General features: G+C 35.4%; 105 protein-coding genes, 8 tRNA genes, 1 rRNA gene and 3 pseudogenes (2 of these 117 running past the window's edge). 58 read left to right on the top strand and 59 right to left on the bottom strand.

Going from position 1 to position 115,343, the window contains the following annotated elements; translation table 11 throughout:
* The 8 genes from NHG98_RS04150 to pstB form a co-directional block, all read left to right on the top strand.
* Positions 1-842 carry the 3' portion of a 4-(cytidine 5'-diphospho)-2-C-methyl-D-erythritol kinase gene (locus tag NHG98_RS04150; protein WP_096618001.1) on the top strand. It extends 25 nt beyond the left edge of the window, so the window shows 842 of its 867 coding nt (coding positions 26-867); the start codon falls outside the window, past its left edge; it ends in the stop codon at positions 840-842.
* Between the two features lie 4 nt (positions 843-846).
* Positions 847-1,203, top strand: a complete 357-nt coding sequence (locus tag NHG98_RS04145; RefSeq protein ID WP_096618003.1) for an Mth938-like domain-containing protein — start codon at positions 847-849, stop codon at positions 1,201-1,203.
* Position 1,204: 1 nt separating this feature from the next.
* Positions 1,205-2,005, top strand: coding sequence for a metal ABC transporter permease (locus NHG98_RS04140; protein WP_096618005.1), 801 nt, complete (start codon positions 1,205-1,207; stop codon positions 2,003-2,005).
* A 131-nt stretch (positions 2,006-2,136) separates the two neighbouring features.
* Positions 2,137-2,325, top strand: coding sequence for a hypothetical protein (locus NHG98_RS04135; protein ID WP_096618007.1), 189 nt, complete (start codon positions 2,137-2,139; stop codon positions 2,323-2,325).
* Between the two features lie 5 nt (positions 2,326-2,330).
* Positions 2,331-3,347, top strand: coding sequence for a DNA polymerase III subunit delta (holA, locus tag NHG98_RS04130; protein WP_096618009.1), 1,017 nt, complete (start codon positions 2,331-2,333; stop codon positions 3,345-3,347).
* A gap of 246 nt (positions 3,348-3,593) precedes the next feature.
* A complete protein-coding gene (locus NHG98_RS04125) occupies positions 3,594-4,535 on the top strand; it encodes an Rpn family recombination-promoting nuclease/putative transposase (RefSeq protein WP_259245307.1) in 942 nt (313 codons plus the stop codon).
* 418 nt (positions 4,536-4,953) lie between these two features.
* Positions 4,954-5,739, top strand: coding sequence for a 4-hydroxy-tetrahydrodipicolinate reductase (gene dapB, locus NHG98_RS04120; RefSeq protein ID WP_096617712.1), 786 nt, complete (start codon positions 4,954-4,956; stop codon positions 5,737-5,739).
* The gene (gene pstB / locus NHG98_RS04115) at positions 5,736-6,494 is read left to right on the top strand and encodes a phosphate ABC transporter ATP-binding protein PstB (protein WP_096617710.1); all 759 of its coding nucleotides are present in this window, start codon (positions 5,736-5,738) and stop codon (positions 6,492-6,494) included. The genes dapB and pstB overlap by 4 nt, the downstream gene beginning before the upstream one ends.
* 43 nt (positions 6,495-6,537) lie before the next feature.
* Here the strand turns inward: pstB and NHG98_RS04110 are convergent, their stop codons facing one another.
* The 4 genes from NHG98_RS04110 to NHG98_RS04095 form a co-directional block, all read right to left on the bottom strand.
* On the bottom strand, positions 6,538-7,968 hold the full coding sequence (locus NHG98_RS04110; protein ID WP_259245306.1) for a hypothetical protein: 1,431 nt from the start codon (positions 7,966-7,968) through the stop codon (positions 6,538-6,540).
* Between the two features lie 211 nt (positions 7,969-8,179).
* Entirely contained in the window at positions 8,180-9,511 is a 1,332-nt protein-coding gene (locus NHG98_RS04105; RefSeq protein ID WP_096617708.1) for a DNA recombination protein RmuC, read from the bottom strand.
* A gap of 99 nt (positions 9,512-9,610) precedes the next feature.
* Positions 9,611-10,117, bottom strand: a complete 507-nt coding sequence (locus NHG98_RS04100; protein WP_096617706.1) for a hypothetical protein — start codon at positions 10,115-10,117, stop codon at positions 9,611-9,613.
* Positions 10,118-10,346: 229 nt separating this feature from the next.
* The gene (locus NHG98_RS04095; RefSeq protein ID WP_096617704.1) at positions 10,347-11,546 is read right to left on the bottom strand and encodes a phage major capsid protein; all 1,200 of its coding nucleotides are present in this window, start codon (positions 11,544-11,546) and stop codon (positions 10,347-10,349) included.
* A 48-nt stretch (positions 11,547-11,594) separates the two neighbouring features.
* Here NHG98_RS04095 and NHG98_RS04090 point away from each other — a divergent pair, with 48 nt between their 5' ends.
* Positions 11,595-11,831 (top strand): hypothetical protein, encoded by a 237-nt coding sequence (locus NHG98_RS04090; protein ID WP_096617702.1) that lies wholly within the window; start codon positions 11,595-11,597, stop codon positions 11,829-11,831.
* Positions 11,832-12,447: 616 nt separating this feature from the next.
* Here the strand turns inward: NHG98_RS04090 and pyrF are convergent.
* From pyrF to NHG98_RS04065, 5 genes are all read right to left on the bottom strand, one after another.
* On the bottom strand, positions 12,448-13,116 hold the full coding sequence (gene pyrF, locus NHG98_RS04085; RefSeq protein ID WP_096617700.1) for an orotidine-5'-phosphate decarboxylase: 669 nt from the start codon (positions 13,114-13,116) through the stop codon (positions 12,448-12,450).
* 44 nt (positions 13,117-13,160) lie between these two features.
* A complete protein-coding gene (locus NHG98_RS04080) occupies positions 13,161-13,694 on the bottom strand; it encodes a hypothetical protein (protein ID WP_259245305.1) in 534 nt (177 codons plus the stop codon).
* Positions 13,695-13,747: 53 nt separating this feature from the next.
* The gene (locus NHG98_RS04075) at positions 13,748-14,518 is read right to left on the bottom strand and encodes a hypothetical protein (RefSeq protein ID WP_259245304.1); all 771 of its coding nucleotides are present in this window, start codon (positions 14,516-14,518) and stop codon (positions 13,748-13,750) included.
* A 169-nt stretch (positions 14,519-14,687) separates the two neighbouring features.
* A complete protein-coding gene (locus tag NHG98_RS04070) occupies positions 14,688-16,097 on the bottom strand; it encodes a coiled-coil domain-containing protein (protein WP_259245303.1) in 1,410 nt (469 codons plus the stop codon).
* A gap of 77 nt (positions 16,098-16,174) precedes the next feature.
* The gene (locus NHG98_RS04065; protein WP_096617698.1) at positions 16,175-18,727 is read right to left on the bottom strand and encodes a valine--tRNA ligase; all 2,553 of its coding nucleotides are present in this window, start codon (positions 18,725-18,727) and stop codon (positions 16,175-16,177) included.
* Positions 18,728-18,976: 249 nt separating this feature from the next.
* Here NHG98_RS04065 and NHG98_RS04060 point away from each other — a divergent pair, with 249 nt between their 5' ends.
* Together NHG98_RS04060 and NHG98_RS04055 are read left to right on the top strand one after the other, a co-directional pair.
* The gene (locus NHG98_RS04060) at positions 18,977-19,228 is read left to right on the top strand and encodes a hypothetical protein (protein WP_096617696.1); all 252 of its coding nucleotides are present in this window, start codon (positions 18,977-18,979) and stop codon (positions 19,226-19,228) included.
* Positions 19,212-19,889 (top strand): hypothetical protein, encoded by a 678-nt coding sequence (locus tag NHG98_RS04055; protein ID WP_096617694.1) that lies wholly within the window; start codon positions 19,212-19,214, stop codon positions 19,887-19,889. The genes NHG98_RS04060 and NHG98_RS04055 overlap by 17 nt, the downstream gene beginning before the upstream one ends.
* 327 nt (positions 19,890-20,216) lie before the next feature.
* Here NHG98_RS04055 and NHG98_RS04050 read toward each other — a convergent pair.
* The 3 genes and pseudogenes from NHG98_RS04050 to NHG98_RS04040 form a co-directional block, all read right to left on the bottom strand.
* A pseudogene (locus NHG98_RS04050) lies at positions 20,217-21,013 on the bottom strand (IS5 family transposase).
* A 132-nt stretch (positions 21,014-21,145) separates the two neighbouring features.
* Positions 21,146-21,604 (bottom strand): hypothetical protein, encoded by a 459-nt coding sequence (locus NHG98_RS04045; protein WP_096560738.1) that lies wholly within the window; start codon positions 21,602-21,604, stop codon positions 21,146-21,148.
* Between the two features lie 65 nt (positions 21,605-21,669).
* Positions 21,670-21,745: transfer RNA gene (locus NHG98_RS04040), tRNA-His, on the bottom strand.
* Positions 21,746-21,895: 150 nt separating this feature from the next.
* Between NHG98_RS04040 and murJ the strand changes: the two genes are divergently transcribed.
* Genes murJ through NHG98_RS04025 form a run of 3 tightly spaced genes read left to right on the top strand, consistent with a single transcriptional unit; the run spans position 21,896 to position 26,209 of the window.
* Entirely contained in the window at positions 21,896-23,392 is a 1,497-nt protein-coding gene (murJ, locus tag NHG98_RS04035) for a murein biosynthesis integral membrane protein MurJ (RefSeq protein ID WP_096560739.1), read from the top strand.
* Positions 23,385-23,669 (top strand): hypothetical protein, encoded by a 285-nt coding sequence (locus NHG98_RS04030; RefSeq protein WP_096560740.1) that lies wholly within the window; start codon positions 23,385-23,387, stop codon positions 23,667-23,669. Before murJ ends, NHG98_RS04030 begins: the two co-directional genes overlap by 8 nt.
* The gene (locus tag NHG98_RS04025; protein WP_096560741.1) at positions 23,666-26,209 is read left to right on the top strand and encodes an AsmA family protein; all 2,544 of its coding nucleotides are present in this window, start codon (positions 23,666-23,668) and stop codon (positions 26,207-26,209) included. Before NHG98_RS04030 ends, NHG98_RS04025 begins: the two co-directional genes overlap by 4 nt.
* Before the next feature lie 54 nt (positions 26,210-26,263).
* Here NHG98_RS04025 and NHG98_RS04020 read toward each other — a convergent pair whose 3' ends face one another.
* A complete protein-coding gene (locus tag NHG98_RS04020) occupies positions 26,264-27,457 on the bottom strand; it encodes a phage portal protein (RefSeq protein ID WP_096560742.1) in 1,194 nt (397 codons plus the stop codon).
* Positions 27,458-27,631: 174 nt separating this feature from the next.
* Between NHG98_RS04020 and lipB the strand changes: the two genes are divergently transcribed.
* Both lipB and NHG98_RS04010 read left to right on the top strand, forming a co-directional pair.
* The gene (lipB, locus tag NHG98_RS04015; RefSeq protein WP_096560743.1) at positions 27,632-28,249 is read left to right on the top strand and encodes a lipoyl(octanoyl) transferase LipB; all 618 of its coding nucleotides are present in this window, start codon (positions 27,632-27,634) and stop codon (positions 28,247-28,249) included.
* Positions 28,249-29,208, top strand: coding sequence for an LD-carboxypeptidase (locus NHG98_RS04010; RefSeq protein ID WP_096560744.1), 960 nt, complete (start codon positions 28,249-28,251; stop codon positions 29,206-29,208). Before lipB ends, NHG98_RS04010 begins: the two co-directional genes overlap by 1 nt.
* A gap of 20 nt (positions 29,209-29,228) precedes the next feature.
* Here NHG98_RS04010 and NHG98_RS04005 read toward each other — a convergent pair whose 3' ends face one another.
* From NHG98_RS04005 to NHG98_RS03995, 3 genes are all read right to left on the bottom strand, one after another.
* Complete coding sequence (locus NHG98_RS04005; protein WP_259245302.1) at positions 29,229-29,396, bottom strand: hypothetical protein; 168 nt, start codon at positions 29,394-29,396, stop codon at positions 29,229-29,231.
* Positions 29,397-29,650: 254 nt separating this feature from the next.
* Positions 29,651-30,898, bottom strand: coding sequence for an IscS subfamily cysteine desulfurase (locus NHG98_RS04000; RefSeq protein ID WP_096560745.1), 1,248 nt, complete (start codon positions 30,896-30,898; stop codon positions 29,651-29,653).
* 443 nt (positions 30,899-31,341) lie between these two features.
* Positions 31,342-31,488, bottom strand: coding sequence for a hypothetical protein (locus tag NHG98_RS03995; protein WP_259245301.1), 147 nt, complete (start codon positions 31,486-31,488; stop codon positions 31,342-31,344).
* A 547-nt stretch (positions 31,489-32,035) separates the two neighbouring features.
* Between NHG98_RS03995 and dnaE the strand changes: the two genes are divergently transcribed.
* The 6 genes from dnaE to NHG98_RS03965 all read left to right on the top strand — a co-directional run bounded on the left by dnaE (position 32,036) and on the right by NHG98_RS03965 (position 38,501).
* Positions 32,036-35,365: a DNA polymerase III subunit alpha gene (dnaE, locus tag NHG98_RS03990; protein WP_096616554.1), complete on the top strand. Its 3,330-nt coding sequence runs from the start codon at positions 32,036-32,038 to the stop codon at positions 35,363-35,365.
* Between the two features lie 48 nt (positions 35,366-35,413).
* A complete protein-coding gene (gene rpsF / locus NHG98_RS03985) occupies positions 35,414-36,196 on the top strand; it encodes a 30S ribosomal protein S6 (RefSeq protein WP_096616552.1) in 783 nt (260 codons plus the stop codon).
* A complete protein-coding gene (gene rpsR, locus NHG98_RS03980) occupies positions 36,196-36,471 on the top strand; it encodes a 30S ribosomal protein S18 (RefSeq protein WP_096616550.1) in 276 nt (91 codons plus the stop codon). The genes rpsF and rpsR overlap by 1 nt, the downstream gene beginning before the upstream one ends.
* A gap of 7 nt (positions 36,472-36,478) precedes the next feature.
* Positions 36,479-37,024, top strand: a complete 546-nt coding sequence (gene rplI, locus NHG98_RS03975; protein ID WP_096616547.1) for a 50S ribosomal protein L9 — start codon at positions 36,479-36,481, stop codon at positions 37,022-37,024.
* 112 nt (positions 37,025-37,136) lie between these two features.
* On the top strand, positions 37,137-38,429 hold the full coding sequence (gene purB / locus NHG98_RS03970; RefSeq protein WP_096616545.1) for an adenylosuccinate lyase: 1,293 nt from the start codon (positions 37,137-37,139) through the stop codon (positions 38,427-38,429).
* Positions 38,429-38,501, top strand: a tRNA-Met gene (locus NHG98_RS03965). The genes purB and NHG98_RS03965 overlap by 1 nt, the downstream gene beginning before the upstream one ends.
* Positions 38,502-38,692: 191 nt before the next feature.
* On the opposite strand, the gene NHG98_RS03960 is transcribed toward NHG98_RS03965, so the two are convergent.
* Entirely contained in the window at positions 38,693-40,030 is a 1,338-nt protein-coding gene (locus tag NHG98_RS03960; protein ID WP_096616543.1) for an iron-containing alcohol dehydrogenase, read from the bottom strand.
* Positions 40,031-40,072: 42 nt separating this feature from the next.
* On the opposite strand from NHG98_RS03960, the gene dapE reads away from it, so the two are divergent.
* The 3 genes from dapE (at position 40,073) to NHG98_RS03945 (ending at position 43,046) form a co-directional block, all read left to right on the top strand.
* Entirely contained in the window at positions 40,073-41,278 is a 1,206-nt protein-coding gene (dapE, locus tag NHG98_RS03955) for a succinyl-diaminopimelate desuccinylase (RefSeq protein WP_096616541.1), read from the top strand.
* Between the two features lie 483 nt (positions 41,279-41,761).
* Complete coding sequence (locus tag NHG98_RS03950) at positions 41,762-42,289, top strand: c-type cytochrome (protein WP_096616536.1); 528 nt, start codon at positions 41,762-41,764, stop codon at positions 42,287-42,289.
* A gap of 1 nt (position 42,290) precedes the next feature.
* Entirely contained in the window at positions 42,291-43,046 is a 756-nt protein-coding gene (locus NHG98_RS03945; protein ID WP_096616534.1) for an alpha/beta hydrolase, read from the top strand.
* Positions 43,047-43,050: 4 nt separating this feature from the next.
* Here the strand turns inward: NHG98_RS03945 and NHG98_RS03940 are convergent, their stop codons facing one another.
* The 3 genes from NHG98_RS03940 to NHG98_RS03930 form a co-directional block, all read right to left on the bottom strand.
* Entirely contained in the window at positions 43,051-43,932 is an 882-nt protein-coding gene (locus NHG98_RS03940; RefSeq protein ID WP_259245300.1) for an Rpn family recombination-promoting nuclease/putative transposase, read from the bottom strand.
* A gap of 289 nt (positions 43,933-44,221) precedes the next feature.
* Positions 44,222-46,135, bottom strand: coding sequence for an ATP-dependent helicase (locus NHG98_RS03935; RefSeq protein WP_096676802.1), 1,914 nt, complete (start codon positions 46,133-46,135; stop codon positions 44,222-44,224).
* Between the two features lie 121 nt (positions 46,136-46,256).
* A complete protein-coding gene (locus NHG98_RS03930; RefSeq protein ID WP_096616977.1) occupies positions 46,257-46,679 on the bottom strand; it encodes a WD_0964 family protein in 423 nt (140 codons plus the stop codon).
* A 214-nt stretch (positions 46,680-46,893) separates the two neighbouring features.
* Between NHG98_RS03930 and NHG98_RS03925 the strand changes: the two genes are divergently transcribed.
* The 8 genes from NHG98_RS03925 to ccmE are packed head-to-tail and all read left to right on the top strand — an operon-like array spanning position 46,894 to position 53,844.
* The gene (locus NHG98_RS03925) at positions 46,894-47,481 is read left to right on the top strand and encodes an NADH-quinone oxidoreductase subunit J (protein ID WP_096616979.1); all 588 of its coding nucleotides are present in this window, start codon (positions 46,894-46,896) and stop codon (positions 47,479-47,481) included.
* Positions 47,472-47,780: an NADH-quinone oxidoreductase subunit NuoK gene (nuoK, locus tag NHG98_RS03920; protein WP_019236815.1), complete on the top strand. Its 309-nt coding sequence runs from the start codon at positions 47,472-47,474 to the stop codon at positions 47,778-47,780. The genes NHG98_RS03925 and nuoK overlap by 10 nt, the downstream gene beginning before the upstream one ends.
* A 4-nt stretch (positions 47,781-47,784) precedes the next feature.
* Positions 47,785-49,632: an NADH-quinone oxidoreductase subunit L gene (gene nuoL / locus NHG98_RS03915; RefSeq protein WP_259245298.1), complete on the top strand. Its 1,848-nt coding sequence runs from the start codon at positions 47,785-47,787 to the stop codon at positions 49,630-49,632.
* A 3-nt stretch (positions 49,633-49,635) separates the two neighbouring features.
* Positions 49,636-51,078 carry a complex I subunit 4 family protein gene (locus NHG98_RS03910; protein ID WP_096676750.1) on the top strand — a complete coding sequence of 481 codons (1,443 nt, stop codon included), beginning with the start codon at positions 49,636-49,638 and terminating at the stop codon, positions 51,076-51,078.
* Positions 51,075-52,460 (top strand): NADH-quinone oxidoreductase subunit N, encoded by a 1,386-nt coding sequence (locus NHG98_RS03905; RefSeq protein WP_096617019.1) that lies wholly within the window; start codon positions 51,075-51,077, stop codon positions 52,458-52,460. Before NHG98_RS03910 ends, NHG98_RS03905 begins: the two co-directional genes overlap by 4 nt.
* Before the next feature lie 4 nt (positions 52,461-52,464).
* A complete protein-coding gene (locus NHG98_RS03900; protein WP_096617017.1) occupies positions 52,465-53,334 on the top strand; it encodes a biotin--[acetyl-CoA-carboxylase] ligase in 870 nt (289 codons plus the stop codon).
* Positions 53,331-53,468 carry a CcmD-like small membrane protein gene (locus tag NHG98_RS03895; RefSeq protein ID WP_259245297.1) on the top strand — a complete coding sequence of 46 codons (138 nt, stop codon included), beginning with the start codon at positions 53,331-53,333 and terminating at the stop codon, positions 53,466-53,468. Before NHG98_RS03900 ends, NHG98_RS03895 begins: the two co-directional genes overlap by 4 nt.
* Complete coding sequence (gene ccmE, locus NHG98_RS03890) at positions 53,452-53,844, top strand: cytochrome c maturation protein CcmE (protein ID WP_096617015.1); 393 nt, start codon at positions 53,452-53,454, stop codon at positions 53,842-53,844. Before NHG98_RS03895 ends, ccmE begins: the two co-directional genes overlap by 17 nt.
* Positions 53,845-53,918: 74 nt before the next feature.
* On the opposite strand, the gene NHG98_RS03885 is transcribed toward ccmE, so the two are convergent.
* The 3 genes from NHG98_RS03885 to NHG98_RS03875 form a co-directional block, all read right to left on the bottom strand.
* Positions 53,919-54,311, bottom strand: a complete 393-nt coding sequence (locus NHG98_RS03885; RefSeq protein WP_096617013.1) for a hypothetical protein — start codon at positions 54,309-54,311, stop codon at positions 53,919-53,921.
* Positions 54,312-54,397: 86 nt separating this feature from the next.
* A complete protein-coding gene (locus NHG98_RS03880; protein ID WP_096617011.1) occupies positions 54,398-55,957 on the bottom strand; it encodes a magnesium transporter MgtE N-terminal domain-containing protein in 1,560 nt (519 codons plus the stop codon).
* A gap of 211 nt (positions 55,958-56,168) precedes the next feature.
* A tRNA-Ala gene (locus NHG98_RS03875) sits at positions 56,169-56,244 on the bottom strand.
* A 562-nt stretch (positions 56,245-56,806) separates the two neighbouring features.
* On the opposite strand from NHG98_RS03875, the gene NHG98_RS03870 reads away from it, so the two are divergent.
* Together NHG98_RS03870 and nuoF are read left to right on the top strand one after the other, a co-directional pair.
* Positions 56,807-56,879, top strand: a tRNA-Lys gene (locus NHG98_RS03870).
* Positions 56,880-56,898: 19 nt separating this feature from the next.
* Positions 56,899-58,152, top strand: coding sequence for an NADH-quinone oxidoreductase subunit NuoF (gene nuoF / locus NHG98_RS03865; protein ID WP_096617009.1), 1,254 nt, complete (start codon positions 56,899-56,901; stop codon positions 58,150-58,152).
* 28 nt (positions 58,153-58,180) lie between these two features.
* Here the strand turns inward: nuoF and infC are convergent, their stop codons facing one another.
* From infC to nuoI, 4 genes are all read right to left on the bottom strand, one after another.
* A complete protein-coding gene (gene infC, locus NHG98_RS03860; protein ID WP_096617007.1) occupies positions 58,181-58,699 on the bottom strand; it encodes a translation initiation factor IF-3 in 519 nt (172 codons plus the stop codon).
* Positions 58,700-58,711: 12 nt separating this feature from the next.
* Positions 58,712-60,613, bottom strand: a complete 1,902-nt coding sequence (gene thrS, locus NHG98_RS03855) for a threonine--tRNA ligase (RefSeq protein WP_096617005.1) — start codon at positions 60,611-60,613, stop codon at positions 58,712-58,714.
* On the bottom strand, positions 60,610-60,798 hold the full coding sequence (locus tag NHG98_RS03850) for a hypothetical protein (protein ID WP_259245296.1): 189 nt from the start codon (positions 60,796-60,798) through the stop codon (positions 60,610-60,612). The genes thrS and NHG98_RS03850 overlap by 4 nt, the downstream gene beginning before the upstream one ends.
* A gap of 65 nt (positions 60,799-60,863) precedes the next feature.
* Complete coding sequence (gene nuoI, locus NHG98_RS03845) at positions 60,864-61,346, bottom strand: NADH-quinone oxidoreductase subunit NuoI (RefSeq protein WP_096617001.1); 483 nt, start codon at positions 61,344-61,346, stop codon at positions 60,864-60,866.
* Between the two features lie 222 nt (positions 61,347-61,568).
* Here nuoI and mnmE point away from each other — a divergent pair, with 222 nt between their 5' ends.
* From mnmE to NHG98_RS03820, 5 genes are all read left to right on the top strand, one after another.
* Complete coding sequence (gene mnmE, locus NHG98_RS03840; protein WP_096616999.1) at positions 61,569-62,897, top strand: tRNA uridine-5-carboxymethylaminomethyl(34) synthesis GTPase MnmE; 1,329 nt, start codon at positions 61,569-61,571, stop codon at positions 62,895-62,897.
* Between the two features lie 47 nt (positions 62,898-62,944).
* Positions 62,945-63,032, top strand: a tRNA-Ser gene (locus NHG98_RS03835).
* A 160-nt stretch (positions 63,033-63,192) separates the two neighbouring features.
* Entirely contained in the window at positions 63,193-64,209 is a 1,017-nt protein-coding gene (locus tag NHG98_RS03830; RefSeq protein WP_096616997.1) for an NAD(P)/FAD-dependent oxidoreductase, read from the top strand.
* Positions 64,210-64,533: 324 nt separating this feature from the next.
* Positions 64,534-64,668 carry a hypothetical protein gene (locus NHG98_RS03825; protein WP_259245295.1) on the top strand — a complete coding sequence of 45 codons (135 nt, stop codon included), beginning with the start codon at positions 64,534-64,536 and terminating at the stop codon, positions 64,666-64,668.
* 290 nt (positions 64,669-64,958) lie between these two features.
* Complete coding sequence (locus NHG98_RS03820; protein WP_259245294.1) at positions 64,959-65,087, top strand: hypothetical protein; 129 nt, start codon at positions 64,959-64,961, stop codon at positions 65,085-65,087.
* Between the two features lie 64 nt (positions 65,088-65,151).
* Here NHG98_RS03820 and NHG98_RS03815 read toward each other — a convergent pair whose 3' ends face one another.
* From NHG98_RS03815 to rpmE, 3 genes are all read right to left on the bottom strand, one after another.
* Positions 65,152-67,026, bottom strand: a complete 1,875-nt coding sequence (locus tag NHG98_RS03815) for a hypothetical protein (RefSeq protein WP_259245293.1) — start codon at positions 67,024-67,026, stop codon at positions 65,152-65,154.
* A gap of 84 nt (positions 67,027-67,110) precedes the next feature.
* Entirely contained in the window at positions 67,111-67,905 is a 795-nt protein-coding gene (locus NHG98_RS03810; protein ID WP_096617654.1) for an NAD kinase, read from the bottom strand.
* Between the two features lie 38 nt (positions 67,906-67,943).
* A complete protein-coding gene (rpmE, locus tag NHG98_RS03805; protein ID WP_096617652.1) occupies positions 67,944-68,156 on the bottom strand; it encodes a 50S ribosomal protein L31 in 213 nt (70 codons plus the stop codon).
* Between the two features lie 128 nt (positions 68,157-68,284).
* Between rpmE and fabD the strand changes: the two genes are divergently transcribed.
* Together fabD and NHG98_RS03795 are read left to right on the top strand one after the other, a co-directional pair.
* Positions 68,285-69,268: an ACP S-malonyltransferase gene (gene fabD, locus NHG98_RS03800; RefSeq protein ID WP_096617650.1), complete on the top strand. Its 984-nt coding sequence runs from the start codon at positions 68,285-68,287 to the stop codon at positions 69,266-69,268.
* 53 nt (positions 69,269-69,321) lie between these two features.
* Entirely contained in the window at positions 69,322-70,077 is a 756-nt protein-coding gene (locus tag NHG98_RS03795; protein WP_096617648.1) for a hypothetical protein, read from the top strand.
* A gap of 14 nt (positions 70,078-70,091) precedes the next feature.
* On the opposite strand, the gene gpmI is transcribed toward NHG98_RS03795, so the two are convergent.
* The 3 genes from gpmI to NHG98_RS03780 all read right to left on the bottom strand — a co-directional run bounded on the left by gpmI (position 70,092) and on the right by NHG98_RS03780 (position 72,012).
* Positions 70,092-71,588 (bottom strand): 2,3-bisphosphoglycerate-independent phosphoglycerate mutase, encoded by a 1,497-nt coding sequence (gene gpmI, locus NHG98_RS03790; protein ID WP_096617646.1) that lies wholly within the window; start codon positions 71,586-71,588, stop codon positions 70,092-70,094.
* A gap of 33 nt (positions 71,589-71,621) precedes the next feature.
* Positions 71,622-71,693: transfer RNA gene (locus NHG98_RS03785), tRNA-Asn, on the bottom strand.
* A 19-nt stretch (positions 71,694-71,712) separates the two neighbouring features.
* Complete coding sequence (locus tag NHG98_RS03780) at positions 71,713-72,012, bottom strand: hypothetical protein (RefSeq protein ID WP_096617644.1); 300 nt, start codon at positions 72,010-72,012, stop codon at positions 71,713-71,715.
* 152 nt (positions 72,013-72,164) lie between these two features.
* On the opposite strand from NHG98_RS03780, the gene gatA reads away from it, so the two are divergent.
* Positions 72,165-73,634, top strand: coding sequence for an Asp-tRNA(Asn)/Glu-tRNA(Gln) amidotransferase subunit GatA (gene gatA / locus NHG98_RS03775; protein WP_096617642.1), 1,470 nt, complete (start codon positions 72,165-72,167; stop codon positions 73,632-73,634).
* Between the two features lie 528 nt (positions 73,635-74,162).
* A complete protein-coding gene (locus NHG98_RS03770) occupies positions 74,163-74,348 on the top strand; it encodes a hypothetical protein (protein WP_259245292.1) in 186 nt (61 codons plus the stop codon).
* Positions 74,349-74,389: 41 nt separating this feature from the next.
* On the opposite strand, the gene alaS is transcribed toward NHG98_RS03770, so the two are convergent.
* On the bottom strand, positions 74,390-76,990 hold the full coding sequence (alaS, locus tag NHG98_RS03765) for an alanine--tRNA ligase (RefSeq protein WP_096617640.1): 2,601 nt from the start codon (positions 76,988-76,990) through the stop codon (positions 74,390-74,392).
* Positions 76,991-77,287: 297 nt separating this feature from the next.
* Here alaS and NHG98_RS03760 point away from each other — a divergent pair, with 297 nt between their 5' ends.
* The 6 genes from NHG98_RS03760 (at position 77,288) to NHG98_RS03735 (ending at position 81,208) form a co-directional block, all read left to right on the top strand.
* A complete protein-coding gene (locus tag NHG98_RS03760) occupies positions 77,288-77,731 on the top strand; it encodes a PAS domain-containing protein (RefSeq protein WP_096617638.1) in 444 nt (147 codons plus the stop codon).
* 98 nt (positions 77,732-77,829) lie between these two features.
* Complete coding sequence (rpmI, locus tag NHG98_RS03755; RefSeq protein ID WP_064125368.1) at positions 77,830-78,036, top strand: 50S ribosomal protein L35; 207 nt, start codon at positions 77,830-77,832, stop codon at positions 78,034-78,036.
* A gap of 20 nt (positions 78,037-78,056) precedes the next feature.
* Positions 78,057-78,422 carry a 50S ribosomal protein L20 gene (gene rplT, locus NHG98_RS03750; RefSeq protein ID WP_064125369.1) on the top strand — a complete coding sequence of 122 codons (366 nt, stop codon included), beginning with the start codon at positions 78,057-78,059 and terminating at the stop codon, positions 78,420-78,422.
* 12 nt (positions 78,423-78,434) lie between these two features.
* Positions 78,435-79,334 carry a methionyl-tRNA formyltransferase gene (gene fmt, locus NHG98_RS03745; protein WP_096617636.1) on the top strand — a complete coding sequence of 300 codons (900 nt, stop codon included), beginning with the start codon at positions 78,435-78,437 and terminating at the stop codon, positions 79,332-79,334.
* Positions 79,335-79,414: 80 nt separating this feature from the next.
* Entirely contained in the window at positions 79,415-80,926 is a 1,512-nt protein-coding gene (gene purH, locus NHG98_RS03740) for a bifunctional phosphoribosylaminoimidazolecarboxamide formyltransferase/IMP cyclohydrolase (RefSeq protein ID WP_096676666.1), read from the top strand.
* Positions 80,927-81,025: 99 nt separating this feature from the next.
* Positions 81,026-81,208: a hypothetical protein gene (locus NHG98_RS03735; RefSeq protein ID WP_259245291.1), complete on the top strand. Its 183-nt coding sequence runs from the start codon at positions 81,026-81,028 to the stop codon at positions 81,206-81,208.
* 393 nt (positions 81,209-81,601) lie between these two features.
* On the opposite strand, the gene NHG98_RS03730 is transcribed toward NHG98_RS03735, so the two are convergent.
* A tRNA-Met gene (locus NHG98_RS03730) sits at positions 81,602-81,678 on the bottom strand.
* 190 nt (positions 81,679-81,868) lie between these two features.
* The gene (locus NHG98_RS06470) at positions 81,869-82,048 is read right to left on the bottom strand and encodes a hypothetical protein (RefSeq protein WP_259245290.1); all 180 of its coding nucleotides are present in this window, start codon (positions 82,046-82,048) and stop codon (positions 81,869-81,871) included.
* Between the two features lie 4 nt (positions 82,049-82,052).
* Here NHG98_RS06470 and NHG98_RS03720 point away from each other — a divergent pair, with 4 nt between their 5' ends.
* The 3 genes from NHG98_RS03720 (at position 82,053) to NHG98_RS03710 (ending at position 86,663) form a co-directional block, all read left to right on the top strand.
* Entirely contained in the window at positions 82,053-83,885 is a 1,833-nt protein-coding gene (locus tag NHG98_RS03720) for a ComEC/Rec2 family competence protein (RefSeq protein WP_410543658.1), read from the top strand.
* A 61-nt stretch (positions 83,886-83,946) separates the two neighbouring features.
* Entirely contained in the window at positions 83,947-85,707 is a 1,761-nt protein-coding gene (locus NHG98_RS03715; RefSeq protein WP_259245288.1) for a hypothetical protein, read from the top strand.
* Entirely contained in the window at positions 85,701-86,663 is a 963-nt protein-coding gene (locus NHG98_RS03710; RefSeq protein WP_096617545.1) for an RluA family pseudouridine synthase, read from the top strand. Before NHG98_RS03715 ends, NHG98_RS03710 begins: the two co-directional genes overlap by 7 nt.
* A gap of 51 nt (positions 86,664-86,714) precedes the next feature.
* On the opposite strand, the gene NHG98_RS03705 is transcribed toward NHG98_RS03710, so the two are convergent.
* Together NHG98_RS03705 and NHG98_RS03700 are read right to left on the bottom strand one after the other, a co-directional pair.
* Positions 86,715-87,542, bottom strand: a complete 828-nt coding sequence (locus NHG98_RS03705; RefSeq protein ID WP_096617543.1) for an EndoU domain-containing protein — start codon at positions 87,540-87,542, stop codon at positions 86,715-86,717.
* 49 nt (positions 87,543-87,591) lie between these two features.
* Positions 87,592-88,791, bottom strand: a complete 1,200-nt coding sequence (locus NHG98_RS03700) for a phosphoglycerate kinase (RefSeq protein ID WP_096617541.1) — start codon at positions 88,789-88,791, stop codon at positions 87,592-87,594.
* Positions 88,792-89,096: 305 nt separating this feature from the next.
* On the opposite strand from NHG98_RS03700, the gene lepB reads away from it, so the two are divergent.
* Positions 89,097-89,843: a signal peptidase I gene (lepB, locus tag NHG98_RS03695; protein WP_096617549.1), complete on the top strand. Its 747-nt coding sequence runs from the start codon at positions 89,097-89,099 to the stop codon at positions 89,841-89,843.
* A 7-nt stretch (positions 89,844-89,850) separates the two neighbouring features.
* Here the strand turns inward: lepB and hscA are convergent, their stop codons facing one another.
* Genes hscA through iscU form a run of 4 tightly spaced genes read right to left on the bottom strand, consistent with a single transcriptional unit; the run spans position 89,851 to position 92,844 of the window.
* Entirely contained in the window at positions 89,851-91,599 is a 1,749-nt protein-coding gene (gene hscA, locus NHG98_RS03690) for a Fe-S protein assembly chaperone HscA (RefSeq protein WP_096617539.1), read from the bottom strand.
* Positions 91,577-92,035 carry an iron-sulfur cluster co-chaperone HscB C-terminal domain-containing protein gene (locus tag NHG98_RS03685; RefSeq protein ID WP_096617537.1) on the bottom strand — a complete coding sequence of 153 codons (459 nt, stop codon included), beginning with the start codon at positions 92,033-92,035 and terminating at the stop codon, positions 91,577-91,579. The genes hscA and NHG98_RS03685 overlap by 23 nt, the downstream gene beginning before the upstream one ends.
* Positions 92,028-92,441 carry a HesB/IscA family protein gene (locus NHG98_RS03680; protein ID WP_096617535.1) on the bottom strand — a complete coding sequence of 138 codons (414 nt, stop codon included), beginning with the start codon at positions 92,439-92,441 and terminating at the stop codon, positions 92,028-92,030. Before NHG98_RS03680 ends, NHG98_RS03685 begins: the two co-directional genes overlap by 8 nt.
* A 10-nt stretch (positions 92,442-92,451) precedes the next feature.
* Entirely contained in the window at positions 92,452-92,844 is a 393-nt protein-coding gene (gene iscU, locus NHG98_RS03675) for a Fe-S cluster assembly scaffold IscU (protein ID WP_096617533.1), read from the bottom strand.
* A gap of 192 nt (positions 92,845-93,036) precedes the next feature.
* Between iscU and ftsY the strand changes: the two genes are divergently transcribed.
* The 3 genes from ftsY to NHG98_RS03660 all read left to right on the top strand — a co-directional run bounded on the left by ftsY (position 93,037) and on the right by NHG98_RS03660 (position 95,201).
* Entirely contained in the window at positions 93,037-93,948 is a 912-nt protein-coding gene (gene ftsY, locus NHG98_RS03670) for a signal recognition particle-docking protein FtsY (RefSeq protein WP_096617531.1), read from the top strand.
* A gap of 571 nt (positions 93,949-94,519) precedes the next feature.
* Entirely contained in the window at positions 94,520-94,828 is a 309-nt protein-coding gene (locus NHG98_RS03665) for a hypothetical protein (protein ID WP_096617529.1), read from the top strand.
* Positions 94,829-95,072: 244 nt separating this feature from the next.
* Complete coding sequence (locus NHG98_RS03660) at positions 95,073-95,201, top strand: hypothetical protein (RefSeq protein ID WP_259245287.1); 129 nt, start codon at positions 95,073-95,075, stop codon at positions 95,199-95,201.
* Between the two features lie 108 nt (positions 95,202-95,309).
* Here the strand turns inward: NHG98_RS03660 and radA are convergent, their stop codons facing one another.
* Complete coding sequence (gene radA, locus NHG98_RS03655) at positions 95,310-96,653, bottom strand: DNA repair protein RadA (protein ID WP_096617527.1); 1,344 nt, start codon at positions 96,651-96,653, stop codon at positions 95,310-95,312.
* A 459-nt stretch (positions 96,654-97,112) separates the two neighbouring features.
* Here radA and NHG98_RS06540 point away from each other — a divergent pair.
* Positions 97,113-98,010 (top strand): annotated as a pseudogene (locus tag NHG98_RS06540) (IS110 family transposase).
* Positions 98,011-98,358: 348 nt separating this feature from the next.
* On the opposite strand, the gene NHG98_RS03645 reads toward NHG98_RS06540, so the two are convergent.
* From NHG98_RS03645 to NHG98_RS03565, 16 genes and pseudogenes are all read right to left on the bottom strand, one after another.
* Positions 98,359-98,430, bottom strand: a tRNA-Cys gene (locus NHG98_RS03645).
* A 5-nt stretch (positions 98,431-98,435) separates the two neighbouring features.
* Positions 98,436-99,332: a class I fructose-bisphosphate aldolase gene (locus NHG98_RS03640; RefSeq protein WP_096617153.1), complete on the bottom strand. Its 897-nt coding sequence runs from the start codon at positions 99,330-99,332 to the stop codon at positions 98,436-98,438.
* Positions 99,333-99,396: 64 nt separating this feature from the next.
* A complete protein-coding gene (locus tag NHG98_RS03635; protein ID WP_096617131.1) occupies positions 99,397-101,703 on the bottom strand; it encodes an AAA family ATPase in 2,307 nt (768 codons plus the stop codon).
* Between the two features lie 204 nt (positions 101,704-101,907).
* Entirely contained in the window at positions 101,908-103,134 is a 1,227-nt protein-coding gene (locus NHG98_RS03630) for a DEAD/DEAH box helicase (protein ID WP_096617133.1), read from the bottom strand.
* A 35-nt stretch (positions 103,135-103,169) separates the two neighbouring features.
* The gene (locus tag NHG98_RS03625) at positions 103,170-103,421 is read right to left on the bottom strand and encodes a cold-shock protein (protein ID WP_096617135.1); all 252 of its coding nucleotides are present in this window, start codon (positions 103,419-103,421) and stop codon (positions 103,170-103,172) included.
* Between the two features lie 174 nt (positions 103,422-103,595).
* Complete coding sequence (locus NHG98_RS03620; RefSeq protein WP_096617137.1) at positions 103,596-104,930, bottom strand: TldD/PmbA family protein; 1,335 nt, start codon at positions 104,928-104,930, stop codon at positions 103,596-103,598.
* An 18-nt stretch (positions 104,931-104,948) separates the two neighbouring features.
* Positions 104,949-105,821, bottom strand: a complete 873-nt coding sequence (gene atpG, locus NHG98_RS03615; protein WP_096617139.1) for an ATP synthase F1 subunit gamma — start codon at positions 105,819-105,821, stop codon at positions 104,949-104,951.
* Between the two features lie 209 nt (positions 105,822-106,030).
* The gene (locus NHG98_RS03610; protein WP_096617141.1) at positions 106,031-107,251 is read right to left on the bottom strand and encodes a heme biosynthesis protein HemY; all 1,221 of its coding nucleotides are present in this window, start codon (positions 107,249-107,251) and stop codon (positions 106,031-106,033) included.
* Positions 107,248-107,979 carry a hypothetical protein gene (locus NHG98_RS03605; RefSeq protein ID WP_096617143.1) on the bottom strand — a complete coding sequence of 244 codons (732 nt, stop codon included), beginning with the start codon at positions 107,977-107,979 and terminating at the stop codon, positions 107,248-107,250. The genes NHG98_RS03610 and NHG98_RS03605 overlap by 4 nt, the downstream gene beginning before the upstream one ends.
* Complete coding sequence (locus tag NHG98_RS03600; RefSeq protein ID WP_096617145.1) at positions 107,972-109,201, bottom strand: lipoprotein-releasing ABC transporter permease subunit; 1,230 nt, start codon at positions 109,199-109,201, stop codon at positions 107,972-107,974. The genes NHG98_RS03605 and NHG98_RS03600 overlap by 8 nt, the downstream gene beginning before the upstream one ends.
* A 280-nt stretch (positions 109,202-109,481) precedes the next feature.
* Positions 109,482-110,690 carry a hypothetical protein gene (locus tag NHG98_RS03595; RefSeq protein WP_096617147.1) on the bottom strand — a complete coding sequence of 403 codons (1,209 nt, stop codon included), beginning with the start codon at positions 110,688-110,690 and terminating at the stop codon, positions 109,482-109,484.
* Between the two features lie 128 nt (positions 110,691-110,818).
* Positions 110,819-112,111, bottom strand: a pseudogene (locus tag NHG98_RS06535) (sugar phosphate nucleotidyltransferase).
* A 117-nt stretch (positions 112,112-112,228) separates the two neighbouring features.
* Entirely contained in the window at positions 112,229-113,506 is a 1,278-nt protein-coding gene (locus NHG98_RS03580) for a hypothetical protein (RefSeq protein WP_259245283.1), read from the bottom strand.
* A 76-nt stretch (positions 113,507-113,582) separates the two neighbouring features.
* The gene (gene sdhD / locus NHG98_RS03575) at positions 113,583-113,948 is read right to left on the bottom strand and encodes a succinate dehydrogenase, hydrophobic membrane anchor protein (RefSeq protein WP_096617149.1); all 366 of its coding nucleotides are present in this window, start codon (positions 113,946-113,948) and stop codon (positions 113,583-113,585) included.
* Positions 113,945-114,322, bottom strand: a complete 378-nt coding sequence (gene sdhC, locus NHG98_RS03570; RefSeq protein WP_096617151.1) for a succinate dehydrogenase, cytochrome b556 subunit — start codon at positions 114,320-114,322, stop codon at positions 113,945-113,947. Before sdhC ends, sdhD begins: the two co-directional genes overlap by 4 nt.
* Positions 114,323-114,422: 100 nt before the next feature.
* Positions 114,423-115,343, bottom strand: a 16S ribosomal RNA gene (locus NHG98_RS03565) (it continues 583 nt past the right edge of the window).

Genomic DNA, 115,343 nt, shown 5'->3' with positions numbered 1-115,343 from the left:
CTGCAAAAATCAATCTTTTTTTGCATGTTGTAAATAAGAAGGAAACAGAATATCACTTGATTGAAGGTTTATTTGTCTTTGCTAATCTTTCTAATTTTTTGGAAATAAAAGTAGGTGAGAAGTATTCTAGATACGATAACTCTACAGTTGAATTTATAAACTCCGAGTCTAGAATAAATAACCAGTATAACACTGTAACGAAAGCGGTTAATCTGCTGCTTAGACATGCTCCAGTGCGTACTAAAGTTTCTATTAGAGTTGTAAAGAACATACCAATTGCTGCAGGACTCGGTAGCGGATCCTCAGATGCTGGAGCTGTGGTACGTACGCTAGGGAAGCTGTGGAAGATTGATAGGACGATTTTAAATGAAATAGCCTTAAACGTTGGTGCTGATGTTCCCGCAAGTGTAGATAGCAAGCCTGTTTTTGTTAGAGGTATTGGCGAAGAATTGTGCTATGTCCAAAAATTTTCCTTACCTACGAATGTGGTGCTTGTGAAACCGAAAAAAAGATTTTTGAGTACATCAGAGGTATTTTCCAAGCATGAAGGAGAATTTTCTGAGCCAATTAAATGGAGCAATGACGCTGAAAAGGATTTGTTGAAGCTTCTTAAAGAGACAAGAAACGATCTTCAAGAAATAGCAATAAGCCTTGTACCTGAAATTAAGGATGTGATGTCAACACTTGAGTCACAAGAAGGCTCTATACTTTCCCGCATGTCAGGCAGTGGTGTAGCATGCTTTGGAATATTCGATAGTGAGGAAAATGCGAAAGCTGCGACAGTGAATATCAAAGAGAAACAACCAGGATGGTGGGTATGCAACACTCAATTAATAGTTTAACTTTATGCCCTTAATTTCCGAGAATAAAAATCTTATAAATGGTTACAGGAAAGGAAAATTTTTGGTGAATAATAGAGAATATTGCGGCTCAATTATAGTTTTTCCTGAAGAGGTGATTAAATTGAAAGAAAGTGATATAAATAGCAAGGAACATTTTAAATCTTTTTTGACAGAGGAAATAGAAATTTTGATAATAGGTACTGGTAAAACACGCAATATACTAAGTTCTTCAGTGAAGTCCTATCTTATGAAACAAAAAAGTTTAAATTTTGAATTTATGACAACCGGTGCAGCATGCAGAACCCATAACGTTTTAATATCCGAAGATAGATTTGTTGTCAGTTGTCTAATAGCCATATAGCATGCTTACCCAGGACTTTTTCATCAACAGTCTAGTTGCAGTAGTCGTAATTAGCCTAGTAACAGGCGCTTTAGGATCGTTTATGATATGGCAAAGGTTATCTTATCTTGGTGATAGTTTGTCCCATTCTTCGTTGCTTGGTGTTGCACTTGCTTTAATCTTTAAGATTAGCCCATCGCTTAGCATAATGCTCATTGCAATTACATTTGCTATACTACTTTCTCTTAATTTTAACAGATTATATTCTGCTGATACGATATTGAACATTGTTACCAATGTAGTTTTATCATCGAGTTTAATACTTATGTCTTTTCTTCCATCAGGCAATAACAGTATTATTAGCTCACTGTTTGGTGATATATTAATGCTCGATCAAAGTGATATAATATTGATTTTTTTAATCTCTGTAATAGTTACTTTGACATTAATATTTAGATGGCGTTATTGGTTAATGATTTCAATTAATCAAGATTTAGCAGTAGTTGAGAAGATTAATGTCAATTTTGTTAGACTAGAATTTTTAATCACTCTTGCTATATTTATAGCAATTGCTGCCCAATTAATAGGGATATTACTCATTGCTGCATTTTTGCTAATACCAGCAGCATCTGCAAGGCTCATTTCGAAAACTCCGATGCAGATGATTATTGTTGCAACAGTTTTTTCTGTGATTTCTGGGATATCAGGTCTGATGTTATCTGCAAGTTTTGATTTGTTAACTGGTCCTGCAATTATACTTGTTGCAGCTGTATATTTAATTATCGCTTATTTTATAAGGCTAATATTAAGTAGGTTGGCTTAATTTTAGTCTCGAATGTTAATAATTTTGTAATATACTCATTATAAAATATCACTATCTTAGCACAAAATAGTTTTTGCTATACTATTATTTATATGCTAATGATAAGTTGTTAATTTTATGGAGTAAGCAATATGAGCGAAGAAGGATTTTTTTCCAAATATATATCTCAACCTGTGAAAAAATTTTATAATTATATCACAGGAAAAACAGAAGAGTCGGATAATGTGCAGAGTACGGCAGATGATGTGCACAATATTGCGCAAGAAAACTCAGAGTCTTTGGATACTCATGTACAATCAAATGAGAATGACATCATATAGGTGGCATGAGGGTTACACCATTCAAAGTTAAAAAATTCCTAGAGAAACCTGACGCTTTAAGTGGTGTGTTAATTCATGGAAGTGATAACAGTAGGGTTGGTTTTTATGTACAAGAAATAATTGCCAGTTTGGGTGAGTATTCAGTTCAGGTGATGGATTTTGCAATAGTAAATAAGTCACCCGGTTTACTGTTTTCTGAATTAGCAAACGTTTCGATGTTTACCAGCAAAAAATTAATTAAGCTGATAAATGTGAGTGGAGGTATATCCAAAGAGTTAAAAAACGTATTGGATTATAACGCAAGTGGTCACTATGTAATGATGGTAGCAAGTGATCTTCCATATAATTCTGTGACTAAAAGTTATATGGAGAGTTCAAAAATTTTTGGTGTGATTGCTTGCTATAAGGACAGCAACAGCAATCTTTATGACATTATATCAAGTTACTTAAAACAAAATGATATAAAATGCACAAATGAGATAATCTACCATTTGCAATCTTACTTTAATCATAGCAAGCTGCCTATATGCTCAGAACTTGAGAAGTTAGTTTTGTACTTAGGGGAGAGAAAAGACCTAAAACTTACTGATATAGAATTATGCTTTTCAACTTCCGGCAACGACTATGCTACACTTGATGATCTATGCTCTGCCATAGCAAGTAAAGATATGTCGCGCTTAATTAGAATTTCTGATGCATTGATATCGCAAGAAAATTTTTCACCGATAGCGCTAATTCGCATTATATCAAATTATTTCCTACGCCTTGAAAACGTTTTGCTGTCAGTGCAAGGTGGAATGAGTGAACAGGCTGCGATTGATCAGCTAAGCCCTCCATTGTTTTTTAAACAATTGCAGAGCTTTAAATCTCATTTGAAAAGTTTGCAACTTTCAGAACTTAAAAAGATTTTGGAAGAATTGATAAGTTTAGAAGTTACCTGTAAAAAAACTGATTTAGATCATAAAATGATTTTTCAGCAGGTGATTTGTCATATTACAAATAAAATTACTTGCTATAGCTAACAAAGATAAGGTGTAACCAGACTGCATTCTGTGATTTTTAGCAAAGCACGATCTTTCATTTGAGCTTTCTTCAATTTAAAGTAAATACAGAAAATTGCTACCTATAGCTAAACTGACTTACGACAATTTGAAAAACCGTCATTCCGCTACGTGTTAGCGCCACGGCTGCATAGCTATCTTCAAAAATATGGTTGAATAATTGTTAATAATAGTGTATAATTATTAATATTTTTAAGCATTTTTGCCATGGCTCTTTCAAAATTTCTCGATCCTCGCAATGATTTGTGTTTCAAAAAAATCTTTGGAACGGAAAAAAATAAGAATATCCTTATTCACTTTTTGAACGATATTTTAGGGTTTACTGAGATAAATGCAATACAAGAAGTTGAGTTTCTTAGCACTATTATGGATCCCGAAGTTGCCTCTGATAAACAAAGTATTGTTGATGTTCTCTGCAAGGATTCTCACGGAAATAGATATATAGCAGAAATGCAGCTCGCTAGAGACAAGGGCTTCGAAAAACGCGCTCAATTATATGCCGCTAAAGCCTATTCAAGACAATTAGATAAATCTGGCAACTACATTGATTTAAAGAAAGTCTTCTTTATTGCTATATCAAATTGTAACTTACTTCCTGAAGAAGTTGATTATATTTCTACTCACAATATACGTGATATAAAAACTAACGGCCATTACTTAAAAGATTTTCAGTTTGTCTTTATTGAGTTGCCTAAATTCGCAAAAAATAAAGTAGAGCAGTTAGAAAGTATAGTAGAAAGGTGGTGTTTCTTTTTTAAATACGCAGAAGAAACAACAGAAGAGGACTTAAAAGAGATAGCAGAAAAAGCGCCAATAATAAAGCTAGCATATGATGAATTAGACAAGTTTCGTTGGAACGAAAAAGATTTAGTAGCCTATGAAGAAAGGATAATGGATCTACGCAAAGAAGAAGCTATTCTTGAATACAGACTTGATCTTGCTGAAGAGAAAGGTATACAAAAAGGTATAGAGAAAGGAAAAATTGAAGGGAAAATTGAAGGGAAGATTGAAGGGAAAATTGAAGGGAAGATTGAAGGGAAAATTGAAGTCGCAAAAGCAATGCTTGCTAATAATGTTGATGTCAACACTATTGTCAAGTTTACAGGCCTTTCTATTAGTGAGATCGAAGAATTAAGCGGAAATCTGTGAAAGGTTACACTTGGAAAACCTTTGTGGCATAATTTAAGTTGGCAGCGTAGTCTACGATTACCGCATAATTTACTATATAGATATTCCAGAACATACAGACTTCAATTGAACACAGAAAAGATTCTTATCAAAGTTAATTACCCTTATTGTCAATAACTATTAGCTACAGACCAGTTCTTGTTAAGTTACAGTAAAGAAATGAGTCATATATAGCTAAACTGACTTACGACAATTTGAAAAATAGTCATTCCGCTACGTGTTAGCGGCTAAGAGATACCGCGGCGGTATGACGGTTCGCGGCGGCATCCTCGTCATTCCACTACTAGTTAGCATCGCAGCGGTATGACGTGTTAGCTATAGAATATAGATCAGAAGTGACAAAGCCTAAAAAAAGGCCTAATATAACACAAAAAGCTTTATGAAAATCAGAGTTGGAGTAATAGGCTGTTTAGGCAGAATGGGCAAAAAAATACTCAATGAATTAATTACAAATGCAGAAGTGGAAATAGCAGGTGCTGTTGCCCGTCCAGGCGGTAAGTACATAGGCTTAGATATTGGACCAATTATAGCCAATCTAGGAATTAAGGTTACAAGTTCTATCAGCGATGTATTTGAGTCATCTGACGTTGTAATAGATTTTACAACTAAAGAATGTATGTTAGACTGCCTTAAAGCAGCTGTAAAATTTAAAACACCGCTGGTTAGTGGCACAACTGGAATAGAAGGTGTCGATTTAAAAGAGTATGCTGCTGAAGTTCCAATATTATGGTCAGCAAATATGAGTGTTGGGGTTAATGTGTTGCTGAAATTGGTAAAAAAAGCTGCTGAGCTTTTAGGTAATGAATATGACGTTGAGATTTGGGAAATGCATCATAACTTAAAAAAGGATTCACCATCTGGGACAGCTATAGAACTTGGCAAAACAATTGCTAACGCTTCAAAAGTGGATTTTCAGTCTAATCAATATTTACATAGTGGTTTAAACATAAGAAAAAAGGGGGGAATAGGTTTTGCAGTATCTCGTGGAGGTGGAGTAATAGGAGATCACAGCGTGATGTTTGTTAATTCTGATGAACGGATAGAACTAAACCACAAAGCAATTGATCGCACAACATTTGCTAGAGGAGCTGTTCAAGCAGCAGTATGGCTATATGAAAATAAAAGAGAAATTCCGGGGCTCTATTCAATGCAGAATGTGATATGAGCAATACACGTGCTTCTGTTAAATATTTAAATCTCTGGTATGGCTCTAAGCAAGTTTTATTCGATATAAATTTGAATATTTATAAAAGAAAAGTTACTACTTTTATCGGACCATCCGGGTGCGGTAAATCAACATTTTTGCGTTGTTTTAATCGTATGAATGACTATGTACCTGGATGCAAAACTGTTGGTGAATTAGATATCGATGGGCTGGGTGATATATATTCACGCGATATGGATGTTGTGCTACTCAGAGCAAAAGTTGGCGTGGTATTTCAAAAGCCAAATCCTTTTCCAAAATCAATATATGACAATGTTGCTTATGGGCCAAAACTGCATGGTATGGTGAAGGATAAGCAAAAATTGAATGAGATGGTGGAAAATAGTTTAACTAAAGTTGGCTTATGGGAAGAATTAAAAGACAGATTGCAAGATAGTGCACTCGATTTATCCGGTGGCCAACAACAGAGGCTATGCATCGCTCGCGCAATTGCAGTGAAGCCAACTATTTTATTAATGGATGAACCGTGCTCCGCTCTTGATCCAATGGCAACCAATGCAATCGAAAATCTTATACAAGAGCTGAAATTAAGGTTTACTATAATTATGGTAACTCATTCAATGAAGCAAGCTAAAAAGTTATCTGATAGTGTAATTTTCTTTCATAATGGCAGAATTGTTGAGTCTGGAAGCACTCAGGAAATATTCGAAGATGCTCAATCTCCCTTAACAAAGGAGTATATCCTGGATCATTAAATTTTTGTCATCAAAGTAGCTTGACTAGCTTTGTTTATCTGTTTTAACGCTCCACTAAACGGATACCCAATTGTTCAACACTGTCTATTTCAATTTGTAAAGTGTCCTTTATAAACTTATCAGCCTGGTCTGTACTCATAAAAACTGTATGTTTATTGGGCATTAATTTTTCTATAGTGGCTCTATCTTTTTCGTCATATGTATATTTAAGAAGCTCATCAATTTCTTTGTCCTTCAGATGAGATGTGCAATTATAGCTATGCTTTTTGAGATCCAGAAATTTAGCAAAGCTATTACAATCGTTCTCATGGTGAAAGGTTACATTTATACCTACTATTTCGTCCGTTTCTTGCAACTTTCCATCTTTAGCTATCTGTGCCTTAGCAAGCGCAACTGTAGGTTTATGGCCATAATTTGCTCCAATAGTCCTTCTTATTGAGTGTTCTATTGCCATTTTTTGCACTTTGGGATTTTCATCGAACTCTTTCAAAAAATTAAGGTGTAAGTTAATATATCTAGAGTATTTCAACCTGTGTTTTTTATGTATAGTTGGTTTGCAGGGCAGTTCATTTGTAGGTGATTTATAGCTTGCAAGAAGCAACTTTTGTTCATACTGTTCATTGCATTCTTTTACCCCTTTAAAATGTCTTTCATATTTAGTCAATCCATCTTTTCCTTTTTTCTCCATCCTTTGCAAAAATTTCTCTACTGGCTCTTGTTTGGCTAGATTAATTTTGCGTATAAACGGAATTTGTTTTTGCAAGCTAACCCAATATGGTAAGCAGACAACTTTTGCATCTTTCGAAAATAGACCTTCTAACTTTTTCACTGCATTGTATAAATTTGCTGATTCTGGTTTATAATGCCCACTATTATTGTCTATATAAGTTATTTTACCATTTACCACTTTTATTAAACCAGAACATAAAACTGGCCTACCACCTGCAAGAGTTGAATGACGATAAGCCCATTCGCTTTTATTAACATTAATATGTTCATGAGTGACTAGCTTTCCATCAAGCGTGATCACATAAGCTACACAACCTTTTTCTCCCTTACTAATTTTATCAGTTGTATCATATAATTTGCCTTTAAAGCCTTTTAACTTATTACCTTCTATTTCTGGCATTAAGTCTATGTATAATTTTCCTTTATAAGTAATTTTAGTATGTTCTATTTGATCATCTGGAGTAAAATACTTAACCTTTGTATTAATTCCAGGGATCTTTCTTTCTTTAACTCCAACTTCTGGAAATAAATTATAGCGTAGAAAAAAATATTTAAATTTACTTTCTATCCAGTGTAAAATTCTGTTTATAATATCGAAAACTTTTTTGTTACCTAAATCAATAGAGAGTTGCTGTTCTTTTGGTACTGTTTTATGATTGGACTTCGTACCAGATTTGCCAAATTCTTTGGCAGCATATTTAAACTTTTCTAGTAAATATTCCTTACGCTCTTTTGATACTAACATTTTTACCTCACCAACTATTATTTTATTTTATATTATTTTAGATAAAAAGTCAAATTTTTCCTTAATATGTTAATAAAAGAAAAAGCGGCAGCAAGCAGATAAGCTATATATAAATATTAAAAAAACGTGAATCTTGCTTGTGTTAATCACAAATGCTAAAGCTAGATCTAAAACGCCTATGGTCTGGCTCTTGAATGGTTATGTAAGAAGTCTAATCTACTTTCAATTCCCCAGTATGTAAATTGCGTGGTAAAGATTCTAATTCCTTTGCAGTACTTAAACTTTTATTTTTTGCATGTATACCAAGCTTATTGAATTCTCGGGCAGCAGGAAACACCCTTGCTTCAAGCGAACCAGCAGTTTTATTATAATGATCAACAGCGCTTTTTAAGCTCCTGCGCAAATTATCAAAGTTTTCACCCATTGTGCAAATGCGCTCATATAAAATATGACCTAGTTCACTGATTTTCTTTGCATTTTCAGCTATCATCTCTTGCTTCCACCCATACGCTATTGCTCTCAGCAACGCAATTAGAGTGATCGGTGTTGCAATGATCACTTTTTTTTCCACTCCAATCTCTATCAAAGCAGGCTCATATTCCAGTGCTGCACTAAAAACCCCCTCCCCTGTTAAGAAAAGCACCACAAGTTCTGGCGTATTTTCAAATTGATTCCAATACTCTTTTTTACCCAAGTCATTTATGTGTTTTTTTATTGCCAGGGAATGATTCTTTAATTTCTCCTTTTGTATTTGCAAATCATTTTGTGATATAGCATCCATATAGGAATCCAGTGGCACTTTAGCATCTATTATTATTTGCTTTCCAGATGGCATTTTAATTATTAAATCAGGACGCAATAAATTATCCTCATTTTTATCAATCACTGAGGCTTGAGTAAAAAAATCGCAATATTCAATCATTCCCGCCATTTCTACCACTCTCTTTAACTGCATTTCACCCCATTTTCCTCTAATGTGGGGCTTTCTCAAGGCATTAGCAAGGCTGGAAGTTTGGTTCATCAACGCTCCAATTTGCTCCTTTAAACCTTCATAGGCCCCTACCCTCTCTTTTTCTAGCTCACGTATTTCATTATCGAATTTTTCTAATTTTTCTTTTATTGGAGTTACAACTTCGTTAATCGTTGCTTGTCTTTTTTTAAAATCGCTTTCCGTTTCTTTTAATTTACTATCGATTACTTCCTTCGCTAAGTTCAGAAAATTATTGTTATTTGTCTGCAAAGCATCAAGAGAGAGCGCTTTAAAAGTGTTTGTTAATCTCTCCTCTGCTTTTGTTAGTAACTCTATTTCCTTTTTCTTTTCCTCACGTTCTTTTTGCAGAGTTACTTCAAGTTCTGCTCTTTTGACCCTTAAATCAACTATTTCTTCATTCTTCGTAAGCAAACTTTGTTTTGTCTCTTGAAGTTCTTGCTCTAATTTACATAAATTACCCTCAAGGTTTGCTTTCTTTTCGCTCAGTTTTTTTACGATAATGTAGAAAAATAGTAATAGAGAGACAACCAGAGCTATAGAATTGAAAAGCATCAGAATAAAAGAACTGTGTTTACAATTCTATATGATTTTTGTATGTATAAGAAAGAAAAAAAGAGCACCTAAAAAAGTGCTCTTTTTTTGGAAGTTTGTTTATCTTGTTTTATCATTACCAGCAGCTTGCACGTCAGACGCACTTAATGATGTTGCAGGCTTTTTTCCTTCTACACCGTCAATTTTTGATTGCTCATCTGATTTTTTACCAAAATTAGATAATAATCCATCAATATCGTCTCCACGTCCACTTGTTTTTGGTGATCCTGAATTATCTTCCTTATTTTCTTCTGGAAATTCACCGAATCCAATCTCTACGAAACTCGAGCTACCAGAGTTTGATGTGCTATTATTTACAGACGCTCCAGGTTGAGAATTAACTTCATCATCTAGAGTTTTTGGTGTTGTAGTACCTTTTGATTGTGTTTGAGCAGGTTCCTGTCTCTCATTGCCTGAAGACTTCTCTTGCTGTGATCTATTTTGTTGAGTAGCATTTGCTTTACCACCAAACAACCACTTCCAACCTGATGAAATTTTTCTTGCAATCCATGAAATTCCTGTGTGATCAGCAATCCACTTAAAAAACTTTTTTATTTTTTCCCACATATTTTACCCCTATAATTAATAATAAATTAACTCGATTATTACATATAAAGTCTAACCTGTCAACTGTGGAGAGAAAACATATGGTATAAAAAGAAGTAAAATGGTTCTATAGCTAAACTGCCTTACGGCAATTTGAAAAACCGTCATTCCGCTACTAGTTAGCGGAATCTATCCGCGGCGGTATGACGTGTTGCTTTGGTCAGCTATAAAGATGATGCTGTGGAAGTTTTTAGTACTTGCTCGCAACTTTCAACAATTTAATAGCACTGGTGTTTACAACCTCTCCGCCGACACGCTTAGTGACAAAGAACCTCACATAAGGTTTATTCGTATAAGGGTCTCGTAATATTCTCATTCCTCTGTTATCTACAATCTTATAAGCTTGTTTGAAATCTGCCATCGCAATTACCGGTAGCTGATTGTTTGGCACCGGTGGCATATCGGCAGATTGATATACTGGTATTCCCATTAAGGTATCTGGAGCTTCAAGCGACAAACTTGGTTGCCAGAGATATTGACCTGTTTGAGCTTTTAGCAGCCTAATGTCCTTCAATGTACTCCTGTTCATCAAAAATGACGCATTTCTAGAGTAATACTCATTTAGAGAATAGTACAATATCATTATTGAATCGCTATCTAATTTTTCAGTTTTAACTTGCTCTATTTTATTATAACTGTTTCCATTTTCATAAGTTAAAATCCCTTTAGGTTGAAAAGTGCCCTCACCTTTAATGAAGGCTTCGCTTTCTTCCTTACTAAAAGTCTCGGCAATCTTTTCTACCAGCCAACTCTCAACATCAACAAACGCATCATCGAGTAACTTTTGTGATATCTGTGGTTGAGCATATAACTCGTAAGTCGTGATAGAAATCTTTTGGATTTTAGGCGTGTCCGTATCTTTTGCAAAATCATACTTAGATTTATTGCCACCGTTCTCATCATCTACTGTTTCACTGCTCCAACCTGCACCGGCACGATCAAAATCTTCTATAATGTAATCCAATGTTTCAGTAGAGATTCTTTGATTGGAGCATATTTGTCGCATTGGGGACGAATCAGTTACGCGCTTATTTATGCGTTTTACAATATGCGGAGTAACTAGATACCCTCCAATATCATTATCATCTCCACTGAGGGTTTTGTGTGATAAACCGCTTTCCATTCCCTTGCGGATATAATCAGAAAAATATTTATCACTTGTGCTAAAATCTGTATTTACTTCTGGACGTTGAGCTGCAGTTTCGATCAAGTCTAAACGCTCTTTGCAACTATCAATGGCATTATTTACCTTGCATAGCTGCTCAATCGTTGCAGAATCAGCACGCCCTTTGCTCTCAATTTCTTTTAATTTGCGATCATTTATTAATTTAAATTGCTCCCATGATGAAGCGAGTTCATTAATACGGTGAGCGATATCGGTAAGTGACATAATAGCCTCCTTTGAAAATGAAATAAAAATGGAAATAAGGTAATAGGAATGGCATCCATAGATGTTTCCCACAGTTGTACGAATATTGCAATATGTTACATAGTAAACGATGTCATTCCAGTGCTCCCTTTCTTGTCATCCCAGTGCTTGACACTGGGATCTAGGAAAATTGATTGTAAACGAGCAAACATTTTCGGTAAAATTACCAAAAAGCTGGATCCCAGTGTCAAGCACTGGGATGACAAGAAGAGGGTACTTGGACAAGAAGCATTGCCCTCCTGGTAGGCCCAAATTACAATGTTCGTACAGCTATGGATGTTTCCCACAGTATTGCAATTTGAGAGCAACCTCTACCAGTAGGCAGCGCGTGACGCTGGAACCTAGGAATTTTGCTTATAACTGAGCTGATGAGCTAAGGCGGTTGTCTTACGCTAAAACAAATGTTTTTAATTAAGTTGCATAGAAGCTGGATCCAAGTAGTCAGGGCACTGGGATGACAGCTACCCTGACAACCTTCATCCCGCAGCGGGATCTCTTGTTAGCGGATGAGATACCGCGAATGAATCGCGGTATGACGGTTAAGTAGGGTGTCATTCCAGTCTGGAATCTAGTCTTTATTATGCAGCCACTTATTTAAAGTTAAGTTTTCTGAATCCAAGTAGTCTGGGCACTGCCCACTGGTGGCTCAAACTACAATGTTCGTACAGTTATGTACTTGACACTGAAATGGCATCATTTTTTATCTGTTGAAAATGTAAACCGGAAAATAGCGTGGCACTTTGTACCACGCTTAGTACTGTAAGCTTAATTCAGTAATTAAATTAAGCGAGGCAAAATAAAAGATAATAACACTATATAACGTTCGTTTTTTTGTGTCAAGCATTTTTTTTATCTGCTTCGATTAGATAAGAGATTTTAATATTAATTCTGCACTACTTGCAGTTTTTGTAATGGGTCTGCCAATGACGATATAATCGGCTCCTGAATTTATTGCTTCTCTTGGTGTTGCTGTTCTTTTTTGGTCGTCATGACCTGGATCTATACGAATTCCTGGAGTAATAATTTTAAAGTCTTCACCGCATTCTTGGCGCACTTCTTGAGCTTCCAATGCAGAACAGACTATTCCATGGAGTCCAATCTTTTTTGCAAACTTTGCAAGCAAAATTACCTGTGATTTTACCTCTCTTGCTACTCCAAGCTCGTTTAAATCCTCATTGCTCATACTAGTTAGCACTGTCACTCCAATCAGCTTTATTTTTGTGCCTTGCACCACACTTAGCGCTTCTTCAAGCATTTTTGTTCCACCGCTGATGTGCAGAGTTAACATTTCAATGCTCAGAACTTTTATTACTTCAACTGTTTTAGCTACAGTGTTTGGAATGTCATGTAATTTCAGATCTAAAAAAATTGGTACATTGCATTTTGCAACTTCTTGCACTCCAGAGAAACCATGAGCAGCAAAAAATTCTAACCCCAGCTTTACCATGCCAACTTTATCACGCAGAATATTAGCTAGAGAAATAGCCTTATTTAAGTCTTGTGTATCCAGTGCGCATATTATTGGGTTCATTATCTTGCATGATTTATTTTATAATAAGACTAATTGTTGTATTGTCAAGTTCTTGCACTCTGATTGGATTGACTGTATTCATTACATACTTCCTTTAATAGAGATGAAGGTTTGATCGGAGTGGATGAGCGACTGTTATATCCAGAATCTTCCTCGGATCCATATTCACGATCTCCTGCATATAAAGAAACAGATGTTTCGTCTGGTAATGATGCATATTCAGAATCTTTTACAAGTTCTGGCAAGTGTTGTACGGCTGTTTCTTTTAGCTCTTCTAACAAAGATTTTATTACTTGAATCTCACCAGACACTTTTTTTAATACTACTTCTATATTATTATCTCTACTTCTTTTTATTGGTCTTTCTATCTCGCATGCTATATGTTGTATAGCCCGTTGTATAAGACTCACTACTTCCTTCAAACCTTTTTGAAGTTGTTCTATTTGAGAGGATTTTTCTGAAAGTAGATTTTTTAACCCTTTTATCTTATTATTGTAATCCTTTGTTATCTCATCTAACTCAGAAGATTGATTTTCAATTAAACCATTTGTTTTATCTAACTCTTTAAATCTCTTCATTAATTCTTGAGATAAGTTTTTATTTTTCTGATTAACTTCTTCGATTTTACGCTCTAGGTTATCTTTTTCCTCATGTAGTATATCCCTTTCTTCACAAAGTTCGTCTTCTTTTTTACGTAATATATTTTTTCTTTATAAAGTTTATTTTCTTTCTTATATAACTTCCTCATTTCTTTACGTAATTCTTCTACTTCCCCATTCAATTTTTTATTTTCTAATTCTTTGCATTGATTATTGTCTATTTTCCCTTTCAATTCTGTTATACGTTCTTCTTTTTCTTGTAACTGTTCACGTAAACGCAAGATTTTAAGATGTAATTCTTCTTCTCGTGCAACAAGCTTATCTATTTCCTCTTTTGTTTTGCCCAATTCATTGTCTATTTCAAACGTACGATTCTTTGCTGTTTCTAATCTTTTCTCTAAAGATTCTTTTTCTTTAAGAAGAGATTCTCTCTCAACTTCTGACTCATTTACTTTCTGATCCAATTTTTTTGCTCTCTTGTCTAAATTTTGCTTTTCTTGAGTTAATTCATGTTTTAATTTTTCCACTTCTTTGTTTGCAGCTTCTTTTTCCAGAGTTATTTTATTTTCTAACTCTTGCTCTTTCTGAGCGAATTTAATTCTCTCAACCTTTATTTTTTTATTATTACTAATTATTTTATACGAAAGTGCAAGCACCAAAACAGATAATGCAGCTAAAGCAAGAATTAGAGGAAGAGGCACATTAGAAGTTACAGTAAGCGCTAAAGATGTAAGTAACGTAAGAGTAGCTAAGGAATTAGCTACAAAATAAAATGTGTTAGCTTTGTTAAACAAATTGCTCATTACTCCCCTCCCCCCCACGTTCAGCAGTCTTGTATATATTTATTAAAATTCTCTTATCTGTGGAGGGATTATAGTGCTGCACCTACAACAAACTTCCCATTTTCAGTCTGCTAGCTAAAAATGGCTAAGGTCTTATGTATCGAGTGTACAACTGTACTCAAAATGTGCGTTAGCTACTGGTCGAGGTAAAGCATCCACTGGAATATCCAGAATCACATGAAGCGTCACTCAGCTTTGTATATGGCGATCTTGTTGGAGTGGATATATAAGGTGGTTCTGGTTTCGAGAATTGTTCATTAGCAAACGTATTTTCACCTGTTCCTTTAAATTCTGATGAATGTTCACTGCTTATATCTAGTTGATTACTTATACCTAACTTTTCATATATAGGTTGCATAAATTTATCAACTGCTTCTTGTATATGGTCTGTATCTTGCACGTATTGTTGTTCTTCTAAACCAGAAAGTCCTTGCTCTACTCTTTCTTTCACTACACTGAGTACAGAGATTTCTTTGTCCTTTAAACGTTCTTCCGCTTGTTTTTTGAATTTATCCATATCTGTCTTGTGATCACCCTCATCTCTTATTGATTCATTAACAAGTTCTTCATTGTTTACTTTTAAAGATGATAATTCATTTTCCAGCTCCTTAATTTTAGATAAGTACTCTTTCCCCTTTGTACACAATTTATCAACTTCACTTTCAAGATGAATGCACCTTTGACGTTCATCACTAATTTCACCTTCTAATTTTTCCTTTTCCCTGTTTAATTGGGATAACTTCCTCTTTAATTCCTTTATGTCGTCTTCTGAATTCTCATGTTGTTTTTCCGATTTTAAAGTTTTTAATCGTTTTACTTCTTCTACTTTTTTTCTTGATATAGCTAATTGAGTCTTCAGAGAAGAAGCTTCCCTACTTTTACATTCTAATTCCAAGTTTAATTTATCTTCATATTCCGATCTTAAGCGTAACTCATCTTCATATTCTGATTTTAAGCGTAACTTATTCTCTTCACTTTCTGATTTGCATTGACACAATTCCTCCATTAAAGAATCTACTCTTTCATTCAATTTTGTATTTTCATCGCGTAACTCTTGGTATTCACGGGAAAGAATTTCCTCCCTATGCTTTAACTGACCTTTTACTTTCGCTTTTAATTCTACAACTTCTTTTTCTAAACCCTGCTTTTCTTGAGTTAATTCATTTAGTTGATTATTCAATTCTTCCACTTCTTTGCTTGCAGCTTCTTTTCCTAGAGTGATTTCGTTTTCTAACTCTTGTACCTTACTCTCTAATTGTTGTTTTACGCTTTCTAACTCTTGCTCTTTTTCAGCAAATTTATTTCTCTCAACCTCTATTTTCTTATTATTACCAATCATCTTGCATGAAAGTGCGAGTATCAAAGTAGATAGTATAGATAAACTCAAGGCAACAGGAAGAGCTACATTAAAGGCTGCAATTGGAGATAAGAATGCAACATAAGGAGCAACAGCAAGTGTCCCAGACGCAAGTAACATAAGAGCAGCAAGAACAACAACTATAAGATACGGCGCATTATTTTTATCATATAGATTTCCCACTATCGTTCCCTCATAAGTAAAGCTATCGTTATGGTAACACTTATGTTAAAGGAAATCAAACAATTTAACATATAAAATCAATATAAATCTATATTCACTATGTATTTCCCATCTTCAGTTTCAAACTCAGACTGCATCCACTCTATCGTTTCCGCATTGCATACTGCCTGCAAATCATCCTGTGCAGATTGATCCAACTTATCCTCTTGTACGCTCGCTTTTATCATCAACTTTTTTATCAGATACTTAACTGATACATTATTATCTGCTTTTATCTTTCTGATAATGTTTAATATCTGCACACAATTGTCTCCCATTTCCTCTGAATATTTATCGTAGATAAGCTCTTCTTTGCTCGGCCAATTACTTTGATTGTGTACAGAATTATAACTATACAACTGGTGGTATATCTCTTCTGTAATGTATGGCAAAAAAGGTGCAAATAACCGCAAAATAACATTTAACACATACGCCAAGCTTTGTTTTGCACTTAAACTGCTTCCGTACGCGCGTTTTTTTACTAATTCCAAGTAGTTATCACAAAAATCTTTCCAAAAAAATTCCTCTATTACGCCCAAAGCTTCGCAGTATTCAAACTGTAATAGGTTATTTGTTGCTCTTTCTATAACTTTGTATAACTTAGACAATATCCACTTATCTATTGTCTCGTGAGCAGAATTTATGCTCATTACTTGATGCTTTTCCATGAACATGGAAACAAACTTGCTAGCGTTCCAAAGTTTTGTAACTAGGCGCTTGCCAATTTTGAATATATTTTCAGAGTAGACTGTATCAACTCCCAGCCTTGAGTTTGCTGCCCAATAGCGTACTACATCAGCTCCATAAGTTTTAAGTATTATATGAGGAGTGATGATGTTACCTTTTGATTTACTCATCTTTTTTTTATCATCGGCTAAACACCAACCGCTGATCATAATGTTTTTCCAAGGTAAAGAATCTGCATGATAATGTGCTTTCAAAATCGTATAAAAAGCCCAAGTTCTTATTATCTCATGGCTCTGGCTGCGCAGATCTGCAGGAAATACTGTATTATAGCGATGATTTGGTAAGCTAAACTCACTGTTTACTGCCAGTGCACTTAGTTGAGGAGTAATTGAACTTGTAGCCCAGGTATCCATTACATCTTGATCTGGGATAACCTCTTCTTTGCTATACCCTTTTGGCAAATCTTTGAGTGGATCAATAGGTAGGTTCTTTATCTCAGCTAGAATAATTTTACCTTCTTCTCCCTTACGTTTGGAATACCATGCTGGAAATGGCACACCAAAATAGCGCTGTCTTGAGATGCACCAGTCCCAATTTAGCCCTTCTATCCACACTTCCATGCGTTTACGCATATTGCTTGGATGCCAATTGCATTCTTTTACTTTATCTAATACTTGAGCTTTTTGCTCTAAAGTCTTGATAAACCATTGATAAGTAGGCAATATCTCAAGTAGTGCACCAGATCTTTCTGCACACTTGACAGAATGAGAAATGTTAGTGCTTTCTATTAGTAACTCCTTCTCAGTTAGGATTTCGATCATCCTCTTTCTTGCTGCTGTAACCATTAGTCCATTTATTTCATTTAGTATATCGTCTGTCATCCGAGTAGCTGACACTGGGATCCATTCTTCTTTTTTCTGACCATACGCTGACATGATATCTTCCTCTGTCATCGCTGGCATTGGCTCTTTTTCCTGGATTCCAGTGTCACGCACTGGAATGACATCATAAAGGCTTATTCTCCCATCCTGATCGATGATAATTTTCATCGGTAGATTATGCTTTTGCTGCCAATATATGTCGAGTTCATCACCGAATGTACAACACATAACAAGCCCAGTGCCTTTATCTATTTTAACCTTATCATCAGCTATTATTGGAACTTTTGTCTCTGTGATCGGCACCACGGCTGTTTCGCCAATCAGATGGGTGTAGCGCGCATCCTCTGGATGACAAAAAACTGCAACGCATGCGGGAAGTAACTCGGGTCGCGTAGTTGCAATATTGATCTGCTCATTTTCTTCAGTAGAGAAAACTATCGTGTTTAAGGATGACTCAAAAACTTTATCTTCTATTTCTGCTTGCGCAATTGCGGTTTTATCAACCGGATCCCAAAGGATGGGCTGCATTTTTCTGTACGCATATCCCTTATTATATAGATCAATGAATGACATTTGTGAAAGCGTCACAGTTTCTTTGCTGATCGTGTGATATTCCAAACCCCAATCGTAACTAATGCCGACTGATTTAAATAGTTCCTTGAATTCTTGCTTTGATTTCTCAATAACTTCATGGCACATCTCTATAAATTTTTCTCTGCCAACTTCTTTTGCACGGGTTTTATAGGTCTGCTCAACCAATCTTTCAGTGGGAAGCCCGTTATCATCAAACCCAATCGGATAGAAAACATCTTTTCCCAGCATGCGCTGAAACCTTGCAATAAAGTCTGTATGGCAATAGCTGAATATATGGCCGATATGCAATTTACCCGATATTGTTGGTGGAGGTGTGTCTATAGTGAAAGTGTTATCCTTTTCACCATGCCACTTATAAACTTTACTGCCTTCCCATAATATGTTGTATTTGTCTTCAATTTCTTTAAAGCCGTATTTTTCTTTTAACATAAATATTTCTTAAGTTTTAAACTTTAAGCTAGCAACGTCATACTGCGATTCATTCGCGGTATCTCTTAGCCGCTAACAAGCAGCGGGATGACGATTGTCGGTAAACCTAAATTACTTTAGCTATAGCACAATTAAGCAAATACGGCTACGCCAAAATTTTATAAAAATAACACACTATGGAAAATATTACTCGACATTAAGTTTTAAAGGCATCACACTATCTAAACATTACTTATATTGAGGTTTGTTATGTTAGCAGAAGCAAGGGTTGTCGAAAAAGATAAAATAGAACTTTTTGTAAAGGAAAATAAAAAGATTACTTTCAAAGCCTACAAAATTTTTTGTGTGGGCTTCAATATTCAGAGTAGTAACAACAACACCAAAGAACTATTTGTTTCTGGTTCTTATAAAGAAGGTAGATACATTATAGAGCAAGTTGTAGCCAAAAAAATACCTTTTACTTCTTTTGAAGAAATGAGAAGAAATGAAAAGACAGCTTGATATTAACGAGCAACCTAGTATAGGAAACATATGTGAGTGTCCCGAAGAAGAATTTACTGATCTGCCTGAGGTGTCCAAGAAAGAAGCTGAGAAGAAAAATGGAAAGTTACAAGCTAAATTGAATACAGCAAAGAAGAAAAGACGAAACTCAGAAACTAAAATAAAAACACTAAATGCTCAAATTGAAGAACAGAAGCAGCAAGTTGAAGAGAAAGCTGAAATAAATAAACTAAATGCTCAAATTCAGCGGCTTCAAGCAACACTAAATGTTGCTGCTGCTTGGTTAAAAGCTAAAGACGAGGAAATAAATGAGCTAAATGCTCAAATTCAGTGGTTTCAAGCAACACCAAATGATGATGATGCTCAGTTACAAGCTAAAGACGAGAAAATAATAGAATTAGAAGCTAAAAACAAAACAACTGAGCAACCAAAACAAGGCAATGGAGCGAAGTATACCGCTACTGTTGGTATGGGTCTTGCTGCTGGACTGATAGCATTTACTGCACTTGAACGTACAGTTAGGTTAGAGATGTTAGTAATGATTGGTATAGCAGTAGCATCTGCACTCGTAGCTGGTGGTATTACATATGCAGCATTACCTAGTACTCAAGTAGATGGAGTGAAAGCACAAGAAGTAAATGAGAATGGGAAAAGCAAGTAACAAAGGGAAATAACAAAGAGAAGTAACAAAGACACTGGGATGACACCGTCATAAAGGAACCAGTGTCACACTATTAGGATGACACCCTAACAATCGTCATCCCGCTACTTGTTAGCGCCGCGGCGGGATGACGGTTAATTATTCTGCGCGGGATGATGCCTCACCATGTCGTTTGAGTAGCGGACACTGGAATGGCTTTGTTGCATCGCTAGCTATGATGGATTAAAGATAAAAAAGATGGAGAATATCAGTAGCTTATTATTCTGGTGTTTATAATAAGAACGGTCAGTGAATACCTAAATTTTAACAATAGACTTCTTTCAAAATTCATGTAAGGAGCTCAAAATTGTGGATAGCAGCAATCAAATTAAATCTTAAACCAAAACGTTTTCGTCGCTTTCTATATCTATCGGAAATGATTTTAAACCTTTTCAATAAGCCAATTACGTTTTCAAGTATTGCCCTGTGGCTCATAAGTGTCCTGTTCTCTTTTTTTTGTTCTTTGCTTAACGGATTCTTTTTCTTTTTCCTGTGCGATAATACAACATTTTTGTGTATCTTCTGCATTCCCCTGTAGCCAGCATCAGCTAAGATTTTAGTTTGCTGCTACTTTTGATTCTCTAAACATCCGAAAATCGTGTTTTCTGCCATTCGAGAAAGATGTGCATATGACTTTTCTTCTCTGTTACTATTTGTGTTTTTATAGTATGCCTTTTTTTCTTTCCAGAGTAGAAGGGCTTTTGCTTTTTTTTGGCCTCTCTACTGGCGTCTCAGTTCCGTCTATTACTAAAACTTCATATTCTACATCACTCTTTAATAGTTCTTTTTTTCCTGGTAATGCAAAATCTGGATATTTTATTAATGTGTCTTCTACCCATCTTATTATTTTAAAACAATTACTTTCACTCATGCCATAACTTTGTCCAATATGAAAATATGTGCGGTTATATATTCTAGTGCCATCAGTAGCCTGTCTTCTACGCAAAGTTTGCTTTTTCTTCCACTTCTAGCTTTTTTTCTTTCTCATCCATAATTTCTACCATTCGCTCAAATGTTGCTTTTTTTACCCCTGTTAAACGTCGAAACTTTTCTCCTTCTAACTTTTCTATTTCCTTATATTTCATGCTTTCAAATACTTGATCTTACACTCCTTCTTCTAATTTTGAAAGAAGTCTATTCTACCAGGAAAGAAAATATCAAGTTGAGATATAGTTAAAGCCCAATTAGGTATAGCCATAGTGGGAGTGTTAAATAAACTATTCATACCCCTCCCCTTTTGAAGGAAAAATTCTTTCAACTATAGGTGATATAATATATTCATTCACTTTTTCAGCAGCAAGTAGTGTAGCCAAGGTTGCAAACATCCCTGCAATTGGCGCTATGACTCCTATTGTTGCACCTGCTAAAGCTGCAGAGCCCAGTCCAAGCATTGCACCAGGAAAAATAGTAGTTGCGGCTGCAGCAAGGCCAACTCCAATTGCAGCGCTTGTAACGCATAAACAAGCAGATCCGAAAAGATCTTCTTTGGAGAATTCTCCTTTTTTTACACTATTGCATATAAGAAATGCAGCTAATAATATTACAGGAATGGCGGCAATAATTCCACCTATAACCAAAGGTGATAAAGCTGTAAAACTCAACCCCAAACCTGTCAATGCTCCTATTACTGATGCTATACCACACAATACTAAAACTCCTTTAGTGCCGTCATCCATACAACCTCTCTAATTAATTGATATATTACCATTTGTTCATATCTCCATCAAGCAGAAAATTTTAGTGGGGCGAGCGACCAGGATTGAACTGGCGACATTCAGTACCACAAACTGACGCTCTACCAACTGAGCTACGCCCGCCAAGATATAAAATTTCTAACATAAGAGCGCAAATAGTCAATTGATTATTTAACTCTCCTTTTGCAGAGGGTTTTAAGTTTAGCCAATAAATATTTTCATTGATACTTTTACTATTATAGTTAATTGTATTGATACTAATGAAGTAGTGGTATGTTTAAAAGTATTTTCACATTTAGTTTTTTTACAGCTATTTCAAGGATTTCAGGGTTAATAAGAGATGTATTGATTGCTACGGTTATTGGTGCAAACTCTCTTGCAGACATATTTTTTTCTTCGTTTCGCTTTGCCAATCTATTTCGCGCATTTTTTGCAGAGGGAGCATTTACTACGTCCTTTATACCGTTATATTCAACAGAATCACATGATAATAAGAAGGCATTTAATTTTGCAAGTGGTGTAATATCAATTACGTTTATTATCTTAGTAATTTTTTGCCTTATCATGCAAACTTTCTCTCCTTATATGATTCAAATTTTTGCTCCTGGATTTGACCAAAGTAAGTTTACCCTTACTGTTACTTTATCAAGAATTATGATGCCCTACATAATTTTTGTGTCAATTGCATCACTAATTGGTGGAATGCTGCAAGTAAAGCAGCATTTTGCTTCAACAGCTATTGCACCAATCGTTTTGAATCTCTGTTTAATCATCAGTTTATTTGTGCCTTATATAAAAACCTCAGCGCACAACCTTTCTATAGCTGTGCTAATCGGAGGGATTTTACAGTTACTTCTGATACTGTTTAGTGCATACAAGTTAAAGGCAGCTTTTTCTTTTAGCCTTGAATTAAGCAATGAAGTAAGGTTGTTTTTTAAGCGTGTAATACCTGCAACTATCAACAATTGTGTAATACAAATAAGTGTATGGATTGACACAATCATGGCGAGTTTTATACCAAACGCGGTGTCCTATATATATTATGCCGATAGACTAAATCAACTACCGCAGGGAATAATCGGTACTGCAATCGGTACAGTGCTTCTTCCTTTAATTTCAAAACAGGTGAATAATACTGAAAATATAGTCAAAATACAGAACAAGGCTCTCAACATAGGATTAATGTTAATTATGCCAACAACTGCTGCCTTTATCATTATTCCCGACATAATTTTACTTACGCTTTTTTCTTACGGCCGGTTTGATTATTATGCAGTGCAGCAAACTGCTCCCACGTTAATAGCATTTTCTCTTTCTTTACCTGCATTTATTATAAATAAAGTATTGCTACCCACATTTTTTGCTAAAGGCAATCTGAAAATACCAACTATGTTTTCACTAATGTGCCTTGGAATTAATGTAGTGCTAAACCTTTTGTTAATGAACAAATATCAGCATACGGGAATTGCTATTGCTACTTCTGTTTCCACTTGGATAAATTCTATTCTATTAATTAGTTATTTAACAATAAATAAAATGTATAAGGTTAGCCAAGCGTTATTGTTAAATATCATGAAAATTTTTGTAGCAACGGTAGTCATGTCAATAGCCCTTTATATTTTTAATTCTTTGTTGGCAGGATTATTTTTTGATAAAATGTTGGCTCGTATTGTTTATTTAACGACTTTAATAGCTTTGAGTGTTATTGTTTATTTTGGTACTCTTTACCTAACTTTTAGAGGAAGTTTGAATAATTTGAAATATGTATAAACTAGATCTTTTGCTAAAGGAACAGCAAATAATGTCATCCCAGTGCTTGACACTGGGATCCAGATATAAAAATATTTGCAAATTATGCAATAGACAACAGATTCTAGGAGCATACGCTGAAATAATGCCCATGATGAAAATAAGATGGATCCCAGTGTCAAGCACTGGGATGACAGGAATAGGCACTGGGATGACACCTATCTTATTGGAAATCACTCTTATACTACAACTTCTGTGCAGTAAGCACTGGAATGACATCATGATAGGTCTACTGTGAAACTTTCTATATATTCCATATTATTAATCTCTTTGGCATTAGTCCTTCTTCATGTTGCTGCAACTTTTAAGGATTGGAGTGGCTACAGGAAATATATCATAAAAGAGCTGGAGAGGACGTATGATGCTAAAGTGCATATTGGAGGGAAAGTTGAAGTTTCACTCATTACTCCAAAACTCACTATTTATAATATATATGTACAATACAACGAAAATAAAGAGCAAAAGTTATCAGATTTAATTAGTGTAAGAAAAATTGAAATAAGGCCATCGTTCCTATCATTGTTTTTATTTTCGTTGCAACCAAAATCAATCACATTGTTTGGCATGAAAAGCAATAAAGAAAATTTAATTAATATTATAAATACAAAAGCCAGTGGTAACACAGTCGATATAGTAATAAAAGACAGCCAAGTAAATTTTAAGAGTGATTTCGCTGATATTGTTAACATAAAGGAAATTGCTGTAAAAAAAAATAAGCAGTTTTTTGGTGAAGTAAAGGTAGGTGATAATAATTACGATTTTTCAGGAAAGGTTAATATCACAAAAAAAAATGTATACATTAGTGTTGAATCAAACTTTGTAAATTTGCTATTTACAGGTAATAGAAATCAAGAAGAACTCCAGGGTAATTTAACACTAACGATTAATAATAGTTCCGGTTCTGTGAGTGATTTAGCAAAAATCATTAATCTTAGCTTTCTTTCTTGTGTTATTCCTAGTGAAAATATTGAGATATCATCTAATATCAACCTCGATGAAAATGAGTTTACGGTAACTGACTTGAAAATTGATTCCAAAAGCATGCAAGCCAGTGGTACAATACAAAATGATAGAAAAGGCGATCACACTAATCTCAATATTAGCTTCAGCAAAGTTGACTTAGATTCCATACAAAATGATTCACAAAGAACAACGAATATGAAAGACATTCTGGAATGCTTTAGAGCAGTTGTGCCAAAGAACTTGAGCTTAAATTTTAATATGGAAGCTTCTAACATTCAATATCAAAACAAAATATTGGACAATTTTCGTGCTGTACTAAAATCCACTGATGGCAAAGTAAAAGTTAATACGCTTCTTAAATTTCCTGGAATCAATAATATATCTTACTTATCAGGAGAGATTTCAAATAATAATGCCCTACCTGAATTCGACGGTGATTTATTAGTCGAAGGAGGTGATTTTGAGTCATTCATTTCATGTTTTTTCCCTTCTATAAAGATGAAAGAAAACCAGAAAAATCAATTTACACTAAGTTCTAAATTGCACCTTGCACCAAGAATATTATCTATCTCAGACATTAGATTGCTAAATAATAAGGAATCCTTGCAAGGATCAATTAAGATGAGTTACGCAAAAAAACGCAGTGTGATTGATGGTAAATTTAGCATGCATAATCTTGATGCAGATAAATATGATCATTCATTATTTAGCAGTTTATCTAAAATGCAACGGCTGAAAAATTTTCAGTATGATGCAAATATAAAGGCCAGTGTTAATAACCTTATATTAAATGATACGAAAATTAAAAATTTGGATTTTTTGCTGAAAATGGAAAAAGGTAAGCTAGTTGCAGATAAAATAAAACTATCTGGAGAAGATTTCGATATTACCGGTAATGCAAAAATATTAGTAGATCAAAAATACACCAAACCTTTATTAGATGTGAACCTTACGGGCAATAAATTTAATGGAAATATTTTTAAATTACCAAATTTAGTAGAGGTAAAAAGAAATTCAAGAAATGAGATAGATCAAATTCAATGGTCAACAAAGCAGCTTGATTTTTTGAATGACAAAGAAGGCTTTGATGCAAATGTGCAAATCAATACTGCAGAATTTAAAACCGAGCAGAATATTTTGAAAGATTTTAATTTGGATGCGGTAATGAGAAACAACGTTATCACTATCAGGCAGACAAGTTACATATTAGAACACGGGCAAGTGTTTTTTCAGGGTTATTTAAGATCAGACTCAATGAATACAAGATTTTCTATTGTAAATTTGGACACTAAAAAGATTGGTAAGGTTATAGGAATTGACAATGTAAATGGTCAGGTAAGCTTAAATGGCGAAATCAAAACTCAAGGAAAGAGTTTTCATGATTGGGCTAGTAACTTATCAGGAGATGTAAACCTACAAGCGCAGGGAATAGAAGTTACTAATGTAGATTTCAATTCATTTATCACTAATTTGTTAAGCAGTAAGAATAAGTCTGAAATTTCCACATTCGCTTATGTTGATATATATAATGGCAGCACATTTTTTGAAAATATTAGCGGAAAAGCAAGTATTAAGAGTGGTATATGTTCAACTAGTTTACAATTCGGGATTGATCAAGCATCAGGGTCGATCTCTTCTAATTTAACCTTATCTAACTTCGCTTTAAATTCTATATTCAGGTTCTTTTTCATACCACCAAACTATAGTAATCCAATCTATATCGATATGCACTTGGATGGCCCTATTTGGCGTCCTAAGATGAGTTTTGATGTAGACCAAATCTTCATCGCTCTGGTTGGCAAGAGGAATAGTTAATTTACTTAGGTGTATGGTTTAGGGAACAATGAACTAATCTGAACGGATACAAACTTAACCTAACTCATCACCACCTGGCAATGGTGGCAAGCCAAAAGCTTCTCTTTTTTCATTGAGCGTCATGAAGCTTGCATTTTCTACGTATTTCCACAACTTTTGTCTCTTTTCCATGAGAATTTCTATTGCATCTTTCTCATACGACAAGCACAGATCTTCACCAAATTTTGGTGTCAGCCAAGAATTCAGATGACAGATAATATTTTCTAGCGTTGGTAAAACCGTCTGCTCCCAGAGGGATAAGCGTGCTTCGACTAAATTGCTATAAGTGTTATCACCCGGTATGCCAAGCAATTGCGGTGGAACGCCAAAAGCTAGCGCAATATCACGAGCTGAGCTGTGTTTGGATTCAATAAAATCCATATCCCTTGGTGATAAGCTCATTTCTTTCCACTCCAAGCCTCCTTCAAGCAATATCGGTCTTCCAGCATTGACAGAACCTGAATAATGATCATTTATTTGCTCTTTTAAGCGTTGGTACTGTTCTTGACTTAAACTTCCACCACTCCCGTCCTTCGCTGATTTCACAACTATTGCACCACTTGGTCTTGCCCCATTTTGCAACATCGCTTGATTCCAAGCACCCGCCTGATTATGCTGATCTATGCTATATGCAGCTGCCTCAATTGGTGATAATCCATACCAATCATTCAAAGGGTTAAAGGTCTTTAGGTGCAACACTGCTGAACGTCCGGTTAGTTTATCAACTTTAAAGTCATAACTGTTGTTATTTATGGTATAACGATAGATATAAGGAACGTTATTTCTCCCCGGAACAATTTCAACCCTATCAGGGCGCAGAAGATAAAGCTCTGTTGGTGGTTTTCTATTGTTCTGCGACTCAACCGTCAATACATAAGAATTGCCGTTAACTAACCGATAAGTTACAATCCCCTCAATAAATTCCGATTTTGATGTCATTGGATTAGGAGAATAAAGTAATTTCAGTAATGGATGGGCTTTTAATTGCGATTTTCCCTGTTCAGTAAGCTGGCAGAGAGTAAAAGGTACCGAAGATGCAGCACTTGCAATCATATTAATTGCTCGAAAGGCAATAACATTTTTTATGTAACCTTCCTCAGCAAAACTTACATAATCACGCTTACTCCAACTTGGTTCCATCATTAGCTGCAAAGCAGAATATTTAGTAAATACTGCGCTTTTTTTTCTTTGAAAAATGTTGAAATTCATATGTGCCTCATGAAAAATGTTTAAAAGTTAAAAGTGTTTTAGATTCTGTAGTTAAACTAAGACATAGATCCCAGTGTCACGCACTGGTATGACATCATAGGGGGCACTGGAATGAAAAGAAGAGAGCACTTGGATGACAGGAAAATGCTATACTAAAAAGAAAAGAAACAGAATATGGTAGAATGGCTAACATCTAATCAGCTTATTGATTATAACTGTGCCGTAAAATCTATGGAAGAAAAAATTCAACAAATTCACAATAATTCAGCAGACGAATTGGTATGGCTACTCCAGCACCCTCCACTTTATACTGCAGGAATCAGTGCAACAGATGATGATATTGTTGAAAAACTATTTCCTATATATAAAACAGGCAGGGGTGGCAAATACACATATCATGGGCCAGGACAACGTGTTATATATTTAATGTTGAACCTTAAAAAAAGAAATAAATGCGACATAAAGCTATATATTAGAGACCTAAGTAAGTGGATAATAAATGTTTTAAAGCAATTTAATATACTTGGAGAATTTAAAGAGGACAGAATAGGTGTTTGGGTGAATAACAATGGAGTAGAAAAAAAAATTGCAGCTTTTGGTATTCGCTTAAGAAAATGGGTAACTTATCATGGCATAGCGCTTAATGTTTCCCCAGACCTTTCTCATTACAAGGGTATTATTCCTTGCGGGCTGCAAGATTATGGCGTCACATCAATGGAAGAATTAGGAGTTGAAGTTCTACTCTCTGAATTGGATGATATACTAAAAAAAGAGTTTTATAAGATATTTTAATGATTATTTATCTTTTATATTTTATTCTCACCCTATGTGCTATGAACCAAGTTGATATTATTGCTCCTTCCTCCAAGGGAAAAGAATCAGATCTGACTACCATAAAAGAGTATGTAGAAGCCTTGAATTTCAGTCCCCATATCTCAGAGAAAATATATAGCAATGATAATCCATTCTACTCTAACTCTGATGAATTTAGAGCAAATGATTTGATTATAGCACTAACTGATGATAGTAAAATAATTTGGTGCATTAGAGGAGGAGAAGGAGCTTCTCGGTTAATTCCCTATCTAGAAAAGCTACCCAATGATAAAAAAGAAAGGATTGCTCAAAACAAAAAAATCCTCATAGGCTATAGCGATATAACTGCTCTGCACATTTATCTACAAGTCGAATACGACTGGCAAACTCTTCACGGTACCATGTTGGAAATGATAGTAAATAACTCCGTTGCTGAAAGTTCTGTTGAAAAATTGAAAGAGTTAATTCTTAACAAGCGGGATTCTATCAGATTTGATAACCTCAAGATGATAAACAATGGCATTAGACTAAAAGATGGCAGATTAGAGTCTAAAGTCATCGGTGGTAATATGACTTTAGTTGAAAATAGTATAGGAACCGCTTGGCAAATAAATGCAAAGGGCAAAATTTTATTTTTAGAGGACGTGAGAGTTTACCCATATGCAATGGAGCGCAGTTTAGATCACTTAAAACAAGCTCACATTTTTGATGGAGTGCATGCAGTAATCTTTGGGGATTTCGTTAACTGTTATAATGATAATCTTGTTGAAGTTGTAAAAGAAAGGTTTGCAAAAAGTGTAAACTTTCCTGTATTTACAATGAAAGGGGTAGGCCATGGACATACAAATGACCCTTTACCTCTTAACACTCACGCTATTATTAGCGTTCAAGACGAAAAAGAAGGTTTGTTTTTTATGGATGTGCAGAATGTTAGCTAATCTTATAGCTAATGCGAGCTCTACGTCATGCTGCCGCGGTATCTCTTAGCCGCTAACACGTACTTAACCGTCATACCGCGATTTATTCGCGGTATCTCATCCGCTAACAAGAGATCCCGCTGCGGGATCGACGAGGTCAGGGTGTCATGAAAGTAGCTGACACTGGTTGCTATCCAAAAGGGTGTCATCCCAGTGCCCAGACACTGGTTCTATGCAACTTAATTAAAAACGTTTGTTTTAGCGTAAGACAACTACCTTTAGCTCATCAGCTCAGTTATAAGCAGAATTTCTGGATTCCAGACTGGAATGACACCATTTGCTGTCTTCAAAAACGAATGTTCGTACAGCTATGAGTGAGATCAAAGAATTGCAGAATTAAGTGTAAATGGTTACAGAGTAATTTCAAAGTGCATTTGCAGTTGGACTGGCTGAATGGATACATTTAATGAGAGTCCCATTTCACGGTGTTCAAATCTACTCCTTCTTGTACCATCTCCCAAAGTGGGCTCATTTCTCTCAGTCGGCCAATATTTTTAGCAACAAGATCTGCTGCGTACAAAACTTCTTCTTTAGTTGTAAATCGGCCTAGGCCAAATCTAATTGATGAATGCTCAAGGTCATGGCCATTATTTAGCGACCGTATGACATAGGAAGGCTCAAGAGACGCAGACGTGCACGCAGAACCAGAACTTACTGCTAAATCCTTGATTGCCATGATGAGAGACTCACCCTCAACATAGGGAAAGCTCAAGTTTAGGTTGCCAGGAATTCTATTTTCATAATCACCATTTAAAACGATATCAGGAAATGCTTCTTTTATCTTATTGTACAAAATATCTCTCAGTCCTTCTAATTTGCTTGCTTCTGTTCCCATTTCTTCTTTAGCAATACGTACCGCTTCACCAAAACCAACTGCAAGAGGTGTTGGAATTGTTCCAGAACGCATACCTCTTTCTTGTCCACCACCACTAATCAATGGTATCAGCCTAACACGAGGATTCTTTCTACGGACATATAATGCACCTATTCCCATAGGTCCATAAATTTTGTGGCTAGAGAGACTCATAAGATCAATGCACATCTCATTAACATCAATTGGAACTTTTCCAAAGCTTTGAGCTGCATCTGTATGGAAAAATATATTATGCTTTCTGCATATTTTACCAATCTCCTTTACAGGCTGAATTACTCCGATTTCATTATTTACCATCATCACTGAAACCAGGATTGTTTTATCAGTAATTGCTTCCTCAAGCTTTAATAAATCTATAATTCCGTTTTGCTTAACAGGCAAATATGTAACTTTAAAGCCTTCATTTTCCAGATGCCGACAAGAATCCAGAACACACTTATGCTCCGTGCAGACAGTTATTATATGATTTCCTTTATTTTTGTAAAAGTGAGCAACGCCCTTGATTGCTGTATTATTTGACTCAGTTGCACCTGAGGTAAAGATAATTTCTTTGCTATCTGCGTTCACCAGATCAGCGATGTGTTTCCTTGCTTTTTTCACTGCTTCTTCAGCAGTCCAACCAAATGAATGGCTGCGAGAGTGTGCATTACTGAATTCACCAAAACAAGGTATCATTACCTCCAAAACACGTGGATCCACTTTAGTAGTAGATTGATAATCAAGAAATATTGGTAATTTTATTTTAGTATCATGTATTTTCTTACTTTCAATATTCATAAAGCTACCACAGAGACAAAATTTACAACTATTTAATAGCACTAAAACTTAATTTTTTCAAGGTATAATCTTGCATCAACAAACATTGTCACCAAAGGGATGTGTGTATGAAGCTGGTTCACCCTGTGACGGTGTCATTCCAGTGCCCTGACTACTTGGATCCAGGAAACTTACCAAGTAAATGTACAATAAGAACTAGATTCTAGACTGGAATGACACCCTACTTAACCGTCATACCGCGATTCATTCGCGGTATCTCATCCACTAACACATAGCGGAATGACGAAGATGCCACCGCGAACCGTCATTCCGCCGCAGACCGTCATACCGCGATTCATTCGCGGTATCTCTTAACCGCTAACACATAGCGGAATGACGAAGATGCCACCGCGAACCGTCATTCCGCCGCAGACCGTCATACCGCGATTCATTCGCGGTATCTCTTAACCGCTAACACATAGCGGAATGACAAAGTTATCGTCATGCCACCGCGAACCGTCATTCCGCCACAGCGCTAACAAGAGATCCCGCTGCGGGATGACGAATTGCTTAACCGTCATGCCGCCACGAACCGTCATACCGCGATTCATTCGCGGTATCTCTTAGCCGCTAACACGTAGCGGGATGACGAATTGCTTAACCTTCATACCGCCACGAACCGTCATACTGCCGCGGCGCTAACAAGAGATCCCGCTGCGGGATGACGGTTGTCGTTTAGTTACAAATATTAAGAAATTTACCAAATAAAAAAAAAGGCAAAAGAAGCCCCGTGGTGCGAGTTTTGACTCTATATTACTGTAAGTGGCGCTGTAATAATGTGCTGACGCTTAGTTTAAGCGCGATTTGGCTGAATGTAGAAAAAATAAAAAAGACATGCAGCCGCTATAATTTTATGTAATCCGCCAATAAATACTCTGAGTTTTTTACTGAATTTTGTCATTGAGCCTGCAGGTCAAAAACAAGTTTTGAGTCATAAATACCCTTAATACTACAATAAGGGGGCTGGCGGAGTTTGTCAAGTAAGTTTTTTGTATCTTAACCTTAGATTTGAGAAATCGTATAGGCTTTTGTTCTCATGAAAATTATGTTCTCATAAGTAAATTCATGTTATCCTTTTGTGTTGATCTAAAGTTTTTTATGTTCATACACTTACGTGTTCATAGTGTTTATTCGCTGCTTGAAAGCTCGGTTAAAATTGAGGAGCTGATTAGCTTTTGTTTGCAGAACAAAATGCCAGCGGTTGCAATTACTGATTCAGGTAATTTATTTGGTTCACTTGAATTTGCAGAATATGCCGCTAGTAGGGGAATACAGCTAATAATAGGATGCAATATTATAGTAAAACATTCAGAACAAAATTTACCTATATTATTGCTTGCAAAAAATGAGCAAGGATATACTAATTTAGTCACTTTGGTGAGTGAGTCTTTTAAAAAGCGCAAGAATAACAGCGATATTCCTTACGTTGATTTTGATGAGCTATTGAATTTAAGTACGGGTCTGATCGCTTTAACCGGTGGGTGTTTGGCTCAACTATTGTTGGAGCAAGATAAAGAAACGGTTGAAAAACTGCTTTCAGCATTCGATGGTCATTTATATGTTGAATTGCAGCGTCATGGGCTGAATAAAGAGCTAGAGCTTGAAGAAGCTTTAATAGATTTTGCTTATCAGCGCAATGTACCACTAGTTGCAACGAATGATGTGTTTTTTCCAAATAGGTCTGACTATGAGGCTTATGATATATTAACGTGCATATCGGAGGGGAGTTATGCCCTGGAGAATAACAGAAAGAAGTTAACTACCGAGCATTATTTCAAATCTGTGGCAGAAATGGAGGAACTGTTCAGCGACATTCCCGAAGCAATTCATAACACTTTAGTGATAGCTAAGCGGTGCTCTTACATGCCAAGAAGCAGGCAGCCTATCTTGCCTAAATTTCCTTGTCGAGAAAATAAAACTGAGAATGAAGAACTGAGGGAGCAGGCAGTTGCAGGATTAGAATTCCGCATTGCGAATGAGACAGATATAGACCTTAAACAATACTACGATCGGCTGAATTACGAACTAAGCGTAATAACTTCGATGAACTACGCTGGCTACTTTTTGATAGTTTCTGATTTCATCCGTTGGAGCAAAGCAAATGGCATTCCAGTTGGGCCGGGAAGAGGTTCAGGAGCTGGATCAATTGTTGCTTGGGGCTTACAGATTACAGACCTTGACCCAATAAAGTTTGGCCTAATATTTGAAAGATTTTTGAATCCTGATCGTGTATCGATGCCTGACTTTGATATCGATTTCTGCCAAGAGAAAAGGGACCTGGTTATTGATTATGTTCAGAAAAAGTACGGTTATGTTGCTCAAATAATCACTTTTGGAAAATTGCAAGCAAGGGCAGTATTGCGTGATGTTGGTAGAGTATTGCAAATGCCTTACTCTCAAGTGGATAAAATATCTAAAATGGTTCCATTTAATCCAGTAAATCCTGTAACTTTATCGCAAGCGATAGAGCTTGATCAAAACCTGCAGAAAGAACGAGATAGTGATGAGGTAATTGCAAAGCTTCTTGATATATCACTAAAGCTCGAAGGAATATATCGTCACGTTTCAACTCATGCTGCTGGAATTGTAATATGTGATCAAAAGTTGGAAAATTTTGTTCCTGTGTACTATGATCCAAATTCGGCTCTGCCAATCACTCAATACAGCATGAAATATGTGGAGAAAGCTGGGTTAATAAAATTTGATTTTCTTGGACTCGGTACGCTAACACTAATAGATCATGTATGTCGTTTAATTAATCGTGATGAAAAAAAGATCGATATTTCTTCAGTTCTTTTGAATGATCAAAAAACCTATGAGATGCTCTCTAGCGGTGATTCAATTGGAGTGTTCCAGCTTGAAAGTTCGGGAATGAGAGAAGCTTTAATTAAATTAAAGCCAGATTGCATTGAAGATATTATCGCTTTAATTTCCCTTTATCGTCCAGGACCTATGGATAACATTCCAACTTATATTGCAAGAAAGCATGGCCTTGAAAAGCCAGATTATATTCATCCGTTACTTGAAGGAGTGTTAAAAGAAACATTTGGGGTAATAATCTACCAGGAACAGGTGATGGAAATAGCCCGTATTCTCTCTGGATATAGTCTTGCAGAAGCAGATTTGCTGAGACGTGCCATGGGTAAGAAAATTAAGGAAGAGATGGATAAACAACGTGCACTTTTCATCCAAGGAGCAACGAAGAATGGCGTTGATTATGACAGGGCAAGTTATATCTTTGACCTTGTTGCAAAATTTGCTGGTTATGGATTTAATAAATCTCACGCAGCTGCATATGCGGTTATATCTTATCAAACGGCTTACCTTAAAGCTAATTATCCATTAGAATTTTTTACAGCACTAATGAATCTAAATATTGATGATAGAGATAAAATGAATTTATTTTATCATGCAGCAAAGTTTAGTTGCGTTACCGTTCTTCCACCTGATATAAACAAGTCTCAAGCTGAATTCTCAATAGAGGGTGAGTGCATACGTTATGGTATTGCTGCATTGAGGAATGTTGGTTTTTCTATAGCAGAAGGAATAGTGAACACACGTTCAAGCGCTTATAAGGACATATGGGAATTCATTCAAAATTCAGGTCATATAATAAATAAGAGGGCGCTAGAAAGCCTAATTAAATCCGGGGCATTCGATAGCGTGCATAAGAACAGAAAGCAGCTATATGAGCCAATGGACATGCTGATTTACTTTGCAAATAAAAACAAACAGGATAGGGAATCAAGTCAAGCTGCTTTGTTTGGTAGTCTTGATGTCCTCAAACCGAAATTTGAGAATGTGGAAGATTTTGATGAAGAGGAAAAATTAGAGCATGAGTTATTTTCACTAGGATTTTATTTAACTAATCATCCACTTGAAAAATTTAGAATTCTTCTGGAAAAGTTAAATATTGGGTTTATCGGAGAAAATAAAACAGCAAAAACTGCTGGGGTAATATTAAATGCACGTATGAGAACTTCAGAGCGTGGAAGGTTTGTTATACTCACACTTTCTGATCCCCATAACGTTTCTGAAATAGCATTTTATAATAATGAAATAATAGAAGAAAAAAGAGATTTATTTTCACCAGGAACATTTGTGATAATTGATCTTGAAGCTTCGGAAAATACGACAAGATTAGCAGGCAAGGATATATCTGAGTTTACAAAAAGAATCGCTTCTACAATAAAGGAATTAGTTCTCACCACTGAGTGCACGGATTCGCAAAAGGCCGCTATGGAATTAAACACAATATTGAAAGATGAAGGCAGAACCAAAATAATGCTAAAACTTCTTCTCGAAAAACATAAAGTGAGCATCTTATTACCAGGTGCATACTCAATTGCTCCTCAAGTTATTTATGAAATATCTAACTTAAGCTGGATTAAAGGCGTAGAAATTAATACAAATAACTTGCTTATATAAAAAAGCTTTATATAATAAAATATTTAATTGGTATTAAAGGAAGATATAGTGAATCTTTATGAATTTACTTTTATAGCACAACAAGGATTGTTACAGCAAGAAGTAGAGGAGATGGTCCAAGAGCTAGCTGTTTCATTGAAAAATATTAAAGCAGATGTTATTTTCCAGAAGATTAAGAGTCTTATGGAAAAGCAAAATAGTACGCTTACAAAACAAGAGTTAGAAACGCGTGCTGAAAACATTAAAGAAGGTCTAGTTGCTTACTCTGATTTCTTGGAAGATCTTACAAAAATTTTATGGGTTGAATTGGAAGAAGATCTTTCAAATTTGAAAGAAGTGAAGTCAAAAATCGATAAAGAGTTGAAAGATGACCTAAAAGATTTAGGAATAACGCAAGATTTTATAAAATTTCTAGGATGCAGTGAGCAAATTACTAAAAGTGCGTTTATCTATAATGCAGTAAATGCTTTGAAGAGAAACATTTCAGAACATCTAATAAAGATTTTTCAAGATATTTTGAAAGATTTTAGAATAAACGGTCCAACTCAATCGAGCAAAGCATTGGAGATGCTTTTGGAAAACATTGAAGCATCGGGATTAATCAAGTATGAACATTGGGGTCTTTTGGATTTTCCATATCCAATAAATAAGATGAAGAGCGGTCATTATTGTATAATGTGCATAAGTTCTACTGCAAGCATTCTGGATGAATTTGTGCGTAGAATGAAACTTAATGAGAACGTTATTCGCCACTTGTCTGTGCAGGTTGATAAATTTTTTGAAGGTAAATCTTATATGATGAATAAACAAATTGAGGAGCAAAGCACATAATGATGAAAAGACGAAATAGTTTTAATAATTCTTACGTATCTGTAAATAATAGGACTGGCTTTAGGCGTTCTAAAGTTTGCCCTCTTGCTACGTCTAAAGATGAAGACATAGATTATAAGAATACAGATTTATTATCCAAATTTACCTCTGACTATGGTAGGGTATTACCTAGAAGATTAACAGGCGTATGTGCAAAAAAACAAAGGAAGTTACGCTTAGCGATCATAAGGGCACGTTTTTTAGCTCTTGTTCCTTACTGTACTAAAAAAGTTTAGGTAATTTATGTTGATAATTTTAAAGGAAAATATAAGGACTTTAGGTAAGCTTGGTGAAGTTGTCAAAGTTAAACCAGGTTATGCACGTAATTTTCTTTTTCCACAAAGAAAAGCGGTGAAGGCTACCAAGGAGAATTTAGCAAAACTAGAAGAACAACGTTTATTGCTGGAGGAAGAGAATACAAAAAGATTAAATGTAGCAAAAGAGCTTGCATTGTCACTACATGATAAGTTTGTGGTATTGATAAAGCAAGCTTCAGAGGATGGTAAAATTTTTGGTTCTGTAACAACACGTGAAATTGCGAAGGTTTTACTACAAGGAGGACATGCGATAGATCACCGTAGTTTATCTTTTGGTGGAATAAGCATCAAAAACTTGGGTGAATACCAAGTAAACATAGAATTACATAGTGAAGTAGTAGTACCAATTACTATATACGTCGTGAAATCCGAAACAGATGCAAATGAGTTAAGGCAAGTAAAATTGCAAAATCAGAAGTCTGAGGAACAAGAAGGTGAAGCAGTGGAGCAAGAAGATGCAAATAACAAATAGCAGTGAATAAAATATATCAACTATTCCTGTCATTCCAGTGCCTTTTTTTTCTGTCATCCCAGTGCGTGACACTGGGATCTAGCATGTTCAAAGATAAGACGGGGGTCATTTAATGATCCCGCGCTATAGCCAAAAAGAAATGTCTTCCATTTGGGAGGAAAATAATAAATTTAATATATGGCTTAAAATAGAAAAATTAGCGTGTGAAGCTCAAGCAGAGTTAGGAGTGATTCCAAATAGTGTTGCTCAGAAGCTCTCTGGTGCTATTGAATTTGATATTGAACGTATCAACGAAATTGAATCCATTGTAAAACATGATGTTATAGCTTTTCTGACATACGTTGCTGAAAAAGCGGGAGTTGATGTTCGTTATCTCCACTATGGAATGACAAGTTCTGATGTTTTGGATACATGCCTTGCGGTGCAGTTGAAAGAGTCATGTGATATTTTACTCGGGAATCTAGAAAATTTACTTGCAGTATTTAAAAAAAAAGCTGAGGACTATAAAGATATTGTTTGTGTTGGGCGCAGTCATGGAATGCATGCAGAACCAACAACTCTTGGATTAAAATTTGCTAGATTTTATGCTGAATTTAAACGCAATTATCAGAGATTAATTAGCGCGCAAAAAGAGATCTCAATTTGTAAAATATCAGGTGCAGTAGGTAATTTTGCAAATGTTGATCCGTTTGTTGAAGAGTATGTAGCGAAAGAAATGGGACTCATATCTGAAACCATATCGTCTCAAGTCATTCCTCGTGATAGACATGCCATGTTCTTTTCGGTTTTGGGAGTGATTGCAAGCTCAATAGAAAATATTGCAATTGAAATTCGTCATTTGCAAAGAACTGAAATCGGCGAAATTTTTGAGCATTTTTCCATTGGGCAGAAGGGAAGCTCTGCTATGCCACACAAATGTAATCCTATTTTAAGTGAAAATCTGACTGGACTCTCACGTTTAATACGCAGTTATGTTTTTCCTGCGTTAGAAAATGTTGCATTGTGGCACGAACGTGATATATCACACTCGTCTGTGGAAAGATGCATTGCTCCTGATGCTTGTATAATAATGGATTTTGCTTTAGTGCGATTAACAGATTTGATAGATAAATTGGTAATCAATAAGGAAAACATTGAAAAGAACTTAAATTCTTCAAAAGGTTTAGTTTTCTCACAGCGTGTATTGCTTGAGTTAGTAAATAGTGGTTTGGCGAGGGAAGAGGCGTATAAAATTGTTCAGAGCAATGCAATGAAAGTGAAACAAAACAACAGTGATTTTCTGGCCGAATTGAAACAAGATAAACATTTACTTAAGGTTATTAACTCGGAAAAACTTGAATCTTTGTTTGATTTGAAATATTATACAAAGCATGTAGATCACATATATAGCAAGGTTTTCAATTAGGCTGAGTAGCTCAGTTGGTAGAGCAGGAGGATCATAATCTCTTGGTCGGGGGTTCAAGTCCCTCCTCAGCCACTCGAACTAAACTATGGCAAGATAGTGCTATTGGTGAAGTAGTGCGACCCAGTGTCAGCTACTTGGAATGGTTATGTTCAGTTGTATATCCACTTAGGCGTACAGTTTAGAGGAAAATGGATAAGAGATTGTGAAAAGGGTTTAGCTTTCGGCCTATGATCTCTTTAAATGACAGAATTTCACTACAAAACTTAACTTTCTTCTATGCAATTGGCTAGGTCAAGAAAGGTGAATCTATCTCTTGTTGCAAACGCAAGATCGACCACTTTACAATATTGTTCTTTATTCCAACTGAGGTGCTCTGGTAAGTGCGGAATTGATAGATCTTCAAATATTTTTTGCAGGTATTTTGCAGGTAGTAAATTTTGCTTAATTAAATTGGAAATATTAGTCCATTCTTTACAAATAATCTCTTGGATTTTTTGCTGCATAATTTGCTTCTGTTCAAAAGTTCTTACAAATTCGATATTATCAAAGCACTGAGTTATATGTTTTACATCTAAAGTGGTCGGGTTGATAATCGGGTTTTGTATTGATAATATCTTTTCCTGCAAATTAGCCATAGTAATCGTCGTAACAGCAATTTTTTCGCCATGTAGTGAGGAATGATCTCTTGTTACCATTTCCATTGCGTGAGCTATCATATGCTCTCCTTGGCTTGCAGAATAGCTGCCTTTTGATATTACCATTCCAAGTCCTGAAATTAGTAGAATTTCCATAAGTAATAGGACCACTTTTCTACTTCTTTTAGTAAGCGCCGTATACTCTCTTAGCAAAATTTGCTCCAAATCGCGAATAAGTGTAAAAGGTAATTCATTGTATTCTGTGCCAAGCAACAAATGAGATAGTAGCCAGTCAGCCTGAACTGTCGAACGGCAAATGAAATCTGCAAATCCGCTTAATGTGAGACGCAGTGGTGCATTGGTAAGTATGTCTATATCTATATATATCGCTCTTGGAAGATGTGCTTTGAACGATTTTTTGTATCCATTTACTAATATTGAAGCATTTGCGGATGTATATCCATTCATGGAAGCGGCTGTTGGGAACGATATATAATCTTTTTTCTCGAGGTAGCTTGCATATTTGCAGATGTCGTTAACGGTGCCGCTACCAAATGCAACTATTAAGTCACTGTCTTTTGCTTTGTTTCTAACTAGATTTACGGTTTCAAGAGAGGCAAGTGAAAGATTAGTACCCATGGTTGGTGTCATTTCAGCACGTGACGCTGATTTTTTTTCCTGGATCCCAGTCTCGGAGGACTGGGATGATAAAATGTAGGGAGCATCCGAAATGATATGAGGTTTTGCAAGAGGCACAATGGTATTGCTCGGGATAATTAAGTGAGAAATTTTATTAAATACGTTTTTGTTTAAAAGTTTTGCTGTGTTTTCATCTGCAACTAGAAAGATGTCATCTCCGTGTCGTGTGCATATTTTATAGATATCATCAGCAAGGTGGTAATCTGTTATTACTTCCCTTAGAAAAGTTTGTTCGGCTTGATGTAATATTTGTTTTAAATAGTGCATAGAGTGTTTACAATATAGCAATATAAGTATTTTAAGATTGACATGAAGATTGACCCTGTAGAGCTAACTAAGAAATTGATCTCTTTTGAGAGTATAACACCAAGGGACGGCGGGGCAATAGAGCATATAGCAACAATCTTCAAGAAAAGTGGCTTTGACTGTGAGATTTTAGAATTTGGTGATGATGGAACTAAAGTTAAAAATCTTTATGCGAAATATATAAACGGAGTACCAAATTTGTGCTTTGCTGGGCATGTTGATGTTGTACCACCGGGTCAGTTAAAAGATTGGGCATTTGGTCCATTTAATCCAGAAGTTAGAGATGGAATGCTATATGGAAGAGGAGCAGCTGATATGAAAAGCGGAATAGCTGCATTTATTGCTGCTATGGCAAATTTAATTGCAGAAAAGTTTCAATTTAATGGTTCGATAAGTGCATTGATTACCAGTGCTGAAGAAAGCACGGAAAAATATGGAACAAAAGCAGTTTTAGAATGGATGAAAAGTAAGCAAAAAAAGATAGATTTTTGTGTAGTTGCCGAACCAACCAGTAGTGAGAAATTAGGTGATACCATAAAAATAGGCAGAAGAGGTTCTGTAACATTTGAATTAATTTGCCATGGAAAACAAGGACACGTTGCCTACCCAGACCTAGCAGATAATCCAATATATAAGGTAATATCGATATTGAGTAAGGTAAAAAATACTACTTTTGATCATGGTAATAAATATTTTCAGCCTTCACATTGCGAAGTTACTACTATCGATGTTGGAAATAATACTAGCAATCTAATACCTAGTTCAGCAACTACACGTTTTAACATTCGATATAACGATACACAAACACCTGACGGCTTATATAAGCTGATTGATGAAATATGCTCCAGTGTAACTAACGATTATAAACTTTCTATGCATAGCAGCAGGGACGTTTTCCTCTCTACTCCTGATAGAAATACTGATATTATGCTTGATGCGATAAATAAAGTTACCAGTATTGATGCTGTGCTGAGCACAAGTGGTGGCACATCTGACGCTGCGTTTATCAAAGATGTTTGTTCAGTGATTGAATTTGGTATAATCAACAAAACCGCACATCAGATAAACGAATGTGTATTAGTAAATGATATACACAAATTAACAGCTATATATAAGGAATTCATAGAAAATTATTTCAATCCCACTAATAAAATATTGAATCAGATCAACGTAGTTAGTAATATACCTAGTGGTCCATTGTTAGCTTAGATGTAATCAGATCTCTTGCATAACTGTTGTTTGAGTAACAACTGCCAGCGTGTGACGCAAAAACTATGAGAGCTACAAAAACCACTTGACAAACTCCGCCAGCTCCCTTATTATGATAATAAGGGTATTTATGACTCAAAACTTGTTTTTGACCTGCAGGCTCAATGACAAAATTCAGTAAAAAACTCAGAGTATTTATTGGCGGATTACATAAAATTATAGCGGCTGCATGTCTTTTTTATTTTTTCTACATTCAGCCAAATCGCGCTTAAACTAAGCGTCAGCACATTATTACAGCGCCACTTACAGTAATATAGAGTCAAAACTCGCACCACGGGGCTTCTTTTGCCTTTTTTTTTATTTGGTAAATTTCTTAATATTTGTAGCTGGAGACTCTCATCTTTAGCGAGCTCCAAGGTAATTGGTTGCTATTTGCAAAAATATTCGCATAATTTAAGTAACATTACTTAATAAAAATTAACTATGGAGCTTAATAAGATTGCAGCATCGATTTTACTTTCTGGGCTAATCATTATGATAGTCAGCAACGTAGTTGATATGCTGTATAGTCCAGAGGAATATAAGATTGAACACCAAACGATAGTAACTGCTGGTCACAATGAGTTCCAGCAAAAAATCGAGCAAGTGGCGCTCGATATTGGAGCGCTCATGCAGAATGCTAGTTTTGAGAAAGGTAAATCAGCAGCAAAAAAATGCATAGCCTGCCATAGTTTTGAGAAAGGTGGAATGAATAAAGTAGGACCAAACTTATGGAACGTAGTTGGAAATAAAAAGGCTCATCTTGGTAACTCATTCAATTACTCAAAAGCAGTGCTTGAAAGAGGTGGAAAATGGGGATATGAGGAGCTATTTGCCTTTTTAAAGAATCCAAAAGCCTATATAAAAGGTACACGTATGGCATTTGCAGGTATTTCCAATCCACAAGAAATTGCAGATCTAGTCAGCTATTTGCGTTCGATGAGCGATAGTCCGGTTGCTTTGCCAAAGTAGTATGAATTATTGCAAATTGTTTGATGGAAATAATGGTCACACAGCATATCGAAAGCTACAAGGGAAGAAAGCTTCTGTAGTTTTTTTTGGTGGATTTGCATCTAATATGGATGGAACTAAAGCAACTGCTGTTTACAAATTTTGCCAAGAAAACGATATAGCACTTGTGCTATTTGATTATTTTGGTCACGGTTATTCAAGTGGTGATTTTATTGATTACACGATAAGTGATTGGCAAAAAAATTGTGCTAAAGTGATGAGTGAATTAACTAGCGATAAACAAATAATTATAGGTTCAAGTATGGGAGGATGGCTGATGCTGCTCACTGCCCTTCAATTTCCGGAAAAAATTGCAGCATTAATCGGCATATCGTCTGCTCCTGATTTTACTGAAGATTTGATATTCAAGCAATTGTCAGGCAAGCAAAAGGAAGAACTAGATTCTAAAGGTGCAATAGATTTCACTTCAGAGCATTGTACATACAAAATAACTAAAAATTTGATCGAAGATGGCAGAAAGAACCTTCTTTTAAATAGAGAAGCAATAGATATAAACTGTCCTGTGCGCTTATTGCATAGCATTAATGATAAAGATGTTCCTTATCAAACTTCATTGAATTTAGCTGAAAAAATCAAGTCAACCGATGTTGAAGTATACTTGATAAAATCAGCAGAGCATAACATGTCTGACAATCATTCGCGGGAAGTTTTATTTAAGACCATTAGAGAATTTTTGCCAGCAAAAACATATAGGTAACCGTTCACAGATTTCCACTTAATTCTTCAATCTCACTAATAGAAAGGCCAGTAAACTTGACAATAGTGTTGACATCAACATTATTAGCCAGCATTGCTTTTGCGACTTCAATTTTCCCTTCCTCTTTACCAATTTTTTTACCTTTCTCTTCAGCAAGATCAAGTCTGTATTCAAGAATAGCTTCTTCTTTGCGTAGATCCATTATCCTTTCTTCATAGGCTACTAAATCTTTTTCGTTCCAACGAAACTTGTCTAATTCATCATATGCTAGCTTTATTATTGGCGCTTTTTCTGCTATCTCTTTTAAGTCCTCTTCTGTTGTTTCTTCTGCGTATTTAAAAAAGAAACACCACCTTTCTACTATACTTTCTAACTGCTCTACTTTATTTTTTGCGAATTTAGGCAACTCAATAAAGACAAACTGAAAATCTTTTAAGTAATGGCCGTTAGTTTTTATATCACGTATATTGTGAGTAGAAATATAATCAACTTCTTCAGGAAGTAAGTTACAATTTGATATAGCAATAAAGAAGACTTTCTTTAAATCAATGTAGTTGCCAGATTTATCTAATTGTCTTGAATAGGCTTTAGCGGCATATAATTGAGCGCGTTTTTCGAAGCCCTTGTCTCTAGCGAGCTGCATTTCTGCTATATATCTATTTCCGTGAGAATCCTTGCAGAGAACATCAACAATACTTTGTTTATCAGAGGCAACTTCGGGATCCATAATAGTGCTAAGAAACTCAACTTCTTGTATTGCATTTATCTCAGTAAACCCTAAAATATCGTTCAAAAAGTGAATAAGGATATTCTTATTTTTTTCCGTTCCAAAGATTTTTTTGAAACACAAATCATTGCGAGGATCGAGAAATTTTGAGAGAGCCATGGCAAAAATGCTTAAAAATATTAATAATTATACACTATTATTAACAATTATTCAACCATATTTTTGAAGATAGCTATGCTGCCGTGGCGCTAACTAGTAGCGGTATGATGGTTTTTCAAATTGTCGTAAGTCAGTTTAGCTATAGGCAGCAATTTTCCGTATTTATTTTAAATTGAAGAAAACTCAAATGAAAGATCGTGCTTTGCTAAAAATCACAGAATGCAGTCTGGTTACACATATAGTTGAAGTAATTCAGATTTGTAAGATATGTTTATCTGCAGTTATAGCTTCAACAGTAGGCGTTACTCTTTATTACCTCAACATTTTCTCTTGGCAATTCTTTAATGAACCGAGAAGTGCGCATCGGTTGCCACTGGTTGTTAATTTCCCTCCTATCTGCACATGAAATGATTAACCTTTCCTTTGCCCTGGTTATTCCAACATATGCAAGTCTCCTTTCTTCTTCTAAAGCTTTACCACTTTTATCTTCAAAAGATCTTTGATGAGGAAATAATCCCTCTTCCCAACCAGGTAGAAACACGGACGGGAATTCAAGTCCTTTGGCTGCATGAAGAGTCATAACATATACGGTGTCATCGTTATTCATATTATCCACTTCCATCACTAGACTTATATGCTCCAAGAAAGTTGTGGCATTATCGAAATTTTTTAAAGATGAGATGAGCTCCTTGACATTTTCTATTCGTGCTAAGCCTGTTACCTCCTCATTTTCAAGCATTTCAATATACCCTGATTGGTTTGCTACGATTTTAACGAATTCATGCAGTGGTTTTACACTTACTATTTCTTCCCAAGCTTTAATTTTATTTAAAAAATCATTTAGTGAGAGTTTAATTCTTTCGGTTACTTGATTACTATTAACTAATATTTTTCCTGCCTCAAAAAAAGAAATTTTGTTATCCTGAGCAGTCGTGTATATTTTCTTTAGAGTTGTAGCTCCTATGCTTCTTTTTGGCCGATTTACGATCCTTTCGAAAGCTAAGTCATCGTTATTGTTTGTAACGAGTCTTAAATATGCAATTATATCCCTGACTTCCTGACGTTCGTAGAATTTTACACCACTTATAATCTTGTAGGGAATTGAATATTTTATAAAATACTCTTCGAGAACTCTAGTTTGAAAAGTGGCCCTTACCAGTACTGCAATGTCACTAAATCTGTATTTATTGAGCTTTAATATCTGTTCGCTTATGAACCTTGCTTCAGCTTTTCCGTCCCATAATTTTATTAGATTTACCTTTTCCCCTTCAACATTTGTTGTCCACAATTTTTTTTCTAAGCGAGTCTTATTGTGATTGATAACATATGACGCAGTTGCAAGTATGTGGGATGTTGACCTGTAGTTACACTCTAGTTTAACGGTTCTTGCATTTTTAAAATCATCGGAGAACTTCAAAATATTTTCAACTTCTGCACCACGCCAACTATATATCGACTGGTCATCATCTCCTACACAGCAAATATTTGAGTGCTCTTTTGCAAGGTATTTTAGCCAAAGATATTGTATCGCATTTGTATCCTGATACTCATCTACCATGACATATTTAAACTTATTTTGGTAGTAGGACAGAACTTCAGTCTTTTGATTAAAGAGTTGTATGTTATATAGCAATAAGTCACCAAAATCGACAGAGTTAAGGAATTTTAACCTTTCCTGATACTGGTGATAGACTTTGAGTGCAGTTACGTACACTGGCCTAAATGATTGAATATCTTCCACTTCAGGTGGCAATAAGCACTTCTCTTTCCATTGCTGAATAATATTCATAATGGTCTTACATTTTTCTGATAGGTAATCAGGGCTTATTTCATTAATAATATTTTTTATTACCTGTAATTGGTCATCCACACCAATGATTGTAAAATTGGAATTTAGCCCCACGACTTCAGCATGATGACGTAGAATTTTTGCTGCAATTGCATGGAAAGTGCCAAGCCATGGTATGTTTGTGCCTGTTAGCTCAAGTACCCTTGATACCATCTCATTTGCTGCTTTGTTTGTGAATGTAACAGCTAATATTTCATCAGAATAAGCATGACCGTTTCTAATTATGTGCGCTATTCTTGAAGTAATCGTTCTTGTTTTTCCCGTTCCGGCTCCTGCCAATATTAAAACCGGTCCATCTATGTGAGTTACAGCTGATTGTTGTTCTGGATTTAGCAGTAAGAGATAATCGTTCATTTGCAGCCCTATAGATTATAACTTCATAAAGTTAAACCTATGATCGAAATATTGTAAAGGTTTTATTGAATAGAACAGTTAAATAATGCTTCACTCAAGTACTACATATTTAAACGTAGATCTATCTTATTGGGGTAGTTTCAAGTGTATGCTGAGTAACAACAACTTGATTTAAGTCATTGGTACCAGAACTTCTCCTTGTTGGGTGGATAGGTGGAGTTTGGAATGGCTTATATGTACGGTTTAGTTCCTCCATTTCTATTTCTTCAACAAGGGGTTTTTCTTTTGGGGTATAGTGATTATGCGTTGCAGGTCGTTCAATGAGATTTTCATATGTTTCTTTCAACCAAGTTCCGATATCATACATAAATCCATACGCTTTTTCTTTAAATTCTCTCAATGATCTACTGAAACTTGCTAGCGTGTTATTAAAGTAAATTGTCACATAATCTCTTGTGGTGTATTGATAACTTTTGCCATCTAATTTGCCACTTTGTGCGTTAGAACTATTGTTGCTTTTGAAATAACCAAATATGTTGTACATTTTGAGCTACCGCTGATTATTAATATACATATATTATGCATTAATAAATTAAAGTTGTCAAGAGTGTTTATTGCATTACTGATAAAATACTCTATATAATAATTTAAAATGGAACTGGAGCTTTGTAGTACAATGCTTTAAACGTTTAATATAATATTGACTTTACAACAATAGTCACTTTAAATTAGTAACTATTGTTGCAGTTAAAGTATCAATGCCTTTTTTCTTTTATTTTTTTGCAATTCTAAGCATTTTATCTGCTGTATGTGTGATTAGCGTAAGAAATCCTGTGCATGCAGTATTATTTTTAATTTTCACCTTTGTTAACTCTGCAGTTCTTTTCATTCTTCTTGGAGCTGAATTCATCGCTATGATGGTGCTGATAGTATACATCGGTGCGGTTGCAGTGTTGTTCCTCTTTGTAGTTATGATGCTCGATATTGACTACATAAGGTTGCGCCAGGGTTTTGCAAAGCATTTCACTCTTAGTGCTATATTATGTGTTGTGTTTTTTCTAGTCATCAGCTTTGTAATCCGCAGCTCAGCACTCAATATAAGCAATGTTATAAACTATAATACTAATAACGTGAAAGCTATCGGTAATTTGCTTTACACTGACTACATGTACGCTTTTCATCTTTCTGGTATTCTACTGCTTGTTGCAATTGTCGGTGCAATCGCTCTTACTTTACAGGACAAGAAAAAAGAAGTTAAAAAACAGAATGTATTAAAGCAATTGACACAATCTTCATCTGTAAAATTGATTAAGGCTAAATTTGGAAAAGGAGTAGAATGGAAATAGGATTAAATCATTTTTTGATAGTTGCTGCTATTTTGTTCACTATTGGGGTGTGCGGTATTTTCATTAACCGTAAGAGCATAATCAATATATTATTATCAATAGAAATATTATTGCTGGCAATTAACATCAATTTAGTTGCTTTTTCTGCCTTTATGAATGATATAGTTGGGCAAATTTTTGTGATGTTTGTGTTGACTGTTGCGGCAGCAGAGTCAGGAGTTGGACTTGCAATATTGGTTGTATATTATAGAAGCCGTGGCAATATAGACGTTGAACAAGCAAATTTAATGAAAGAATGAAAGTATGATGGATATACTGAAACTAATAGTATTTTTGCCACTCTTTGGTTCGCTATTTGCAGCACTTTTTAGAAAAAGTCAGTTAGTTACAACGGCAGGGATTGGAATATCTGCAGTTTTATCTTGGTATGTTTTTCTCACCTTCTCTGAAAATTATCACTTGAGTTTATTTCCTCTATTTTCATTAAGTGTATTAAAAGTAAATTGGGCAATTAGTGTGGATGCTCTCTCATCCTTAATGCTTATTGTTATTACCACCGTTTCACTAGTAGTCCACCTCTATTCTATCGGTTATATGGAGCATAATAAAGGGAAGTCGAGGTTTTTTTCTTACCTATCGCTGTTTACGTTTTGCATGATTGTGCTGGTTGTAAGCGATAATTTCGTGCAGCTTTTTTTTGGCTGGGAAGGGGTTGGCCTATGTTCTTATTTACTCATAGGATTTTGGTTCCAAAAATATTCTGCAAATAATGCAGCAATTAAAGCATTTGTTGTGAATAGGGTAGGAGATTTTGCACTATTGATTGGGATCTTTCTCATTTATTATACATTTCACTCTTTGAAATTTACTGAAGTTTTTGACGCAGCTGATCTTCTTGGCACGCAGAACATTAGAGCATTCTGCTGTGAATTTAAAATAATTCATATAATATGCATATTACTTTTTCTTGGCTGTATGGGTAAATCTGCACAGCTTGGTTTACATGTTTGGTTGCCAGATGCAATGGAAGGGCCAACCCCTGTTTCTGCACTCATTCATGCAGCAACGATGGTAACAGCAGGTATATTTTTAATAGCAAAATGTTCTCCATTGTTTGAGTTATCAAATGTGGCACGAGAATTAATAGTTATCGTTGGTGCACTTACTGCTTTTTTTGCAGCCACCGTTGCGATTACTCAGAATGATATAAAAAAAATAATTGCTTATTCAACCTGCAGTCAACTTGGTTATATGTTTATGGCATGTGGGCTTTCTGCTTACAATGTTGCTATTTTTCATTTAATGACACACGCTTTTTTTAAAGCTCTACTATTTCTTGGTGCTGGCAATGTAATTCATGCAATGCATCATAAGCAAAACATTCAGAAAATGGGAAATTGCTGGAAGAAAATCCCTTGTACTTACGCTCTCATGTGGATTGGTTCTCTTGCGCTTTCTGGAATATTTCCATTTGCAGGTTTTTACTCAAAGGATTTGATAATTGAACATGCTTATAGCACGGATAGCTTTGCTTTTGTAATAAGCTTAGTTGTTGCATTCTTCACAGCGTTTTACTCTTGGAGGTTATTGCTTCTTGTGTTCCATAGCCAAAAACAAAGTAAAATTAATATACATGAAGCACCAAAGATTATGCTTATACCATTACTGATACTTGCTTTTGGATCGGTATTTTCTGGAGTGTGGGGAGCAAATATTTTGAACATAACTAGTAATGTGTTTTGGAAATCAAGTTTAATGGTAATTGATGAGCATGGAGTTCATAATTTCTTTATAAAACTACTGCCAACCTTAGCGAGCCTAAGTGGAATAGCTCTTGCGTACCTGATTTACCAATATCAAGTAATTAGGCAAATTAAGAGTAAATTTTTACTTAAGTTTTTGCAGAATAAATGGTACTTTGATGAGGTGTATGAGTTTGTTATAATTGCACCGATAAGGTTTATATCTAGGCTTTTATGGAAGTTTGATGTTAAGGCTATTGATTCATTTGGACCAAATGGTGTTGTAAGGTTGGTTAATGAATGTTCAAAAAGTTCTATAAAGTTACAAACTGGTTATATATTTGATTATGCATTTATTATGTTTGTTACTTTAATAATCGGTGCTTTATATATTATTGGAATTAAATAGAAGGTGTTGTTACTTAGTATATTCTTGCTTCCACTGATAGGAGCGTTGATTTTATCCTCGATCAGGATTAATCATCAATCTATACACCTAAGATTCCTTGCCCTATTTTTTGCTGTACTTCCATTCTTGCTTAGCATTGTAGCTTGTATAGAATTTGATTATAACGATGCGGACTTTCAGTTTGTCAGCTATCCAGTAAGAGATATTGGAATAGGGGTGGATGGAATATCGTTGCTTTTCCTTCTACTTACGACCTTCTTGTTTGTTATTTGTATGCTCTATAATTGCAAAATGAGTTATACGACCCTAAAAGCCTATATGGCATTATTTCTACTGCTTGAGAGTTTTGTAGTCGGTTTTTTCGTTTCACTGAATGCTATAAGCTTTTATGTGTTTTTTGAAGCTGTCTTAATACCAATGTTCTTTATTATTGGCATTTGGGGAGGGAAGCAAAGGATATATGCGACGTTTAAGTTATTTCTTTATACATTAACTGGCTCATTATTATTTCTACTTGGGTTGGTATACATCTATAGTGTTTTTGGAACGTTTAGTATACAAAAATTAGCTACATTAGTGCCAAGCCTTGATCTTGAAGTGCAGTCATTGCTGTGGATTGCATTTTTTATTTCTTTTGCAATAAAAGTACCTATGTTTCCATTTCACACTTGGCTTCCTGATGCGCATGTGCAATCACCAACTTCTGGATCTGTGATTTTAGCTGGCTTGCTTGTTAAAATGGGGGGATATGGATTTTTAAGGTTTTCTATTCCAATGCTTCCTCAGGCAAGTTTGTATTTTTCAAATTTCGTTGTTATGCTGAGCATTATTGCGGTGATATATGCTTCTCTAGTTGCGTTTGCTCAAGGTGATATAAAGAAGTTAATAGCTTATTCTTCAATAGCACACATGGGGATCGTTACCGCTGGCCTCTTTTCATTTTGTGAGGAAGGAGTACTGGGTAGCATATTTCAAATGATTAGTCATGGCCTTATTTCTGCTGCTTTATTTTTGTGTGTTGGGATGCTATATACTCGAACCGGAACTTTGGAGACTGCAAAGTATTTTGGCATAGTAAACACAATGCCAAAATTTGGTTTTATGTTCATTTTATTTTCAATGGCTTCAATAGGGCTACCTGGAACATCTGGATTCATAGGTGAGTTTTTGGCTATGGTTGGAATGTTTAAGAGCATAGGGTTTTTCACAGGATTTATCGCACTTGGCACTATTTTAAGCGCAGTTTATATGCTGAATTTATGTAAGCAAATAATATGGGGGGTTAGCTATTCTAAATTATTAAATAATCGCTTGGATAGCATAGAATTTTCTGTCTTAATTCTGCTTGCAGTGTTTGTTATTTTGCTTGGATTCTACCCAACCCTTGCACTGAATTATTTGAAGCCATGTATGGCAAATTTGTTAGTAAAATATAATGCGCTATGAATTATATACAGATATTGCCGGAAACGTTCTCTATTATCTCCTTGTTAGTGTTGCTACTGCTTGGAATTATATTTAACCGCCGAACTATCAACTTATTAGCACTTGGCTGCACAGTGGTAACTTTGATTATTTTAATTATTTCGGCAGAAAACAATGAAATTTTTCTCTTTAATGCGTTGTTAAAACTCAATTTATACATCAGGCCAGCCCAAGGGTTAATTCTCAGCACAGGAATTTTAATACTTTTGATGCTGAATTTATCAAAATATGACTATAAATATGAATTTTCAATACTGATTCTTTTTGCGCTATTTGGCATGATAACTTTAGTTTCAGCAAATAGTCTGATTTCTTTTTACTTAGCTTTTGAGTTGATGAGTATATCTTTATATGTTCTTGCGAGCTTTAATAAAAATTCAGCTTATTCATGTGAAGCAGGAGTGAAATATTTTACACTTAGTGCACTATCTTCCTGCATTATGCTATATGGAATGTCGCTGCTTTATGGATATACAGGACAAGTCAATTTCTCTGAGCTCGGTTCATTCTTGCAAAACCATCAGATAACTTATGGAATAGTTTTTGGGTTAGTTTTTATCCTTATTGGTTTTTGTTTCAAGCTTGCTATTGCTCCTTTTCATATGTGGGCTCCAGATGTCTATCAAGGTGCACCTACCATAGTAACTGCGTTTTTTTCTACGGCCCCAAAAGCTGCACTTGTAACATTTTTAATTCGATTGATGAATGAAGAGTTAGTAAATGTAAAAAGTTATGTTCAGCCTATTTTCTTATACGTTTCAGCATTGTCTGTGCTTATCTCAGCTTTTGGGGCATTGCGTCAGCAAAACTTAAAAAGGCTGCTTGCTTACAGTTCAATTGGCCACATTGGTTTTATATTTGCTTCACTTTCTATTTTTGCACAAGCAGGAACAGATAGTGCCTTAATGTATCTGGTGATATATATCATCACAAGCATAGGGCTATTCTCATATCTCGTACAAATTGACGATGACGATTGTGATATTGCAAATTTATCTGGTATAGGAAAAAAGCAACCAATTTTAGCATTCCATCTTTCTATACTATTACTCTCGATGTCGGGAATACCTCCACTTGCAGGTTTTATCGCTAAATTTTTTATATTCAAAAGTTTAATAAATTCTGGCTTTATCAGCCTGTCTTTGACCCTTGTGGTGGCGAGTGTTGTATCATGTTACTATTATCTAAATATTATAAAAGCTATGTATTTTGATAAAGCTAGTGATAATAAGGTTGCTTATTCTAAGGGTCTATTCATTATCACTTCGGTGGCTTCACTGATCAACCTCGTTCTTTTCTTGTATGTAGAAGATCTTTACTCACTCATTGAACTAAAGGGTTGACAAGGTGATCCCTGAGGGTTTTTATATTCATCATTACAAAGAAGTTTCAAGCACTAATACAGAAGCGTTGGATTTAATTGATAAAGGAATATCAAATGAAACCGTCATTATTGCCGACAAACAAACAGAGGGTAGAGGGCGCACTAGAAAAAACTGGATTTCTCCCGAGGGTAATTTTTATGCAAGTTTGGTAGTAAACCTCTTTAACAATTATCTCGATAAAAGCCCGCTTTCGGTGTCATTACAGCGCGTGACGCTGGAATCTAGGAATCAAGAAGCATGGATCCCAGTGTCAAGCACTTGGATGACATCGGATGGTACTGGGATAACAGTAGGCTTAACGAGTCAAGTTAAAGACATCAGCAAATTAACAGAATTGACTTTTGTGACTGCTCTTGCTGTAGGGAATACTTTACTGTCATTTATGAATGATAGTAACATTCAACATAAATGGCCAAATGACATTCTAATCGATGGCAAGAAAATAAGTGGAATATTGCTTGAAAAAAGATCCAATTCGAATTGGCTTATTGTAGGAATTGGAATTAATGTCAATCATGCACCACTTCCAGGAACAACGTGCATTAGCAATTATGGTGAGTCTGTGTCTAACATGGATCTATTAAAGGAATTAATAATAAATTTTAATAAGCTAAGAAAGCAATGGCTATTTGATGGGTTTTATGCTATAAGAGAAATGTGGTTAAAAAAAGCATTCAAAATGAACGAGCAAATCAGTGTAAAACTAGCTGACAAATTGTATGAAGGAATTTTTGCTGATATAGATAACAGTGGTAAATTGGTGTTGCAGCAAAAGGATGGAAGCTTAATTTATTTTGATGCAGGTGAGTTATTTATTGATAATGCATTATGAATACATATGTAATTTTTGCTTACCTTATTAGTTTTACGTTGATTACCGGAGAACTGATTTTTACCATTTCTTGCTATACTAAAAGTAAAAAAATTCTAAAAAGCCTGAAAGATAATAATGAAGAAGAAACATAAGCGATTACTTATAACTTTAGGAATTTTCTGCTTTTTAAGCTGCATAGTCTTTTTTATTTTAACAACGCTCAAAGAAAATATCTCATTTTTCTATACAGTAAGTGAGGCAATAGTTTTACCAAATAGTCAAAAGCCAATCCGTGTTGGTGGAATGGTTGTTGAAAATAGCGTGATACACAACGAAAGTGAAGTGATTTTTCAAATGACAGATTTTAACAAAAGCGTTGTGGTAAAATACCAGGGAATACTTCCACCAATATTTTCAGAAAAAAGTGGTGTTGTTGTGCAAGGTAAAATGTTTGATAATAGTACCTTTCTTGCAGATACAGTGTTTGCAAAACATGATGAGAACTATATGCCGAAAGTTTTAAAATAGATTCCCTAATTCAGCTATATTGAAACGATATATAGAGAGAGTAACAGCCTGCTAGCAAGCTGTTGCCTTTTTTATTAAAGCAAACTGTTCTCTTCGCCAGTAACATGGAATAATGGAGGAGCTGCTGGTGGAGGAGCAATATCTTCTAAAGCTTGTTTTAAATCACTGAGATCTTTTACTAAACCACTCTTTTGATCACCAACATCTTTAATTAGTTTTGTAACTTTTTTCTCTTCATCTGTTAATATCGTATTTAACTTACCAATGAGGTTTTGATTTATACTATCGACCATCTCATCAATAACATTTTGAGCATGAGCACCTGCTATAGTTTTTGTTAGTTGTTGCTCCGTGAAGTCTTTCCCCTGGCTTTTTAGCTTGAAAGGTCCAATGGTATTAACTTTTTGCTCATTATTTTCTGTTGCAAAACCTTGTACATTGTTTTGTAGACTTTTATCTGTTCTCATATGAGTTACCTCCATAACATTATTAATAATTTAAACTAGCTGCTACGCGCATCAGACAACCTTTTTCCAAACTCGTAAGCACTGGCTTACAAGTACTCAGATTCATGGTAAGCGTATTCTTCAACTGCTATAAATTCAGTGTTAGTATCTTGGGAAATACGGGGTGATGAACGCAAACTTTCCAACGCTTCGCTGTATACAGGTGGGGGTAGAAGTTCTTCTAGCTTCTCATAAACCTCTTTTAGCTTTTCATTTTGTTCTTCAAGTTTCCCTTTTAATGCATCAATAATAGCTTTAGACTGATCTTGATTGCTGAGATCACCAATCACAGCTGTCACTTTCTCATAAGGCAGTTTGTGAATAATCTCTTTAAGCTCTTCTGCACCTACGTTATCCAAAAGTTCCTTAAACTGCTTATTAGACATATTGCGAGCAAAGGCTTGAAGTTTACCTGGATTGTCAGCTAAAGACTTAATAATAGTTTGAATCCTATTAGGATCGGTTAAGTCCTGAGCTATTGCTTCGAGTTTCTTATGGTCGAGTTTATTAACTAAGTCTTTCAGTTGGTCTTCCTGCAGGTTATTTACTAAAGCTTTTAACTGATCACCTTCTAATTCTTTGGAAAGTATTGTCAAGTGGTGCTCAGCCAAATCTTTTGCAAGCACTGTAAATTGCTCGTCATTTAAAGTTTTAATAAGTGCTTTGAACTGATCCACTTTTAAGTGAGGTAAAATTTCTTTTACTTGCTCTGGATTTAAGTCTCTCACTAGAGCTTCAAGCTGAGCATCATTTAAAATAGGAACAATTATTTGTAATTTTTCTGGATTTAGTTCCTGAGCAAAAGTTTGTAATTGGTGATTGGTTAGATGATCCACTAAAGCTCGGAGTTGCTTATTACTAAGAATATTGGCAAAAATCTTTAGTTGCTCATCTGTTAGGCCTTCAACAAGAACTTTGGTAAACGTGTTTGATAGTGTTATGTCTTCTGGTATATTAGATGATATTATATCCTTTATTGTTTGTTCCCTGCTGTGCAATTTAATATATTGAAGTGCTTCATTGTCAAGTGAATCGATAATATTTCCTTGATCATCTGAGAAATAATATTTATCGGTATCTGACTCTTCCCATGTTACATATTGATATTCTACTGGTTGTATATCAAGGAAAATTCGACTGCGTTTTACGTTAGAAGAAAAAGTTTCTATAGCCTGGTTGGTCAGTGATAACTTCATTAGTTGGTCATTGATATATGCAAAGGAATGCGGATTATTTACATAATCTAGTTTAATATTTCTAAAACTTCCCCCAATAAAAACCTTACAATTTGTGAATAGATTTTCATTATCAGCACAATAATAACTTTCTCCTGCTAAATCTTTTTCACCTTCCCGTACGCAGGAAAGAGGTATTCTATTCCCCTTAGGATCACAAAATTTTATAGGTAAATCTAGTGCTATATCACTTTCATCATCCAGTGGTATGAACCCAACTTTAGCAAGCTTATTCCAAGTTAGCCCTTTGCTATCCACTTGATCTTCAGGCATCTTATTGTTGTCCACCTGATCTTGCAATATCTTCCATTTGGTTGCGTTGAGCAATTTTTTCCCAGGCACCATCTTAAAAACATTTTTCTTTCCACTCATAGGCATTACCAATAAATTAATTGTTAGTATTCTAACATTTATTGATTAATTTATTGTTAAGTTAGTATATATCAGAATTATAATAACAAACATTACTTGCATAAAGAAAAGTTACAGAAAGAGGGATTTTTTAGGAAACTAGTATAAAACACTCCTAGATTAAAATAAGCTGTTTTGACAGGTTTTGTGGCGTGCTAGAGCTAATATAGACTGGTGGAGGCAAGCGGGATCGAACCGCTGACCTTCTGCGTGCAAAACAGATGCTCTACCAGCTAAGCTATGCCCCCAATTCTTGCTTAAAGCATAATTCACTCAGGCTGAAATGCAAGAAATATTTATCTGTTATAGCTAAACTGACTTAGATTTACTGACAATTTGAAAAACCGTCATTCCGCTACGTGTTAGCGGAATCTATAGCTAAAGTGACTTAGATTTACCGATAATTTGAAAAGCAAAAATTCATCATCCCGCTGCTTGTTAGCGTGATCTAGAGACACCGCGGCGGTATGACGTAGGAAAACCTTTCTTGGGTTAGCTATATGCTGAGGCGGTATAACGTGTTAGCTATAGGCTATTGCTAAGCATTATAATAGTGCACAAATTCTGTAGGGTATATACAGTTTTCTATTTTTCTTGTCTCCTTAGCGTTATACTTCACACCATCCAAATAAATCTGTGAACTGAAAATTAACAAGAAGTTTTCCTTTAAAAATTTTTTTAAATTATCTATAGATTTTTTAACTACTAACGCAGTATATTATATAATTTATTTAATCACACATGAAAATTTTAGTTTGATTAAAACGGATAAAAACTATATTACTGTTTAGTATAGCTGAAAAATGAAATGATCCCGTAGCTCAGTCGGTAGAGCACCTGACTTTTAATCAGGGGGTCACGCGTTCGAACCGCGTCGGGATCACTCACAAATTTTGAAAAACATGCTAAAAGAACAAGATAAAATATTCACCAACCTAAATGGTAAAGAAACTCCACTACTTAAGGGTGCAAAAAAACGTGGTAGCTGGCAAAAAACAAAAGAGTTACTGGATTTAGGATCAGAAAAAATCACTGATGAAGTAAAGAAATCTGGCTTGAGAGGTCGAGGGGGTGCAGGATTTTCCACCGGCCTTAAGTGGAGCTTTATGCCTAAAAATCTTCCAAAAGCATATTTAGTAGTCAATGCAGATGAGTCAGAACCTGGTACATGTAAAGATAGAGATATATTGCGATATGAGCCACATAAGTTACTTGAGGGAATTCTCCTGGCCGGCAAAGCGATCAGCGCATCAGTTGCGTATATTTATATCAGGGGTGAATTTCATAATGAATATTTAGTTCTAAAAAAAGCACTTGAGGAAGCCTATAAAGAAAACTTAATTGGAAAAAATGCCTGCAAATCAGGTTATGATCTTGATGTGTTTATCCATAGGGGTGCAGGAGCTTACATATGTGGGGAAGAAACAGCTCAACTCGAATCAATTGAAGGAAAAAAGGGCTTTCCTCGCATGAAACCTCCATTTCCTGCAGGTGTTGGACTTTTTGGATGCCCAACCACAATAAACAACGTTGAAACTATAGCCATGGTTCCAGATATTCTAAATCGCGGAGGAGAATGGTTTGCATCTCTTGGTAAACCAAATAATACTGGTACCAAGGTCTTTTGTATTTCAGGGCACGTAAACAACCCGTGTAATGTTGAAGAAGAGCTCGGAATTCCACTACGTGAATTGATTGAAAAGTATGCATGTGGAGTGCGAGGAGGTTGGGATAATTTACTTGCTGTAATACCTGGTGGGTCTTCAGTGCCATTAATTCCAAAATCTATATGTGATACTATTGAAATGGATTTTGATTCATTAAAAGCTGCACAATCAGGGCTTGGTACTGCTGCTGTAATAGTGATGAATAAATCAACTGATATAATAGCTGCAATAGAGAGGTTATCACACTTTTACATGCATGAGTCCTGTGGACAATGCACACCGTGCCGTGAAGGTACTGGATGGATGTGGAGGATTATGAAAAGGATGGTAGCAGGAAATATTAAGCCTGATGAAGTAGATAAGCTGCTTGACCTTACAACTCAAATAGAAGGACATACAATTTGCGCGCTTGGTGATGCTGCAGCTTGGCCGATTCAAGGATTAATAAGACATTTTCGCCATGTTATCAAAGAGAGAGCGCTAGTTTAACTCTACTCATACTTCTTAAGCCGTTTTGCTACTTAGCAACCAGAGCTAAAAAATATTGATTCCCTTCTCTTTTAGGTGCCAATTCTACCTTTGCAATATCTTCAGTGTCTCTAATTAGCCGTTCTAATTTTTGCAGTCCGACTTCAGTGTTTATAAGCTCTCTGCCCTTAAATCTCATTGTAACTTTGATTTTATGTCCGTGAGCAAGTAAGTCTCTTGCTTGACGCAATTTTGTTTCGTAGTCGTGATCACCAATATTAGGACCCAGTTTAATTTCTTTTATAGTTAATGTTTTTTGTTTCTTTTTTGCTTCACTTGCTTTCTTTTTTATATCATACTTTTGTTTGCTATAATCCAGAATTTTACATACTGGAGGGGTTGAATCAGGTGCAATTTCCACCAAGTCTAAACCAACACCCTGTGCAAATTCCAAAGCTCGTTCTATTGGCACGATTCCGACCATTTCACCACTATGATCAACTAAGCGTACCTCCTTAGCTGTGATGAACCCATTAATTCTGTTTTTATTGTTCTTTTTAACTTGCAAACTTTAACTCCCTTAATTCAAATTAATACTTTTTAACAGCGATTCATTAGCCTTTTCCAAAGAAAAAGACTCCTGTCTTTCCGATCCTAAATTTCTTACTGACACAGTTTTACTTGTAACTTCATTTTTGCCTACAATCCACAATATAGGAGTCTTGTTTGAACTATGCAAACGTATCTTATAACTAATTTTTTCATTGGTCAAATCAGTCTTGACTCTCACACCTTGTTCTTTTAAAATATTGCTAATTTCTGTGGCATAACCGTCAGCTTCATTTGTAATGGTCAGAATAGCAAGTTGCGTTGGAGCAAGCCAAACTGGAAATTTTCCTGCATAATTTTCTATCAAAATTCCGATAAAACGCTCAAAAGTCCCAAGAATTGCCCTATGTAACATGACAGGGTGATGCTTGTGCCCATCTGCCCCTATATAAAAAGCTCCCAGACGTTCTGGTAAAATGAAATCAACTTGTAATGTTCCACATTGCCAATTTCTGCCTATTGCGTCTTTCAAAAAGAACTCTAACTTTGGACCATAAAATGCACCTTCACCAGGGTTAAGTTTATAACTCAAGCCCGCTTCTTTAACGGCTTCAAGCAGCGCTTTTTCAGCTCTATCCCACACTTCATCATTACCTGCTCTAATATCTGGACGGTCTGAAAATTTCACAGAAATTTCATTAAATCCAAGCTCTGAATATACTTCTTTTAAAAGGTCACAAAACTTTATAGTCTCAGAATTCGCTTGTTCTTCCATACAAAAAATGTGTGCATCGTCTTGCGTAAAACCACGCACTCGCATCAGTCCGTGCAATGATCCTGAGCTTTCATTTCTATGGCATGTGCCAAACTCTGCCATACGTATCGGTAAATCACGATAGCTTCTGGTGAGAGAATTAAAAACCTGCACATGACAGGGGCAATTCATGGGTTTTATTGCTAGCTTTTTGCTTTCAGACTCGTCAACAGTAAACATACTTTCACGAAACTTATCCCAATGTCCAGATCTTTCCCATAGCTCTTTGCCTACTAAAATAGGGGTTTTTACCTCAAAATAGCCATTATTTATCAACTTCTTTCTGATGTAAGACTCAAGAACATTATATAAAATATATCCTTGTTCATGCCAAAAAACCTGCCCGACAGCTTCCTCTTGAATGTGAAATAAGTCCATATCCTTAGCAATTTTGCGGTGATCGCGTTTCTCCGCTTCCTTGAGACACTCAAGATAAGCGTTTAATTCATCCTGATTTCTCCATGCTGTGCCATATATTCGCTGCAAAATTGGGCCCTTTGCATCACCTCGCCAGTATGCACCCGCTACTTTCATAAGTTTAAACGCTTTAACTCTGCTGGTTGATGGTGAGTGCGGACCACGGCATAGGTCTACAAAATCGCCCTGTCTATAAACAGTTAGGTTTTCACTCTCTGGTATGGATGAGATAATATCAACCTTATATTTTTCGCCTATACCACTAAAGAAATCAATTGCCTGTTTGCGAGTCCAAACCTCTCGAACAAATCTGTGATTACTTTTTACAATCTCTTTCATTTTCTTTTCTATTGTGGTAAGATCGTCCGTAGTAAAGGCACGACTTGTAGCAAAGTCATAGTAAAAACCGTCCTGAATTGTTGGGCCAATAGTAATCTGAGTATTAGGAAATAGCTCTTTCACTGCCTGCGCCATTATATGAGCAGCATCATGCCTTATTATATCTAAACCCGCTTCGTCACTCAGTTGTATCACCTCTATCTCTGCATCAGATTCAATTTCACGTGAGAGATCATACAACTCACCGTTTACTTTCAATGCAACTGCTTCTTTCAAAGCATCCGGTTGTAATATATCAAAGCTAGTGACTATACCACTGTATTCTTTCACTTTTTGTTCGGTTGAAAAGGTAACTTTAATCATTTATCGACCCTTTTGTCTAACCCTCTCTTTGTCATCCCAGTGCGTGACACTGGGATCCATCTTATTTTTATAATGGAAATTAGTTTAACGTATGCTCCTAAAATCTGTTGTCCATTGCACAATTTGCAAATATTTTTATACCTGGATCCCAGTGTCACGCACTGGGATAACAAAAAAAGGAACACTGAAATGACAGAAAAACAGCACCTGGGTAACAGAGGAATGATTTGAAAGCTATAAATTTTTAACATCAGTAGTACGGTCTATTCTTTTTTAACCTGAGTGCAATTGCGTCTTCCCAAACTTCACCATTACGCAATAACTTTTCTTTATTGTACATTAGCTCCTCTCTTGTTTCAGTAGCAAATTCAAAGTTAGGACCTTCAACGATTGCATCAACTGGACATGCCTCTTGGCAAAGTCCGCAGTATATGCATTTTGTCATATCAATATCATAGCGCGTAGTGCGGCGACTACCGTCTTCTCTTTCCTCTGCTTCAATAACTATTGCTTGAGCAGGGCAGATAACTTCGCATAATTTACAAGCTATGCATCGTTCTTCACCGTTTGGATACCTACGCAACGCATGCTCACCACGAAACCTTGGACTTAAAGGGCCTTTCTCCATAGGATACCTCAAAGTAACCTTTGGCTTAAACATATATTTTAATGTAATAACAAACCCTTTAATTAACCCTACAAAAGACCAATACCAAGCTAATTTCTTGAGCATAAAATATTTAAAACTTATATTGATAATTATAAATTATATTATCAGTTTTCAAAATAAATATTTTCACCTGAGTGACTTTTACAGCTTTTCTATATAATACATTCACTAGTATGATAGTACTGCATTAATATAAACTAGCAAGATAGATAAAAATTTCGAATATTTTCAAATTAGGTATTTTGGTTTCTTAAGTGTAATATTGCTAAGTAGTTTATATAAATAATGACAAACACAAATGAAACTATTTTCGCTTTATCGACCGTATTGGGCAAGTCAGGAGTTGCAGTCATCAGAATTTCAGGCAACTACGCGCTTAAAGCTTTAAATCATTTTCATATTAAGAAAGAAATTAAACCAAGATTTGCTACTTTAGTTGATCTATATGATGATTCCAGTCAATTGATAGATAATGGAATAATCATCTATTTCCCTGCTCCAAACAGTTTCACTGGCGAGGACGTTATAGAGTTACAAGTGCATGGAAGCAAGGCAGTCATAAAAATCATCTTGGAGGAATTATCAAAAATTTTTGTTATGGCCAGGCCTGGAGAATTCTCACTTAGGGCTTTTCTAAATGGTAAATTTGACTTAACGCAAATAGAAGGGATCGCAGATCTAATTGATGCTGAGACGAAAATGCAAGCTAAACAAGCGATTAAGCAGATATCTGGAGAATTGGAGAGACTATACAGCAATTGGAGGCAAAGATTAATAACGATACAATCCAAAATCGAAGCATATATAGACTTTCCAGAGGACATTTGGGCAGAAAAAAGTGAATTGGAAAAAATTAATAATGAAGTGCAATCTCTCATACAGTTGATACAAGAGCATTTAAATGATAATAGACGGGGCGAAAGGTTGCGTGAGGGTTTACATATTGTAATAACTGGTGAACCAAATGTCGGTAAATCAACTCTGTTTAATTTCTTAGCCAAGCGTGATATTGCTATTGTTTCTGAATATGCAGGCACAACAAGAGACGTGCTTGAAGCTCATATTGACATTGGCGGATACCCAATCATTCTCTCTGATACTGCTGGAATTCGTGAGAGTTCAGACCCGATAGAATCAGAAGGCATAAGTCGAGCAAAAAAGAGGTCTTTTGAAGCTGATTTAAGAATAGAACTATTTCTTTTTGAACAACGTTATAATATCAATTGCAACGTTGTAAATAGCGATACTATTTATGTATTGAGCAAAGCTGACGATGCAATTAATGACAGAAGTATACTGATTGGCGGTGTAGATTTTCTACCTATTTCTATTTTAAAGGGAATAGGTACAAACAAGTTGATCTCTCTCATAAAAAGGAAGGCAGAGGAAAAATTTGGGCGCGATAGAGACACTCCTGTGATTACTCGGCAAAGACATAGGAGTCACATGCAGAAAGCACTGGAACATTTACAACGTTTTAATATCGATAATCCAATTGAGTTGATATCTGAAGATTTGAGGCTTGCTGCATTTGAACTTGGTGCGGTGATTGGAATTATTAATGTTGAGGAAATATTGAGTAGTGTGTTTAGCAACTTTTGCGTGGGCAAGTAAAGCTTTTATAGATTGCTTAAAATAAAATGTTGTGATAGAAAAGAAATGGACGGATGGCCGAGCGGTTTAAGGCACCAGTCTTGAAAACTGACGTACGTGATGAGCGTACCATGGGTTCGAATCCCATTCCGTCCGCACAGCATCCCGTTATGTTAGCTGATTTTTAGAGCTTTATGTGGTTCATAATGCTGGAAATCTTATCTAATCTAGCCACATCTTTTAAAAATACATCCCTTTGTAAATTGACCTTATTAGCGAAGAAAGCTAATATCTATAAATAGATTACCATCTGAATATGAAAACCGATATAGTAATAATAGGTGCAGGGCCTATTGGAATATTCACTGCTTTTCAAGCGGGAATGCTTGATATGAGATGTCATATAATAGATGTTTTGGATCAAGCAGGAGGACAATGCACAGCTCTTTACCCAGAAAAGCCAATATATGATATACCTGGTTATCCTGTAATTACTGCCCAAAAATTAATTGAGCAATTAATGGAGCAAGCTTCACCATTTGAGCCTGTTTACCATTTAAGTCAAAAAGTGGAAAAGATTTCGAATAACTGTGATCAAAGCTTTACTATCATAACTAACACAGGTACAGAGGTAAAATGTAAGGCTGTTATTGTTGCTGCAGGTAACGGAATGTTTGAACCTAACCGTCCACCCTTAAGTGGTATATTAGAATACGAAAATAAATCTGTATTTTACAGTGTAAATAAAATTTCTGATTTTCAGGACAAAACTATAGTCATTGCAGGGGGAGGTGATTCTGCAGCTGATTGGACTGTAGAACTTTCTAAAGTTGCAAAGAAAATTTATGTGATACATAGAAGAAAGGAATTTCGCTGCACTCCTGAAACTAGAAATAAATTAGAATCACTTGAAAATAATGGAAAGATAGAACTGGTAGTGCCATATCAATTACACGAACTAGCAGGAGGTAATGGGCAATTGAGCGCAGTGATAGTAAAAAACATTGCCTCTAAGGAAGAAAAAGAAATATCCGCTGATTTTTTGCTGCCATTTTTTGGATTGTCAATGAATCTTGGGCCAATAAACAGTTGGGGTATAGAGTTAGAACATGGCCGCATAACTGTCGACCCAGCTACACTTAGAACCAGTAGAGATAGAATATATGCAATCGGAGATATAGCTACTTATTCAGGCAAACTAAAGTTAATATTAAGTGGTTTTGCCGAGAGTGCCATGGCTTGTTATGACATATACAAAGTAATCCACAACTCTCCAGTCAATTTTCAATACTCGACTTCAAAGGGAATTCATGGGAAAGAAAAACTTACTTGACAAACTCCGCCAGCCCCCTTATTATGATAATAATGGTATTTATGACTCAAAACTTGTTTTTGACCTGCAGGCTCAATGACAAAATTCAGTAAAAAACTCAGGGTATTTATTGGCGGATTACATAAAATTATAGCGGCTGCATGTCTTTTTTATTTTTTCTACATTCAGCCAAATCGCGCTTATTTTAAGCGTTAGCACATTATTACAGCGCCACTTACAGTAATATAGAGTCAAAACTCGCACCACGGGGTTTCTTTTGCCTTTTTTTTCGTTTGGTAAATTTCTTAAACATTTATAGCTAAACGACAACCGTCATCCCGCTACTTGTTAGCGGCTAAGAGATACCGCGGCGGTATGACGGTCTGCGGCGGTATGACGGTTCGCGGCGGAATGACGGTTAAGCAATTCGTTATCCCGCTATGTGTTAGCGGGATCTATGCTGGGAGATACCGCGAATGAATCGCAGTATGACGGTCTGCGGCGGAATGACGGTTCGCGGTGGAATGACGGTTAAGCAATTCGTCATCCCGCTACGTGTTAGCGGCTAAGAGATACCGCGGCGGTATGACGTAGGATTGCTGTCATCCCGCTGCGTGTTAGCGGATGAGATACCGCGAATGAATCGCGGTATGACGTTCTGCTGCGTGTTAGCGGCTAAGAGATACCGTGAATGAATCGCGGTATGACGGTCTGCGGCGGTATGACGGTTCGCAGCGGAATGACGGTTAAGCAATTCGTTATCCCGCTATGTGTTAGCGGGATCTATGCTGGGAGATACCGCGAATGAATCGCGGTATGACGGTTCGCGGCAGATGACTGCGTGCGACCAGAAAAAACATAGACCCCAAGTGTCAGCTACTTTCATGACACCATTATAAAGTGTCACGCGCTGGGATGACGAAGAAAGAGCATAAGGCATTGTGTTTTACGTTGTGCATTTTATTAACCGACACTATAAACAGCATCCTTACAATTATGAGATTGAATCACAACTTGCTCAAGCGTTAAACTGCAACGTTTTGCGTCCTTACTGTGATTTTCCCCAAGAACATTTGTCCTCTCTTGTTTTATTTCCTGAGTGAATTCCTCATTAACACCTTCAGCGCCAATCTTTTCCCGAGAGTATATAAGATTAGTACAATTTGTTTTTCTATAGTAATGTACACCAAGACACAAAATTAATAATGCAAGTACACCCGAGCCTATAAGTAATGATAGGCCTATGTCATTAGTCAAAGGGTTCTGGTAAAATTTTTGTACACCATTAACACCATTTGTTGCAAGTAGCCCTAAAGGAAGTGCTACATTTGCAGCAATTACACTGGCTAATAATGCAGTAAATAGTGGTCTGTCGTCGATTACTGATTCTATTTTGTTAGTTCTGCTAACTACTTTTTCGTCAATGTTGATGAAGTCATTCTTAGATTCCCAAGCATTAAGTACAAAATTTGAATGAGTGCCATTGCTATATTCTAGCCTTACAGATTTCATCACTTTGTCCTTTGGCTGGTGTTCTAACACCTTAGCTAAAATTTCATCCGCATCTTTCCCTTGGGTTTGATATTCTCTGGTATTTCTAAATTGCTTTATTGAAAAAAATATTGTGCTAATTGCAAGCAATGAAACGAGCGCAATTGCTGGTATAGTAATATAGTTTGGATTAATTTTAACCAATTCGGCAAGTGTTGCTTTATCTTGCAAATTCACCAAAATTGCAGGTATGCTGAGCATAACAGCAATTACACCAGAAATTATAAAGCCCTTCTGCTGCAAGGCATATTTTGCTCTTGGCCAGGATCTGTTTGCTTTCTTACTCTCTAAAGTTGCATTGCTATTTGTATCAAATTCACTCAAAGACTTTTCAGAGCCATCTTCGCTTTTATACGATGGTGGAGGAGTTAAAGGTGTACTGCCGGATAGACCTACTTTTTTAGAAGGATCTTTCTCTTCTGAGTTTTGACCACCTATTCTACTATCTGAACTCTCTTTCGAAGTTTTTTTACTATGATTCTCCGGACCATCATCAACTGGATTCTCAAGATTCTGTATAGGCTCTTTAATCCATTTTTCTACTTTGTCTAAATAACCATCATCCCCTGCTCCGTCTGTTCCTATTGTTGGCTCACTAGATACATTAACCCCTTTAAATGCAATATTGTTTGTTTCCTCTTCCCTGACATCAACTTCCGCTATTTCTTGATCTATATTTTCTAAGAGACCCTTCATATCTTTTTCTAATAATCCTTCCTTGATGCTTTTATAAAAGTCATCAGCAGGATTAATGCCCCGCTGATTACCATCAACTAACATGACTTTTTGCGGTAACATACCTTTGTCTTTCTTATATGCTTTTAAAAGAGATAAAACACATAGATGTTTTCCAATTTGTGGATCTTGAGGCTCATTCATTCTTTTAACTACTTCTGCTGAATTTAGTGGATCTTGACGCTTAGTCGTTCCTCCAACTACTTTAATACCTTGCGCCTGCTCTTCTGTTAAACCTAAATGATTTTTCACTACATACTCTACTGCTTTTATGTATTTTGCAGACGATACAATAGCAACTTCTACTCCGCTTGAAAGTGCAGAACCTAATACAGACCTTAGCTTTTCTTTATTTTTGATTCCTGAGCCTCCCTTTTGTAAAAATTCTTCTATTTCTTCTTTAATTACTGCTTTTTCTTTGCCAGAATCATAATCATCATACCCCGTGGATGTAAAGAAATTGCACATAGAATGATTTGTAATTGTTTGATCAAAGTCAAATATTAATAGTGCATTCTCTTCAGACGATGGTAGATTCGTTACTGGTCCCATATTTACTCCAAAATTAATTATTAATGCTGCATTGATTACACTATAGTTATTAAGATATAGTAAATACCAATTTACGGATAATTATTAGTATAGAAATTGTCTATCAAAGATTCTTTCATTCAGAGGGTAATCTTTGTCAAAAAGCAAAGTGATTGTGTTCTCATGGTCTTTTTGTATTTTTATCTGTGATATATCATGAAATTCTTTGTAATCTGATACTACAAGTGCTGGAAGGTTTTTTGTGTCGTTAATGTCAATTTGTACGATTGTATCGTTTGATATTAACGCTCCATTCCAATGCCTTGGGTAATAGCTATTGATAGAGGTTAATGCAAGTAAATTTGAATTTAGCGGCAAGATTGGGCCACCGGCAGAGAAGTTATATGCAGTGCTACCTGTGGGAGTAGATAATATTACTCCGTCCCCTCTAAATTTTTCTACTTTTAGCTTATCATTAATAGTGATATTCATTTCTACTATTTGGTTTGCTTTTCTAAAAACATATACCTCGTTTACCGCTATGTAGTGATACCTCTTGCCACTTGTGTCTGTTGCTTCCATTTTTAGCAAAGTTAACTGAGTTGAAGTTGCATGTTCTATATGATCAATTAAATCTTCACTGCGGCTAAAGCATTTATTCATCAAAAACCCAACATTGCCGGTATTTACCCCATACACATGCATGTTTTTATTTTCTATGACGTAATTATGCAAGGTACGCAGCATAAAGCCATCACCGCCAACAACTATCAGTAGATCAATTTCGGACTTATTTTCTTCTGTTATATTGATAAAATTAAGTTTCTTTAATAGTTTAGATACTCCCTGCGATTTTGGTGATTGAGAAGCAACATAGCCTATATTTTTGTATTTATGCATGCTTTAGTAAACTCTCTAAAACTTAAAGAGGAGGAAAGTTAGAAAATGCTTCCATATTTATCGTTAAACTTAGCTAATTTGCTAGTTTTATTTGTTGATCCACTTGCCAAACTTCCAGTCCATGCAGGATGAGTTAGAGGATCTCTATCAAGTTTTATCTTATCACCTTCCTTTCCATAAGTGGAACGAGTTTCAAACTCTTGACCATCTGTCATGACTATAGTAACCTTATGATAATCAATTTCTGCCATTGTTGCTTATAAACTTTTAGTCAGTTAATATTCTAGTGAACTTAATTCACTAAGTCAATCATTATTCTAAAATATTGACAAAAAATAAATAAAATGTTATACTTAATAAGGAATAGATAATAGTTATCATGATTTTTGCTTTCCCTGGTCAGGGCTCTCAGTTTGTAGGAATGGGAAAGAGCTTATATAGTGAGTTTTCCGTTGCAAGACAAGTATTTAATGAAGTGGATAGCATATTGGGTAGAAAGCTGTCTCATTTAATCTTCAACGGTCCTATTGAAGAATTAACCATTACAGAAAACGCTCAGCCAGCTATAATGGCAGTGTCAATCGCGACGCTACGTGTTACCGAGCATGTGTTTGGTGAATCTCTTTTTTCTAATTATGGAATTAAATATGTTTGTGGGCATTCAGTCGGTGAATATACAGCGCTATGTGCTGCAGGGGCATTGACTCTTGAGTCTGCAATCAAGCTGCTGAAAATTCGCAGCGAAGCAATGCATGAAGCTTCTTTGAAATGTGAAGGGGGAATGGTTGCATTGCTTGGAGCGGAGCTAAACGAAGTGGAAGATGTTTTAAAATCAGTCCAGATTGATAGAGTTTGTGAAATTGCAAATGATAACGGTGGTGGGCAAATAGTTATAAGTGGCACTAGAGAGGTTCTTGAAATATTACCCGATTTGCTCAAGAACTTGAACATCAAGAGATTAGTTAAGTTACAGGTTAGTGGACCTTTTCACTCATCTCTTATGAAACCTGCTGATGAAAAAGTTTTGCAATTTTTGGAGGGTATTAAAATAACCCGTCCTATAGTTCCTTTGATATCAAATGTTACAGCTAAAGAGGAGAATGATCCCAAAGTTATAAAAGCTTTACTTGCTAAACAAGTCATAAGCAGAGTGAAATGGAGAGAAATGGTTTTGTATATGGCAAGCCGTGGCATTAACAAATTTGTTGAAATTGGCCCTAATAAAGTTTTATCTAATCTAGTTAAAAGAATTGACCAATCTATCAGTACAAAAAATATAGGTAATATTGGTGATATTGAAGGCTTCTTTAATGAATCATTAATATTGACAGCAAAGAATTTAAAAGTAAAAGCGTATAGCTAGCATTAAAGTAAAAATTGGGCTATTTATTTACTTTTATTATTGATAGCAGTAAAATGTCAAACATCGACACTAAAGAATATGATCTAACGTTAGGTGATACCACAGTTAAGCTTTTTATTAAAAGTAGCGATACAAGTGGAATCAATTTTATCAATGTGCATCAAAATGAAGTAACTTCAAAAGAAGCTGGCGAGCGTATAATCCAGCAGTTTGGTGGAAGAATGCTGTACATTACCCATGGTGATGGTACCCCACGCAATGTAGAATTTTACTTAAATGGTGAGCGGTATGAATTCGATCCCAATCGTATATTTGACAACGTGGGTGCAGAGGCTAGTTTAAAAGAATTTGGCAATTTTTCAGAAGGTGCTTTGAAAGCAGTTAGAAATTTTGCAGAAAAAATTTTAGATTTCTTGCTTCCTGGTCAAGACCATGTCATCGCTCTGCATAATAACTACAACTCTCCCAGCTACTCATTCAAAAGCTATTTTTCTCCACCACTTTCCCGTGATGTACTGAAGATTTATTCAGAAGTATGTCCAGAAAGCGGAACGGGTGAGTTTTTCTACACGACAGTTGAAGATTGGTTTGAGGCTTTAAAACAGAAGAGAGTTTTTAATATAATATTGCAAAACAACAAAGCGGTTGAAGACGATGGTTCTTTATCTGTATATGCTGGAGAAAACAATATTCGGTACTCTAATGTGGAAGCAGAGCATGGTCATTTAGAGCAGCAAATAGATATGCTATCTGCTATGCACAGTGTTTTGTTTCCTAATGAGAACCAACCCTCAACAGTAGAGTTATAGTAGCATAAGGTGTACTATACAATCAACGAACTACCTGTCATTTCATCAGGTTTCTTAATTCTAAGTAGCTGTAAAATAGTAGGGGCAATATCAGATAACCTTCCGTCTCTTAGTTTTAGATTATCGCAAGACACAATAAATGGCACTTTATTTAGAGTGTGTGCTGTATGAGGTGTATTATTTTCTTTATCGAACATACATTCCACATTACCATGGTCTGCAGTAACAATTAATGCGGTGTTGCTTGACTTTTTAACAGCACTCAGCACTTTCGCAAGACAACCATCTACAGCTAGCACAGCTTTCTCGGCTGCTTTTATATTACCTGTATGCCCTACCATATCAGGATTAGCGTAATTTACAACTATCAGTGCGAATTTTTGGGAGTGAATTTTTTCTACAAGCTTTTCTGTGAGCTTGAAGGCTGACATTTCGGGCTGCAAATCATAAGTTTGAACTTTTGGTGAGGGAATGAGTATTCTTTCTTCACCAGAGAAAGGTTCTTCTTTTCCACAATTGAAAAAGAAAGTCACATGAGCGTATTTTTCGGTTTCAGCGATGCGTAATTGTTGCAATTTATTGTCTTCTATTGTTTGTCCTAAAGTGTTAGCAAAAGATATAGGAGGAAAAATATAAGGAATTTTGAGATCTTCTTTATATTTCATCATGCTTAAAATTGAAGAGAGTTTTGCTATTTCAGTATGGTTTGTTTCACTAAGCAAAATACTTGCTAATTGTATCATTCGATCAGCACGAAAGTTAGCCAACAGCACTCCATCTTCTGGTTTTATACCTTGATAATCACCTATTACTGCAGGCCTGACAAACTCATCAGTTATGTTATTTTGATAATTTTCATCAATCAACAATACTGCATTATCATGACGAGGTGCCTTTGCAAATGCGATAGCCTCATAAGCTTCAATTGTTCTCTCCCACCTGTTATCACGATCCATAGCATAGTAACGCCCAGAAACAGTAGCAATTCTTATGTCATTTCCCTTTATACTCTTTATAAATTCTTGAATGCATTTTTTTCCTGAATTTGGTAATGTGTCTCTGCCATCTAAAAATGCATGTATCACCACTTTGATTCCATACTGTGATATTTTATTTGCTAAAGTCGAAATATGCTTTTGATGCGAATGAACACCGCCATCTGACACTAATCCCATTATATGGCATACTCCGTTCTTACTTTTTAGATTACTAATAAAACTTTGTAGATTTACATTGTTTTCTATTGTTCCAATCTCTTGATTAATGCGCTGAAGGCTTTGCATTACTACTCTACCACTGCCAATATTCATATGGCCAACTTCTGAATTACCTATTTGACTACCTGGTAACCCAACATCAGCTCCACAGGCGGATAAACTGCATTTTGGATAATTAGAGCTAATATATTGCCAACAGGGTGGATTTGCGTTGCTAATAGCATTATATTTACTGCTTTCTACGCCATTTCCCCAGCCATCTAGTATACATAAAACGATTGATTTAATGCCCATATAAGATTAACACTAGAATTTCATAGAGAAGAGCTCCCCGGGCCGGGTTCGAACCAGCGACCATTTGGTTAACAGCCAAATGCTCTACCACTGAGCTACCGAGGAATAAACCATCTTTAATTTATCACGTTGAACGTTGATTGTAAACGTTTTTTGTATACTTTGTAAGAGCCTGTTCAAATTCACTTCGCTTTATTACTTCAACAGTTGCACCAATAATATCTTTTATTTGCATTGCAAAATTCCTTCCTGTATAGCCTGCATCAACCAGTATATCTTTAACTCCAGAAAGGTTTTCTTTTGCATTGTTGACCATTCTCACAGCACTGCTGCAGCCAGTTGTTCCTGCAGTTGTTACATAAATTGCATGTGGTAAAACTTGAGTATCAACTGCGATATGGCCCTGAGATTTTTTTACCAGCATCTAGCCTTTTTCTTCAGCAGTATCTGCGTTCTTTACACTCTAAGCATCAATTATGTACAGGTTCTTAGCTATATTTCTAGCTGTAACTATAAATGTATGGATTTTTTATCGTGCCATGTTATAATTAACGTCTTGCTAAAAATTAAATATTGATGAATGAACTAAAAAAGTTAAGTATTACACAAATGCATGACGGGCTCAAAAAAAGGAGTTTTTCCGCTGTTGAACTCGTGGAGGCGCACATCAGTGCGGTTGAAAATGAGAAATTAAATGCATTTATAACAAAAACCCCAGAGATAGCAATGAAAGCTGCTAAAGCTGCAGATGAACATTTCTCTAGGCAAAAGGATGATTTAATCTCGCCACTCATGGGTATACCAGTTGGCATCAAAGATCTATTCTGTACAAAAGGAATAAAAACAACAGCATGCTCAAAAATGCTGGAAAATTTCGTTCCGACTTACGAATCTACAGTGTCTGACTTGCTTTTAAAAAGTGGAGCAGCCATGCTCGGTAAGCTTAATATGGATGAATTTGCTATGGGTTCTGCGAACACAAACAGCTATTTTGGCCCTGTTGAAAATGTGTGGATTAGAAAAAGTGATGGGGAAAAAGTTGTTCCTGGTGGATCATCTGGTGGATCTGCAGCATCGGTTGCTGGATTTTTATGCGCTGGAGCGTTAGGAAGCGACACCGGTGGATCTGTACGCCAACCAGCAGCTTATTGTGGAGTAGTTGGAATAAAGCCAACTTATGGAAGATGCTCGCGTTTTGGTATGATTGCATTTGCGAGTTCTCTGGATCAAGCAGGAGTCATTACTCGTTCTGTCTCTGATTCAGCATTAATGCTGGAAGCAATTTGTGGCTATGATAAAAAAGATTCAACATCGAGCGAAAAGCCAGTGCCTAAATTTTCTAGCTTTATAAATGGTAATGTCAAGGGTAAGTGTATTGGTATACCAAAAGAATATAGGATGGATGGAATTTCAGAGGAAATAGTTCATAATTGGGAAAGAGTTGCTTCCTATTTAAAAGAAAATGGCGCTGAAGTTGTTGACATTACTCTGCCACATACTAAATATGCAATACCGGTGTATTATTTAATCTGTTCTGCTGAAACTTCATCCAATCTTGCTCGTTACGATGGTGTGCGTTATGGATTAAGGGTTGATGCTGATACCCTTGAAGAAATGTATTCACTAACAAGAGCAGAAGGTTTTGGCAAAGAGGTGAAAAGAAGAATTTTAATTGGCGCTTATGCGCTTTCTTCAGGTCATTATAATGAATATTATGAAAAAGCGCAGTGCATTAGAGCATTAATCAGAAATGATTTTATAAAAGCGTTTGAAAAAATAGATTACATACTTGTACCATCTGCTCCAACAGAAGCTTTTGGCTTAAATGAAAAGCCAGATCCGCTAATTATGTGCATCAATGATGTGTTTACCGTGCCAGCAAGTCTTGCAGGATTACCTGCTATTTCTGTTCCTGTTGGGCTTTCCAATGAGGGTTTACCACTTGCCTTGCAAGTGATTGGAAATTATTATGACGAAGCTGGAATATTAAATGTGGCAAGTGTGATAGAGCAAAATTGCGGCAGAATAATTAGACCTTTTGCATAATCTATTTTCTGATAGTAATCTTTGCATTAAAATTTGCTTATGCTCATCAACGTACTCTATGGTTCCATTTTTAGATGAATAGCAAAAACAGGGCATATTAATCTGTTTACAAAATTTTCGTGTAACAGTTCACACTTAATTAAACAGACTAAATTCTGTAATTTTTGGATGTTGAAAAATTTACCTTACGTTGTCATTCCAGCGCATAACGCTGAAATCTGGATTTATAGAAACGGATTAAACGAAAAAACTTACTTGACAAGCTCTAAGTAATTCGTCATTCCGCTATGTGTTAGCGGATGAGATACCGTGACGGTATGACGTAGGATTGCTGTCATCCCGCTACTTGTTAGCGGGATCTATGCTGAGAGATACCACGAATGAATCGCGGTATGACGGTTCGCGGCGGTATAACGGTTAAGCAATTCGTCATCCCGCTACCTGTTAGCGGGATCTATGCCAAGAGATACCGTGACGATATGATGTAGGACTGCTGTCATCCCGCTACATGTTAGCGAGATACCGCGAATGAATCGCGGTATGACGGTTTGTGACGGTATAACGGTTAAGCAATTCGTCATCCCGCTACCTGTTAGCGGGATCTATGCTGGGAGGTACCGCGGCGGTATGATAGTTCGTGGCGGTATGACGGTTAAGCAATTCGTCATCCCGCTACTTGTTAGCGGGATCTATGCTGGGAGATACCGCGAATGAATCGCGGCATGACGGTTAAGTATCCCGCTACTTGTTAGCGGCTAAGAGATACCGCGGCGGGATGACGTAGAGTGCTTAGAAGCGGTTATTTTGCTATAAATAGCTGTAATGGCATCATCTATTTTATTGCTATCACAGCCTGTTTGTGCAAGTTCAGCATTCCCACCACAGTTTTTTTCAACTGCTATTGATATTAGTTCCTTTGCGCTAATCTTATTGATTAAGTCTTTACTTACTTTAATAATCAAAACTATTTTATCTTTTTCTGTTGCCGTGAAAGCTATTATCGTTTTTGGTTTTTGTTGCTGCAAAGCAAACTCTCTTATTACATTTGCTGGAATGTCAGTGAAAGTGTGGCTTATAAAATTTATTCCATTTATTTCAGTGCTTTTTATATTCTCTGCACTCACAAGTTTTTTATATAGGTTTTTTATTTCGGTTTCGGATTTTTTGTGTTCTTGACTTAAAACACTTAACCTGCTTGTTATTTCACTTACTGGCGCTTTTACGAATTCTGCAACTTTTTTTAAGTTAATTTCATTATCACGTACATAATTAATTGCTTCCTGACCAGTTAAAGCTTCAATTCTCCTCACTCCAAAAGCAACAGAACTTTCTGTTACTATCTTAAATAAACCGATTTCTCCAGTATGTTCAACGTGCGTGCCACCACATAGCTCTTTCGAATCTCCAATATTTACAACTCTAACCTGATCACCATATTTCTCACCAAACAACGCCATGGCTCCTTCGTCTATGGCCTGATTCATGCTTTGAATTTTTGTAGATGCAGAAAGATTTTCTCTGATTAGAGAGTTTACCATATCCTCTACCCAGAATAACTGATCTTGAGTCACTTGAGTGTTATGGCTGAAGTCGAATCTCAGTCTATCTGGTGCAACTAGAGAACCTTTTTGAGTGACATGATCACCCAAGATTTTCCTCAATGCAAAGTGCAGAAGATGCGTAGCCGAATGATTTCTTCTTAAGATTTGCCTTCTTTCCTTGTCAATGGTTGCTGTAACTATGTCACTTTTACAGATTGAGCCAGATTTAACTATGCATCTGTGCAAATACAGGTCATTAACCTTATTGGTATTCTCGACTATAATAATACTTCTACCAGGTTTGATCAGACTGCCAGTATCTCCTACCTGTCCACCTGACTCGCCATAAAAAGGTGTTTTATCAAGTATAATGGTTATCTTCTCTCCTTCCTTTGCAGAATCAATTATTTCATTTTTAGGGGAAATTATGGCTAGTATTTTCGCATCACTTACTTCATTGAACTCATAACCAACAAATTTTGTTTTGCCAAATTTATCGATCAAATCAAACCATACTTGCTCAACAGATTTTTCACCAGATCCAGCCCATTTAGCACGTGCTCTCTCTTTTTGTTCTCCCATTGCATTATCAAAACCCTTCTGGTCAAAATTTATTTTTTTCTCTTTTAAAACATCAAGTGTAATATCCAAAGGAAATCCGTAGGTGTCATATAGCTTAAATGCTGATTCTCCAGGCAAAGTATCGCCCGATTTTAAGTCTATAGTGAATTTCTCCAGGAGATTGATACCTTTCATCAAAGTGTCTTTAAAGTTTTCTTCCTCTGATTTTAACGTCGTTTCTATTAAGCTTTTGGCTCTGACTAATTCAGCTCCCATATAAGCCGAACTCGTGCTATCTATCAGCGCCGGAAAAATGCGATGGAGTAGAGAATCATTATATCCAAGCAGGTGGATATAACGCGTGGCTCTCCTAATTAATCTGCGTAATACGTAATTCCTGCCCTCATTTCCAGGAAGCACTCCTTCTGCGATGAGAAATGCAGCCGCGCGAAGATGATCTGCAATGATCTTATGCGCTATTTTATTTTCTGTTCTTCCACAATACTCTTGAGATTTATTTATCAAAGCAGAAAATAGATCAATATCATAGTTATCATGGACGTTTTGCATAACAGCCGCTATTCTCTCAAGACCCATTCCAGTATCGATGCATTTTTTTGGCAATTTGTGTAAATTACCTTCTTCATCTTTGTTAAACTCCATGAATACCAGATTCCAAATTTCAACAATTCTATCGTCGTCTTGTAAATTAGGACTCCCATGGTCATAAAAAATTTCAGAACATGGACCGCATGGACCAGTGCTTCCCATACTCCAAAAGTTATCATCCGTTGTAATTCTTATGATTTTATCACTTGAAAAGCCACTTATCTTACGCCAAATCTCGTACGCCTCATCATCAGTGTGGTAAACAGTTACGGATAATCTGTTTTTATCGAGAGACAATTCTTCAGTAATAAATTTCCACGCGAGTTCTATCGCAGTTTCTTTGAAGTAATCACCGAAACTAAAATTCCCAAGCATTTCAAAAAATGTGTGATGTCGAGTTGTATAGCCAACATTTTCAAGATCGTTGTGCTTACCGCCTGCTCTTAAACACTTTTGACTTGAGACAGCACGTTTCATTTCAGTTTTTTGTGCACCGGTAAAAATGTTTTTGAACTGTACCATACCAGCATTTGTGAACATGAGCGTTGGGTCATTTTCTGGAATCAAAGGAGAAGAAGAAACCTGCTCATGGCCATTACTTACAAAAAATTTTATAAATCTTTCTCTAATTTCGTTTAGCTTCATCGTTTTTACTGAGATTATCTATGTATAATAAGCTGCAATGAGAGTAAAATCAATTACAATACCACCACTCTCTATAGCTAACTCAAGAAAGGTTTCCCTACGTCATACCGCCGCGGTATCTCAGCCGCTAACGAGTAGCGGAATGACGAATTTGTTATTTTTCAAATTGTAGGTAAACCTAAGCCACTTTAGCTATAGATCTCAGAACTTCTAGTGACATGCACCTTGTGGTAAGAAAAAATCAATATATTCACGATAAATTTACCTCATATCTGTGTTTTATATGTGGAAATTGGAATGGAAATTTATGTAGGCAAAGAAAAAAGAATAGCAAATGTGGTAACTGAGCACTGGAGTGACATAAAAGGACCAGACAGAGATTGGCCAGAAAGGCACGAAATAGACACTGCAGAAATAATGGAGTCATGGCAACATTGTTTTATCATTGAAGTCAAGGATCAAGGTTATATTTGTGAAAATGCAGGAGAAAAGGCTGTTGAATTCTATGGTTTTGAGAAAAAGATGCGCATTGATAATAAGTATGCAATTGATGCACCATTTTTGCGACTATATAAAATAGATGCAGTCATTGATAAACTTGATACTGTAATAGAGAGTAAATGCCCAATCAATGAAGAGGAAGAAAGTGAAAGTGTTAAAATGAGGCAAGTATTGTTGCCACTTGGGAATAAAGAAGGTATAACACACATATTGGGCGTAATTACTTTTAAACTCCTTTAATATACAATTTTAATTTGATTCTTTAATAAAATTATTTATACTAATGCTTAATTACTATTAAAGAACTCAATAGTAGTGTTTGTAAATTTATTTGGAATATGAAGAGAATAAAATTAAAAACCAAATCTTCTGTTAAAAAGCGCTTTCACCTTACAGCTAAGGGTAAAGTCATTTCTACTCAGTCGGGCAAAAGGCATGGCATGGTAAAGAGAAGTAAATCTAATATTCGTAATCAGCGCGGTACAACGATTCTTGGTAAATCTGACTCGCGTATAGTTAAGCTTTATATGCCTTATGGTATTTAACAAAATGGAGGTAAAATAAAATGGCTCGGGTAAAACGTGGAGTTACTACTCATGCTCGTCATAAAAAAATATTGAAACTGGCAAAGGGTTATAGAGGACGTGCAAAAAGCTGTTATAGAATTGCATTACAAAGAGTTGAAAAAGCACTGCAATATGCTTACAGAGACAGAAGAACCCGTAAACGTGATTTCCGTAGCTTATGGATAATACGTATTAATGCAGCAGCAAGAGAGCATGGGCTTACTTATGGTAGGTTTATGCATGGTCTTACACTTGCCGGCATTGATTTAAATAGAAAAATTCTTGCTGAGATGGCCGTTAATTATAAGGATGATTTTGCCAAATTAGTAGAAGCTGTAAGTGGTAAACTAGCGGAGAATTCTTAAAGCAAAAACACCATGAGAATTATTTTCATGGGATCACCAGGATTTGCTGTTAATTCTCTGAGCTTGTTACTGAAATCAAAGAGCGAAGTGGTAGCAGTATACACTAAGGCTCCAAAACCTTCAGGACGTGGACAGAAGCCAACGAAATCTCCAATACATGTTATCGCTGAAGAAAGTAACATAGAGGTATGTACTCCTATTTCTCTAAAGTTTTCGGCAGAGCAAGAAAAATTTAGAAATTTCAAACCAGACGTTGCAGTTGTTGCTGCGTATGGATTGATACTTCCAAGAGAAATTTTGAATATTCCTAAATATGGTTGTATTAATATTCACCCTTCATTACTACCAAGGTGGCGTGGTGCAGCTCCGATACAGCACACAATTTTAGCAGGAGATCAAGAAACCGGGGTTAGCATTATGCAATTGGATGAAGGATTAGATTCCGGCCCTGTTTTAAAACAGGAAAAATTTCTTATCGAAAAGAACGATAACTACAAGACATTGCATGATAAATTGTCTGAATTAGGCAGTGATTTACTGCTGAAAGTGCTAAACGAAATTGAAAAACAGGTTCCCTTAAAACAGAACGATAATGATGCATGTTACGCTGACAAAGTGGAAGATTATAAAATTTATGCAAGTGATGCTTGTGAGGTTGCTTATAGAAAGGTTAAAGCGTTTTACCCAAAAGCGTTCATCAAGATAGAGAATAAACGTATCAGGATACTTGATGCTGACTTTGAAGCTCTCGCTTCAGAACAAGGTAAGATCATTAATGATAACATGCACATGAGTTTAAAAGGTGGCATTTTAATTCCTAAAGTTGTACAAATGGAAGGGAGAAATCCTTGCAGTATTGAAGATTTTATTCGTGGCTTAAAATCAAGCATGGTAAAAAAATTTATAGAATAGACTGCTTTAAATTAGTGTAGAAATGTAATAGCTAAATTTCCTTTTCTTAGATACAATCTTAAAAAACTTTCTGTACAAAAATGAAAATCAAAAGAGCTTTAATATCAGTATACGATAAAACGAATATAATTGATCTTGCATCGTTTTTAACGCAGCAACAAATAGAGATTCTTTCAACGGGAAATACTTATAAAGCACTATCTGATGCCGGAATAAAAACACAAGAGGTCTCAGATTACACACAATTTCCAGAGATACTGGGTGGTAGAGTAAAAACTTTACACCCTAAAATTCATGGAGGAATACTTTGCAATAGAGAAAAGCACAAAACGGAAATACAAAATCTAGGTATTGAGCCAATAGACCTGCTTATAACTAACCTATACCCATTTTGGGAGACAGTAAGTAGCGGCTCAAATGAAGATCAAATTATAGAACAAATTGATATCGGCGGAGTGGCATTAATTAGAGCTGCAGCAAAAAACTTTCGTTTTACTTCAGTTATTTCTAGCATTCAAGACTACGAAGCACTAAAAGCTGAGATGATAAAAAATAACAATGAAACAACATTGGAATATAGAAAACATTTAGCAACCAAAGCATTTGCTCTCACTGCACACTATGATTCTAATATTCACAGTTGGTTTTTATCCCAGAGTAAAAATAATGAGTTGCCAGAGTTTTTTGCACTATATGGACATAAAGTACAAGAACTCAGGTATGGTGAAAATCCCCATCAAAAAGCTGCATTTTATAGTAATCAATTTACCAAATATCCGCTAGAAAAAATACATGGGAAAGAGTTGAGTTATAATAATATAGTAGATATAGAGTCCGCACTTAACATAATTTCTGAGTTTAAAGAGCCTGCAGCAGTGATAATAAAGCACAATAACCCATGTGGCACTGCTGTTGGTGATAATGCTTTGGAGGCATATGAAAAGGCCCTATCGTGTGATGAAGTAAGCAGTTTTGGTGGTATAGTAGCTTTAAATCGGGAGATAGATTTAAAGCTAGCAGAAAAATTAAATGAGATATTTTTGGAAGTAGTGATAGCACCTTCAGTCAGCAATGAAGCACTAAAAATTTTGCAAAGAAAGAAAAATTTAAGAGTGATTATTCATAAATCTTTCCAACAAAATGTGAAATACCAAACTAAAAATGTTGTTGGTGGGTTTTTGGTACAAGAAAATAATGACCACACAATAAAAGCAGAACAAGTAACAGAATACACTACAACAGAAAAAGAAAAGGAAGATCTTATTTTTGCCTGGAAAATATGTAAACATGTGAAATCCAACGCAATAGTTATAGCAAAAGATGGTTGTGCTATTGGCATCGGTGCAGGACAAACAAGCAGAATAGATAGTGTGAACATTGCAGTAAAAAAAGCAGGTGAAAAATGTAAAGGTGCAGTGCTTGCTTCAGATGCATTTTTTCCATTCCCAGATAGCATAGTAGAAAGTGCAAAACATGGAATTACAGCTATAATTCATCCTGGTGGCTCGCTGAAAGATCAAGATGTGATAAAAGCTGCAAATGAAAATAAAATTGCTATGTTTTTCACTGGCGTTCGCAGTTTTTTCCATTAGGCTTTGTGTCTTATCGTCATACCTCCGCGGTATCTCTAGATCCCGCTAGCGGGATGACAAATATACCGCCGCGGCGCTAACAAGAGATCCCGCTGCGGGATGACGGTTGTCAGCCAAGTAGCCCCCTATGATGTCATCCCAGTGCTTGACACTGGGATCCAGGTTGCTCACAAGCAAACTAGCATAGAAAGTGGTTACAACGTTTCCGATGAGATTGCAGAAAGGCTGGATCCCAGTGTCAAGCACTGGGATGACACCCTCCTAGTAGAAACGCTTTTGTAATTGCAATATTCGTGCAATCTTCAGCTATAAACATTAAGAAATTTACCAAACGAAAAAAAAGGCAAAAGAAGCCCCGTGGTGCGAGTTTTGACTCTATATTACTGTAAGTGGCGCTGTAATAATGTGCTGACGCTTAGTTTAAGCGCGATTTGGCTGAATGTAGAAAAAATAAAAAAGACATGCAGCCGCTATAATTTTATGTAATCCGCCAATAAATACTCTGAGTTTTTTACTGAATTTTGTCATTGAGCCTGCGCAGATCAAAAACAAGTTTTGAGTCATAAATACCCTTAATACTATAATAAGGGGGTTGGTAGAGTTTGTCAAGCAAGTTTTTCGTTTAATCCGTTCCCATGAACTACCTGAAACCACAATATTCGCACAGTTGGAAAATGGTTGCGGGAGTAGGATTTGAACCTACGACCTTCAGGTTATGAGCCTGACGAGCTACCGAGCTGCTCCATCCCGCGTCGTTGTTTATTTAGTTATTATATATACAATAATAGAAAATAAAAGAATAAAATTGCGTCACAGTCACATGTCGGTATGTTTGCTAACTTTCTTTGACATAATAGTTAGTTATATACGTCATAACCTACGTAATGAAAAATATAACTTGATACTATGGTTTCCTGTATGTCAGTGTGTAGGGATTTTAACCTATTTTTCCCTAAGTTTTGAACCAAGCTGCATTTTCACTATATCTATTTTTCTTTTGCTTTCACCCATACTAATTCTGATTGCAATATTATACAGAAAGTACGCAATATTATGCATTGCTTTAATTGCAGTGCTCATAGGGTTTACAGCCAGTAAATTAAGAACAGCTTTAGTAGACACTTAAATTCTTGATAAAGAGAGATATGTAAAAAATATCGTTGCCATAGTGAAGGACATTAATGACAGGGGCTCATACAAACAATTTCTGCTTTCTGTCTCTACTATCTCAAAATCCTCTCCTGTCATCCCAGCACCCCCTTTTGTCATCCCAGCTGGGATCCAGAAAAAAAAGATATTGATTCCAGCGTTGCGCGCTGGAATGACACCGTATAGAGTTCTAGATAACATCAGAATATCAGTTAGAACCAAAGTGGAAAAAGGCATTAAAATAGGCGATCAAGTAAAATTATCAGCAAAACTCTTCCCTCTAAAGATTGCGCCCTCGGAGCATGCATATGATTTTGCAAGAATAGCATATTATCAGAAAATAAGTGCAACAGGTTTTGCAACAAGCAAAATAGCTTTGCACAAAAAGGCTGAAGCAAGGAAATTTCAAGAATATATAGAATCTTTCCGTCAATACATTTATGAAAACCTGCAGCAAAATATTAAAAAACCACATGCAGACATAATTTCTGCATTACTAATCGGCAAAAAGGACGGAATAGACCAAAAAACTATGGATGCGATAAGAGATTCAGGTATAGCACATTTGTTTGCCATATCTGGTTTGCATTTATCATTCGTTGCTGGTCTGTTTTTTATAGTGTTTCGTAATTTATTCGCAATATCTGAAACTTTGACTCTTAAGTATAATACCAAGAAAATATCTGCATTCCTTACTATCTTGCCAACCACGTTTTATTTGTTGATTACCGGTATGCAAATTTCTGCTCAGCGTGCCTACATCATGGTGATTTTAGTACTCGTTGCAATAATGATAGAGAGAAAATATCGAGGGTTAATAGCAATTGCGTTTGCTGCTGCAGTGATACTCTCAGTAGAACCAGAAGCAATTTTAAAGCCAGGCTTTCAGATGTCATTTTCTGCGGTTTTGGCACTGGTTGCCAGTTATCAAATTAATGCTAATAAATTGTTCAAAATAAAAATAATGAAATATTTTGTGTCGATAATGATCAGCTCAGTAATAGCAAGTTTAGCAACTGTTCCGTACACGATATACAATTTTAATTATTTTTCAATTAGTGGCATTATCACAAATTTAGTTGCTATACCAATAGTTACATTAATTATTATTCCACTTGGAATAATTTATGTCTTATTGATTCCTTTAGGTATTGAATGGATTATAGCACCATTTATAGAGCGCCCAATTGACAGTATTTTGTATATAACAAATGCAATCGCTAGTCTTCAGTATTTGGTTATTCCCATTCGTACTTTTCCTACCTCATCAATTATTATCATAACACTTGGTTTATTGTGGCTGTGCTTGTGGGAAAGAAATTGGCGTTTCTTCGGAATTTTCTTTATTGTACTAGGTATTTGCTTTAGCACCGCATATAAAACCCCCGACATCCTAATAAATGCTGATAATGTTGCTGCAAAGGAGAGTAATAACTTACTATATTCTCTCACCAGAAAAAATAGGAACTTTGTTGTCAAAACATGGGCGAAACAAAATGGGCAGAACCAAATTTTGAATCATACAAAATATAGCAATTCAGATAAAAGACTAAAGTATGGCTGTATATATAATAAAGGAAATAATAAATCAGTACTGCTTGCTTATAAAAAAGAAGATATTTCAGAAAATTGTGATAAAGTTGATTTAATAATTCAATTAAGTGAATTCAACTATTCAGTTTGTAATACTAAAACTATCAAATATGCCGATTTAGAAACGTATGGCACACATTCTATTTGGTTAACAAATCATGAAATAAAGATTAATAAAGTGCGCTCTAATAGGCCTTGGCACATGTTGAAAAATTAAGAAACTTGATTGTAAGGTTTGGTTAATGTATACCTAAATAAATTAAAACTAGAAAAATGTTATGGTTACAGACACTAAAGATCCTTTCAAAGACTATTTTGATTTTTTAGGATTTAGAAAACTTTCTGACCAGCCCAGTAGAATTTTGAGCTCTATAAGAAAGTATTATGGTACTATATCGATAGCAAGTACCATTGCTGCTCCTATAGCATTTACTACCTTTTCTATTCAGCCTGTTATAGTAAGTATTGCTGGATTTGCGTTCACGCCAGCACCTCTTGCCTTTATTCCTCTTGCAACTCTCTTATTTACTGCTGTTATAAACTTTATAAATACACAAAAAATAAAAGAGAATGAGATAGACAAAAAAGTAGGAAACTATCAAGTTGATGAACAGTACAGCCAGATTGTTCAAGAAGCCGAAAAAATTGAAATTGTAACAAATTTAGATCGTAAGAGGAAAAAGCTTTCAATAGTTTTACCAATTTCTAAGACGCAGAGAGAAATACTAGAAGATATAAAAGCAGAAAATAGAAATAGGATTTTCTTGTTTACTGGATCATATGTATTTGGTGCTATTATAGTAATTTCAGCAATATCACAATCCATTAATGCTCCAATAACATTAATATCTTTATTAGTCGTTGTTCTTGTATGCATCATATCAACACTTAGCAATCTAATAAGTAACAGCGTAGATCATGAAAATCATACTATTAGAAACCACAGTACTTTAGGTCTTCTACTTCCATACTGGTCTGGAAAGGGCATGGTTGTATTAGTAATAGAAAATAAGCTTGGTAAAAAGGAAAATGAACTAATATCTCTAATGAAAGAACTGCTTAGTCCATTTTGCGACTTATTTGGCAGTAACCTTAAAAAAGCTTGCGATTTACTTGATAATAGTCTTTTAAAGCCTGCAAATATTGACATTAAAGAAACGCTTGGCAGTATAGGGAAGAATCTCAAAGCTTTACTTGATAAATTAGAAAAAGATATAAAGAAAAATGTGGATGAGGTGAAAACAACTGCTAGTAAAGAAATAACTGACTGCCTGAAAGATATTAGTAAAAGTGTGGATGTTCTGTGTAAAGAAGTTAGCGGAGACGTAAAAGGTAAACTGAGTGAAGTGGATGTAAAGAAGGTAATGGACACAATAAATGCTATTAAGAATGCAGTAGAGACTATTGATGATAGAGTAGCTAGGTTAAAGCTAGGACAATATACGGGACTAGCGGGAGCTACTTTCCACAATGAAAGACTGCCTAATGCACATAATAACCCAGACCCTCAACAAAATGGGCAAGGGAGCAGTAGTCAATCTAATATTGATCGATCTGCAAATAAAGATATGCAAACTAGTACTAATGAATCTGCAGATAAAGAGATACAAGCACAGTTATTAGAAGAACACAACCAACCAAATGAGCCTGATAATGAAGATAATACTGGTCAATTAGTAGATGAAGAGAAGGAGCTACAAGAACTGGCAGTCTTAGAAAAACAAGACAGAATAAGGCAGCAGAAAAAAGATTTATTTGAACGAAAAAGAACAGATGAATGGAAAGAAAAAATCAACGGCAAAGCAAGTGACTTTCTATATTATTTATTAGAATCTATTAAGCTAGAAGAAAAAGGTGATAAAGGAGAAAAGATTGGTGAAGCAACATTACGTAATTTTGATAACAAGATAATAATTCACTGGAAAGATGGCTCTCAAACAACTTGCCATATTAAAAAACAAGGTGATCTTCCTAGTACAAAAGTTGATTTCGTAAATCAAAATATTCAAGCAGCATTTAAAGTAGCTTGCGCATGGTAGTTGTTATAGATATAACCTTAAATATCAATAGTGATGAGAAAAAATTAAGGTTAGACACCTATATAGCTGAAAAATGCAACATATCACGCAGCAAAGCGCAAAGATTGATACAAAATGAGCAGGTAACACTGCTTGGCATTCCTATAACCGACAACAATCACATAGTAAAAGCAGGCAAGAAGTATATGGTACATCTTACTTGTGAAAATGAATCCACATCAATTGAACCTAATCACGATATAAAACTTGATATCATATACGAAGATGAGGCCATTATAGTTCTGAGTAAACAGAGTGGATTAACAGTGCACCCTGGTGCTGGGACAAACAATGATACGCTCTTGAACGCAGTTATCGCTCACCTTGATGTAAGACCAGGAATTGTTCATAGACTCGATAAAGATACTAGTGGGCTGATGGTAATTGCAAAAAATGAGGAAGCCCATAGTTTTTTGTCTGAATTGTTATCAAATCGTAAAGTAAAGCGGGAATACTTAGCAGTAGTTTGGGGAACATTATCTTCCCAGCAGGGAACTATAGAAACTAACATTGCTCCAAAGCGTGGTAATAAAGAAATGATGTGTGTTACAAAAACAACCGGAAAATTAGCAATCACTCATTACTCAGTAGAGAAAGTTATAGGACAAGCAAGCTTGGTTAAATGCACTTTAGAAACAGGTAGAACGCACCAAATTCGAGTCCACATGAGCCACATAGGACATTCTATAGTTGGTGATCAAGTTTACGGAAAAAATAGTAGTAAAAGCACAAAATATGCTAAAAACTCTAGTTTTATTCGTAATTTCAATAGGCAAGCACTGCATGCTTATACACTTGGCTTATACCACCCAAAAAGTAATAAATACATGGAATTTGTCTCTGATTTACCGCAAGATATAAAAACTTTAATTGGTGAGTTTGAAAATATACCTAAGAAAGGTTTACCTGATTTTTGAAGTATAAAATCAATGGCATCATTGCTGGTATATATCTTTGGCTGAAATAAATTAAGATTTACTGCAGCTACAATAAGTACTCTTATTATCGCATTTTGGTGTTAAGTCAGGATAGAACGTAAGTATAGCATCATTCTTTCTTACAAACACTGATTGATAATTGTCATCTTCCATTTTATATAGGCACATTCCATCTTTTCCTAATTCCTTGAACGCCTTAGTTGCAGAAATTAAAATATCATCGGCATGAAGGTTATATGCGTATCCATTTGGGCATTTAACTTTCACTTCCCCATCCTTACCCAAATATTTCATTCCAAATGTATAAACTGGTGGCTTAATATCTGATTTATTGCATAGGGACTTGTCATTCCAAATTGCACCTGCCCATTTATCTTCTTGAGCTTCAACGTATCTACCTACAAAATGCATACCACCTAATTTATTGTTTGGCTCACCACAAAAAATATGTCCAAACCCTATAGTTTCTTTTTCACTTCCACTATTTGTAAACCAAATGTTAGTCAGTTCATCTTTAAATAACTCCAAATCCGCATCTGGTGTGACAATTTGACGATCAAGCTTATCATATATTCCTTTCACTACTTCTTGATGCTGCGGACAATCAAGTAAAATTTTGAAATCTTCTTTATCTGGATGTGCTCCCCAATCTCCACAAACTTTCAACACTCCTCTATCGAAGTCAGTTAATTCTGGAAACGGTGGTATATAACCTGGTTGTGAACTGAAAAATGGTTCAAAATTGACTTTAACATTTTCTTCCACATAGCCGATGTGAAAATAATGATCCTTAATATAAAAAACAAATCCTATTATTGGTATTATTAAACACAAAATTAGTTTAACTGTCTTCGACATAATCATGTTCACAAAAAAGCTATCTTATAAGAAACAATTTAAAAAAGTTTTAATTGTTGGGTGCATTTTGTAGAGCAGCAACTCCCGGCATTTCATCGCCGCTTAACCAATCTAAAAATGCCCCTCCACCAGTGGAAACATATGTAAAATCCTTATCGGTAAGGCCTGCAGCACTTATTGCAGATAGAATATCGCCTCCCCCTACTACACTAGTTAATTTTCCTTTGTGCGTTAAGTCACTTACGACTTTCATTACCCCTATTGTACCACTTGCAAAAGCTGAATGTTCAAAAACACCAATAGGTCCATTCCACAGCAGAGTCTTACTGCTTGCTATTATACTGCTTATTGTACTCAAAGTTTGTGGTCCGATATCCGAAATTATATCACCGTCCAAAATGGACTCAGTTCTTCTTGAAATACTAGTGCTGTAATCAGAGTTTACTGCAACCAGAACGTCTTCTGGCACAACTATTTTGCAATTGTTTTTATTTGCTGTTTCAATAATATTATGTAGAAGGTCGTCAACACCATTTTGAAAGAAAGATTTCCCTATATTTACTTTGCTAAATGACAAAAAATTATTAGCAATTGCACCTCCGAGAACTAGGTAATCAACCTTTTCTGTTAGCTTTATAAGCATTTTTATCTTAGTTGACATTTTGGCTCCCCCAACTATCGCAGTAATAGGTTTAGCTTTAAACGATATAGCTTTTTCAAGATACTTTAGCTCATCTTGCAAGCAAAATCCTGCATAGGAAGGTAAAAATTCTGTAATGCGCGAAATAGAAGCGTGAGCTCTGTGAGAGCAAGAAAATGCATCATTTACATATATATCCGCTAGAGATGCTAGTTGTTTGGCAAAATTTGAGTTACTTTGCTCTTCCTCTTTATAAAATCTTAGATTCTCTAGTAATATTATATCTCTTGCATCCATAGCACTCACTGCTTTTTGCACTTTTTCACCAACGCAATCATCAATGAATTTCACTTTTTTATTTAGTAACTGCGATAAAGTGTCAATTACATTTTTTAGCGACAGATTATTGTCTCTGGCCTTTGGACGTCCGAAATGCGATATAATAATAATCTTTGCACTTGCATCCACTAAATACTCAATAGTAGGCAATGCTCTCAAAATACGAGTGACGTCACGAATTTCTCCATCTTTTATAGGAACATTGAAGTCAACTCTGAGTAAGACGGTTTTATTGTGAAGATCACAATTTTCTATACTAGGTATATTCATTGTAAAACTAAAGCTATAAAGCCACTATACAGCAGTTTGACCTAAAGTAAAGTTTTAAGTTTACGAACGTTTAAGGAAATTTGCATCCAGGTGGTGTCAGCTACTTTCATCTGCCACCTGCAAATTGCAATGTTCGTACAGTTATGTGTCACGCTACTTGGATGACACCGTTGAAAGAAATGAACCGCCTTTTCAAAATTGTTTTGAATAGAGGAATAACATTCACAAGTAAAATTTCATATTACTATTTTTTAATTTATGTATTATAATAAGCTTAATCTATAAGAAAAACAAAGTTGGAAAAGTTGGAAGAACTAAGCAAAAACTGGGTGATAAGAACGGGAAGATTTTTATCTTCATTGTTTTTTTTACTGTTGATTGCGCTATCAATACGTAGTTTTTTATTCGAGCCATTTCATATACCTTCTGGTTCAATGAAAAGCACCCTACTTGAAGGGGACTACATTTTTGCTAGTAAATATTCATACGGTTACAGTAAACACTCATTTCCATTTTCTCCAAACGTTTTTAGCGGCAGGATTTTTTATACCTCTCCAAAGCGTGGCGACATAATAGTTTTCAAACCCACGAGAAATGACAGCATCAGGTTTGTTAAGCGAGTAATAGGAACACCAGGCGACAAAGTGCAAATGATAGAGGGAGAATTATACCTAAATGATCAGAAAGTAGAACGAAGGCAAATTGAAAGTTTTGTTGATTATGAGTCAAATCGTAACATACCAAGATATATAGAAACGCTTTTAAGTGGCAAGGAACATGAGATTTTGATAGATAACGTCTCCAATAAGCTATCATATAATACTCCAGTTTATTATGTGCCTAACGATCAATTTTTTGTTATGGGAGACAATAGAAATAATTCTTTGGATAGCAGGTTTCCTGAAGTTGGTTTTGTACCAATGGAAAATATCATTGGGCGTGTAAGCATAGTTGGTTTATCATTTAAATTAGGAAAGGTCGATTGGTTACCATTTAATTTCAGACTACCTATTGCTCTGAGATTAAATAGAGTATTGCACAAGGTTGTGTAAGCTTTTTCTACCTATTTGTTAATTCACACAACTCTAAAGAAGAACTTTCTAACTCAGCGATAGCATTATTAATGTTGTCTAAGTCATTGCCTTGTAAAGCGTTTTTTGCGTTTTGTAATAGGTTTTTCAACTTTTGATCAGTGGAAACATTTTCAACTAGATGTATGAGCTTGTTACCGTTAATTTTAGCCTCTGCAAGGGAACGAGCCTTCATATCTTCATCAAAGCTGTTTATTGACTGGTTAACCATATTTTGAACATCAGCTTCACTCAAGCCAAAATTTGAATTTACTTCAACTGTCTGCTCAATTCCAGTAGCTTTTTCTCTTGCAGTAACAGTCAAGATTCCGTCAACATTAACTGTAAATTCTATTTCAATTCTTGCAGAACCTGCAGGCAGTGGCGGTATACCTTTTAGTTCAAACTGCGCTAGAGATTTGTTATCCTCTATCATTTCACGTTCTCCCTGACAAACGTGAATTTTCATTGCTGGTTGCCCATCAACATAAGTTGTAAACTCTTTTATCTCTGAAACTGGTAGTGGCGCATTTCTTGGTATGATTTTTTCAACTATGCCTCCCATAGTTTCTATACCAAGTGATAAGGGTAGAACATCAAGAAGAACAGAATGAGCCTGCAAAGCTGCTCCAATGACCACTGCTTTATCTGGATCTGCATCACTTAGTACTTTATTTCCAAAGAGCTTGACTAGTGAATTTTGAACCAATGGTGTTCTAGTTGCACCACCAACTAAAATTACTCCTTTTATATCATCAATTTTAAGATCTATATCGTTTACAGTACGAGTGACTATATTGATAGTCCTGTTAACTAAAGGACTTATTGCCTGTTCAAATTCTTCTCTGGTGATTTCACATTCAAACGGCTTGCCGTTAATGTTAAAGCCAAAAGTGCCTGATGCATTTTCACTTAAGTATTCTTTCGCGGTACGGATATTGCAGGTTCCAGCGTTATGTATTGGAATGACATTAAGGTGTGTTGTCGACTCCTTGTTTAAACCCACTTTTTCTCTGTACTTATCAAGTACAATCGAACTTAGTAGGTGATCAAAATCATCACCGCCGAGTTTGGTATCACCACCAACCGCAAGGACTTGAAACACTCCTTGATGTAATTTCAATATTGAAATATCAAATGTTCCTCCACCAAGGTCATAAACTGCATATATTCCACTGTTATTGTTCTTTTCAATGGAATAAGAAAGCGCTGCAGCGGTTGGCTCGTTAACGAGGCGAAGAACTTCTATGCCAGCTAATTTTGCTGCATATTTAGTTGCGTTACGTGCTGAATCGTCAAAGTAAGCTGGCACAGTAATTACTGCTTTTTTCACTTTTATCCCTGTGGATTTTTTTACCCTCTTGCATAAAGCTTTTAATATCTCAGCAGAAATCTCAACAGGAGTAAGATACTTCTCCTCTGAGCATTTTACTCTAATAACTTTTTCACTTTCGTTATCTATTTCAAAATTAACGCCTTCTTTATGCAAGTCTTTAACACTTTTGCCCATTAAACGCTTTATTGAGTAGATTGCATTTTGACCGACGTCACAGCCAGTTTTCAACGTGTTATTCTCATATGAAATAGCAGAAGGCAGTAGCTCTCTTCCCTGCTCATCTTTAAATATCTCCACGTTGCCAGCTTTATTTACCATGGCAATTAAAGAATTGGTGGTACCAAGATCTATACCAAAAACTACTTCACTTGAATTTGGTTCAGAAATTTGAATTGGTTGCATTTTTCTTCACCTCCTCAAATGACTTATATAAATATTTCAATCTTAAGACTTGTGTAGCAGCTCCATCAAAATTCTTTACAGCAAAAGTGTTAACTAGGTTTTTAACGCAATCTTTTATTTTTTCATCAACCATCCTACTTGCAAATTGTAGATCATCGCAGTCCAGCAAATATTCTCTTATTTCCATTGATTCATTTAATATTTCAGAATTTGGATGATCCTTTGGGCTTTCCACACCAAAAAGATTCAACAAATGCTTGGCACGTTCTAGTGGTGACTTTAGCACTTGATAAGCTTTGTTAATATTAATTATATTTTTAGATTGTCCTTCGTTTATATCAGTCCTGCTTAGCTCAATATATTTTTTCTCTAACTCATCAAAGCTGATATTGAAAGTTGGTTCAATTTCAAACAATGTAAAATAGCTGCTAGACATGAAAACTCTCTCCACAACCACACTTTCCTTTTTCATTGGGATTTTTGAAAACAAAACCCGATGAAAATTTTTCTTCTACATAATCCATTTCAGAGCCAAGAATAAACATGACGGATTTCGGATCGATCAACACTTTAACTTTTTGGTCATCACTGCAGTTTTCCTCAATTATCGACTCTAAAGGACGAGTATCATACGCATATTCAATATCATATTTTAAACCAGAACATCCTTTTTGTTTAATTAGCACTCTTATTCCTATCGCTTCTTCCGGTTTCTCAAGGTTAGTATGCTTCTTTTGGTCCAATAAATACCTTATCCTCTCCACTGCATTTGCAGTTATAGTGATAAGTTTTTTATTCTTTTTTACAGTTTCACCTCCGCCTACTTCTTGATATTCACTCATGCCTTAGTTCTCAATGTCCACCTTTACTTTGTTTGCTTTGATAATCATGAATAGCAGCCTTTATAGCATCTTCAGCAAGCACCGAGCAGTGTATCTTCACTGGAGGTAAAGACAACTCTTCCACTATTTGAGTATTCTTTATCTGTGTTACATCTTCAATAGCTTTTCCTTTAATCATCTCTGTTAACAAAGAACTTGAAGCAATGGCAGAACCGCAACCAAAAGTTTTAAATTTTGCATCTTCAATAACACCTTTGTCATTGACCTTTATCTGCAATTTCATTACATCACCGCACGATGGTGCACCAACTAAACCAGTACCAACATTTGGATCATTTTTATCCAGAGAGCCAACATTCCTTGGATTTTCGTAATGATCTAAAATTTTCTCATTATAACTCATAAAATTACCTATAAACCACTGCCTTATATTATAACATATTTAGGTTAAAAACTAAAGTAAAATATACTAGCAAACGGTATATTTTACTCACAAAATACCCGCAAAGTGAGTGCATTTTACTTTACAAATACATATAGTGCGTGTCATTCTCTATATTGTAATTAAGTTTATGATCTAAAAAGGAGTATTCCCTTGAGTTTATTTGGTAATCTTTATAAAGGCTTGTTGAAAACTTCTTCGCGCTTTAGCGATGGAGTAAAGAGTATTTTTTCTGGCAAAAAAAAATTAGATCAGTCGCTTTTAGATGAGCTAGAAGAATTGCTAATTAGCATGGATATTGGTCATAAAACTTCCAAGTTGATTATTGACAGGCTCACAAGCATCAAGTTTGACAAGGAAGTTGAACATAACATTATCACACAGCAGTTAATGAACGAAATAGAAGCTATATTAAACCCTGTTGTGCAACCGTTAATTTTAAATAAAAAACCACATATAATAATGGTATGTGGAGTAAACGGTAACGGTAAAACCACAACTATAGGTAAGCTCGCATATAAATATAAGGAGATGGGAAAATCCGTTATGCTTGTTGCGTGCGACACATTTAGAGCTGCTGCTAGTGAGCAGTTAAATATTTGGGCAGAACGCTCTGGTTGTTCTATCGTTACTGGAGAGTATGGTAGCGACTCTGCAAGTGTGGCATATAGAGCTGTAAATCAAGCTATAAAAGATAACGTTGATGTTGTTCTAATTGACACAGCAGGAAGGCTGCAAAATAATGTGAACCTTATGGAGGAATTATCAAAAATATATAGAACGATAAAGAAATTGGATGACACTGCCCCTCATGATGTTATTTTAGTTCTTGACGCAACTACCGGCCAAAATGCTTATAGCCAATTAGAGGCATTTAGTAAGATGGTTAGTGTTACAGGGTTAATCATAACAAAGTTAGATGGCACTGCTAAGGGCGGAGTGGTAATTGGCCTTGCAGAAGCTTATAAGGTAAAGTTACATGCTATAGGAATTGGCGAAAGTATAGAGGACTTAAAGGAGTTTACTAGTAAAGAGTTTGCTGAAGCGCTGTTTAAATGTGATTGAAGATCTCTTTTAACTTTTTCATATGACCAAGCTTAATTATCATGAGAAGCCTTTTTTAGATGGTGTCATTTCAGCGTATGACGCTGAAATCCAGATTGCAAGTGATTAATTGGGTTAGGTGAGTATGGGTTTTCCGTTATAGATAGCTAACGTATAAAAATTACTTCCGCATATTTTCAATCTAATTATAATTACAATTATAGATATTTTAAGAGCTCAAAATCTATCTTTAGTCTGCAGACTTTTTAGTTAATTTTTCAATAAAAAATGTAGCGTATCTTCTTCAGCGTATACTTAATCTCTGTCGTATGTACACTGCATTCTTTCTAATTTTTTTTATACAGGAGGATCTTATGTTCAGAATTCCAGATACTTGACCTTTACTTTAGCTAATAAAAACCAACTGGTACCTACGGTTTTTATAAAAAGAGTACGGAAAATAGAAACGTTTCTGTTTTTTGAGTAATTAAAAACCACTTCAGCTTGCCACTCATACCTAAAAAGTAATTATATTAATATAATATTCATATTTGTACGCTAATATAAGTATATTTGAATTAAGAAGTATATTATGTTTGGAAGTCTTTTAAGTATGAAAAAAGGAGTAGATTCACAACAAAAGTCGGATGATCTTTCAAATTACACTACAATGGGAGGAATTCTTCGTATACGCTCCAGCAAATGTGAAAATACTTCATCACTGCGAGAATGCCTAGAACAATGTTTTAAAGAATCACAATTTTATAATCTTGAACTTTCCAAACCTCATTCACAAATTAGTGAGAGATTAGCAGATAGTGCAAAAAGTCTCTTTGATGAGAGTGAAAAATTATTGCTTATAGCAGAGGAAATGCACAATCAAGATCCAATGAATTTTTAATTACAGTAAAAAAAGAAGATATTGAATATCTTTTTTTATGCGATAATTAGCTACTTGTTTTCGTATTCGTTCAATCAAGGAAAATAGCAGATAGTCTCATTCCAGTCACAGCTGTACGAACATTGTCTGTTGGAAGATGTCATGCCAGTACCCAGACACTGGCATCCCGTTTTTAAAAATATAGAACAGCTATAAAACTCCTGGATCCCAGTGTCAGCTACTTGGATGACAAGAAAGAGGCTACTTGAATGACACCAAAGAGGCTACTCACATTTTGTGCATTACGCACTGGTTTCCATCTAAAACGGTGTCATTCCAGTGCTTGACACTGGAATACAGAAATTTGATTGTCGTAAGCAAACTGATTTGGTGAGCATAAAAGTAGCTGTTTTATTCTAGAGCAAACTTCTTTGACGAGGTTGCGTAGAAAACTGGATTGCAGTTGAGCTTCTTGCAAGCAAAATGTTCATGCAGATAATATTTAATCGTGATTGAAGATCCCTTTTAACTCTTTTATATGACCAAGCTTAATTATTTCAATATCATGAGGAGAATAATTTCCTTTTTTAGGCATAATCGCCTTTTTAAACCCTAACTTTTGTGCTTCCCTTAGCCTGAGATCAGCATGCGAGACATTCCTAATTTCTCCTGAAAGTGCAACTTCACCGCAGATTATTGAAGAAGTTGGCAGCGGTAAATTTACTACACTTGAAATAAGGGAAGCAGCAACAGCAAGATCAGCCGATGGTTCCTGTATTTTGAGTCCCTCGGCAATGTTTAGGTATACCTCTTTATCATGCAAAAACATTTTACAACGAGCATTTAGCACCGCAATGATCATAGCTAATCGATTAATATCCCACCCAACTACTGCCCTTCTTGGGGTTGCCATATTAGTCCCTGCTATTAATGCTTGCACTTCCATTAAAATTGGTCTTGAACCTTCAATTCCTGCAAATACGGCGCTACCAACTACTTCTCTGTCATGGGCCATCAAAAACAATGATGATGGGTTATCAATAGGCACTAGTCCTGCTTCAGACATCTCAAAAACACCAATTTCATTTGCAGGGCCAAATCTATTTTTAATAGTACGCAAAATGCGATATTGATTGCTATTTTCACCTTCAAAATATAATACCGTATCCACCATATGCTCCAAAGTTTTAGGTCCAGCTATTTGTCCATCCTTAGTTATATGACCAACTATTAAAAGAGAAATACCATATTGTTTCGCAAGAATGGTTAATTCATGAGCGCAAGTACGAACCTGAGTTACAGTCCCTGGTGCTGATGTAATTCTGCTATCATACATTGTTTGTATAGAGTCAATTACTAAAAATTTAATACTTTTGTTTTCCTTTATCGTTGCTACTACATCAGTTAAAGACACTGTAGATAAGAGCTTAATTTTAGGTTCATTTATCTCAAGACGCTTTGCTCTGAGACTCACTTGCTCTAAAGATTCCTCGCCAGATACATAAAGACATTCAAAAGAGGAAAGTTGCACAACATTAGCTGCAATTCTAAGCAAAAGGGTAGACTTTCCAATACCAGGTTCGCCTCCAATTAAAATGCTAGCACCTTGAACGATACCCCCACCAAAAACTCTATCTAATTCTTCTATTCCTGTTAGAAAACGACTTGGAGTGATAATTTCGCCACCCGATAACGTCTTTATTAAAATTGGCGCAGATATGCTCTTTTTGCCCGTTTTTACTGCTATTTCTTCAACAACTGTATCCCAATTGTCACACGCAATACACTTCCCTACCCACCTACCAGTGCTATGACCACAGGATTGACATACATATACAGTTTTCATCAGAGCCAAAATTATTTTGTTATAATTGTAATAAAAATTAGCTGAATAGGCGAGGTGAATCTATAGCTAACCGAAGAAAGGTTTCCCTACGTCATACTGCGATTAATTCCACAACTGTACGAACGTTGTAGCTTGGGCCACCAGTGGGGTGTCATCCCAGCGCCTCTATGATGTCATCCCAGTGCCCAGACACTGGAATCCAGGTTTTTTAGAGCTATCATAGGATGACAGAAGCACACTTTGTCATGCCAGTGCGTGAACTTGTATCTTTATGATGTGAGGCATTAGAGCTAAAATACCTCACAGGGAGGGTGAAGCTGATGCGACACTAATGCCATTAAGCCAGATTTTGCTTCCCTCCCATAGAGTTAAAGACTGAACAGTATCTTTTGGAATTATATCCCGTATTACAAGGTTAGTCTAAACTCTCAGTTTATTTATAGTCTTGGAGGCAATTTTATGCAAGTAAATGCTATTTTGGGTGTGGATATTTCAAAAAAGAAATTTGATGTTTGTTAGTGGACAGTAAAAAACGACACAAAGTCTTTCAAAATAATCAAGATGGTTTTGCAAAACTTGTAGTTTGGTGCAATGGCCATGGAGCAAATCTTACTCATTTATGTCTTGAGTTGGTATGGAGAAGATTTGGCTACTTTTATGCACGATTTAGGACATAATGTCAGTATACTAAACCCAGAAAGCTTTTGGCAAAAGTGAGCTGCTCAGAAATAAGACAGATAAATCAGATGCAGCTATAGATTTTGTATCGCCAACAAACCTGCTCTTTGGAAGCCCATTGCACCTGAAATGAGGCATTTTAGGGAGCTTTACCGTTATCGCTAAAAGATGATAAGGTGCAACAGACAAATCGCTTGGAAAACAAAAATATGCATTCCAGTTGCAAAGAAGCTATATCTAAAGTAATTTTCGCAATAGAGGAGCAAATTATTGTTCTCGAAAAAGAAATTAATGAGCATATAAATAACTATCCACATCTAAAAAATATGGTGGAAAACCTTAAGACTATAAAAGGTATAGGATATCTTACTGCTGTTGTCGCAGAAATGCCATCAGTTGATAACTTTGACAATGCTAAACAATTTACAGCTTTTGCTGCCAGGACATTATCAATCGGGATCGTCAGAGAAGTTGCATATGCAAAATAGGATCTGAGCGTATTCGAAAAGCTCTTTATATGCCGTAGTCAAAAACCATAATAATCATTTTCAAAAGTTTTGTCAGCGTCTAGCAAGTAAAGGCAAATGTCATAGTTTTTGCGTTAATGCGAAAATTAATGCATGTCTTTTTTGGTATTCTTAAAAATAATCAACCATTTAATTGTAATTTTGTTGGATAATTTGTTTGACAGCAGAGACAGTATCTGGGATCTCATTTCGTAACTTCATAGTATAAATTATTTCAAATTGTATCTATTTGCAAATATAGTAATTTTGCATAAAAAATTAGATCCCTGTGTCACGCGCTGGGATGACAAAGTGTGCTTCTGTCATCCTATGATAGCTCTAAAAAACCTGGATCCCAGTGTCAGCTACTCGGATGACACCTTTTTTTTACTTAGTTTGGGTTATGCAAGAAGTCTATTGATTTTACTTATGAATAAATAATGGATAAGCTTTCTCTATAGGTTACACACTTAAAGCTACTGTTGAATTGAGCAACTTTTACAAGATATAGAAAATGAAAGAGGCCGGGACCGGAATTGAACCGGTATAAAAGGATTTGCAGTCCTCCGCATAAGCCATTCTGCCACCCAGCCATTTTTTATGTGTAGATATCCATTATATCTTTTAGCATAGATAAAGCTTCCTCCCTTTTGCGTTGAAAAGTGTTACGTCCAATGATTGAACCATTACCACCACCCTGCTTAATTTCTTTTGCTTCATTGCATATGTCATTCACTGATTTCGATTCGCCACCAGAAAAAACTACTATTCTTTTCCCTGCAAAACAAGATCTTTTAATATATTCAATTCTTTTAGATAATGATTCAATATTTTCTGTTTCTATTTTCTCCCTTTCCAAATATTTAGTTGGAAGTTTTACTTTGATTATATTAGCGCCAAGTAAAGCTGCTATGTGCGCAGCATAGGCAATAACATCAACTGCTGTTTCACCTTCTTTGGAAATTCCTTCACCGCGTGGATAAGACCATAGCACTACTGCAAGCCCATAAGATTTGGCTTCAGCTACGATTTCACGGGCTTCTTCCATCATATCAAAACACTTAGCAGAACCAGGATATATAGTAAATCCAACAGCCAAGCAGCCCAAACGCAGTGCATCTTTCACAGAAGAGGTTATTGCTTGATCAGAAGTCAGATTTTTTGAATGTAAGGAGTTGGAACTATTAAGTTTCAAAATAAGTGGGAGCATTCCAGCATAAGTTGAAGCACCAGCTTCAATCATACCAAGTGGAGCAGCATATGCACTTACTCCCGAATCAACTGCAAGCTGAAAATGATAATGTGGGTCATAAGCATCAGGGTTAACTTCAAAGCTTTTTATTGGCCCGTGCTCAAATCCTTGATCTACTGGCAGAATCACTAACTTGCCAGTACCGCCAAGCTTTCCATGCATGAGAATACGAGTAAGATTTGCTTTTACCCCGGGGTTTTCACTTTCGCAGTAGCTTAGGACTTGTTTTACTTTATCACTTATCACTATAATTCAAATTAAATTTAAGTTATAAATTGTAACAAAGATGAAGTTCAATACAAGGATTTTAAACTATATCAAAAGCAATTTTACTTTCTACTTTATTCATATATATTCTTAATTTCTTTCCTTTTATTAATTTACGATTCAGTATTTCTTCCGCTAAGTAACTTTTTATCTCTTTTTCAATAAGTCTCTCTATTGGACGTGCTCCCATTTCCTTACTATAACCCATTTGTACAAGATAAGATTTCACTTCACCCTCTACCAAGCAGTTTATGCCTTTTTGCGTCAGTTGCTTTTTCAGTTCTAGGACAAATTTATCCACAATATGCAAAATCACATCCGTACTTAAGTCAGCAAAAGAAATAATCGCATCAAGACGATTACGAAATTCAGGGCTAAAAACCTGTTCTATTGCTTTTTCGCTATCACCAATGTTAAAATTTTTATGCCCAAAGCCAACAAAACTTTTGCTGCGTTCAACTGCTCCTGCATTGGTTGTCATAATTAAAATTATATTGGAAAAGTTAACTTTACGTCCGTAAGTGTCTGTAACACAACCATAATCCATAATTTGTAGCAATATATTATAGATATCGCTATGGGCCTTTTCAATTTCATCAAGCAGCACAACACTATATTGATTGTTAGATACAGACTCTGTGAGTAATCCACCCTGATCATAACCTACATATCCAGGAGGAGAACCAATCATCCTTGATATCGTATGAGATTCAATATATTCGGACATATCAAAGCGTATAAGATTCATGCCCATGCTTTCTGCTAATTGTTTTGCTAGCTCGGTTTTACCAACACCGGTTGGCCCTGCAAAAAGATAATTTGCTAAAGGCTTATTGTAATTTCTCAACCCAGATTTAGCAATTTTAATAGAATTAACAAGAGATTCTATTGCCTGCTCTTGGCCAAAAATTACCTTTTCTAGATTAGCTTTTAAAGACTTCACTTTCTGCAAATCATCAGATTCAGATCCGCAAGGCACATTTGTAATTCTAGTAATGGTATTCTTAATATCTCTACTATTTACAATTTTACCCCTATTTCTTAGCAATTTACAATATGCCCCTGCCTCATCAATAACATCAACCGCTTTATCAGGTAATATTCGCCCAGTAATATACTTATGCGAAAGTTCAGCCGCAGACCTAATGGCATTTTTTGTATAATATACTCCATGATACCCTTCATAGTAGTGCTTTATACCATCTAGTATCTTTATCGTTTCATTAACAGAAGATTCTTTAACATTAATTTTTTGAAACCTTCTCGCTAGTGCTTTATCTTTTTCAAAACTAGTGCTATATTCTCTATATGTAGTTGCACCTATACAACGCAGTGTACCTCTTGCAAGCGCAGGTTTGAGTAGGTTACCGGCATCAAGAAAGCTACCACTTGTAGAACCTGCTCCAATGATAGTGTGTATTTCATCAATAAAAAGGATAGCACCTGGTTTTACCTCAATCGCTTTTATTATAGATTTTATTCTCTCTTCAAAATCACCTCTGTAGCGTGTCCCTGCAAGGAGTGATCCTAAATCCAAAGCATAAATTATACTGGACCTGAGCGCACTCGGAACACTGCCTTCAATGATCTTCAATACCAAACCCTCAACTATTGTTGTTTTGCCAACACCTGGGTCTCCAACATATAAAGGGTTGTTTTTTCTACGCCTCAATAATATTTCTATAGTGCGATTTAATTCATAATCACGACCAATAACATAATCTATTTTTTTGCTTCTTGCATAGTCATTTAAATTTTTACAATAACTTTGTAGAATTTCCTCATCTTTTAGTAGCTCACCTTTATTCACTGTAGTGGAAGCGTCATTATTTTTATCAAGTTTTACTTTATGATTGGTGGTGTATTCATCTATATCGTTAGAGTATTTTATATTAGATATATGGTAAATCAAATTGGAATCTTTCGCACTTTGTTTCTGCAATAGATCTTCGACGTAGAAATTTTGCTCAGACAAAATTTCTACTAGAACACTTGCTCCATTTATTTCTTTTTTCCCCAAGCTATGAGCCCGTATTATTGCTCTGTGTATTATGCATTGAAACATTGAGCTAGGTTTAACTCCACTGATAATCAATTCAGAACTGCTTTGTAAAAACCCTTTTATATTATTATTATAATCATTAGCCTTAATATTGCATCTTGATAGAATGTTATCCATATTGATGATTTCATCGGCTCTGATATTACATCTTGATAAAACGTAATTTACATCCACGTCTTTAGTTAACGCCAGCAATAAATGTTCTACTTTCGCATATTTTAGATTAAAATTAGAAGCAATGAGTAGCGCTCTATTCAAACTTGCCTCTAAGTTTTTGGAAATCATCTCCTATTCTCTTTAAAAGTGGGAACTCATATATAATGAATAGCACACAATTATTAAAAAAATTGAAATCCAGCAGTGCGCTGTAACCAATTTGAATCCCCACTCTGGATCTACGTCATAGCACCGCGATATCTCAACATAGATTCCGCTAATGAGTAGCGGAATGACGAGTTTTACGCTTATCAAGTTGTAGGTAAATCCTATTTAATATGCTTTTTCTAGTACTCTGCTTTTCTTTTTAAATGCATTGATCTTTTTTCTACCGTATTTAGTCTTTAACGTACTTGGTCTTTTAAAGACCTTTTTGCTATTACGTTTTTTAAATTGCACACTACAATCAAAATTTGGCTCTCCTTCTTTGTCTGCCAATGCAGGCAGTCTTCTCTTATCTTGAGGTGTAACAAAAGATAGCGCATGCCCTTCAGCTCCAGCACGTGCAGTTCTGCCTATACGATGAATATAGTCAGCTTGCGATTGTGGTGCATCATAATTGATAACATGTTGAATGTGGGGAATATCAAGGCCGCGAGAAGCAACATCTGTTGCAACCATGATTTGATTGCGGCCACGACGAAAAGAATTAATGACCCTTTCACGCTTGTGCTGCCTTAAATCACCATGAATTGCTAAAGCGCTATAGTCATCTTTGTACAATCTGCTAGCTAGCTGATCCGCTCCTCGCTTTGTTTTGACAAAGATAATGATTGATCCTTCGCGCTGACATAGTTGTGTAACAAGCTTTTCATATTTTTCTGATTCTGATGCATAAACAATCTCTTGCTTAATTTTTACAGAAGTTGTAGTCTCACAATCAACAGAAATACGTTCTGGTCGATTAAGGTACTTCTCAGTAAGTTTAACTATATCACTAGGCAGAGTTGCAGAAAACATAAGAGTCTGCCGTATTTTTGGCAGATATTTCATGATCCCTTCAATTTGAATTCCAAAGCCCATATCAAACATACGATCCGTTTCATCAAGCACAAGAACGCTAACATTGCGAGTAATCAAAGTTTTACGCTCAATATGGTCTATAATACGACCAGGAGTACCTATTACAATTTGTGGTTTTTTCTGAAGCTGATTTAGCTGCCTAAAAATAGGCTCACCACCAATCAATAAAGCGACCCTTAGTGCAGAATTTTGAAATAAGAGTTTTCTTATCTCATTTGTTACCTGATGCGCAAGCTCCCTGGTTGGCACGATGACTAAAGATGAACCAGTGTTAGGCTCATTCAGCAACTTAGCAACCAACGGAATAGCAAATGCCAAAGTTTTTCCAGTTCCCGTTTGAGCAGACCCAAGAATATCTTTACCTTGTAGCGCTAAAGGAATCGCTTGTATTTGAATCGGAGTTGGGACGAAAAGATTATTTTTATCTAGAGCTTGTGTAAGCGAAGCTGGGAGACCCATCTCATGAAAATTATTCACAATACGTTAACCCTATTAAAAGACTTCATAATAGATTAATCTTCTAATCTTAAATTTATTGCAGATTTTTTATCTTCTCCGTTTCTACCGCGCTCCTCTTTAACCTCATAACTCACCCTTTCTCCTTTTATCCCCTTCTCTTTATTCTCTCCTTTAAGTGTCTCAGGCCTTATTCCTGAACGTTCCAACGTGCTAATATGTACAAAAACGTCACCCCCTTTACCTTCTGGCTTGATGAAACCATAGCCTTTTTCGACATTAAACCATTTTACATTACCAAATTCCATTTAAACAACTCCTAAATTATTAACTAACATTACTAATGTGATGAAAAACTTTGAAATTACGATTGAGAATGCTTTAAGCTTAGCTATTGAAACTAAACCTTTATACTCCATAGTCTATTCTTAACATTACATGACAATAATACACAATTGTTGTACTTAATGCAAATAAAATTTTTAATCATTAAGCGAACCTGCAACCGTCATTTCGCTAACTTTAATCGTTGGTGAATTAAATTGCCCACAAAAAGTTAGATCATCTGCAACGACTAAATCTCTAAACATATCCTTCAAATTGCTAGCAATGGTAATCTCATGTATTGGATACGTTATTTTTCCATTTTCTATAAAAAATCCGGAAGCGCCTTGGCTGTAATCGCCATTGATTAAATTAATACCAAAACCAAATAAATCAGTTACATATATTCCCTCTTTCACTTCCTGAATTAATTCTTCAAACGATACATCACCATTCTCAATGTAGAGGTTACTAGCTGCAGGAATAACTGCGGCATTACTTGCACGAGTTGCACTTCCGGTTGTTTCTGAGTCTAATTTTCTAGCCGAGTATAAGTCTAAAATCCAATTTTGTAATATTCCGTTTTTTACAAATATATTTTTCTTGCTAGTTATCCCTTCTCCATCAAATGGTCTCGATGCTATGCCTCTTGGCAACAATGGATCATCGATAATATTAATTCTATCATTGAAAATCTGAGCGTTTAAACTACCTCTCAAGAAAGAACTGTTGCTTATAATACTGCTCCCATTTATAGCAGAAGCAAAACTTTTTACTAGCCCTTTTGCTGCTCTTTTTTCAAAAATAACTGGAAATTTACCAATTTTCATTGTACGTGAATTCAATTGATCAACTGCTCTTTTTGCTGCTTCTTTTCCCATTAACTCTGGCAACTTTAAATCACTAAAATTACATGCTATATCATAATCGTAACCAACCTTCATTTCACTTTCTCTTCCAGCAACAACAGAGACCTGATTAGCAAAGGTTGATTTACTAAACGAGCCAATAAAACCAGAAACAGTCGATAATACTGTATTCACTAAAGCGTATGAAGAAGAGGCTCCTTCAGAATTAGTGATACTCTTATGTGCAAGGGCTGAATTTTCTGCAGCTTCAGCAATTTCTTTTAGGTTATCAACGGTTACAACATTATTATCTGAGATACTTAAATCTGCAGAAGAGATATAATTACTACCATTTACAGCAAAGTTGATACAAGCATCTTCCGGCGCATTCTTTGCCATTTCTACCACTTGGCTTACCGTATCACTAAGATTATTCAAATCATTTGTAGAAATATACGCAGCTTTGTTCTTACCTGCTATAGCTCTGATTCCTACAGTGCAATTTTTAGATTGTGATATTTGCTCAATTTTTGATAGACGCTGAGAAACTGAAGTCTTATTAGTTTCATATATTGTAACTTCTGCATCTTGATTCTGCTTTTTTATTAATTTAGTGATATCTGCTGCAATATTTAATATATTCATTTTCTATTCCTTAGATTTTTATAAAGACTCTGCACCACCTATCACTTCAATTAAATCAGTTGTAATTGCTGCTTGACGAGAACGATTATAAAGCAATGCTAGTTTGTTCAGCATCTCTTTAGTGTTTCTGTTTGCTGATTCCATAGCAACCATCCTAGCACTATTCTCACTTGTTGCACTTTCAAGCAAAGCAGAGTAAAGAGCAATTACAACGTAATCTTGAACCAAAGATTTTAAAATAAATTCAATATTTTGTGGTTCATACTCGTAGCCGTAATCTGTTGTTGTACCAGCCAGAGAGTTGTCAATCAAGGATGAGTCTTCACTCCATGGTTTTATTGTTTCCAACATTGGCTTTTGCGTGAAGGTATTATAGAACTTACTATAAAAAACTTTAACTTTATCGTATTTACTTAAATCTATACCATCAAGCAAAGCTTCTACGTACTTTAACGTGATCCCCTTACTATTTTCAATTTTTAAGATACTTTTAGAGTCAAATCTATTTTTACCTACATCAAAAGCTTTTTTACCAAGAAATACAATATCTACTTTTTTGCCATTTGCGATTGACTTATTTACACGCTCTTGACTAAATTTGACAATAGAAGAGTTAAAGTTGCCGCACAAGCCACGATCAGATGCAACAATGAATACTAGGTAAGAACCGTCATTACTGATATTTAGAATTTTTGCCAATAATTTTTGATCAATTGATAGCATTAATGAAGAAATAATGCTATGCAGCTTAGATATATATAATTTTGAATTTGATAATTTCTTTTGGCTTTGTAATAACTTTGCTGCAGAAACCATTTGCATTATTTTCGTGGTTTTCTGTACAGACCTAATATTCTTAATTCTTAAGGATAATTCCTTTAAGCTCTTCATTTTGTATACAACCCTGATTTATTAAAATATATAATTGTTAGTGTCTAAAAGCAAGTTTTTTTGACATTAGAACCAAGTCTAACTAAAAAACTTGCAGGTTTATTATTTTGAAATAAGGGTTATATTAAGAGATCTACTCCAAAAATTGTTCAATAGAGGTCTTTGATGGTAATTTCCCATATATTATTATCATCACACTTTGTGGAACCTTATAATATATAACAAACGCAATTAAAACTATTGCAATTTGAACATTTATGATCCCATTGCTTTAGTTCTCTGTTACAATTTTTACACTTCCAGCCCGGATCAGGCAAAGCTTCTGAGCCCATCTTGTTTAGCCAATAAACTACCTTGTCGTGTTCTTGCAATGTAATCTTGAGTTGTATTACAATAAAGTAGATTGACATGTAATTAGCTTTTTTCATAGCAGTGTCTAAATATTGACTTGCAAGATCATATTTACCTGAACTCACTGAGGACAAAGCAAGTAAACAGTAACTAAAATAATAATCAGGGCGTAAGTTGTATAGTCTTTCAGCACCTTTACTATTTAAATTGATGTACATTTTAGCTGACTGAGGAGTAGGATTTACTGCATATTCTGCCTCTAGCACTGCAGAAGCTTTTCTGATTTTTCCAAGTTTAATATATAATTCTACCTTTAAATAATTGATGGACCGAAAAGTTGCATAATAACTTTGTGCTCTGAATAAAGACTTTATAGCTCCTTTAAAATCACCTTTACTTTCATATTGTTTTGCCAAAGCACAATAAAAAACTGCAAACATTTCTTTATGGTCAAATGGAAGAAAAATATTGAACTTAACTGCTTCCTTTAACCTAAAAATCGCATTAATCCAATCTTCTTTCAATATGCAATGCTCTATTTGAAAGGGAATAGATAGCATTTTATCATTAATTGAACTAGAGCAATATTCTATAAATTTTTGAAAGACTACTCTTTCTTGTTTGAGGTGAACGATCAGCTTATTGGCCAGAAGTAGAGCTAAGTTACGATTTTTATTTGCAATATTTGTTAAACCGTTACTGAAAAAGCTGTAATTTCCCGTCTTACCTGAGTTAAAGAGCTTTATTAAAGATAACCTATTGCTTTTTTCATTTAAACTTTTAACTACCTTTTGAGCGTTCTCTATATTGTCTAAGTCTATGCTAAAGAAAGCTTCAAAGAGAAGCAATTCTTCCCTATCTCTTCTTCTATTTCTTATGTTGGCAAATGTTGATAAAATGGAGGAAAAAAAGCGTACAAGTGTAATTAATAAAAATAATAAAACTACACAAGTAAAAATAATGAAATATAGATCAATACTTATAGTGTAATTGCCTAATTCCAATTTTATTACTTCACCACTTACCTTAACCCATATGCCAAATAAAAACGAAAGAGCGAAAATTATAAAATAAATCATGAGATATATTGTAACAAGTGATGATATATTGTTGAAATATTCTTAGAAGCTACAATAAAACCATTCAATTTATTCAGCCATGGCTTGAATTCTGAATGCGTTAAATTGCTTACTGTAACAGTTATATTTTGCCAATCATTATCGTTTATTGACTCCTCAATTTCTGCGAATTTTGCCCTTAATGGGTCATTTTTATCTTGTATTCTAATCCAGTTTGAAATGATTTTTTTAGACAATGTACTTTTATTGTAGTTAATAACAGCAATGGTCTTCTCAAAAGATAACTTCAACTCACGTAAAGTATCTACCTCTTTCAAACTTTCCAATTCATTTACTGCATTTTCTATCTCTGGATCATCAAGCTCTGATATCAAAGGCTTTATTGAATTTATATGATTATCAAATTTTGCTTCTCGCAATAACGAATTCTTCATTTTAACTACAAGTAGCAGCAATCTTGCGAGGTTCTTATGCCTTGAGCTACCATCACCTTGCTCACATTGAGTGTGCAGACCTCTCTTTAAGTCAAATATCTTTTTTTCTACCCTGGATTGATTAACTTCAAGTGACATTCTGAATTCATCTATTTTTTCCGTTAAAACATTTATATTGTCTTTGCTTTCTTGCTGAGTTATTTTTAAAAAGATTATGTTATTTATTGTGATGTAACCGGTAAATAACAATACAATTAAGAACCAACCTATGTACTTTTGCTGAGTATCATTCATAACGTAGTATCTCCGCAGGATCTTGTGCAGCTGCCTGCAATGCAGGAGCAATTGTCGCTAAAAATGATAAGAGTAACGCAAGTGCAGAAATACTTACTACATCTTGAGGGACTAATATCACCGGTAAACTTGAAAAAAAGTATATCATAGGATCAAACAGCTTGACGTTAGTAATGTTTTCTAAAAACACTCTAATACTTTCGATATTGAGAGAAAAAACGACACCTATAATACAGCCAAGACAAGTTCCCGTAAAACCGATTAATAGACCACAAGCGCAAAATATGCGCATAATGCTTCCACTTGTTGCACCAAATGTACGCATAATTGCAATCGCGGATTTCTTTTCTTGCACTATCATCATTAAATTTGAGATAATATTAAATGCTGCTACAACTATAATCAAAGTAAGAATTAAAAACATCACATTTCTCTCAGTTTTTAAAGCACTAAAATAATGGCTTTGCTGTGATTGCCAACTTTCAGCTTTCATTCCTATTTCTTTTTCTATAGCATCTGCCAGCTTACCAGCTCTAGTAACGTCGTCTACAAGTACTTCTATATTTTTTATGCTATTTTCATAATTAAAAAAGGCTTGTGCTGATTTTAGAGGCATATATATCAAGGTATTATCATACTCAAACATACCCATATCAAATATTGCTATAACTTTATATTTTTTCATTCGCGGCATTTCACCAAGTAATGCATCAAATTCTTCAGATGATATAAACGTAATTTTGTCGCCATAGTCAACGTTCAAAGCTTCTGCCAATCGTGCTCCTATTATTATCCCTTCATCAAATTTTTTTACATCACCTATAATTACATTATTTGTAATGGTAGTACTATCAAGCAAATCTTTAGTTGACACACCTCGCACTACGCTACCTGCAATTTTACCATTTGCTACAATAATAACTTGATCATTGGTCATAGGAGTAGCTTTTAATATACCAGGAATTTTCTCAATAGATTTCGAAACTGTGCAGTAATCTGAATTTATGTTCCTATCAAAATAAACATTAATATGGCCATCAATGCCAAGTATTGAGTCAAGCAACTTTGCTCTGAATCCGTTCATCACAGACATCACCACTATTAGTGTTGCAACTCCAAGGGCAATGCCGATAATAGAGAACAAAGTCATTATAGAGCAAAATCTGGCATTTTTCGCTCGCAAATAGCAAGCAGCCATAGTAATTTCAAAGGCAATGGACATTACAAAATATTTTGAGGTTAAACATTATATTCTTGAAACTTCGTATAATTGTAGACTTTTCTTTATTTGAAAACTAGATATTTTTACTCCTTTAAATTTAGCAGACTTATAGAGTATCTTTAACATTAGAATTTCAAAATCTTCCATATACATCATCCAATCTCACTATATCATTATCAGATAAATGCTCTCCTATCTGAAATTCAACTATTTCAAGTGGAGAGCTTGTGCTTTTATAACATAGAAGAAATCAAGAATATTATTGGGTTTATTCAATAAGTTATAATTTTTTCCTTCCATAATTTTCAAATTGTGCAACTAGTTGCTTTACATTTACATCTGTGAGAAGAGCATTTTTGCTAACATGAGGTCTCGGATCAGATTTTGCTGATAAGGGATTCATCTGAGATATTTCATCCCTCATTGGAAATAAGCGAGATTGGGAAGTAACTTTTGGTGATGGCCTAGTTTTTTTCTCCACATCTATATTCACTTGTGCAACAGGAGGGGTCCTGCTTTCAATAGTTTGCGCATTAGGACTTTCTTTTGCTTGATTTTGTTTGAATTTTTTTCTTATCTCTTGTACTTTAATATCGATATTATAATTAATTTCTTTTTCCATAGAAGATACTACCATTTCTAGCTTTGTGCTTGATTTTTGATCAATATGACCTAACTTTTTAAGTTTTGGTGGTAATTCAGGTTTATCTTTAGTTGATTTAGGAACAGTTCCTACTACTTTTGGTTTTTGTCTAACTTCCTGACCAGCAGTAAACATTTTTTTTGGCAATGGGGGTGCTATTGATGGTTTTGGCAATATAGGAGGTTTAGATTGTTGTTTTTGTTTAAGTTCTCTTTTTGCTTCTATATGTTCTTTAAGAACTGTTGCATAAATTAGCTCTTCTCTAGGCGATTTTGAACTTTGTGAATTTTCTGTTAAAATTTTACTCTTCTTCTCTTGATAATTTGATACCTCTTTGTATCCAGGCTTTTCATCTAATGAATTTCCATGGCCTGAATCATTATAATTAACTTCCACTTGTCTATTTTCTTTTAGAAAACTGCGTTCTGGCTTTTCTGGAGCTATTGCAATATTTCCTCTTTCAACTTGCTCCAAACCTGAAATTTTACGATAAGCCTCTAGATATTCAAAGATTGTCATTGAAGTAGGAGGAGGTAATTTATCAATAAAACTACTTATATTCTTAACTGGAACATTTCTTCCCGAGATTCTATTCAATATTTCCTTTAATATCTTAAGACCTGATGGCTTTCCATTCATTGATTTTACATAATCAATTGAGTCACTACGTATAACAAACTTAGCTACATCTTCTGCCTTATCTGTAAAACGCTTTAATGCCTGAGATAAATCCCTTACCGTTTTATTATAATGTCTAATAGTTACTAACTCATCTCCTGCTTTTATAGCTTCTTTAAGGAAATCGAGATTTTCTCTATAATTGTCACTTTTAAATGGATCCTTCATATTAATTACAACTCATTATTTATTAAAATATGGGTATAGATTTAAAATATTAAGATTTAGTAAATATTATTTTTTACATAAAGCAACTATATCCATATTATAAATTGCCAACAAATGCATTTATGGCGTTACCATATTCTTCCATATACATCATCCAATCTCACTATATCATTATCAGATAAATGCTCTCCTATTTGAAATTCAACTATCTCAAGTGAAAAGCTTGCGCTTCTATTTTCAATCCTATGAGAAACTTCCCTTGGAATTTCTATCACATGATCTTTCAGTACAGAATATTCTTTGTCGCCTAAACTAACATACCCAACTCCCGATAGTACTATATGGTATTCATCTCTATAGCGATGGAATTGCTTAGAAGTGCAGCTTAATGGATTTATAAAAAGATATTTTATAAGAAAATTTTCGCTCATTAAAATTATACTATAAAATCCCCATGGCTTGATTTCTCTTCTTATCGCTTTTGCTTTCTTAACCTTATTAATAAACGATATTAGGCTTTTGTTTGGTTGCTTATAAGCTCCACCCAATAAATTTTTATTACTTTCTGTCGTTGAAGATGGTTCTTTTTCTCTAATCACATGCTGAAATGACAACGGTTCTTTGCTAAACTTCTCACTCAATTCTAAAACTGAATTCCAAGTTCCAACATCCAATCAATCGAAATTAGCTTCTATCATTGCAACGTTTTTTGCTTTTTCCATTACCAAGTAATCAATAGATATGCCTTCAATTCCTGCAAAATCTCGTTGTTTTAAATATAGAAATCTCTCTTGCGGTATGAAATGTTTAAAACATAAATTATAAAGACTTGGGGCAGATTTTTTGATCTCATCTATATAGCGTTTTGCTTTGAACACAAATATTCCAGAATTCCAATAATAATCATTACTTAATACATGCTCAGGTTTCTCTATGAAATCCTTTACTATATGATACTTTTCCTTATGATCATAAACTGCATTTATATAGCCGTATTCAGAATTGAATTCATGAGGCTTAACCCCAAAAGTAACTATAGAGTCAGCCTCAGAAGCTAACTTAGACGCTTTCTCAACGGAAGCATAAAAATTATTCAAATCACCTATAAAATGGTCTGAAGGCAGAATTAACATTATCTCGTTTTCATTGCAGAGAAGCGCAGCAATTAATATCGCTGCTGCTGTTCCAATTTTCACTGGTTCGAAAATCACTTTATATTCTTGCAGCGCATGCAACTCCTTCTTCACTAACGACTCGTACTGTATATTTGTGGCAATTATGGGTGGCATATAACCACTTTTTAGCCTCAATAAAGTGTTCTGAAACATAGTGTTATGGCTAAATATTTTTTGAAATTGCTTTGGCTTCGATAAAGGCCAAAGTCTGCTGCCACTACCACCGCATAGTATTACAGGGTGCATTTAGTTAAGAAAATTAATTAAATAATTAATATCTTATACTGAGGATAAAATGTATGCAAGTTTTTGTTGTGGAATAGCTAATAAAGAAAGTAAATGTTAACTTAAAATAATGGCTGATTAGTGTGGTGGATGTGACAGAGCGCTTGCGCCTGCCTGTCTTTCTTGTGTTATTTTATCAGCATGGTTGCTCAATTTCTCCTGAGCAATAGCCTTTTTTCTAGACTCAGCTATGCTTTCATTATTTAAGCTTTTTCCAACACCTGGTTTTCTAGATTTATCTATACTTTCACTACTTTTGTTTAGCCCCTCTTCTAATTCTTTCTCAATGTCTGGCCTTCTAGCGTTAAGCTCATCCCATGTGCCCACTATACTAAGTGGCTTATGATCCTTTTGCCCTGGCTTTAGCCTTTCTCCACCTTTAATAACATTAAAGTCACTTTTTGCTTCTTCCCAACATCCTTTCAATTGGTGTTTCCACATAGTGAAGTAAGCATCACCATACTTCTTCTTATCTGCTACAAATAATAAAATTGGAGCCTTAAGTATGGTAGCTCCCATATTCACTAAATCTTTTACTGCCATTGCAGGGGTGAACAAAAGATAGCCAAAAGACTTTGCAATTGGGTTTTGTTTGCTTATTAAATGCTCCCCTAATTTTATAGGAAGAGAAGTCAATAATTTAGCACAAACTTTAGCCAAGCTTGTAGCAAAAACGATAGGAACAGATATAAGACTTTTATCTCGCTCTAGATTACCATTCTGATCTCTAATTTCAGAAAAACTAGTGTTTAATTTCTTATAATCACTAGTGTATAGTAATTTTCCATTTCTTCCTTTTTCATCAACAACTTCCTGAACTTTACCTTCTTTATTTTTTACCTCTTTAGTTAGCACAGAAGAATTAGTTAATTCAAACGGATATTGAGGATTCTTAGTTTTTTGAGCTTCAAAAATTGGCACGTGTTTTTTCAAATCCATTCTCGAAAAGCCTAATGGCTCAAAGTATGACTTATTTAACCAATCTATAGGAATTTGCTTACCCTGATTGTCTATATAATTGATAGTAAAATAAGATCTATCATTATCTTCATTTTTGGTAACTAAAGATAATCTGAAACTTGGTTGTTTTCCATTCTCATCTTTTTGACCATACAAAAGTTTATAGGTTGGATTTTTATCTTTATCTAGTATAGCATTTCCATGCATATCCCTGTTTTCTATGATTTTAGCAGACTGTACAATTTGATCATAATTTTTTGGATACTGGCATTTCTTTCCATCATACATCATTACCTTTCTAAGGTCTTCGACGTAAACTTGAGATTCAGGTGAAGTAAACAGATCCTTTACCTTTAGCGTAAAGTCCGTTCCCCACTTTTTCAATCTCTCTAACATATTGCTAAACCAAAATCGCTATAGTTCAATAATAAAACTAGTACACTAATAATATATTAACACAGCACCGGTGATTTTACAAGAAAATATGCCTGTAAAAGAAAAAAATTGTGAAGGCAAGAACTATATAAGTAATGCTTGATAAGTACTTTATGCATGTAATTGTAAAAATCCTTAGAGATACGCTGTGTATATAATCTTCACACACTACCTGCATTCCAAGAACTGCATGCCAGAAAATACAAAACAATAATACAACAAAAAATAAAAGCTCTAGAGGATGATCAATGGCCTGAAATAATTTTTCATTAAAAGACAAAGGGCTATCAGCATAAAGTGCGCAAGAAAATGAATAGATAAACCAAGGAAACAGGAGCAGTAAAATTACCGCAGAAACACGCTGGACCCACCAATGATGTACTGAATTTCCAAATTGACTCATATAAACATAAATAAAAAAGCAATAGTAGAAAGAAGTAGCGTTACTGTCAGCAGTATAGCACTCCTTGAAACGCCAGTAATTTCTAAATTAAGCCCAATATCCCACAATAAATGACGAATACCATTAAGAAAATGATATACAAAACTTATAAAACATAAGACATAAGCTAATTTAGCAACAGGAGTGAATAATAATGCATTTAAGTACCTTACTATAAGTAACTCAGGAAAGTAAATATGTAATATGAAATACCAAGAAAGTATCATTAATAAAAGGAATAGCAAGATACCAGTCAATCTGTGCATAATAGAGAAAAGACTAGTAACTTGTACTTTATATATTTGTAAATGTGGAGAAAGAGGCCTATCACTCATAAAATTCCGTTACCGGGAAATTAAAATAAAGTAGAAGTAAAGACAGCAGTATAGCACATAACAACACCATCATTAAAAATGGTAAGTTATGTGCAAAGCCTAAGGAGGTAATCCAGCTGCAGATTCCCCTACTGCTACCTTGTTACGACTTCACCCCAGTCACCGATCCCACTTTAAATAACTCCCTCCTTGCGGTTAGGTCGTTAGCTTCGAGTGAAACCAATTCCCATGGCGTGACGGGCAGTGTGTACAAGACCCGAGAACGTATTCACCGTGGCGTGCTGATCCACGATTACTAGCGATTCCAACTTCATGCACTCGAGTTGCAGAGTACAATCCGAACTGAGATGGCTTTTAAGGGATTAGCTTAGCCTCGCGACTTTGCAGCCCATTGTAGCCACCATTGTAGCACGTGTGTAGCCCACTCCATAAGGGCCATGATGACTTGACATCATCCCCACCTTCCTCCAGTTTATCACTGGCAGTTTCCTTAAAGTCCCCAGCATTACCTGATGGTAACTAAGGATGAGGGTTGCGCTCGTTGCGGGACTTAACCCAACATCTCACGACACGAGCTGACGACAGCCATGCAACACCTGTGTGAAATCCGGCCGAACCGACCCTATCCCTTCGAATAGGTATAATTTCCATGTCAAGGAGTGGTAAGGTTTTTCGCGTTGCATCGAATTAAACCACATGCTCCACCGCTTGTGCGGGTCCCCGTCAATTCCTTTGAGTTTTAATCTTGCGACCGTAGTCCCCAGGCGGAATGTTTAACGCGTTAGCTGTAATACAGAAAGTAAACTCCCCATATTTAACATTCATCGTTTACAGCGTGGACTACCAGGGTATCTAATCCTGTTTGCTCCCCACGCCTTCGCGCCTCAGCGTCAGATTTGAACCAGATAGACGCCTTCGCCACTGGTGTTCCTCCTAATATTTACGAATTTCACCTCTACACTAGGAATTCCTCTATCCTCTTTCAATCTCTAGGTTAGCAGTTTTAAAAGCAGTTCCAAGG

It is taken from the genome of Wolbachia endosymbiont of Aedes albopictus (genome assembly GCF_024804185.1).
Classification (GTDB): Bacteria; Pseudomonadota; Alphaproteobacteria; order Rickettsiales; family Anaplasmataceae; genus Wolbachia; species Wolbachia pipientis_B.
The sequence above is the reverse complement of the archived record's forward strand: the minus strand, read 5'-3'. Positions and strand labels throughout refer to the sequence as shown.

Coding starts and splice junctions, on each gene's coding strand:
- NHG98_RS03625 (WP_096617135.1), bottom strand. CDS start 103,421: ATGGAATTTGGTAATGTAAAATGGTTTAATGTCGAAAAAGGCTATGGT.
- radA (WP_096617527.1), bottom strand. CDS start 96,653: ATGAAAACTGTATATGTATGTCAATCCTGTGGTCATAGCACTGGTAGG.
- NHG98_RS04135 (WP_096618007.1), top strand. CDS start 2,137: ATGAGCGAAGAAGGATTTTTTTCCAAATATATATCTCAACCTGTGAAA.
- NHG98_RS03810 (WP_096617654.1), bottom strand. CDS start 67,905: ATGCATAAATACAAAAATATAGGCTATGTTGCTTCTCAATCACCAAAA.
- NHG98_RS03880 (WP_096617011.1), bottom strand. CDS start 55,957: ATGAGTGGAAAGAAAAATGTTTTTAAGATGGTGCCTGGGAAAAAATTG.
- purB (WP_096616545.1), top strand. CDS start 37,137: ATGATCCCGCGCTATAGCCAAAAAGAAATGTCTTCCATTTGGGAGGAA.
- purH (WP_096676666.1), top strand. CDS start 79,415: ATGAAAATCAAAAGAGCTTTAATATCAGTATACGATAAAACGAATATA.
- NHG98_RS04140 (WP_096618005.1), top strand. CDS start 1,205: ATGCTTACCCAGGACTTTTTCATCAACAGTCTAGTTGCAGTAGTCGTA.
- NHG98_RS03600 (WP_096617145.1), bottom strand. CDS start 109,201: ATGTCCATTGCCTTTGAAATTACTATGGCTGCTTGCTATTTGCGAGCG.
- NHG98_RS03770 (WP_259245292.1), top strand. CDS start 74,163: ATGAATCGCGGTATGACGGTTTGTGACGGTATAACGGTTAAGCAATTC.
- sdhC (WP_096617151.1), bottom strand. CDS start 114,322: ATGAGTGATAGGCCTCTTTCTCCACATTTACAAATATATAAAGTACAA.
- NHG98_RS03885 (WP_096617013.1), bottom strand. CDS start 54,311: ATGAGAACAGATAAAAGTCTACAAAACAATGTACAAGGTTTTGCAACA.
- NHG98_RS03940 (WP_259245300.1), bottom strand. CDS start 43,932: ATGGCTCTCTCAAAATTTCTCGATCCTCGCAATGATTTGTGTTTCAAA.
- NHG98_RS03680 (WP_096617535.1), bottom strand. CDS start 92,441: ATGAGTGAATATCAAGAAGTAGGCGGAGGTGAAACTGTAAAAAAGAAT.
- NHG98_RS03925 (WP_096616979.1), top strand. CDS start 46,894: ATGCCTTTTTTCTTTTATTTTTTTGCAATTCTAAGCATTTTATCTGCT.
- hscA (WP_096617539.1), bottom strand. CDS start 91,599: ATGCAACCAATTCAAATTTCTGAACCAAATTCAAGTGAAGTAGTTTTT.
- NHG98_RS03815 (WP_259245293.1), bottom strand. CDS start 67,026: ATGGGACCAGTAACGAATCTACCATCGTCTGAAGAGAATGCACTATTA.
- NHG98_RS04060 (WP_096617696.1), top strand. CDS start 18,977: ATGTTAGCAGAAGCAAGGGTTGTCGAAAAAGATAAAATAGAACTTTTT.
- mnmE (WP_096616999.1), top strand. CDS start 61,569: ATGACAAACACAAATGAAACTATTTTCGCTTTATCGACCGTATTGGGC.
- atpG (WP_096617139.1), bottom strand. CDS start 105,821: ATGAAGAGCTTAAAGGAATTATCCTTAAGAATTAAGAATATTAGGTCT.
- NHG98_RS04100 (WP_096617706.1), bottom strand. CDS start 10,117: ATGTGGGAAAAAATAAAAAAGTTTTTTAAGTGGATTGCTGATCACACA.
- ccmE (WP_096617015.1), top strand. CDS start 53,452: ATGAAGAAGAAACATAAGCGATTACTTATAACTTTAGGAATTTTCTGC.
- NHG98_RS04095 (WP_096617704.1), bottom strand. CDS start 11,546: ATGTCACTTACCGATATCGCTCACCGTATTAATGAACTCGCTTCATCA.
- NHG98_RS03595 (WP_096617147.1), bottom strand. CDS start 110,690: ATGAAGGATCCATTTAAAAGTGACAATTATAGAGAAAATCTCGATTTC.
- NHG98_RS03935 (WP_096676802.1), bottom strand. CDS start 46,135: ATGAACGATTATCTCTTACTGCTAAATCCAGAACAACAATCAGCTGTA.
- NHG98_RS04065 (WP_096617698.1), bottom strand. CDS start 18,727: ATGTTAAAAGAAAAATACGGCTTTAAAGAAATTGAAGACAAATACAAC.
- gpmI (WP_096617646.1), bottom strand. CDS start 71,588: ATGGGCATTAAATCAATCGTTTTATGTATACTAGATGGCTGGGGAAAT.
- NHG98_RS03635 (WP_096617131.1), bottom strand. CDS start 101,703: ATGATTTCCAAAAACTTAGAGGCAAGTTTGAATAGAGCGCTACTCATT.
- NHG98_RS03960 (WP_096616543.1), bottom strand. CDS start 40,030: ATGCACTATTTAAAACAAATATTACATCAAGCCGAACAAACTTTTCTA.
- NHG98_RS03995 (WP_259245301.1), bottom strand. CDS start 31,488: ATGAATCGCGGTATGACGGTTCGTGGCGGCATGACGGTTAAGCAATTC.
- NHG98_RS03760 (WP_096617638.1), top strand. CDS start 77,288: ATGGAAATTTATGTAGGCAAAGAAAAAAGAATAGCAAATGTGGTAACT.
- NHG98_RS04030 (WP_096560740.1), top strand. CDS start 23,385: ATGTATAAACTAGATCTTTTGCTAAAGGAACAGCAAATAATGTCATCC.
- nuoK (WP_019236815.1), top strand. CDS start 47,472: ATGGAAATAGGATTAAATCATTTTTTGATAGTTGCTGCTATTTTGTTC.
- rpmI (WP_064125368.1), top strand. CDS start 77,830: ATGAAGAGAATAAAATTAAAAACCAAATCTTCTGTTAAAAAGCGCTTT.
- fabD (WP_096617650.1), top strand. CDS start 68,285: ATGATTTTTGCTTTCCCTGGTCAGGGCTCTCAGTTTGTAGGAATGGGA.
- alaS (WP_096617640.1), bottom strand. CDS start 76,990: ATGAAGCTAAACGAAATTAGAGAAAGATTTATAAAATTTTTTGTAAGT.
- NHG98_RS04090 (WP_096617702.1), top strand. CDS start 11,595: ATGGCATCCATAGATGTTTCCCACAGTTGTACGAATATTGCAATATGT.
- NHG98_RS03665 (WP_096617529.1), top strand. CDS start 94,520: ATGTTTGGAAGTCTTTTAAGTATGAAAAAAGGAGTAGATTCACAACAA.
- NHG98_RS03610 (WP_096617141.1), bottom strand. CDS start 107,251: ATGATTTATTTTATAATTTTCGCTCTTTCGTTTTTATTTGGCATATGG.
- pstB (WP_096617710.1), top strand. CDS start 5,736: ATGAGCAATACACGTGCTTCTGTTAAATATTTAAATCTCTGGTATGGC.
- NHG98_RS03945 (WP_096616534.1), top strand. CDS start 42,291: ATGAATTATTGCAAATTGTTTGATGGAAATAATGGTCACACAGCATAT.
- NHG98_RS04055 (WP_096617694.1), top strand. CDS start 19,212: ATGAAAAGACAGCTTGATATTAACGAGCAACCTAGTATAGGAAACATA.
- NHG98_RS04005 (WP_259245302.1), bottom strand. CDS start 29,396: ATGACACCCTTTTGGATAGCAACCAGTGTCAGCTACTTTCATGACACC.
- thrS (WP_096617005.1), bottom strand. CDS start 60,613: ATGATTAAAGTTACCTTTTCAACCGAACAAAAAGTGAAAGAATACAGT.
- NHG98_RS04000 (WP_096560745.1), bottom strand. CDS start 30,898: ATGAATATTGAAAGTAAGAAAATACATGATACTAAAATAAAATTACCA.
- rplT (WP_064125369.1), top strand. CDS start 78,057: ATGGCTCGGGTAAAACGTGGAGTTACTACTCATGCTCGTCATAAAAAA.
- iscU (WP_096617533.1), bottom strand. CDS start 92,844: ATGAGTTATAATGAGAAAATTTTAGATCATTACGAAAATCCAAGGAAT.
- rplI (WP_096616547.1), top strand. CDS start 36,479: ATGTTGATAATTTTAAAGGAAAATATAAGGACTTTAGGTAAGCTTGGT.
- NHG98_RS03605 (WP_096617143.1), bottom strand. CDS start 107,979: ATGAATGATACTCAGCAAAAGTACATAGGTTGGTTCTTAATTGTATTG.
- NHG98_RS03905 (WP_096617019.1), top strand. CDS start 51,075: ATGAATTATATACAGATATTGCCGGAAACGTTCTCTATTATCTCCTTG.
- holA (WP_096618009.1), top strand. CDS start 2,331: ATGAGGGTTACACCATTCAAAGTTAAAAAATTCCTAGAGAAACCTGAC.
- dapB (WP_096617712.1), top strand. CDS start 4,954: ATGAAAATCAGAGTTGGAGTAATAGGCTGTTTAGGCAGAATGGGCAAA.
- murJ (WP_096560739.1), top strand. CDS start 21,896: ATGTTTAAAAGTATTTTCACATTTAGTTTTTTTACAGCTATTTCAAGG.
- NHG98_RS03950 (WP_096616536.1), top strand. CDS start 41,762: ATGGAGCTTAATAAGATTGCAGCATCGATTTTACTTTCTGGGCTAATC.
- NHG98_RS03580 (WP_259245283.1), bottom strand. CDS start 113,506: ATGTTAGAGAGATTGAAAAAGTGGGGAACGGACTTTACGCTAAAGGTA.
- NHG98_RS03735 (WP_259245291.1), top strand. CDS start 81,026: ATGACGGTTGTCAGCCAAGTAGCCCCCTATGATGTCATCCCAGTGCTT.
- NHG98_RS03830 (WP_096616997.1), top strand. CDS start 63,193: ATGAAAACCGATATAGTAATAATAGGTGCAGGGCCTATTGGAATATTC.
- lipB (WP_096560743.1), top strand. CDS start 27,632: ATGGTAGAATGGCTAACATCTAATCAGCTTATTGATTATAACTGTGCC.
- nuoI (WP_096617001.1), bottom strand. CDS start 61,346: ATGCTCAAGAAATTAGCTTGGTATTGGTCTTTTGTAGGGTTAATTAAA.
- NHG98_RS03930 (WP_096616977.1), bottom strand. CDS start 46,679: ATGTACAACATATTTGGTTATTTCAAAAGCAACAATAGTTCTAACGCA.
- NHG98_RS03780 (WP_096617644.1), bottom strand. CDS start 72,012: ATGCTGGTAAAAAAATCTCAGGGCCATATCGCAGTTGATACTCAAGTT.
- nuoL (WP_259245298.1), top strand. CDS start 47,785: ATGATGGATATACTGAAACTAATAGTATTTTTGCCACTCTTTGGTTCG.
- dapE (WP_096616541.1), top strand. CDS start 40,073: ATGAAGATTGACCCTGTAGAGCTAACTAAGAAATTGATCTCTTTTGAG.
- NHG98_RS04075 (WP_259245304.1), bottom strand. CDS start 14,518: ATGAGCAATTTGTTTAACAAAGCTAACACATTTTATTTTGTAGCTAAT.
- NHG98_RS04020 (WP_096560742.1), bottom strand. CDS start 27,457: ATGAATTTCAACATTTTTCAAAGAAAAAAAAGCGCAGTATTTACTAAA.
- NHG98_RS04045 (WP_096560738.1), bottom strand. CDS start 21,604: ATGGATGACGGCACTAAAGGAGTTTTAGTATTGTGTGGTATAGCATCA.
- NHG98_RS04105 (WP_096617708.1), bottom strand. CDS start 9,511: ATGCTTTTCAATTCTATAGCTCTGGTTGTCTCTCTATTACTATTTTTC.
- fmt (WP_096617636.1), top strand. CDS start 78,435: ATGAGAATTATTTTCATGGGATCACCAGGATTTGCTGTTAATTCTCTG.
- NHG98_RS04145 (WP_096618003.1), top strand. CDS start 847: ATGCCCTTAATTTCCGAGAATAAAAATCTTATAAATGGTTACAGGAAA.
- NHG98_RS03700 (WP_096617541.1), bottom strand. CDS start 88,791: ATGAATATACCTAGTATAGAAAATTGTGATCTTCACAATAAAACCGTC.
- NHG98_RS03685 (WP_096617537.1), bottom strand. CDS start 92,035: ATGTCTAGCAGCTATTTTACATTGTTTGAAATTGAACCAACTTTCAAT.
- sdhD (WP_096617149.1), bottom strand. CDS start 113,948: ATGAGTCAATTTGGAAATTCAGTACATCATTGGTGGGTCCAGCGTGTT.
- rpmE (WP_096617652.1), bottom strand. CDS start 68,156: ATGGCAGAAATTGATTATCATAAGGTTACTATAGTCATGACAGATGGT.
- NHG98_RS03895 (WP_259245297.1), top strand. CDS start 53,331: ATGAATACATATGTAATTTTTGCTTACCTTATTAGTTTTACGTTGATT.
- NHG98_RS04110 (WP_259245306.1), bottom strand. CDS start 7,968: ATGTTAGTATCAAAAGAGCGTAAGGAATATTTACTAGAAAAGTTTAAA.
- dnaE (WP_096616554.1), top strand. CDS start 32,036: ATGTTCATACACTTACGTGTTCATAGTGTTTATTCGCTGCTTGAAAGC.
- gatA (WP_096617642.1), top strand. CDS start 72,165: ATGAATGAACTAAAAAAGTTAAGTATTACACAAATGCATGACGGGCTC.
- NHG98_RS03795 (WP_096617648.1), top strand. CDS start 69,322: ATGTCAAACATCGACACTAAAGAATATGATCTAACGTTAGGTGATACC.
- NHG98_RS04125 (WP_259245307.1), top strand. CDS start 3,594: ATGGCTCTTTCAAAATTTCTCGATCCTCGCAATGATTTGTGTTTCAAA.
- pyrF (WP_096617700.1), bottom strand. CDS start 13,116: ATGAACCCAATAATATGCGCACTGGATACACAAGACTTAAATAAGGCT.
- NHG98_RS04010 (WP_096560744.1), top strand. CDS start 28,249: ATGATTATTTATCTTTTATATTTTATTCTCACCCTATGTGCTATGAAC.
- nuoF (WP_096617009.1), top strand. CDS start 56,899: ATGCTAAAAGAACAAGATAAAATATTCACCAACCTAAATGGTAAAGAA.
- NHG98_RS03620 (WP_096617137.1), bottom strand. CDS start 104,930: ATGAATATATTAAATATTGCAGCAGATATCACTAAATTAATAAAAAAG.
- NHG98_RS03715 (WP_259245288.1), top strand. CDS start 83,947: ATGGTTACAGACACTAAAGATCCTTTCAAAGACTATTTTGATTTTTTA.
- NHG98_RS04080 (WP_259245305.1), bottom strand. CDS start 13,694: ATGAAGAGATTTAAAGAGTTAGATAAAACAAATGGTTTAATTGAAAAT.
- NHG98_RS03705 (WP_096617543.1), bottom strand. CDS start 87,542: ATGTCGAAGACAGTTAAACTAATTTTGTGTTTAATAATACCAATAATA.
- NHG98_RS03710 (WP_096617545.1), top strand. CDS start 85,701: ATGGTAGTTGTTATAGATATAACCTTAAATATCAATAGTGATGAGAAA.
- rpsR (WP_096616550.1), top strand. CDS start 36,196: ATGATGAAAAGACGAAATAGTTTTAATAATTCTTACGTATCTGTAAAT.